The organism is Nonomuraea terrae (assembly GCF_044465245.1).
GTDB classification, from domain to species: Bacteria; Actinomycetota; Actinomycetes; order Streptosporangiales; family Streptosporangiaceae; genus Nonomuraea; species Nonomuraea terrae.
Genome location: NZ_JBITLL010000009.1, coordinates 530,686 through 640,357 on the forward strand (window position 1 = coordinate 530,686; position 109,672 = coordinate 640,357).

Below are 109,672 nucleotides of genomic sequence, written 5' to 3' on the forward strand. Positions count from 1 at the left end.
TAAGCCGGAAAGATCGGATATTCCGCAGGATCAGCCCACAAACGGAGCGCCTCCCGATATTTCGGGTCGTCGGTCGGCACGAGCCCCGTCGCGTACGGGATGTAGTTGTTCGACTCCTTCCACGGGATCAGGTTGCCCGTCTGCAGGTCGCGGTGCTTGAACAGCTTCGCCTCGTCGTCCCAGAGCAGGGTGAGGACGCCGTTCTTCACCTTGTCGGCCACGCCGCGCATCTCGGCCGCCTTGGCCTCGTCCCCGATCAGCTCGTACGCCTGCGCCGCCGCCGTCGCGTTGGCGTACACGTACGCGCCTTCGAGCCGCTCGTTCGCCCGGTCGTAGTAGTGGAACGACACCGCGTCGGCGTCGTTGCCGGTCATGGCCTCCCAGTCGTACTCGATCACGCCGTTGTCGTTGGAGTCGTACGCCTCCAGCTGGCCGTAGACGTCCTTCTCGGCGTAGCGGGCGAGGTTGCGCAGGATCGCCGGCTGCCCGCCGTGGATCTGGTAGCTCTCCAGCGCCGCGGCCGAGATGTACTGCGTGTAGCTGTTCGACCAGTTCTCCGGATCGCCCGGATTATCCGTATATTTCGAGTTTCGCGAGACCTCTCCCGCCGACACCCACGGCCCGTACGAGTAGATCGGGTCCCGCAGGTACTTCAGGTCCTGCACGAACATCGGCACGGTCAGCACGATCGCGTTGTTGTAGCCGAGCGCCCCCTCCACCGACGTCGGGAACTGGAAGTCGTTGCCCGGGATGTCGGCGTCCAGGAAGTTGAAGCGCATCAGCCACCAGCGGTAGTAGACGGACTTCTTGATGTTCTCGTCGGGCACGTCGATGTACGGGACGTTCTCCGCCCACCAGGCGTTGTAGTCCTGCAGGTGCCGCCGGAGCGCCTGCTCGGGCGAGCGCCCCTTGTAGCCGTCGTACTCCGCGCGCGAGCGCGCCAGCTCCTCGGTGACGAAGCCCATCTGCACCTTCGTCCGCACGGTCTCACCCGGATCGACGCTCACCTCGCCCTTCAGCGTGCCGTCGGCGGCCTTGAGCCCGTCGCCGCTCAGCCGGGGGAAGATCGTGGTCAGCCGGTTGCGCGCCGTCACGACGCCGGTCAGCTCGCGGTCGCCGCCGGCCGTCTTCGCGTACGGGGAGGTCACCGTGAGGGGCACCGGGCGCGGCTCCGTACCAGTGTTGGTGATCTCCAGGGTGGTCACGGCGACGTTCTCGTGGGTGATGAACTTCTTCACCCCGACCTCCAGCCCGCCGCCGGTGTACCGGCCCGTCCAGTGGCTGGGCATCTGCAGGCGCTTGGAGACGTCCTCGCGCAGCGCCGTCCCGAGCGAGATCTCGTACGCGTCGCGGTCGTCGATGCTCTCCCAGTACGCCACGAAGCCGCCGAACCCGATCACCGAAGGGTCGTGCTCCTTCATGAACAGCGCCCGCCCGCGCGACATCAACCACGGGCCCGCCGGGTCGTTGCCCGGCCTGGCGAGCATGCGGTCGATCCAGTACGACTCGCCGCCCTTCTCCTTGTCGTAGATCTCCTGCATCATCCGCCGCGGGTGGTAGCCCACGGGCTCGTCGGGCACCGGATCGCCGCCGGTGAACACCGGCATCCCGAGGTCGTCCGCGGCGTGGGCGGGCGTCACGGCCATGGAGGCCGATAACGCCAGCACCACGAACCAGGCCAGTCGTCTCCACATGTGCATCTCCTCAGACGGGCAGCCAGATCAGGCGGGCAGCCTGATCAGACGGGCAGCCAGACACGCATGGTCGCGGGGCCCCGATTGCCCCACCGGTGGTACGGCACCAGCCGCAGCGGGACGTCCGTGCCACCCCCGTGCACGGGCGCGGGAACGTACGGCCAGCCGTCGCCGTCCGCGCCGCCGATCGCGGCCGGGACCTCCAGCTCGACCACGCCGTCCACGACGTGCTCGGCGGGCGGCTCGACGCGCGCGGTCAGGTCACCGAGCGGCGGCTCGTCGCCCACCGACTCGGCGCAGTAGACCAGTGGCCCCCGCTCGACGGCCGCGCTCCCCCGCAGCGCGTCGACGCGCCGGTCGGGGAACGTCCACCGGGGCCGCATCGGCAGCTCCAGCCGCAGCTCGTCGCCGGCCCGCCACGGGCCTTCCGCGTAGGCGTAGCCGGGGCGGACCGGCCGCACGTCCTCGCCGCGGGCGAGCGTCGCGTCCGAGGCCCACGCCGGGACGCGCAGGCCGATGCGCCCCGCCCCGTCCGCCAGCACCCGCACCAGCACCGACCCGTCCCACGGGTAGCCGGTCTCCACCCGGACGGCCAGGTCGCCGCCCCGGATCTCCGACGGGGTGTAGTGGTGGATCCTGACCCCGTCCCGCTCCGCCGCGGCCAGGTAGGCGGGCAGCGACGCGAGTGTGCGCGCGATGTTGTTCGGGCAGCACGACACGTCGAACCACGGCGAGCGCAGCCCGCCCTCGGCCGCGTGGTTCACCCCGTCGAGCGGCTCGGCGGGCACCCGCACCTGCAGCGGGTTGGCGTAGAAGAACGACCGACCGTCCAGCGCCACGCCGGTGGCGAGCATGTTGTACAGGGTCCGCTCGGTCAGGTCGGCGTAGCGGACGTCGCCGGTCGCCAGCAGCAGCCGGTGCGCCAGCATGATCGAGGCGATGCTCGCGCAGGTCTCGTTGTAGGCCCGGTCCGGCGGCAGCTCGAAGTCGTCGCCGAACGACTCGTCCTGGTGGCGCGAGCCCATGCCGCCGGTCAGGTGGGTGCGCCGGGCGACCGTACGCTCCCACTGGGACTCGACGGCCTTCAGCAGCTCCTCGTCGCCGGTCTCGACCGCCACGTCCACCACGCCGCAGGCCAGGTAGAGCGCCCGTACGGCGTGCCCGCGCAACACCCGCGCCTCCCGGACGGGCACGTCGTCCTGGAAGTACGCGCGGCCGAAGCGGATCTCGCCGAGCGCGGGCAGGCCGCGGCGCTCGACGAAGCGGCGGGCCATCTCCAGGTAACGCTCGGTGCCGGTGGCCCGGTAGAGCTCCACCAGGGCCATCTCGATCTCGGGGTGCCCGCACGCCTGCGTGCCCTCCATGAAGCGGCGGCAGACGTGGTCGGCCGCCCTGATGGTGACCCGGGTGAGCTCGTCCTCGCCGTACGCGCGCAGCCGGGCCACCCCGGCCTGGAGGAGGTGGCCGTAGCAGTAAAGCTCGTGGCCCCACTCCAGGTCGGTGTAGCGGCTGCCGGACCAGCGGGTGTTGAGGTAGCCGTCGCCCTCCTGGGCCCGCGCCACGGTCGAGGCCAGCTCGGGCAGCCCCGGGTGGCCGGCCCAGGCCATGGCCTCCAGCAGCTTGTAGATCTCGGAGTCGCTGAACTCCCGTCCGCGGCGGGGCCGTTCACCGCGGAAGTTGCCGATCCAGCCTTCGCGTTCCTGCCATTCCCGGCAGTGGGCGATCGTCACGTCGTTGTTGAGCGCCACCCGGTCGCCCCAGAAGCCGGGTGAGAGCCGTACCGCGTCGAGACCGAGAGGGGACAGGACGCCCGATGAGGGCAGGACGGGATCAACCACGCAGAGCTCCTGACATGAATCCGCGCACGTAGTGGCGCTGCAACACGATGAAGAGGATGAGACAGGGAACCGCCATGACCATGACGCCGGCCTGGAGCATGCCGTAGTCGATCGCGCCCATCGTCTGCGACGTCATGCTGAACACCGCCACCGGCAACGTGAACGACGCCCCGTCGTTGAGCAGGATGAGCGGCGCGAAGAAGTCGTTCCACGAGGCGAGGAACGCGAACAGGCCGACGGTGATGAGCGCGGGCCGCACGGCGTGCAGCAGGATCCGGGAGAACGCCCGGAACGTGCCGCACCCGTCCACCAGCGCCGCCTCCTCCAGCTCACGCGGCAGCGCCTCGAACGCGTTGCGCATCATGAACAGCCCGAACGGCAGCTGGAACATCACGAACACCAGCGCCAGCCCGACCAGCGAGTTCTGCAGGCCGAGGTAGCCGAGCAGCACGTAGAGCGGGATGAGGATGGTCGCGTACGGCACCATGAGGATCGCCAGCGTGGCGAGGAAGAGCAGGTTCTTGCCCGGGAAGTCGAACCGGGCGAAGGCGTAGCCGCCGAGCGCCGAGACGACCAGCGTGCCCGCCACCGTCATGGCCGACACGAGCACGCTGTTGCCCGCGTACGTGCCGAGCCCCTCGCCGAAGCGGGCCATCTGCAGGTAGTTGGACGGCTCCTCCAGCGAGGCGTAGCCGCTCCACGCCAGCGGGAACAGGAAGAGCACCGCCAGGGCCGACAGGGTCAGGTAACGGCTCATCGCAGCCTCCGCAACATCAGCGCGTTGATCGCGACCAGGACCACCAGCAGCACCACCGACAGCGCCGCCGCCCCGCCGAGGTCGAACCGGAAGAACGCCTCCCGGTAGATGACCATCACCATCGACACCGTGCTGTTGTCCGGGCCGCCGTTGGTGAAGACGAAGAACTGGTCGAAGGCCAGCAGCGAGCCCGTGACGCTGAGGATGAGCATCAGCGCCAGCGTCGGGCGCAGCAGCGGCAGCGTGATCCTGGTGAGGATCTGCCAGCGGTTGGCGCCGTCGCTGCGCGCGGCCTCGTACACCTCGGTCGGGATCGCCTGCAGGCCGGTCAGCAGGATGAGCATGTTGAAGCCGGCGAAGCGCCACAACACCAGCGTGATCGTGGAGAACAGCGCCATGTTCGGCGTGCTGATCCACCTGACCGGCTCGTCGGTGATGCCCAGCGTCTGGAGGAGGGGATCGATGGGGCCGAAGTCGTTGTTCAGCATCCCGTAGAACAGCAGCCCCGCCGCGGCGAACCCGACCGCCCCCGGCAGGAAGAACGCCGTGCGGAAGAATCCGACGCCCGGTCTGCGCTCCTGCACCAGCAGCGCGAGACCGAGCGCCACCAGCGACAGCAGCACCGTCGTGATCGCGGTGTACTTCAGCGTGAAGAACACCGCGTCCACGAACAGCGTGTTGCCCGCGATGTCGAGATAGTTCTCCGGCGCGTTGAGGACGGCCGGGCCGAGCAGCGGCCAGCGGTTGAGCGACATCCAGCCGACCAGCACCAGGGGTGCGAGGAAGAGCACGCCCACGATGACCGCCGTCGGCGCCGCGTACAGCCAGCCCTGGACCTTTCTGCTGGTCACGGCTCTGCTGGTCACGGTCACTGCTGGAGCGACTCGGTGACGTCGGCGTTGAGCTGCGGCGCCTTCGACGCGTCGCCGAACATCGCCTCGCGCGCCAGGCGCAGCCACGGGCCCTGCGGGTCGTTGAAGGTCTGGCCGAAGCGCAGCGCGTACGGCGTCTGGCCCTTGCCCACCATCTGGTTCATCAGCACCACGCGCGGGTCCTCGGCCGCGTACTTGTTGCCGGCCAGGTCGGTGCGCGCCACCACGTCCTTGTTCTTGGCCATGACCTCGACCTGGGCCTCGTCGGAGACCGTCCAGGACAGGAACTCCCAGGCCGCGTCCGCGTTCTGGGTGGTGGCCGAGACGCCGATGGAGTCGCCGCCCACGAACGTGGACTCGCCGCCGTCGGGGCCGGCGATGGGGGCGACGCCGATCTCCATGTCCTGCGGCATCAGGCCGAGCATGGTGGACGGCATCGGCATGACACCGATCTCGCCCTTCGGGAAGAAGCCGGTCCAGGTCGGGCCCTGCTCCTCCCTGGCCGTGGGGCCGGTGACCTTCTTCTCGTACAGCTCGCGCCAGATCTTGAAGACCTCCAGCATGGCGGGCTGGTCGTTGAGCGAGGTCGTGCCCTCGGGGTTCATGACCTGCCCGCCGGCCGCCCAGACCGAGGGCCAGAACGTGAAGACGTAGCAGCCGCCGCAGTTGCCGCCGAAGAACGTGCCGTGCACCTTGCCGTCGCCGCCGAGCTTCTCCTGGATCGTGGTGGCGTGCTCGGCGAACTCCCTGAGCGTCTTCGGGCCCCGCTCCGGGTCGAGGCCGGCCTGCTCGTACAGGTCCTTGTTCCAGAACCAGAGGGACAGGTCGAGCGTGTGCGGGAGCGTGTACTGCCGGCCGTCGAGCGTGCCGAGCTTCATGTGCGAGGGGGCGAGGCCGTCCTTGAAGGGCAGGGCCGCGATCCTGTCGGTGATGTCCAGGAACAGGCCCTGGGAGGTGTAGTTCGGGACGAAGATGACGTCGGCCGCGAACACGTCGGGGAGCTGCCTGGCGCCGGCCGCGGCGGCGATGCGCGGCTGGTAGTTGTCCGTGGGGATGACGGTGAGCTTGACCTGGTTCTCGTGACTGCTGTTGTAGGCCTCGACCAGGCGCTCGCTCTGCGCCTGGGTGGCCGCGCGGGTCCACATCGTGATCGTCACGGGACCGTCCGCGGGCTGCGCGTCGCCGCCGCTGCCACACGCTGCTGCTGTGAGCGTTAACACACCGAGGAGGGAGATTCCGGCCAGCCTTCGTCTCATGATGCGCTCCTGGACTTAAAGGTTTTCGGAAACGTAAGAGAAACATGAGCGCCTGTCAATGGGTGTTAGGGTTCTCTCCAGTTCACTTCACCGAAAAGGGTTTCGACGTATGGCGGGTAAGCGGGCGACCATCAACGATGTGGCCTCGCTGGCGGGGGTGTCGATCGCCACGGCGTCCAAGGCGCTCAACGGGCGGCAGGACGTCCGCGCCGCGACGCGCGAGCGGGTGCTCGCCGCCGCCGAGCAGCTGTCCTTCCAGCCGAACGCGCTCGCGCGGGGGCTGCTGTCCGGGCAGACGCGCACGGTCGGGCTGCTGACCTCCGACAGCGTCGGCCGGTTCGGCATCCCGGTGCTGCTCGGCGCGGAGGACGCGTTCGGTGCCGGGGAGATGGCGGTGCTGCTCTGCGACGCGCGCGGCGACGCCATCAGGGAGCAGCACCACCTGCGGGCGCTGCTGTCCCGCCGGGTCGACGGGCTCATCGTGGTGGGCGAGAGCACCGATCCGCGTCCCTCGGTCAGCAAGGACCTGCCCATTCCCGTGGTGTACGCGTACGCGCCGTCGGAGGATCCGGGCGACGTGTCGTTCGTGCCCGACGACGTGGGGGCGGCGCGGATGGCCGTCGGCCACCTGCTGGCCCTCGGCCGCCGGCGCATCGCCCACATCACCGGTCCGTCGCACTACAAGGCCGCCCGCGACCGTGAGGAGGGGCTGCGCTCCGCCTTGGCGGAGGCCGGCGTCGCCCAGGCCGGCCGGACGTTGTGGGGCGCGTGGTCCCAGCGGTGGGGACGGCACGCCGCCGAGATGTTGCTGATGTCGGAGCCCTCGGTCGACGCCGTCTTCTGCGGCAGCGACCAGATCGCGGCCGGCTTCGTGGAGGCGGCCCGCGAGCGGGGGCGCCGCGTGCCCGACGACATCGCCGTGATCGGCTACGACAACTGGGAAGTCCTGTCCACGGAAACCCGCCCCGCCCTGACCACGGTCGACATGAACCTGGAGATCCTGGGCCGCACCGCTGCCCAGCACCTGTTCGCCGCCATAGACGGCAAGGCCACCCCGGGCATCCACAAGATGCCCTGCGAATTGATCATTCGCGACTCCACCTCCCCCACCACCCCCTGACGCCCGCCGCCCCTACCCTTGGCCCCCCGCTCAGCGCCCGCTGTCGTTCGGGCCGGGGCGGGTCCGGGAGCGGAAGGTGCGGCGGTAGGTGTCCGGGGGCACGCCGACCGTGCGGTTGAAGTGCCGGCGCAGTGTCGTGGCGGTGCCCATGCCGGTGGCCGCCGCGATGGTGTCGATGCTGTCGTCGGTGGCCTCCAGCAACGCCTGGGCGTGCCGGATCCGCTGGGTCAGCAGCCATTGCAGCGGGGTGGTGCCCGTCACCGACCTGAAGTGCCGGCCCAGGTTGCGCGAGCTCATCCGCGCCTGGCGGGCCAGGTCCTGCACGGTCAGCGGATGGTCCAGCCGCTCCATCACCCAGGGGAACAGTTCGGCGAGGGGGTGGTTGTCCGGGGCGGGCACCGGGGTGGTGACGAACTGCGCCTGACCGCCGTCCCGGTGCGGCGGGACGACCAGGCGGCGGGCGACCGCGTTGGCGACCGAGGACCCGTGGTCCAGGCGGACCAGATGCAGGCACAGGTCCATGGCGGCGGCCTTGCCGGCTGAGGTGAGCACGCTGCCGTTGTCCACGTACAGCACGTCCGGGTCCACCGTCACCTGCGGATGGCGGTCGGCCAGGTCTCGGGCGTGCGCCCAGTGCGTGGTCGCGCGCTTCCCGTCCAGCAGGCCGGCCGCGGCCAGCACGAACGCGCCCGTGCACAGGGAGGCCACGCGGGCGCCGGCCTCGTGGGCCGCACGCACCGCGTCGATCAGGTCGGCGGATGGGTTCACCTCGACGTCGGCCCAGCCGGGGACGATCACGGTGTCGGCGCGCTGGAGGTGGTCGAGGCCGTGGTCGGGCTCCAGCCGGAACCGGCCGGCCCGCACGGCGCCCGGCCCGCAGACGACGAAGTCGTACCAGGGATCGGCCAGGCCGGTCAGATCGGCCCCGAAGACCTCGTACGCCAAGGACAGCTCGAAGTGCAGCATTCCGTCGGTGACGGCCAGCGCGACTGTGTGCATGTCCGGAATTGTACGGGTAATGGCGTTCCGGACACTCGCCGCGATCATCAGCCCTTGCCAGGATGTTCATGACAGATCACAGCAAGTCAGTTGAGCGGGGAGAACACCCATGGGATCAGGGCAGACAGTGGCGGTGTACGGCGCGTACGGGCACACCGGGCGCTTCGTGGTGGCGCGGCTGCGGGATCGCGGATTCGTTCCGGTCCTGTCCGGGCGCGACGCCGACAAGCTGAAGGTACTGGCGTACGAATCCGGGCTGGAGGCCCGCCCGGCGTCGGTCGACGACCCGGCCTCGCTCGACCGCGCACTGGCCGGCGCGTCGGCCGTGATCAACAGTGCCGGCCCCTTCGCCACGACCGCCGCCCCCCTCATCGAGGCGGCACTGCGCGCCGGGATCCCGTATGTGGACGTGGCGGCCGAGATCGAGGCCAACGTCGATACGTTCACCCACTTCACCGAGCGCGCCCGCGCCGCGGGAGCGGTGGTCGTCCCGGCGATGGCCTTCTACGGCGGCCTCGGCGACCTGCTGACCACCGCCGCGATGGGCGACTGGACGACGGCCGACGAGGCGCACATCGCGTACGGGCTGAGCAGTTGGCACCCCACCGCCGGGACGCGTGCCGCGGGCGCGGTCTCCCGGCAGCGGCGGGACGGCCGGCGCGTCCGTTTCGCGAACGGCCGGCTGGAGTACCGCCACGACGAACCGCCGACCCTGGAGTGGCCCTTCCCCGACCCGATGGGGCCCCGGGCCGTCATCGGGGAGTTCACGATGGCCGACGTCGTCACCGTTCCCAGCCACCTGTCCATCCCCGAGGTGCGCACCTACATGACGGTCGAGGCGGCCAGGGACCTGTCCGCCCCGGACACACCGGCGCCCACCCCGGCCGACGACTCGGGGCGGTCGGCGCAGACGTTCCTCGTCGATGTCGTCGTGCGCTCCGGCGGCAGCGAACGACGCGCCGTGGCGAGGGGACAGGACATCTACGCCGTCACCGCACCGCTCGTGGTGGAGGCGGTCGACCGCATCCTCACGGGGCGGACCAGGACGACCGGCGTCGCCTCCGCCGGCGAGATCTTCGACGCGCCCGACTTCCTCCGCGCGCTGTCCCCGCACCTCTCCCTCGATCTGCGCCCGTAGCAGCACGCCCGGCGCGTTCCCCGCTGAAGGACCTCCGCACCATACGAGACGGTACGTCTCGTCTTGTGTTAGGGTCGTGTCGTTCCCGAGCGCATGAGGAGTGGCTGATGACCCGAGTGAGAGAGACCTGTGTCGACGTCGCCGACGGCTACCGGCTGTGGGTGGAGACGACCGGCGACCCGGCGCGGCCGGCGCTGCTGCTGGTGATGGGCGCCAACTCCAGCGGCCTGGGCTGGCCCGACGACCTGGTCGAGCGGCTGTCCCAGCACCACTGGGTGATCCGCTACGACCACCGCGACACCGGACGCTCCACGCACGCCTTCCACGACCGCCCCTACCCGATCCGGGCGCTGGCCGACGACGCGATGGCGGTGCTCGACGCGTTGCGGATCTCACGCGCCCACGTCGTGGGCATGTCGATGGGCGGCACCCTGGTCCAGCTGCTGCTCCTCGACCACCCGGGCCGCTTGCTCAGCGCCACCGTCTTCGGGTCCGCCCTGATCGGCGGAGGGGAGCCCGGCGCCGAGGAGCTGCCGGGCCCCGACCCCAGGCTGCTGGAGCTGTGGGAGGAGCTCGGCCAGGAGCGGGACGAGGAGGCGGAGCTGAAGTGGCGCATCCGTCATTGGCGGATGCTCAACGGCGACGTCCTGCCGTTCGACCCGGAGGAGTTCGCCGCCCTGGAACGCCGCATCGCCGCCCACAGCGGCACTTGGCACAGCCCCGCCGCCCACGCCCTGGCCGACCAGTCGGGCATGGAACGCGGCGCCGAGCTGGCCCAGGTCTCGGTCCCCACCCTGGTGATCGACGCCCCGGAAGACCCGATCACCCCGCCGCCGCACGCCGCCCACCTGGCCCGGGCCATCCCCACGGCCACCCTCGTCACCATCCCGGGCCTCGGCCACGCCCTCCCCCGCACCGCCGTAGCACCCCTCGCCACCGCGATCACCGCCCACACCCGGCAGCACCCCTGAGTCCCCTTCGAGGTGCGCCACCGTCGTACAGCGCATTCGGGAAAGAGGGACGGCCTGCCGCAGGCCACGGTCCGCGTGACCCGGGACACCGGTGGACCTGCGTGAGCTGCTAGAACGTCACGGATTTGGCGAGGCAGGCGGTTCCGTCGTCGTCGGCCGGTGACACCGGTCGGTATCCCTCGCTCTCGTAGAAAGTGATGTTCTGCCGGCTTTTGGCGCCGGTGAACAACACGACGCGACGGCAGTCCGGCTCGGCAGCGGCTTCGGCGCCGCGGAGCAGGATACGGCCCAGACCTTGCCCCCGCTGGTCCGGTACGACGCCGAGCCGGCCGACGTGCCAGTCGGCGTCGACACGGCGGGCCCGCACCATGCCCAGGAGCCGGCCGTCCCGCCATAGACCCATGGTCTGCCAGGTGGCCAGCCACTCGCGCACCTCCTCCAGCGACTCCCGCAGGGCCGGGACGGCCAAGGTGTCGTTGGCCAGGGCCTCGTCCACCCAGCAGCATCGCTGCAGCACGGTGACCTGCGGGGCGTCGTCGGGCGTCAACGGCCTGACGTAGGACCCTGGCAGCGGGCCGGGTCGCACCCCGGCCCGGATGAGCTCGCGCATCGGACGGAGGGCGTGAGCGACTCGGACCAGCTCGTCCAGGACACCGACGGCCGCCCCGGCCAGCGCGGCATTCGGGCGGACTCGACCGTTCTCGGTCGCGTCACCGATGCGGATGGCGACGGTGGAGCCCAACGGCACCAGCCGCAGCGTGGTCACCACCTGCTTGGCGTGCTGGACCGAGCGCGTGCCGGCCGAGGTGTTGCCGTAGCTGACGAAGCCGATCGGCTTCCACGCCCACTCACGACCGAGGTAGTCCAGCGCGTTCTTCAGAGTCGCCGGCATGCCGTAGTTGTACTCCGGCGTCACGACGATGAAGCCGTCCGCCGCGTCCACGGCATCGCTCCACCGTCGGGTGTGCTCGTTCCTGTAGAGACCCGAGGACGGATGCTCCTCCTCATCGAGGAACGGCAGGTCGAGGTCGCCGAGAGCCATCGGCACGAGTTCGGCGCCGAGTTCCCCGGCACGTGGCGTGATCGTGTCGATCAGCCAGTCCAGCACCGCCGGGCCGAGGGCGCCGGGTCGGGTGCTGCAGCCCAGGACGATGACACGCGCAGATTCCGTTGACATGTAAACGAACCATAGGCGGTAGGTTGTTTACATGTCAAAGAAACCGTCGCTCGCGGCCGTGCGCTGGCTGAACCCGGACGAGGAGCGAGCCTGGCGCGCCTTCCGCCGCATGATGATCGCCGTCCAGTTCGGCACGGCACGAGATCTGGCCACGTTGGGGCTCTCCGATCCCGACTACGAGGTGCTGAGCACGCTGTCGGAGAGGCCGGGCCACACCAGCACGTTGCGCGAACAGGCCGCCAAGATGGGCTGGTCACGCAGCCGGCTTTCCCGACACGCCACGCGGATGGAAGCGCGCGGTCTGGTGCGGCGCGCACCCGACCCGGCCGACGGCAGAGGCTGCTACCTCGTTCTCACCGAACACGGCCTGGACACCCTCAAGGACGCCGCCCCCGCCCATGTCGCGTCGGTACGACGCCACTTCGTCGACCGGCTCACTCCGGAGGAGCTCACCACCCTCGAACACATCGCCCGGAAGGTGGCGGGAACCGCGGAGACCTGACGGACTTCGAGGAGGCCGCGTGCGCGATCGACGTCACGCTTGAACGGTCGATCGCGACGTGGTGGACCGAGCGACGGGGCGCAGGTCGAGTCGCCGCCGCCGGCGACCGACGGCCGGGGCCGTCCCCGGCCCGGTCACCGGCAGCTGATCGACGGCATCCTGCGGCGGCTCGGCCCCTCGTCGCGGGCGGTCTGGATCAGGTCCGGCTCGACGTTACGGTCGTCCGCCGTAGTCGCAGGCCGTGGCGGCGACGCCCTGCGGGACTCCGCTTCTCGTGAGGCTCTGGCGGCAGGAGAGCCAACCTCCGATCTCGCCGCTGGCGGCCAGATCGCATGCTCCCCTTCTCTGTGCGGTCTCGGGGTATCCCGAACCGTGCAGGTAGGCGACACAACTGTCGGCGTCGGCCTGCGCCGGTGACGCGGTGAAGATGGTGAGCCCAGCCGCCATGGTCGCGGCTGCCGCCATGGTCGTCAGAAAAGCTTTCGACACGCGAGCCCCTCTCCCGTGGGTCATCCTTGATCAGAGGTAAGCACGCGAGGGTCGCGACCGGAACGGGGCGACGGCGTGGTGTCGCGATCCGTGGGCTTCCTGTCGCGTTCGACCTGGGGGCGTACAGCCAGGACAGTCAGCGGCGGGTGGCGAGTCGTCGCAGCCACGATGGACGGAGAAGCGGTGGGGCAGGCGGTCCACGGGACATCCACTGAGGGAGTGTCCGCGTCATCGGGAGGTCTCTCATGCACCCTCGCCTGGTCCTCACCGTGGGCCATGGTGCGCGGCCGATCGAGGCGTTCCTGGCCGTCCTGGGTGACGCGCGGGTGTCGGTGCTGGCCGACGTCCGCAGATTCCCCGGATCGCGACGGCACCCGCAGTTCGGCCGTGACGCCCTCGCGGAGGCGCTCACCGGCTCCGGAATCGCCTACGAATGGCACGGGCAGGCCCTGGGCGGTCGCCGTGCCACGCATCCCGGCTCCCGCCACACCGCCCTGCGCCATGCCGCCTTCGCCGGATACGCCGACCATATGGACACCGCCGAGTTCCGGGCGGCGGTGGACGAACTGGTGGCGCGCGCCGCGACCGAGCGGCTCGCGGTGATGTGCGCGGAGACCGTCTGGTGGCACTGCCACCGCATGCTGCTCGCCGACGCGCTCGTGATGCGCGGAGCGACTGTGGTGCACCTCATCGACGTCGGCCGCCGGAACCCCTATCGGCCGCATCCCACGGTGCGCCGCGGGCCCGACGGATGGCCCGTGTACGACGTGCCCGACACCCTGCCCGGAATCGACTGACGGCGTCAGGACGTGGGGGCCGGGCCGGTGCTGCCGCGCGGGGTGAGGACGGCGGCCTTGTCCTCGTACGGAGGCACGGTCTCGCCGGCGATCAGGGCCAGCAGGCGCTGGGCGGCGTGGGCGCCGTACGCGGGGATGTCGCGGGTGAGAGCGGTCAGCGGCGGACGGACGACCTGGGAGAGCGGCGAGTCGTCCCACGCCACGACGGACAGGTCGCGCGGCACCTCCACCCGCATCTCCTGCGCCACCGACAACCCGGCGACCGCCATGATGTCGTTGTCGTAGACGATCGCCGTGGGCCGCTCGGCCGAGCTGAGCAGCCGCCTGGTGGCCCTGGCGCCCTCCTCGCCGGTGTAGTCGGTGTGGACGATGACGTTTTCGGCCGCGCCGTCGCACGCCTCGGCGAACGCCTCGTCGCGCACGACCGTGTGGACCAGCTCCGGCAGCCCCGCCACCCGCGCGATCCGCCGGTGCCCCAGGGCGACGAGATAGCCGACGGTCTCGCGTACGGCCTGGCCGTCGTCGGACCAGACGGCCGACAGCGAGCCCGACTCCGAGGGGTGGCCGATCACCACCGCCGGCATGCCCAGCCGCTCCAGCTCGGCGACCCGGTAGTCGGTGTAGTGCAGGTCGACGAGGAACGCCCCGTCGATGCGGCTCTCGCCCCACCAGTGCCGGTAGACCTCGCTCTCCTGCTGGTGGCTGGTGACGACCTGGAGCAGCAGCGCGTACGAGCGGTCGGCCAGCACACCCTGGATGCCGCTGATCAGCTCCATGAAGAACGGCTCCACGCCGAGGACGCGGGGCGACCGGCACAGGGCGAGGCCGACGCAGTTGGCCCGGGCGCCGTTGAGCGCCCGGGCGGCGCTGTTGGGCCGCCAGCCGATCTCTTCGGCGATGGCGATGATCCTGGCCCGCGTCGCCTCGGACACCCCGGGCTGCCCGTTGAGCGCGTAGGAGACCGCCACCTTGGACACCCCCGCCCGGCTGGCGATGTCAGCGATCGTCGGTCGCTTCAAGGGCTCCCCTTCTGAACCGGATAACCTCACAACTCTAGGCCATCCGCTCCAGGTAGGTCATTAACCGCTTAAGCCACGTGCCACGGCTTCGCCTCCTGGGTCTCCTTGGCGGCGCCCGCCACGCGCAGCGCGTACGTGGGGCGTCGCGCGCCCTCCACCGGGCCGAGATACGTGTGACCGGTCATGTGGCACCACGCGGGCAGGTCGACGGGCGCGGCCGGGTCGGTGGCGATCAGGTGGATCACGGCTCCTGGGCCGGCCTGGCGCACGTGCCCGCGCAGCTCGATGAGCAACTGCACGCACAGCTTGTCGCCGCCGTCCACCACAAGGTAGGGCATATCACCAGGAAACCACCCGAGACGCAACGACCGCACACGAATGTCCGGCACGGGCCGCGGACGGGCTCAGGCGGCTGGCAGACCACCCGGCCCGACCCCGCGGCGCGTGCCGTCCCCTCCTCGCGGCGGTCCACCCTGTCTGAGTACGGAGGTGCCGCCGTAAGTACATTGACAAATTTTTTTGTCGGCACGTACGCTCAACCCATGCAGACCAACTCGGCGGACGGCACTTCCCTCTCCTACACCCGCATCGGCCGCGGCCCGGCGGTGGTCCTGGTGGACGGCGCGCTCAGCCACCGCGCGCAGAGCATCAACACCCCCCTGGCCGAGGCGCTGGCCGGCGACTTCACCGTCTACACCTACGACCGGCGCGGCCGGGGCGAGAGCGGCGACACCCCGCCGTACGCCACCGAGCGCGAGATCGAGGACCTGGCCGCGCTCGCGGAGGCGGCCGGCGGCTCCATCCGCCTGTACGGCACGTCGTCGGGCGCCGCCCTCGCGCTCGCCGCCGTGGACGCGGGGCTCGCGGTGGAGCGGCTGGCCCTGTACGAGCCGCCGTTCATCGTCGACGGCGCCCGCCCGCCCATCCCCGCCGACTACGTCCGGACGCTCGAGACGCTGGTGGCCGCGGACCGGCGCGCCGAGGCCGTGCGGTACTTCATGCGCAGAGGCGTCGGCCTGCCCGCCGTGGTGGTGGCCATGATGCGGTTCATGCCCGCCTGGTCGGCGCTCAAGGCGACGGCCCACACGCTCCCGTACGACGCCGCCTTCGTGGCCCCGTACGAGCTGGGCCGGCCCTTCCCCGAAGGCAGCTGGGCCGGGGCGAAGGCGCCCACACTGGTCATCGACGGCGGCAAGAGCCGGCAGTGGATCCGCAACGCCGCCAGGTCGCTGGCCGAGGTGCTGCCCGAGGCCGGCCACCGCACGCTCGACGGCCAGACCCACATCGTCAAGCCCGAGGCCCTGGCCCCCGTACTGAAGGAGTTCTTCTCATGAGGTTCCGCTCCACGATCGAGCTGGCCGGCAAGACCGCCACCGGGTTCGAGGTGCCCACCGAGGTCGTCGAGGCGCTCGGCGCCGGCAAGCGGCCCGCCGTGACGGTCACCATCGGCGCCCACACCTACCGCAGCACGGTGGCGGTGATGGGCGGCCGGTTCATGCTGCCGCTCAGCGCGGAGAACCGGCAGGCCGCGGGGGTGGCGGCCGGCGACGAGGTCGAGGTGGCGCTCGCGCTCGACACCGCGCCCCGGGAGGTGGAGGTGCCCGCCGACCTGGCGGCGGCGCTCGCGGGCGCCCCGGAGGCCAAGGCGTTCTTCGAAAGCCTGTCGTACTCGCGCAAGAGGCGCTACGTCCTGCAGATCGAGGCCGCCAAGAAGCCGGAGACCCGGGCGCGGCGCGTGGCCGAAACCGTGACCGAGCTCGCCGCCGGCTCATGAGGTCACGTGCGTAACGTGAGGTCTGACGGGTAGGCGGGGCCGTATGACTGAGGGTTTTGACACCGACATGTTGTGGGAGGAGTTCCACCGAACGGTGAACATGAACTCCGAAGAGCTCCGCGCCTTCCTGCTCGCTCTCGCCTCCGACGAGGAGAGCTTCACCGCCGATCCCGACCTCGGCATCGACGAGCTCGGCCGGGGCGTCCTGCACGTCCTGAGCAAGCGCAAGGGCGACCTCACCAAGAACGACCTCGACGTCATGCGACGAGTCGTGGAACTCGTCGAGACCATGGGCGACCGCACGGACGACGATTCGCGGCGCGAGCTCATGTCCGTGGGGCACGACCCGCTGAGGGGATGATCCGATGGTCCAGCCGCAGGCGTGGATCGAGGGCTACGTACGCGCGTGGAACTCCAACGATCCCGACGACATCGCCGCCCTGTTCACCGAGGACGCGGTCTACTACACCGAGCCGTACGCCACCCCGTGGCAGGGCCGCGACGACATCGTCGCCCAGTGGCTGGGCCGGCAGGACAAGCCTGGTGAGGCCACGTTCGAGTGGCATCCGGTGTGCGTCACCGACGATCTGAGCGTTGTCCAGGGAGTCACCACATATCCTGACAAAACGTACAGTAACCTCTGGTTGATACGGTTCGCCCTAGACGGCCGTTGCCGGGAATTCACCGAATGGTGGATGCGGCACGACACCAAGTGATGCAATGGGCCGAACATCTTCATCCGAGGAGATCCCTTGAGAGACAACCTCGACCTCGCCAGCAGCGCCCAGGAGCTCGCCGACGCCGCCCCGACAGGGTCGATCGACCGCGCCGCCGCCTCCTCCGTGGCCATCACGCTGGCGACCACCCGCGACATCACCGACGCCAGGAAGACCCTGGACGGGGTGACCCCGGAGGAGGTCCGCCAGGCCGCCCTGGCGCTGTTCGACCGGCTCGCGGCGAGCTGAACCGCGCGCCTCAGGCCTTGGCGAGCACGGCGCGCATGTCGCCGATCGCCCGCAACGTCCCGCGGACGGTTCCCGTGACCTTCGAGCGCCCCGCGCGGGGGAAGTAGCGCACGTCGGCCTCCGTGACGCGCCAGCCCGCGGCGGCGGCCCGGAGCACCATCTCCAGCGGATACCCGAACCGCCGGTCGGCCAGCTCGAGCCCGAGCAGCCCGGCCCGGCGGCAGGCCCGCATCGGCCCCAGGTCACGCACCGGAACCCCGGACGTGCGCCGCAGCCGGCGGGCCAGCACGGCGTTGCCCAGCCGCGCGTGCGCCGGCCAGGCTCCCACCGTCACCGGCACCCGCCGCCCGAGCACCAGGTCCGCCTCGCCCGCGGCGACCGGCCCGGTGACCAGCGGCAGCTCGCGGGGGTCGAGTGAGGCGTCGGCGTCCATGAAGCAGACGATCTCGCTGGACGCCGCCAGCAGCCCGGCATGGCAGGCCGCCCCGAACCCGCGCCGCGGCTCGCTGACGACGACCGCCCCGAGCTCGGCCGCGATCCGCTCGGAGCCGTCGGTGGAGCCGTTGTCGACCACGATGGGCCGGTGGCCGGGCGGCATGCGCTCCAGCACCCACGGGAGCGCCTCGGCCTCGTCGAGGCAGGGCAACACGACATCGATCACGCCTCCGACGGTAGAGCGCCGCGGCCCCCGCAACCCTTACGGAGCCGTGACGGCCGCCGCGAACTCCTCGATGCCGTCCTCGAACGCGATCTCGGCGGTGAAGCCCAGCTCGCGCGCCGCCTTCTCCGGGGAGGCCACGATGTGGCGGACGTCGCCGAGCCGGTATTCGCCCGTCGTCACCGGCGCGGGGCCGCCCGTCCGCGCCGCCAGGGCCGCGGCCAGCTCTCCGACCGTGCGGGGCCGGCCACTGGCGATGTTGTACGCCCTCAGCTCCCCCGCCGTGCCGGCCCCGAGCGCGAGCACGTTCGCCCTGGCCACGTCCCGTACGTGGACGAAGTCGCGCCGCTGGCGTCCGTCCTCGAAGACCCTCGGCGCGCGCCCGGCCAGCAGGGCCGACAGGAAGAGGGAGGCCACCCCCGCGTACGGGGTGTCGCGGGGCATCCGGGGGCCGTAGACGTTGTGGTAGCGCAGGGCCACGGCGCTGCCGCCGGTCTCACGTGCCCAGTTGGCGGCCAGGTGTTCCTGGGCGAGCTTGGTGGTGGCGTAGGCGTTGCGGGGGTCGGCCGCGGCGTCCTCCGCGACGACCGACGGCGTCAGGACGTCGTCGCAGTGCGGGCAGCGGGGGTCGAACACCCCTGCCGCGAGGTCGCCCGCCCTCCTGGGGCCGGGGCGTACCCGGCCGTGGCGGGCGCAGTCGTAGGCGCCCTCGCCGTACACGACCATGGACGAGGCCAGCACCAGCCGGCCGACACCGTGCCGGGCCATGGCGGCCAGCAGGGTCGCGGTGCCGAACGCGTTGACGGAGGCGTAGTCGGGCAGGTCCGCCACGTCGACGCCGAGCCCGACCTTGGCCGCCTGGTGGACCACCGCGTCCACGCCGCGCAGGAGCCGGTCAAGAGCGGCGGGGTCACGGACGTCGACGCCCGTGCGGAGGTCCGCCGTGATCACGTCGTGGTCGAGGGCCTGCGCGACGTGGCCGCCGATGAACCCCGCTGAGCCGGTGAGCAACACACGCATGCCGCCGATCCAACACCGCCCACGACGGCCCGGATCTTACGAAGCGGGAACGCCGCGCAGGCGGCCGACCGGCTTGGCTCCAGCGAGCACTGCGCGGGACCCCGGAGGCAAGCCGGTCGGCGGGTCCGTACGTCCGTGACCTGGTCGGACGGTGTACGGCGGCGCTGCCCGCGGAGGGCCCCAGCGCGGCACCGGCGCGGGGTGGCTCGCTGCTCGATTTCGGGAGGTACGCTCGAAGCCTGCTCTTCTGACGACCTGAGGGGTACGCCCCAGAGTTCGCTTCTCCCCCTGACCAACCGGAGCGGACGGCGTGGCGGAGGTCACCCTTCCGGTGATCGGGCGGATCATGCTTCCGGTTCGGCAGCGGATACGCCATGGTGGTCGCAACTTGCTCCGCGAGACTAGGAGACCCGTGGTCAGCACCAGCACGACCGAAACCAGAGGAAGCGACTTCGCCCGACTAGCACAACGTATTTCCGACGCCGGTCTCCTGGATCGGCGTCCCGTTTATTACGCCGTACGGTTCAGCCTCGGCGCGCTCGCCTACCTGGGCGGCTGGGCGGTGTTCGCCTGGATGGGCGACTCCTGGCTGCAGCTGCTCGTGGCGGCCGCGATGGCCGTGGTGTTCACGCAGCTCGCGTTCGTCGCCCACGACCTCGGGCACCGGCAGGTCTTCAGGACGCGCCGGCCGAGCGACATCGCCGGGCTGCTCATCGGCAACCTCGGCGTCGGTCTGGGCTGGGGCTGGTGGACGCACAAGCACAACCGCCACCACGCCAACCCCAACCACGAGGACCACGACCCGGACGTTTCCCCCGCCGTGATCGTCTGGTCGGAGGACCAGGTCGCCCGCAGCCAGGGTTTGCCGCGATTTATCGCGAAATATCAGGCTTACTGGTTTTTCCCGCTGCTCACCCTTGAGGCCTGGCACCTGCACGTCGCCAGCGTCAAGGCCCTGCTCAACCCCTCGGCCAAGCGCCGCGGCCCCGAGCTCGCGCTGCTGCTGACGCACTTCGTGCTCTACTTCGGCCTCATCTTCACCGTGCTCTCGTGGGACAAGGCGCTGGTCTTCCTGCTCGTGCACCAGGGCCTGTTCGGCATCTACCTGGGCGTCTCGTTCGCGCCCAACCACAAAGGCATGCCCGTGCTGACCAAGGAGGACAAGCTCGACTTCCTCCGCAAGCAGGTGCTGACCTCCCGGAACGTCCGGGGCAACCCGTTCACCGACGTGGCGCTCGGTCAGCTGAACTACCAGATCGAGCACCACCTGTTCCCCAACATGCCCGCGCCGAACCTGCGCCGGGCCCAGCCCATCGTCCAGCGCTACTGCGCGGAGATCGACGTCGACTACCTGCAGACCGGCCTGGTCGAGTCGTACGGCCAGGCGCTGCGACACCTGCACAAGGTGGGCGCCGCACTCCGCTGAGACGCGGGGGCGCCCTCAGTGGGCGCCCTCCCGTCCCTCTTCCTCCTCCAGCCGCCGGATCAGCCGGTCACGGCGGCGTTCGAGGTCGGCGATCAGCTCGACCTGCTCGTCAGCCTGGCTGATCATGGCCGAGATCTCCACCTGGTCCGTCGCGCCGATCTCGCCGATCTGGTCGCGCATGTCCTGGTTCTCGGTTCGCAGCCGGGTCAGGTCCTCTTCGACCTGCCGGAGTTCGTCCTTAGTGCTCATCCGAAACCTCTACCCGGATATGCCGGACGGATTACCCGGACACGACGTACAGAATGGGTGGCATGCGTCGGCCGTCCCCCAGCACCATCGTCTCCCTCGTGGCGATCGGCGGCGTGCTCGTCTGGACTCTCGTGGCGTACGCGCTGCGCGGCGCCGACCGGGTGAACGCGCTCGACGTGCTGCTGCCGCTCGTCGCCTCCGGGGCGCTGCTGCTGCGCCGGCGCCACCCCGTCGCGGCGCTGGTCGTCGTGACCGCGGCCTCGGCCGCCTACTACCCGCTGGCGGGGCTCGACGGCCCGGTCATCGTCATGGCGTTCATCACCCTCTACACCGCCGCCGACCTGGGCCACCTCATCGCGGCCGTCGCGGTGGGCGCGGTGGCGCTGCTGGCCATGGGGCTCGGCGAGACCGGCGGCATCCGGCACGTGGACGACAGCATGTTCCTCATGATCGCCGGATGGGTGGTGGCGGCCATCGCCTTCGGCGGGGTCACCCGCAACCGGCGGGCGTACCTGACGGAGGCCCGGCAGCACGCGCTCGACGCCCTGCGCAGCAAGGAGGAGGAGGCCCGGCGGCGGGCCGGCGAGGAGCGGCTGCGTATCGCCCGCGAGCTGCACGACGTGCTCGGGCAGAAGATCTCCATGATCAACGTGCAGGCCGCGGCGGCACTGCATGGGATCAGGAAGCGGCCGGAGGAGGCCGAGGCGGCGTTGCGGACGATCAAGGACACCAGCAAGGAGACGCTGCGCGAGCTGCGCACCACGCTCGGCGTGCTGCGTCAGGTGGACGAGGACGCGCCGACCGCGCCCGCCGACAGCCTGGCGCGGGTGGACGCGCTGGTCGCGGAGTCGGGGCTGGACGTCCGCACCGAGCTTGCGGGGCCGCTCGACGCGCTGCCGACCGAGGTCGACCTGGCCGCCACCCGCATCGTGCGCGAGTCACTGACGAACGTTTCCCGCCATTCCGGTACGGACAAGGCGACACTCACCATTCGCAACACGTCCGGAAATATCATGATCTGTGTGGAAGATGATGGGCCGGGGGCGCCCTACGACGGCGGCAGCGGGTTCGGCCTGCTCGGCATGCGCGAGCGCGCGACCGCCCTCGGCGGCGTCCTGGAGGCGGGCCCGCGCTCCGAAGGCGGCTTCCGCGTCACCGCCCGCCTGCCCTTGAGCCGCCCGACGAACGGAGCCCGATGATCCGTCTCCTGCTCGCCGACGACCAGACCCTCGTCCGCGCCGGGTTCCGGTCCATCCTCGGCTACGAGGACGATCTCGACGTGGTGGCCGAGGCCGCCACCGGCGAGCAGGCCGTGCGCGGCGCCCGCGAGCACCGTCCCGACGTAGTGCTCATGGACATCCGCATGCCCGACCTCGACGGTCTGGAGGCCACCCGGCGCATCGCCGGCGACCCGGTGCTCGACGGCGTCAGGGTGATCATCCTGACCACGTTCGACCTGGACGACTACGTCTACGGCGCGCTGCGGGCGGGCGCGTCCGGCTTCCTGGTCAAGGACACCGAGCCGGCCGAGCTGATCCACGCGATCAGGGTGGTGGCCAGGGGCGACGCGCTGATCGCGCCCTCGATCACCCGGCGGCTGATCGCCGAGTTCGCCGGGCGGGTGAGCCGCCCCGACCCCAGCCCCCGGCTGAACGCGCTCACCGAGCGCGAACGCGAGGTGATGACCCTGGTCGCGGGCGGGCTGTCCAACGACGAGATCGCCGCCCGGCTCGTGCTCAGCCCCGCCACGGCGAAGACGCACGTCAGCCGCATCATGACCAAGCTCGGCGTCCGCGACCGCGCCCAGCTCGTCATCATGGCGTACGAGGCCGGCATGATCACCCCTGGCTGGCTCGGCGGGTCGTGAACCTGATCGGCCTCCCGTCCGACTGTGCAGGGTGACGGGAGGCCGAGATGACCGATGAGCTGCTGGTGGTGCGTGCCCAGCTGGGCGAGCGCGCGGCGCTGGCCGAGCTGGTGGCCCGCTGGCGGGTGCCGGTGTGGACGTACGTGCGGCGCATGCTCGACGCCGAGCGCGCCGACGACGTGACGCAGGAGGTCTGGCTGGCCGTGGTCCGCGGCCTGCCCCGGCTGCGGGATCCCGGCGCGTTCGCGCCCTGGCTGTTCACGATCGCCCGCCGCTCGGTCACCGAGCGGCTGCGCGGCGAGTACGCCCGCGCCTGGGAGGAGCCGGCGACGGACGAGGCGGTCACCGAGGACGCGGTCGAGGCCATGGTGGACCGCGCCGCCCTGGTGAGCCTCCTGTCCGGGCTGCCGGCGCCGGAGCGGGAGATCCTTGTCCTGTTCTACCTGGAGGACCTCTCGGTGGAGGAGTGCGCGCACATCTGCCGGATCCCCGCCGGAACGGTCAAGTCCCGGCTCAACCGCGCCCGTCGGCTGCTGCGCGAGCACCTGGAGGAGAAGGGATACCGGCCATGACCGAGGAGCCGAGCCTGTCGGCGCGAGAGCTGATCGAGCAATTGACGCCGGCGCTGTCGCGGCGCAGGCGCGTCCAGGCGGTGGTTGCGCTGGTGGCCGGGCTGGCCGGCGCGGTTTTCGCCGCCACGTTGTGGTGGTCCGAGCCCGGCCCGCTGCCCGGCCGCACGCACGTGGCGTTCGCCGTGCTCACCGCGTTCTGCCTGGCCTGGACGGGGTACGGCGGGTGGCTGCTGACGCGCAAGGTGCCGCTGTTCGCCGCCGACCGGGTGGTGGCCGCCTGGCTCGGGCTCGCCGCCTCCGTCACCACCACCGCGGGCCTGGCGGCCGTCGCCGTCCAGCGCGGGACGGGGCTCGCGCCCGCCCTGGCGGTCGGCGGCCTGTTCGTCGCGGCGGCCCTGGCGCTGGCCGTCCGCGCGCATCACCAGCGGGCGGCGCTGCTGCGCCGCATGCACGAGCTGACCGGCTCCGCAACACCCGACTGAAACGAAAGGAATCTCGATGGCGCACAACCCGAAACTCATCCGCCGCCGGTTCGGCGGGACCGGCGTGGTCGTCGCGGCCGCGCTCGCCGCCGCGCTGCTGCTCGCCGGCGTGGTCCTGCTGCTGCTCTGAGGTCACCCGCAGTCGTACGTCCCGGCGCCGTCGTGCGACCCGGGATGTACGACGGGTGCACTCCCGGGCATGACGCGGCGGGCGAAGCCGTGCCCGGATGCTTCGGAGCATGGACACCGTGGATCTGGCCCGCCTGCAGTTCGCGCTCACCGCGGGTGCGCATTTCCTGTTCGTGGCGCTGACCCTGGGCCTGGCGACGCTGGTCGCCGTCGTCCAGACCCGCGCCACGTTCAGCGGCGACCCCGTGCACCTGCGGATGACCAGGTTCTGGGGCCAGCTGTACGTCATCAACTACGCGATGGGCATCGTCACCGGCCTCGTCATGGAGTTCCAGCTGGGCCTGGCGTGGAGCGGCCTGACCGAGTACGCGGGTGACGTGTTCGGCGCGGCGCTGGCGATGGAGACGCTGGTGGCGTTCTTCGTCGAGTCCACGTTCCTGGGCCTGTGGATCTTCGGCTGGAACAAGCTGAACCGGTGGGCGCACCTGGCGGTCATCTGGGTGGTGACGCTCACCGCGTACGCGTCGGCGTTCTGGATCATGATCGCCAACGGCTTCCTGCAGCACCCGGTCGGGCACGTGCTGGAGAACGGCCGGCTGCGGCTGGTCGACTTCGGCGCGATGGTGGCCAACCCGGCCGCCCAGGTGGCGTTCGGGCACGTGCTGGCCGGCGCGATGGTCACCGGCGGGTTCTTCGTGGCCGGGGTGAGCGCGTACCACCTGCGCCGGCGCACTGTCGAGCGGGACGTCTTCCGCAAGTCGCTGCGGATCGGGCTCGGCGTGGCGCTGCCCGGGCTGTTCGTCACCGCGACGTTCGGCGGCATCGGATTCGAGACCATGCAGCCCGGCAAGGTCGCGGCGTGGACGGGCTCGGCGGAGCGGCTGGCCGCCGCCCAGGCCGAGCTGGCGGCCGTCCACGGGCCCGGCGACCACCTGCCGCCCGTGGACGTGGTCCAGACGGCCGGCATCACGATGTTGGTGCTGTTCGCCGTGATGCTCTTCCTGGGCGGGCCGAGCTTCCTGCTGATGCTCCTCCGGCCGGTCGTCCACGGGTTCCGGCCGTGGCACGGGCTGCTGACGCTGATGATCCCGCTGCCGTTCGCGGCCATGCTGGCCGGCTGGGTGTTCCGCGAGGTCGGACGCCAGCCCTGGGCCGTGTACGGCCTGCTGACCACCTCCGAGGCGATGTCGCCGCTCTCGCACGGCCGGCTGGTGTTCTCGCTGACCGCGTTCACCGCGGTGTTCGGCGTGCTGGTCGCGGTCAACGTCTTGCTGCTGGGCCGGCACGCCCGGCGCGGACCTGGCGCGGTGGCGCTGGGCGACCGGCCGGTCGAGGCCCCCGTCCCCGTCCTGTCGTTCTAGGGAGCCCTTCCATGGAGATCTTCGTGCTGGCCTTCTTCGTGCTCGGCTACCTCGTGCTGGCCGGGGCCGACATCGGGGTGGGCATGGCCCTGCCGTACCTGGGGCGGTCGGCGTCAGAGCGGCGCGAGGTGATCGCCGCGATCGCGCCGTTCTTCCTGGGCAACGAGGTGTGGCTGGTGGCCGCGGCGGGCGTGCTCGCCGGGCTCTTCCCCGAGCTGGAGGGTGAGCTGCTGAGCGGCAACTACACGATGGTGGTGGCGCTGCTGCTGGCGTGGGTGACCCGCGACGCCGGCCTGTGGCTGCGCGGGCGGGTGCCGGGGGCGCGCTGGCAGGCGTTCTGGGACGGCGCCACCGTGGCCGGGAGCTGGGGGCTGGCCTTGAGCTGGGGCGGGCTGCTGTCGCACGTGCTGCTCGACATCCAGGGCCCGCTCGCGGCGCTGCCCGCGCTGGTGGTGGCCGCGCTGTTCGCCGCGCACGGGATGACGTTCGCGGCGCTGCGGCTGCGCGGCGTCCTGCGCGAGCGCGCCGCCGTACTCTCGGGCGGCGCCGGCGAGGCCCGTACGTACGCGCTGACCTCGGCGGCGTTCCTGACCGTGGGGGTGCTGGCCGGGCTGCGGCTGCCGCTGGAACCGGGCACATCTGGGCCGCTGCTGGCGCCGGTCGTCCTGGCGCTGATCCCGCTCCTGGTGGCGGCCCAGGGCTGGGTGTGGTGGACGTTCCGGCACCGGGTCACAGGTCCGTCGTACCTTTGATCCGCGTAGGGGGTGAAGTGCGGCCTTCACCCCCTACGGGGTCAGAACAGCGGGGCGCCGTCGCGGGTGAGCTTCCAGTTGGGGACGGCGAAGTCGGCCGGGTCGATGGTGCCCTGGGCCGTGGCGTACTCGATCAGCGCCTGGCGGATCTCCACCTGCGCGTTGTAGACGACCTCGGCCCCCGTCACGTGCGGGAAGCCGCCGCCGCCCGACTGGCGGTAGTTGTTGATCGCGACGATGAACTCCTTGTCGGCCGGGACCGGCTGCCCCTCGTAGGCGAGGTCGGTGATGCGCTGCCCGACCGGCTTGGCCACGTCGATGTCGTACGACACCCCGGAGAGCTGGTCGTAGTTGTAGTCGGGGGTGCCGCCCGCGTTCGTCAGCTTGCTCACGTCGACCGGGGCGCCGGGGGCGAGCTGGTTGAAGTAGCGCGCGGAGTACTCCAGGTAGTCCTTGATCTGCGCCCCGGTCAGCTTGACCGCCATGAGCGTGTTGTCGTAGACGTACAGACCGGCCACGTCCCTGACGCGGATGTCGCCGGCGGGGAAGACGGCGCTGCGGCTGAACGGCGCCGCGATCGACAACACCGGCAGCGTGTTGTCCGGCAGCGCCTGCTCGACCGCCTCGGTCTGCACGCGCTGGATGTAGTCGAGGATCTCCGTGTCCTTGTACGGCGACTCGGCCGCCGACATGTCCACGGCCGACTTGGCCACGACCTTGTTGACGTAGCCGACGGTGGTGTCGTGCTGCGGCTGGAGCAGCTCGACGATCTTCGGGTCCGCCGGCACGGTGTTGGTGTCGAGCGTGGTGGACGACCTGCCGGTCACCACCCACGTTCCGCGCTGCTTGGTGAGCTGGAAGTCGAGCGTGGACAGGCGGTTGCCCCACCGGCCCGGCTCGGTCAGCAACACCTGCTGCCCGGTGACCTTGTTGGTGACGAAACGCTGCGGCACGTCGTTGTGCGCGTGCCCGAACAGCACCGCGTCGATGCCCGGCACCTCCTCGGCGACCATGGCGGAGGCGTTCTCGACCGGCAGGTCGTCGCCGTAGGAGGACATGCCGTTGTCGCCGGCGTGCGCGGTCACGACGACCACGTCCGCGCCGGCCTTCCGGACGACCGGCACCCACTTCTTGGCCGACTCGACCAGGTCGGTGAAGCGGAGCTTGCCCTGGACGTTCGCCTTGTCCCAGATGGCCACGCCCGGGTTGGTGAGGCCCAGCACGCCCACCTTGATCGGCTTGTCGCCCTTGACCTTCATGGTCTTGATCACGTACGGCGTGTACGCCGGCTCGCCCGTCTCCTCGTGGACGGCGTTCGCGCCGAGCACCGGGGCCTTCATCTGCTTCACCCAGGTGGCCAGCAGCGGCAGACCGTAGTTGAACTCGTGGTTGCCCAGGGTCACGGCGTCGTACCCGATGGCGTTCATGGCCTTGGCCATGGGGTGGATCTCGCCGGTCTCGGTGATCGGCTCGACCATGGCGTAGTAGTACGCCAGCGGGGTGCCCTGGATCGTGTCGCCCGAGTCGAACAGCAGCGTGTGGTCCGCCCCGCGCTCGGCCCTGATCTTGTTGACCAGCGACGAGACCTTCGCCAGGCCGACGGCGTTGCCCTGGGAGTCGGAGTAGGCGGCGTCCTTGAAGTAGTCCCAGTTCAGGACGTTGCCGTGGAGGTCGGACGTGCCCATCACCGTGACGGTGACCGTCTTCGCCGGCGAACCGGCGTACGCGGGGGGCGCCACCAGGGCCACGCCGCACAGCGCGGCGGCGGCCCCGGCGAGGGCGAGCTTCTTGGTCTGCATGGTGCTGGAGGCTAACCGGGGCAAATTACTCGTTGGTTACGAAACCTCAGCCGGCGATGAAGCCGCGGATGAGGGCCGTGATCTCCGCCGGGCGTTCGTGCAGGACCACGTGGCCGCTGTCCAGCTCGGCGTACTGGCTGCCGGGCAGCGCCGCGTGCAGGGCGCGGGCGTGCTCGACCGGGATCAGGTGGTCGAGGGTGTTGCCGACGACCAGGGTCGGCGCGGTGATCTGGGGGAGCAGGTCTCGGAGGTCGACGCGCAGGTCCAGCTCGATCTGGCGCAGGGTGCCGTGCGGGGGCTTCCCCGCCATGAGCGCCGCCGCCCCGACCGTGCTCACGTACGCGGGGCTGAAGCCCACGAGCGGCCCGTACGCGGCGAAGCTTTCCGGGTCGGTGGCGGCCAGCCGCGCCCACGTGCGCAGCCCCAGCTCCAGCCGGGAGTCGGCGAGGTGCGTCCAGCCGGCGATCAGCACCAGCCTCTTCACCAGTTCGGGCCGCTCGGCGGCGACCTTCGCCGCCACGGCCGCGCCCAGCGAGAAACCCACCAGGTCGGACGGCTCCTCGAACGCCGCGGCGACCTGGCCGGCGAGCAGGTCGAGGGTGAGGTCGCCGCCCGGGTCGGAGGTCTGGCCGCTGCCGGCGTAGTCGGGGGTGATGACGGTGCGGATGTCGGCGAGCCCGGGGACGAGATGGGCGAAGTTGCTGACGGCGTCTCCGCCGGTGCCGTGCACCATGACGAGGCCGGGGCCGTTGCCCGCCCGGTGGTAGTGGACGGTTCCCGACGCGTGGCCGACCGTGGGCATGACGTTCCTTTCTTTAGCGATTGCTAAAGCACGATAACATAGCGATCGCTATAGAATGGGCGCATGGCGAGACAGCGGGCGTTCGACCGGGAGGCGGCGCTGGAGACCGCGCTGCTGGCATTCTGGCGGCACGGCTACGAGGCGACCTCGGTCGCGGAGCTCACCGCCGCCATGGGCATCAAACCCCCCAGCCTGTACGCGGCATTCGGCGACAAGCGGCGGCTGTTCGAGGAGGCGGTCCGGCGCTACCAGGAGACGTACGGCGCCTTCAGCACCCGCGCGCTGGCCGAGGAGCCGACCGGCCGCGCGGCCGTCGAGCGGGTGCTGCGCGAGGCGGCGGCCGAGTACGCGAGCCCCGACCACCCGGCGGGATGCCTGGTCATCACCGGAGCGGTGAACTGCGGGCCGGAGTCCGCCGAGGTCGAGGAGCTGCTGCGCGGGTTCCGGGAGGACGCCAAGGCCGCGTTCAAGCGGCGGATCGACGACGATCTGGCGGCCGGGCGGCTGCCGGCGGGCACGGACACGGCCGGCCTGGCCACGTTCTACGCGGCGGTGATCCAGGGCATGTCCACGCAGTCCCGCGACGGCGCCTCCCACGCCGACCTGCTGCGCGTCGCCGACCTCGCCATGTCGGCCTGGCCCGCCGCTAGTGAGCCTTGACCGAGGCGTCCTCCGGGGCGACCTCGGGAGACGACGCGCGCAGCCAGCGGCAGCCGTGCGGGTCGAGCGGCAGGCGCACCCGCCCGTCCGCCGAGACCTTCAGCGTGCCGTCCACCAGCAGGTCCGTGAGCAGGCAGCCCTCCAGCCCGTCCAGCGTCAGCACCACGTCCTGGGCGGTGTCGCAGAGGTTGTGGGCGAGCACCACCGTGGCCCCGTCGGCGTCGCTGCGGTGCGCGAAGACGGCTGGGTGGCCGCTGTCGAGCACCGTGCAGTCACCCCACGCCAGCTCCGGGCACTCCCGGTAACGCTCGATGAGCAGCTGGAACCAGCGCAGCAACGAGTTCACGTCCCGCTTCTGGTCGGCCACGTTGACCCGGTCCGGCGCGAACGCCCCCTCCGGGATCTGACGCACCGGCTCCTGGCGGCTGAAACCGCCGTCCTCCGACCACTGCATCGGGATGCGGACCGCCATCCGGCCTTCCTCGTCGAGGTTCTCCCCCAGCCCGATCTCCTCCCCGTAGAAGATCACGGGGGTGCCGGGCAACGAGAACAGCAGGCTGTAGGCCATCTTGATCCGGCGCAGGTCGCCGCCGAACATCGTCGGCAGGCGACGGCGCAGCCCCCGGCCGAAGATCTGCATGTCCTCGCGCGGCCCGAACGCCCGGAAGACCTCCTCCCGCTCGTCCTCGGTGAGCTTGTCCAGGGTCAGCTCGTCATGGTTGCGCAGGAACAACGCCCACTGGCAGTCCTTCGGCGGCGTCGGACGCCCGCGCAACGCCTCGGCGAGCGGGGCGGCGTCGTTGCGGGCCATCGACAGCCACGCCTTCTGCATGCCGATGAAGTCGAAGCACATCGTGATCTGGTCGCCCAGCCCGTCGCCGAAATACTGGACCAACTGGTCGTACGGGACGTTGACCTCGCCGAGCAGGATGGCCCCGCCGTTGCGCCGCGTCATGAACGCCCGCAGGTCCGCGAGGAACTCGTGCGGGTTCGCCAGTTTCGGGTTGACGTTCTCGATGAGGAACGGCACCGCGTCCACCCGGAAGCCCGACAGGCCGAGCTCCATCCAGAAGCCGAGGATGCGCGTGATCTCGTCCCTGACCTCGGGATTGCCGACGTTGAGGTCGGGCTGGTGCCGGTAGAAGCTGTGCAGGTAGTACTGGCCGGAGCCCTCGTCGTACTCCCAGATGCTGGTCTCCTTGTCGGGGAAGACGATCTGCTCGGGGTTGTCCGGCTCGGGCTCGTCGGACCAGACGTACCAGTCGCGCAGCGGCGAGTCGCGGCTCGACCTGGCCTCCACGAACCACGGGTGCTGGTCGGAGGTGTGGTTGACGACCAGGTCGGCGATCACCCGCAGGCCGCGGTCGTGGGCCGTGCGCATGAACTCCACGAAGTCGCCCAGCGTCCCGAGCCGCGGATCCACGCGGTAGAAGTCGGTGATGTCGTATCCGTCGTCGCGGTTGGGCGTCGGGAAGAACGGCATGAGCCACAGGCACGTCACGCCCAGCCCCGCCAGGTAGTCGATCTCCTGTGTCAGGCCGCGGAAGTCGCCCACGCCGTCGTCGTTGCCGTCCTTGAACGTCTCGACGTCCAGGCAGTAGATGACCGCGTTCTTCCACCACACGTCCGAGGTGTACGTCAGCCGCACGCGAAACACCCTTTCGACCCGCTGCTCCTCATGAGTCCCCCATAGAGAGGCAAAGAGAAGCGCTACCCCAAGTGCAGGCCATCGAACGGAAAACCTTGTCGCCGTGAGAAGCGGTCACATCCTGACCTCCTCCTCTGCGACCGTGGTCTCGGGGTCACGCGAGGGCCCCGTCCACGAGCGAAGGGACGACCACCATGAGGATGCGGGCCCCGGTGCGGACCGGAAGGCGGGTCAGCCGCTCCATGATGTTCGGCCGGGTGGGAGATCCCGGCCACGACGCCTGTGTCCGCGTCGACCACCGAGCCCTTGGCGACGACGTCCTCGACAGGATCGACGAGACCGTACCGCCGGGGACCGACCTCGGCCCGCTCGACGTGGCCTACGACCCGCCGGCCGTCAGGCGGGCGTCACCGCGCCGGCGACCTGTCGGCGGGCGGGCCGCGGCGTGACCGTTCTCGGCGCCCGGGCGCTCAACCGCGCGACGCTGGCCCGGCAGTCGCTCCTCGACCGCGCCGACGTGCCGGTCCTCGACGCCGTCGCGCACCTGTGCGGCCTGCAGGCACAGGAGCCGCAGGAACCGTTCGTCGGGCTCTGGTCGCGGCTGCGCGCGTTCGACCCGGCGGCGTTGTCGGATCTGCTCATCCGGCGGAAGGTGGTGCGGACGCCTCTCATGCGCCGCACCGTCCACCTCGTCACCGCCGACGACGCCCTGGCCTGGCGGGCCCGCCACGCCACCATGCTGCGCCAACGGGTCCTCGGGACCTACCGCCGCGAGCTCGCCGGGATCGACCTCGACGAGCTCGCCGCGGCAGGCCGAGCGGTGATGGCCGACGGCCAACCCCGCTCGATGACCGAGCTCGCGCGGGCGGTGATCGACGACGGCCAGCCTCGCTCGACGTCCGAGCTCGCGGGGGCGGTGATGGGCGACGGCGAGCCTCGCTCGATGTCCGAACTCGACGGGCGGTGGTCGGGGGCGGGGCCGCGGGCGCTGGGCGAGTTGCTGGTCGCCGCTCTGCTGCCGATGGCGCAGCTGCCGCCGCGCGGGTTGTGGCGCGCGAAGGCGGGGGCGCGCTACGCCCTGCTCTCGTCGTGGCTGGGGCGGGAGATCGGCCCGCCGGCTCCGGACGGCTCCGATCCCGTGGGCCAGGCACTGGTACGCCGTTACCTGGCCGCGTTCGGCCCCGCCGCCTCGGCCGATCTGCGCGCCTGGTGCGGCCTCGCCGGGCTGCCGGCCGCGGTCGCCGCGATCCGGGAGGAGCTGGTCTCCTTCCGCGACGAGCGGGGCCGCGAGCTGCTGGACCTCCCCGACGCGCCGCGCCCCGACCCGGACACCCCGGCGCCGGTGCGGTTCCTGCCGGCGTTCGACAACGCGATCCTCGGCTACCACGACCGCGTCCGGATCATCGACGACGCCCACCGCGGCCTGTCGGTCGCCGGTGCCCGGGTCGTCCTGGTCGACGGCCGGGTCGCCGCGACCTGGATCGTCGAGGCGGGCACCGTGGTGGTCACCCCGCTGCGCCGCTTCGCCCGAGGGGACCGCGACGCCGTCGCCGAACAGGGGCGGGCCCTGGCGTCGTTCCTCTCCGACGGCGACGGCGACCGCGTGCGCATCACCGCGTCCCCCGGCTGACCGCCGTCCGTCGCCGGACGCCATGTCCCGCCGCTGACCGGCGGCGTCACCGGACGCCATGTCCCGCCGTTGACCACCGGCCCCTCACCGGACGCTGCGTCCCCCCGCTGACCGGCGGCGTCACCGGACGCCGCGGCTCCCCGCTGACCGCCGACCGTCACGCGAGGGCGCGGATCGCGTTCTCCAGCAGCTTCCAGAACGCCTCGACGTCGATCCCCGTGGCGACGTCGGCGTTCGGCTCGCGGCCCAGCTTGCCGAGCAGGTCGACACTGGTCGCGCCGGCGGTCTCCGTGCCGTGCAGCTCGATGTCGAGCCGGGCGCGCACGGTCGTCACGAGGCCGGGCCGGGCCACGAGCGCCACCGCCACCGGGTCGTGCAGCGGCCCCTCGGGCATGCCCTGGTCGGTCTCGTACGTCCCGTTGAAGAAGTGCAGCAGCTCCACGCCGAACGCCGACGTGCGGTTGCCGATCGCGCCGATCCCGGCGACGACCTCGCGGGTGGCCAGCACCTGGTGGGTGACGTTCAGACCGATCATGGTGAACGGCAGCCCCGAGCCGAGCACGATGGCCGCCGCCTCCGGGTCGGTCCAGGAGTTGAACTCCGCGTACGGGGTGATGTTGCCCCGCTCCGTGGAGCCGCCCATCCACACGATTTGCCTGATCCGGGACAGACGGTCGGGGTGGAGGCGGACGAACATCGCGATGTTGGTCAGCGGCCCGGTGGCCACGATCGTCACCGGCTCGGCCGACGCGTCGAGGGTGTCCCTGATGAGCTCGATCGCGGTGCGCGGGTCGGCTTCGAGTGCGGGGACCGGCAGTTGTGGCCCGCCGAGCGCGTTGTCGCCGTGGATCGACTCGGCCGGCGTCAGCAGGCGGACGAGCGGGCTCTCGGCCCCCGGCGAGATCGGCACGCCGGTGATCCCGGCCAGCTCGGTCACGACCCTGGCGTTGTAGGTGGTGTGGCTGAGCCGCCCGTTGCCGCCGACGGTCGTGACCGCGCGCAGGTCGATGGCGGGGTCTGCGGCCGCCAGCCAGATGGCGAAGACGTCGTCGTGTCCGGGGTCGCAGTCGAGGATCAGGGGGATTGGCACCCGTTCATGCTAATTGTGGGTGTCGATGGGGACGGACGCGGTTCGTATGAGGGATGAGATCCCGCACTGAGATCCCGCACTGATCCCACACTGAGATCCCGCACGAGGAGGCCCGATGACGTTCACGGACCAGGAGATCGCCTACCTGCGCTCGCAGCCGCTCGCCCGGCTGGCCACCCTCTCCCCCGACGGGCAGCCGGACGTCGTGCCGGTCGCGTACGAGTTCGACGGCGCCCACTTCTGGATCGGCGGCTCGGGCGAGCAGGTGCTGCGCACCCGGAAGTTCCGCAACATCCAGGCCGGCGGGCTGAAGGTGGCCCTGGTGGTCGACGACATGGTGTCGTTCGACCCGTTCATCGCGCGCGGTGTGCGCGTCTACGGGGTCGCGGAGCCACCGGTGGAGCGGGTGGGGATGGTCGGCCCCGGTCTGTACGCCCGCGTCACGCCGACCGTCTCGTGGAGCTGGAACCTGGCCGGCGAGCCGGTCGGCGACACCTGGTACGCCGCGCGCCGGGCCGAGCACGGCTGACGGCGGTCAACCGCCGAGGAACGCGCTGAACTCCTCCATGTCGATCAGGCCGTCGCCGTCCTTGTCGAGCTTGCGCACGCCCTCCTCGGCTGCCTGCAGGGAGACGGGCTTGCCGAGCACGTCCATCAGCCGGACCAGCTCGACGGCGGAGATGCGGCCGTCGTTGTCGGCGTCGATCAGGTCGAAGGTGGTGGCGTAGTCGCTCATGGGTCGCCCTTCCATGCGAAGATCCGATGTCGCGTCAGACCTTAGTCGTGACTTGTCGTAGCGCGTCGATGAATGCCGTGACTTGTGGCCTTCCATCACTTTCACGCCAGGCAATGGCCAGTTCCCCAGGAGGCAGCCCGGTAACGGGACGGTAGGTCATCCCTGGCCGGCTGTAGAGGGTCGCGTTGCCCTCGGCCACGAGGACGACGCCGAGCCCGCTGGTCACCGCCTCGAACACCTCCTCGGGCGTGCTGGCCGTGACCCCGATGACCGGCTCGTCGCCTCGGGCGTCGAGCGCGAGCCAGAAGTCGCGCAGCGGCCCGGCCGCCCGGGGCAGCGCGATGAACGGCTCCGCGCGCAGCGCCGCGAACGGCACCTCGTCCAGCTCGGCCAGCGGATGCCCGGCGGGCATGGCCACCGCCCGCCGCTCGGTGGCCAGCACGTGCGTGCGCAGCCCCGGCGGCACCGGCAGCCAGACGAACGCCACGTCGGAGGAGCCGTCGGCCAGCCCGCCGCTCGGGTCGTCCCAGCCGACGAGCCGCAGCGACACCTCCCAGCCCGGCATGGCCGCACGGAAGCGCCGCAGCGCCTCCTGCTGCAACCCGCGCCCCACGGCGGTCTGCATCCCGATCACGAGCGTCCCGGTGGGCGCCGCCGCCCGCGCGGTCTCCACCCCGGCGCCCCACCGTTCCAGCAGGTCGCGGGCCACCGGCAGCAACGCCGCCCCCTGCCGGGTGAGCAGCACCCCGCCGTGCACCCGCTCGAACAACCGGTACCCGAGCTGCCGTTCGAGCACCCTGAGCTGCTTGGACAGCGCCGGTTGGGACACGAACAACCGCTCGGCGGCCCGCGTCACGTTGAGCTCCTCGGCCACCGCCACGAAATAGCGCACGTCGCGCAGATGCACGTCCATAACCTCTGGTTATCGCAACGGGTCTTGGACGCGCCACCCCGCCGCGCGCCACGATCGCCGTCATGAGAACTCGCGAACTCGGCGCGCTGAACGTGCCCGCCATCGGTTTCGGCGCCATGGTCCTGTCCCCCGGCATGTACGGCGAGGTCGACGAAGCCCAGGCCGAACGGGCGCTGCGCAGCGCACTCGACGCGGGCGCGGTCCACGTGGACACCAGCGACGCCTACGGCCCCGACGGTCACAACGAGCGCCTGGTCGGCCGGGTGATCAAGAACCGCAGGGACGAGGTCGTGCTGGCGACGAAATTCGGCCTCACGATCCCGGAGGGCGAGGCCGCCCGGGCGTTCCCGGTCGGTTACGCCTACGGCGAGCTGCGGGTGAACGCCGAGCCCCGGCTGGTCCGCGGCTACGCCGAGCGCAGCCTGCGCAACCTGGGCACCGACGTGATCGACCTGTACTACGCGCACTACCCCGACCCCGGCGTGCCGATCGAGGAGACCGCCGGCGCGATGGCCGAGCTGGTGCGCGACGGCCTGGTACGGCACCTCGGCCTGTCCAACGTGACGGCCGCCCAGCTCAGGGCCGCCCACGCGGTGCACCCGGTGGCGGCGGTGCAGAACGAGTGGTCGATGTGGCGTCCGGTGGACGCCGACCTGCTGGCCACGGCGCGGGAGCTGGGCGTGGGGATCGTGGCGTGGAGCCCGCTGGGCGGCGGCTTCCTCACGGGTGCGGTCCAGGAGCTGGGCGAGGGCGACTTCCGGCACAACGCGCCCCGCTTCCAGGCCGGGAACCTGGCCGGCAACAACGACCGCTACGCCCCGATCAGGGCGCTCGCCGCGCGGCTGGGCATCACCCCGGCGCAGCTCGCCCTGGCCTGGCTGCTGCACCAGGACGAGCACGTGGCCGCGATCCCGGGCAGCCGCACCCCGGCGCACATCGAGGAGAACACGGCCGCCGCCGACCTCACCCTCCACCCCGACACGCTGGCGCGGGTGAACGAGACGCTGGCCGCGTTCGAGGTGTCGGGCGGGACGCTGCTCTAGAGTCCCGCGTCCGCGTGCCGGCCGCGGACGAGGGCGGCCACCCAGATCGTGGCGAGCCCGGCGTACACGGCGAGCAGGGCCACGGCGAACGTGGAGAAGGCCACCGCGGCGGCCAGGGCCAGGCACAGCAGCGCCGCCCAGCCGTACAGGACGGCCCGCCGGACGGGGGTGCCGGTGTGGGCGGCCTCCTGGAGCGGGGTGACCAGCGCCATGACGCCGACACCGGCGACGGCGGTCGCGTCGTGGCCGAGCGCGATGCCCAGCGCGAGCAGCGCCGCGCCGAGCGGCACCAGGCAGCAGCACAGCAGCGACATGCGCGCCTCGACCTGCTCGAACAGCAGCCGGGTGGCCTTGCCCCGGGCGAGCCGCAGGATGGTCCACGACTCGGCCACCCACGCCGCCCAGTGCAGCAGCGCGATGAGCACGAACACCGCGATCATCGGCGGGATCGCCGGCAGCAGGAGCACCATCCACCACCCGCCGCGGAACCTGCGCCGCAGCGGCTCCAGCCGCCGGTGCACGGGGTTGCGCTGCTTGAGCGCCCGCACCAGCAGATCCCTGGCCCGCCCGAAGCCGGGGTCGAGGCGGAGCACCTCGCGGAACGCCTCCGCAGCGTCGCGCGGATCGCCGAACCTCAGTGCCGCGTGGCCCCGCACGAAGTGCGCGGTGGCGCTCTCAGGATCGAGCCGTACGGCGTGCGCCGCCGCGCCCCCGGCCTGCTCCGCGTCCCCGAGGTTGGTGTACGCCAGCGACAGCAGGCTCGCCAGGTCGGCGTCCTCCGGGTCGAGCTCCAGCCCCCGGCGGGCGGCGCCGGCCATCAGCGGCCACTCGCCCCTGGCCAGGTGAATCCGGGCCAGCACCTCCCAGATCGTGGCGTACTCGGGGTGGAGGTTCAGGGCGGCGCGGCAGGCCGCCAGCGCCTCGTCCGGCCGGTGGGCCCGGTGGTACACCTGGGCGGCGGCGAAGTGGGGCAACCACTGGTCGGGCGCGAGGCGTACGGCCTCCTGCGCCTCCTCGACCGCCTCGGCGGTCTTGCCCTGCTGGACGAGGGCGAGCCCCAGAAGGGCGTGCGCGGCGACGTGCTGCGGCTCCTGGGCGAGCGCGCCGCGGAACTCGCGCTCGGCCTCGGCCCAGCGGCGCATCCCCAGGAGCGTGCGCCCCCGCTGGACCGGATCGGCGACCTTCACCACTTCCCCTTGACCCAGGGCATCAGCTCGTCCCATGCCCCTGAGTCGTTGGCGTGCATGACGTAGTTGCGCGCGGTGGCCATCCACTCCCGCACCGCCGTCGGACGCACCGCGCGGGCGGCGTTCAGCAGGTCGTGCGTGGTCAGCGGGATCGGCCGGCCCGCCTTGATGGACTCATGCAGCTTCGCCTCCACCGCCCGGTCCAGCACACCCTTGAGGTCGGCGCCGACGAAGTGTTCCGTGGCCCGCGCCACTGCGTCGAAGTCCATCTCGGCCAGGGGCTTGTCGCGGCACAGGATGCGCAGGATGGCCGCGCGCGCCGCGAGGTCGGGCGGTGGCACGAACACCGGCTGGTCCAGGCGTCCTGGACGGCGGAAGGCGGCGTCGACGTACCAGGGGGCGTTGGTGGCGGCCAGCACGAGGACGCCCTCGTTGGCGTCCTGGTCGACGCCGTCGAGCTCGGCCAGGAACTGGTTGACGATCTGCCGGGTGTGCGCCTGGCGCATGTCGGAGCGGCGCGCGGCCAGCGCGTCCACCTCGTCGAAGAAGAGCACGCACGGGCGGTTGCGGCGAGCCATGTCGAACGTGGCGCGCAGGTTGCGCTCGCTGGAGCCGATGTACATGTCGAGGATGTCCGACAGGCCCACGCTGACGAACGCCGCGCCGAGCTCGCCGGCCGCCGCCCTGGCCAGATGGGTCTTGCCCGCTCCGGGAGGGCCGTAGAGCAGGACGCCGCCGCCGGCGCGCTTGCCGAACGCGGAGAACAGCTCGGGCTGCTGCAGGGGCAGCAGCAGCTTCATCCGCAGCGCCTCCTTCACCGTGTCCATCCCGGCCACGTCGGCGAACGTGATCTTCGCACGCTCGACCCCCTCCTCCGACGACGAGGACGGGGAGGGGGCCGGAGCGGCGTACGCGGGGGCCGCGGGCGCCGGGGCCTGCGGGATGGACGGCGTGACCAGGGGCGTCAGCCGGGCGGCGAGGTCGGGATCGGCCACGGACGGGTCGCGGGCGACCGCGTCGTGGTACCGCGCGGACGCTCCCGCGGTGTCGCCCTCGCCGAGAAGCGCCCGCGCCGCCAGCACACCGAGACGGGGCGGGCAACCGGGCGTGGCCAGCAGCGGCTCCAGCGCCGCCAGCGCGGGGCCGTGCTGGCCCTGGCGGACGAAGACCTCGGCCAGGCCCGCCGTGATGTCGGGGTTCTTGGGAGAGAGCACGAGCGCCGCGCGGAACTCGGCCTCCGCCTCGGCCAGGTAACCCTTGTCCAGAAGCTGCTGGGCCAGGAGCTGACGCAGGGGGAGGTTGTCGGGCGAGAGACGCGCCGCCTCGCGAAGCGCCTGAAGGCCGGCATCGTCAGACACGCGCCGTTCCCTTCTGTCGGGGGTGTTCGGTCATCTCGGGTTACGCAAGATACCGAAAATGCGACTTACCCGACGCCTTGTGGGGCTTGGCGCTGTCACGGTCATCACAGCCCGGCAGCCGCCTGTGGCGGCCGCCGGCCCGTGACCCTTCCCGCGGTTACGAACCTCTCACGGCCGGCCCCACGGGCAAAGCCCGTCCACAGGACCCTGGCGACGAGGCCATGCCCGCCGATGCCCCTTTGCTGCCCGGACAACGGACGACCCCCTGCCGCGATCAGCAGGGGGCCGTACGAGGTGATCGTCAGGCGGCGTGCAGGTACACCTGGCCGAAGACCTCCGAGAGGTTCTTCAGGTCGGTGGCCACGTCCACCTCGGGGTGGGCCGGGTCGTACAGGGTGGCCAGGCGGGGGCGGATCGAGGACAGCTTCTTGAGCTGGTCCCACGTGGTGTTGGGGCCCCACTGCTCGCCGTACACCCGGCTGACCTGACCCTGGTCGTTCTGCCAGCGGCTCCACAGGGTGACCGTCTCGGCCGCCTCGCTCTGCAGCGGGGTGGCGATGCGGTCGGCGATGGCCTGGGTGGCCTGCTCCTCGGTCAGCTGGGCGGACCCCGCGGAGGCGAACGAGGCGTCCTCGGCGGAGATCTGCGCGTAGGCGTCCCAGGCGCGGGCGCCGACCTGGATCCACTGGTTGCGCTGGGCCTGGGCGGCGTCGATCCGCCAGGCGGCGTACTCGGTGGCCATGTGGCCGGTGTCCAGCGTGAGCTGGTCGATGTAGCCCCTGGCCAGCCAGGCGCCGATGCGCTCGGGGTCGAGCAGCGGGTACTTCTTGGTCATCTCGGCCTGGCAGGCCTCGTCCGCGCCGCAGCCCAGGATCGGCACCACCGTGTGCGCGGCCAGCTTCTTGCCCGGCAGCGCGGCGCGCAGCGCGGCCGTGGTCTCGGCGACGAACTTCTCCAGCTCCTCGGCCGTGGCGAACGCCTGGTTGTAGCCGAGCTGCGAGGTGAACCGCACGCCGACGACGCCCGGCTGGGCGGCGGCCAGCGCGGCGACCTTCTTGGCGGCCTCGGCGAGCTTGCCGGCCTGGTAGTCGTCGGCCAGCTCGGTGTCGATCCAGACGCGCATGGTGGTCTCGGCGACCGCCTGCTGCGCGGCCTGGCCGGCCGGGGTCTCCAGGGCGGCGCTCTTCTCCGCCGCGGTGACCTCACTGGGGTCGACGTAGCACTGCTCGCCGTTCTGGCACTCCGGCGTGCCGCCGTCCACGACGCCCGGCACGTCGGGCGAGTCGACGTCGTGCAGCTCGCCGTCGCCCTCGGAGTCGGTCGGGCACTCGTTGCCCGGCTCGGAGCAGTCGATCGTGATGGGGCTCTGGGGGTCGGCGTCGATCATGTTCTGGCCGTCGTTGTCGAGCCAGAACTGCGCGATCTCCAGGGCCTCCTCCGGGGTCGCCAGCCAGCGGCAGACGACGTACGAGGGGGTGCCCGCCGGGAGTTCGTCGTTGCAGCTCCTGGGGTCGTCCTGGGACCACGCCGGCACGCCGATGCCAAGGAGAGAGAGGGTGAGTCCGATGACGAAGACCTGCCGTAACCGCTTTCTCATGGCACCTTTGCTTCCAGGGAGTGATCGCGGGCAAATCGCACACTATCCGGACGATCAGCTGCGTACAACGACATCGACACTTTGTTCATGTCATGGTCGGCCCGGTGTCTCCGCGAAATATTCCCGCGACAACCAGCGGCGAGTACGGCAGAATAACGGAGTTTGCCGTTATTGCAGGGGGTCAGCGCAGGTGCACGGATTCACACACGATCTCGGGCTGCTCCGGGATCGGCGCTTCGCCCTGCTGCTGTCCGCGCGGACGATCTCCGTCCTGGGGAGCGCGTTCTCCCCGGTCGCCCTGGCGTTCGGCATCCTCAACCTGCCCGGGGCGACCGCCTCCACGCTGTCGGTGGTGCTCACCGCGCAGGCGGTGCCCATGATCCTGTTCATCCTGGTGGGCGGCGTGATCGCCGACCGGCTGCCGCGGCAGCGGGTGATGATGGCCGGCGAGCTGCTCATGGCGGCCGGGTTCTTCGGGCTGGCGGCGATGCTGCTCACCGGCTGGACACCGCTGGCCGCGCTGGGCGTCGGCGCGGCCCTCAGCGGGATCGGCACGGCGCTCGCGTTCCCCGCGCTGACCGGGATCATCCCCGAGGTCGTGCCGCTCGACCGGCTGCAGGCCGGCAACGCGCTGCTCGGCCTGGGCGCGAACGCCTCCCGCGTGGCCGGCGCGGTCCTGGGCGGCGGCACGGTGGTGCTGTTCGGCGGCGGCTGGGCGCTGGCGGTCAGCGGCGCCATGTACGCGCTCGCCGGCGCGCTGATCGCGATGCTGCGCCTGGAGCCGGGCGACCGGTCGCGCGGCGAAGGCCACTCGGTGCTGACCGACCTGCGCGACGGCTGGCGGGAGTTCAGCTCGCGCCAGTGGATCTGGGTGGTGGTCGCGCAGTTCTCGCTGATGGTCATGGCCATCCAGGCCGGGCACGGCGTGCTCGGCCCGCTCATCGCCAAGGAGAGCCTGGGCGGCCCGGCCGCCTGGTCGGCGTTCCTGGCGGGCGAGGCCATCGGGACGATCGCCGGGGTGGCCCTGTCGCTGCGGCTGCGGCCCCGCCGCCCGATCCTGGTGGCCGTCCTGCTGTGCCTGCCGACCGCTCTGCCGTACGCGCTGCTCGGGGTCGACGCGCCCTTGTGGGCGATCGTCGCCGGGGCGTTCGTGCTCGGCGTCTGCTTCGACGTGTTCGGCGTGCTGTGGCAGACGACGATGCAGCGCGAGGTCCCGGCCGAGTCGTTGTCGCGGGTCAGCTCGTACGACATGCTCGGCTCGCTGATGTTCGGCCCGATCGGGCTGCTGGTGGCCGGGAGCGCGGCCGGCCTCTTCGGCACGAAGGAGTCGCTGCTCGGCTGCGCGATCATCATCGTGGTGGCCACACTGGCCGCGCTGCTGTCGCCCGGCGTCCGCAACCTGCGCGCGCCCCGCCCGCACGACGCCACCGACCCGGGCCGCCAGGTCACGCCGACCTGACCGGCCCGCCGACCCCGGGCCGTCAGGACGTGAAGTACGCCGTGGCTCGGGGCTGGAACATCAGCAGCATCGCCCCGAGCACGGCGAGCACGTGCAGGGTCCGGCTCGCCGCGAACGCCAGCCCGGCGGCGTCGGCCCCGGCCACGGCCTCGGCGATCGAGCCGCCCGCCAGCAGCCACCGGACGGGCTCGGCCACCAGCGAGAGCGTGCCGAACACGCCCAGCGTGCCGGCCAGCGTCCAGCGCGCCCAGCCTTCCCCGCGCCGCAGCCGCAGTGCCAGGAACACCGCGCCCGCGAACACCGCCAGCCGCAGCCCTGCGCCGGGCAGCAGCTCGGCGACCGTCGAGGTGCGCTCGTACAGCTCCCTGGCGACCATCAGGACGGTCTCGAACGCGCCGAACGCCACGGCCGTCAGCCACAACATGACGGCGGCGTGGACGACGGGCGGCGGCTGCTGGTCGGTACGGGATGCGACGACGGTGCTCATGACGGACCTCCAAGGGGACGCGGGCTGGTCCTCGAAGTCTCCGCCAAAAGCCCTCGTCACCTCACTCCCGCCGCCCCCCGAACCCCGGTAAGGACACCCACCCCCGCCTCCCCCAGCCCGCCCCAGGGCCCGGTAGGGGACGAGCCGCAGACGCGCTGACCCACCGCAGCGCCCTGCCGCCGGACGGCTCAGGCCGGCGAGCCGGGGGTACGGCCCAGGGCTTGGTCAGTGGGCGTCTCGACGCCCTGGACGACTACAACGGCGGCGACCAGGCAGCCGAGGCTGGCCTGGCCATGAGGAAGCGACACCGCTCCCTTCCGGCCAGGCCATCACGCTCAACGGCGTATACACCGCCGATATTTGCAGCGCACCACCTCCCGCCTGAGGCGGAAGACGGCATTGCGAAGCCGCCGCATTTTGGCGGAAAGGAAGGTGAAGACCCTGTTCTCCGCTCGGCTACGGTCGCAGGAAGAGGGAAAGGGTTCCGCATGACGCCGAAGCAGCCCAAGACCGAGCTCGACACCCGCTACAGCTCCGCGCTGAACCCGCGCCCGGGCGCGGAGAACGTCACCGCCACCGACTGGGCCGAGGCCCAGCGCCAGCTGCGGGCCGCCGAGGTCTTCTGGATCACCACGGTCCGGCCGGACGGCCGGCTGCACGTCACGCCGCTGATCGCCGCCTGGCACGACGGGGCGCTGCACTTCAGTACCGGGCCGGGCGAGCAGAAGGCCAAGAACCTGGCCGGCAATGCCAACTGCGCACTCACCACAGGGCATAACTCACTCGCCGAAGGCCTCGACATCGTGATCGAGGGCACGGCGGAGCGGGTGACGGATCCGGCGCGGCAGGACGAGGTCATCGCCGCGTTCGAGGCGCAGTACGGGGACCACATCACCTCGCCGGAGGGGACCTTCTACGGCTTTGGCGACAGCATCCGCAGAGGCGACGACCTGCTGTTCGCGGTGGCACCCGGCACGGCGTACGGCTTCGGGCACGACGGCCAGGTGTTCAGCCACACCCGCTACACCTTCTAGCGCGCCTGCGCACAAGGACAGTCGGTCCACTGGACGGCCGACGATCAGGACCCCGGCCAGGCTTTCGCCGTCGAAAGTCCTTGCGCGGCAGGTTGCCATGGTTGCCGGCCACCTTCACGCTCACCGTGATGTTCGGGTTACGGGCGAGCACCGGGGCGAGGGTGGCGCGCATGCCTTCCATCTCCTTCCCGCTGCCTCCGAGGTTGGCGCCCGTGACGACCACCTACCGGCGGCGCAGATCTCGATGAGCTGGATGTTGCTGCGGGCATGCTCCTCGACGGACATCCTCGCGCACAGGCCCAGCGGGCAGATCAACGGAAGCAGCCGGCCCCGTCGGCGGAACAGTCCCCGGATCCGTTCCGGGGTGACGGTGTCGGTCCAGCCCTGCGGGTAGGCGCCGTCCGCGCGCCTCGATCGGCCGCGGGCCCGCATGTTCCGGGCCCACCGGTGTCGGTCACGGCCGGCGCGGTGTCGTCGACCGGGGTCATGCCGGTCCAGCTGGAGGGTGAGTGGGTCACTCGTTCGCCGTGCACCCTGCCCCAAGGTCAGGGTCAAACACTCAGCCGATGCGGCCGCTGGTGCGCAGACCGCGGGCCTCGTGGCGTTCGTGGAGGCCGAAGCGGGGCTCCGGGGCGTGGTCGCCGTCGAGGACGCCCGCCACGTACTCGGCCAGCACCGGGGCGTGCTTGAACCCGTGCCCCGAGTCGCCGCCGAGCAGCCACACCCCGGGCGCGGCCTCGGCGATCAGCCATTCGGCGTCGGGCGTGAGCGCGTACTGACAGACCTGGCTGAACAGCACGGGCGCCTCGGCCAGCGACGGGAACCGGCGCCGCAGGTACGTCCTGGCCTGCTCGACGCTCTCCGCGTCGACCGTCCGCGCGCCGTGCTCCGGCTCGTACGGCCGCCCCTCGGCGTCGGAGGTGGCCTTCATCCCCACGCCGTCCACGTCACCGTGCCCGTACGCCGAGGCGCCGTGGTCGACCCAGGCGGGCGTCTCCGGGACCGACCACGCGGGCGGCACCGCGAAGTGCAGCGTGTCCTGCTTGGTGACGCTGATCGGCAGCCCGTCGAAGAGCGCGGGCAGCCACGCGCCGCACGCCCACACCACCCGGTCGGCGTGCCGCACCTCGCCGTCCACCTCGACCGCGCACGCGTACGGCGCTCCGTCGCCCGCCACCGGCACCGCCCGCGCCCTGACCAGCCGGACCCCGGCGGCCTGCGCGAGAGCGGCGGTCACCTGGGTGGCCCGCCTGGCCCTGATCACGCCCGCGTGCGGCTCCCAGAGCAGGAAGCTCAGGTCGTCGCCGCGGAAGTCGGGGAAGAACCGGCGGCCGTCGGCCGGATCGAGCACCTCACACGGGATATCCAGATTTTTTAGGACCTGGGAGCTGGCGTGCTCCCATCCGTCGGGCGTCCCGGCGAACCACAACATGCCCGCCTCCTCGTACAGCGTGACGCCCGCCCGCTCGCCCAGCCGCCGCCAGCCGTCCCTGGCCCGCCACGCGAGGCGCGTGTACCACTCGTCCGAGCCGTGCGCGCTGCGCAGCAGCCGGGTCTCCCCCGCGCTGGACTGCCGGACGTGTCCGGGCTTGTGCTGTTCGACCAGCGTCACCTGCCAGCCGGTCTCGGCCAGCCGCAACGCCAGCGATGCGCCCCAAATGCCAGCCCCGACCACAATGACCGATTTCATGAGAACACGGTGACCGGAAAAGGCGCCCGGCCGCAAGAGACGTCAGGCGATGAGCAGCTGGACGACCACACCGGCGCAGTTGCCCGCCACGCAGATCCGCACCGGCACCTCGAACGCGCCCGGCGCCGCCGGGACGCCGCCCACCCGGCCGTCGGGCCCGATGCTCACGCCCTCGGGCAGCTTGTCGTCGTCGGTCACGGTGAAGGTGGGCAGCACGCCGGCCGGCCCGCCGTCGACGCCGATCTCACCGTCGAGCGCGACGCCGGTGCGGCCGGGGAAGGTCAGCTCGCGTGGCTGCCACGGCACGTTGCCGAGCACCACGAGGGTCAGGTCGTCCTGATCGCACGCCCGTCCGGCGCAGCCCTCGACCGAGGCGACGTACGTGCCGGCTCGCTGCGGCGTGCCGTAGAGGCGGCCGTTCCTGTCGACCCTGACGCCGGCCGCCAGGTGGCCCGGACGGAAGGCGACGCCCTTGCCCGCGGCCAGCAGCCGTTCGTCCACCTCGATGCCCTCGGTGAGGTAGACGGTGTCCTCGACGAGGAGCCCGTCCGGGAGGTCGCGATGCACCGGGTTGAGCTTGCGGGGCTCGACCGGGGTCTCGCGCGACATCTCCACCATGGGCGCGTTGATGGAGGACAGGATCGGCGCCACCGCGCACACAGCCAGCCCGGCGAGCAGGAGAACCCACCACTGCCGCATCGTCACCCCCCGTTCCCGTGGCCGGATACGTACCCCTTCCTCGGCCGGCGTCACCCCGGCGGCGTCCCATAATCGGTCGCATGGCCGCCGAATCAGCTCAGACCCTGGAACGCGGGCTCCGCCTGCTGCGCCTGCTCGCCGACGGCAGGGGCGGGCGGACGCCGACCGAGCTGAGCGCCGAGCTGTCGCTGAGCCGGCCGGTGGTGTACCGGCTGCTGACGACGCTGATGAGCGAGGGGTTCGTACGCCGTGACGCCGAGGGCCGGGTGCACCTGGGGTTCGGGGTGCTGGCGCTGGCCCAGGCCGTTCAGCCGCTGCTGCGGGCGGCGGCGGTGCCGACGCTGCGGCGGCTGGCCGAGCAGGTCGGCGCGACCGCGCACCTGACCGTGGCCGAGGGCGACGACGGGCTCGCGGTGGCCGTGGTGGAGCCGTCCTGGACCCACATGCACGTCGCCTACCGGGAGGGCTCACGGCATCCGCTCGCGAAAGGGGCGGCCGGGCAGGCGATCCTGGCGTTGCGCGAGGGGCGGCACGACTACTTCCTCTCTGAGGGGCAGTTGCAGGAAGGGGCACGTGGCGTCGCCGCGCCGGTCCCCGGTCTGCCGTGGCTGGAGGCGTCCGTCGGGGTGGTGACGTTCGGGCCGCTGGAGGAGGCCACCGGGCCGCGCGTCGTGGCCGCTGCCGCCGAGCTGGCCGCCGTGCTGGGTTGACATCACCCGGACGATGGCGGACGGTAAGCACGTATAGAGGACACTAGTGTCCGATTAACGGACGCCAAGAGCGGGGTGCGTATGCCGTACTACCGGGTCGTGGGAGAGGTGCCGCGTAAACGGCACGTGCAGTTCAGGCGGCCGGACGGCGGCCTCTACGCCGAGGAGCTGATGGGCGAGGAGGGCTTCTCGTCCGACTCCTCGCTGCTCTACCACCGTCACCTGCCCACCGCGATCATCAAGGCCGAGGCGGTCACGCCCGCCGCGGCCACCAGGCTGGAGCCGAACGTGCCGCTCTCGCCGCGTCACTTCCGCACCCAGGAGCTCGCCGGCTCCGGCGACCTGATCTCGGGGCGGATGCTGCTGGCGGGCAACGCCGACGTCCGGTTGTCGTACGCCACCAGCGACCGGCCCAGCGAGCTCTACCGCAACTCCATGGGCGACGAGTGCGTCTACGTGCAGCGCGGACGGGTGCGCTTCGAGTCGACGTACGGCGTGATCGAGGTCGGCGAGGGCGACTACGTCGTGATCCCGACCGGCACCATCCACCGCTGGGTGCCCGACGGGCCGGTCAACGTGCTGGCCATCGAGGCGTCGGGCCACATCAGGCCGCCGAAACGCTACCTGTCGCAGTACGGCCAGTTCCTGGAGCACGCGCCCTACTGCGAGCGCGACCTGCGCGCCCCCGCCGAGCCGTTCACCGTGGAGGGCGAGGAGGTGCCCGTCCTCGTACGCACCCGAGGCGGGCTGACCAGGCTCGTCTACCGCAACCACCCGTTCGACGTCGTGGGCTGGGACGGCTACCTCTATCCGTACGCGTTCAACATCAACGACTTCGAGCCGATCGTGAAGAGGACGCACGCGCCGCCGCCGGTGCACCAGACGTTCGAGGGGCCGGGGTTCGTGGTGTGCTCCTTCTGCCCGCGGCCGCTCGACTACCACCCCGAGGCCGTCCCGATCCCGTACAACCACCACAACGTCGACTCCGACGAGTTCATGTTCTACGTGGGCGGCGACTACTCCGCGCGCAAGGGCTCCGGCATCGACGTCGGCTCGATCTCGCTGCACCCGGCCGGGTTCACCCACGGGCCGCAGCCGGGCGCGGTGGAGGCGGTGATCGACGCCGTCGGACGCGGCGTCACGACGACGAGCGAGATGGCCGTCATGGTGGACACGTTCCGCCCGCTCGACCTCGGCAGGGACGCTCTGTCCTGCGAGGACCCCGGATACGCCTGGACCTGGGCACGATGATTCTCTACGCCGCTCTGGTGGACGACGCGGGCCTGTTCCCGCCGACGTCCCTGCACATGGACGAGGCGCTGGCGCGCCACATGCGGGACCTGGAGTCAGGCCACCCCGTGCTCACCCACCGCCTGCTGTGCCCGGCGAGCCGGATCGAACGGCTGCGCGGCAAGGACGTACGCCCCCGGCGCGTCGGGCTGATCCTCGACACCGACGAGGTGCCCGACTTCGGCGACCTCCCGGTCGACCTCGTGGAGACCCTGCTGCCGCCCGACACGCCGATCGAGACGCTGGTCGGCGAGTTGTCGCTGCCGCCCGGTGTGCGGCTGTTCGTGGAGATCCCGGCGGGCCGGCCCGGCCTCAGCGTGCCCCCCGGCACGGGGCTGAAGGTGCGCTGCGGCGGCACGACGGCCGACAAGTTCCCGCCGGTCGAGCATCTGGCGCAGTTCATCCGGTTCTGTGCGGACAACGACGTCCCGTTCAAGGCCACGGCCGGCCTGCACCACGCCATACGCCACTTCGACCCCTCCCTCGGCGTGGACCGGCACGGTTTCCTCAACCTGCTGCTGGCCGTCTGCGAGGCCGTGGAGGGCCGTGACCCCGCGTCCGTGCTGCGCACCACGGACGTGGGCCACCTGGTCCGGATGGCGGGCGGCGTCAACGAGGACACCGCCGAGCAGGCGCGGCGGCTGCTGGTGAGCTACGGCTCCTGCAACACCAGCGCGCCTCTGGAGGACCTGCACGCGCTCGGCCTGATCGAGGAGGCCCGCCGGTGAGCTGGGGTGTGGACAACCTGCCCTACGGCGTCTTCTCCTGCCCCGGGGAACGGCCGAGGGTCGGGGTGCGCTACGGCGACCGGGTGCTCGACCTGGCCCCCGCGCTGCACGACGAGGTGTTCGCCGCGCCGTCGCTCAACCCGTTCATGGCCAGGGGCCGCACGGCCTGGCACGACACCAGGACGCTCATCAGGAACAAGCTCACCGGCGACCTCTCGGTCACCGAGCCGCATCTCATCCCGCTGGAGCACGTGCGCCTGCACATGCCCTTCGAGGTGGCCGACTACGTCGACTTCTACTGCTCCATCGAGCACGCGAGCAACATCGGCCGGATCTTCCGCCCGGGCTCGGAGCCGCTGCAGCCCAACTGGCGGCACCTGCCCGTCGGCTACCACGGCCGGGCGGGCACGGTCGTGGTGTCGGGCACGCCGGTCAGGCGCCCGCACGGACAGCTCGGGCCGGGCGAGTTCGGGCCGTGCCGCAAGCTCGACATCGAGGCGGAGCTCGGGTTCGTGATCGGCGTGCCGACCGAGATGGGCTCGCCGGCGGGGGCGTTCGAGGACCACGTGTTCGGGGTGACGCTGGTCAACGACTGGAGCGCGCGCGACATCCAGGCGTGGGAGTACGTGCCGCTCGGGCCGTTCCTGGCCAAGTCGTTCGCCACGTCGGTCTCGCCCTGGGTGACGCCGCTGGAGGCGCTGCCGCGCGTCCCCGGCCGCCCGCAGGACCCGGAGCCGGGCGGCTACCTGCGCCGGCAGGGTGACTGGGGTCTGGACATCTCCCTGGAGATCGTGCTGAACGGGGAGATCGTGTCGCGGCCGCCGTACTCGGCGATGTACTGGACGCCGGACCAGATGCTCGCCCACATGACGGTGAACGGCGCCTCCCTGCGCACGGGCGACCTGTTCGCCAGCGGCACGGTCTCCGGCCCCGAGCCCGACCAGCGGGGCTCGTTCATCGAGCTGACCTGGAACGGGACCGAGCCGATCAAGCTGCCCGGCGGCGAGACCCGGACGTTCCTGCAGGACGGCGACACGGTCACCATCCGGGCCACGGCGGGCGACCTGACATTGGGCGAGGTGTCGGGAACCGTCGGATAAGTTACTTGGCGTGCTTGCATAGTGACAGACCGCTAATCTTGGGATCACTCCCCGTCCCTCGGAAAGCAGGAGTCGCATGCGGCGTGCCGTGTTGTTCTGTGTCGCTTTGGCCGCTTTTGTGCTGGCGTGCGGGTGCGGCTCGGTCACGGCGGAGACCCCCGCGACGCCTCCGGTCGTGCGCGTCTGGCCGCCGTTCGACAGCGTCCAGGCCCGCACCGACCGCGGCCTGGTCGTCACGGCGCAGGGCGGCACGCTCAGCCAGGTGCTGGTCACCCAGGGCGGCGAGCCCGTGCCCGGCCGGCTCGACCCCTCCCGCACGACGTGGCGCACCGACTGGACGCTCAAACCCGCCAGCGAATACACCGTGACGGCCACCGCCGTCCGCGAGGGGGCGCCGGCCGCGGTGACGATGGGCCGCGTCCGCACCCGCCCGCTGCCCCGCACGTTCCGGGTGGCCGCGACCACGCCGCTGCCCGGCGAGACCGTCGGCATCGGCATGCCGATCATCCTCGACTTCGACCGGGCCGTGCCCGACCGGGCGGCGGTCGAGCGGGCGCTGGAGGTCACCGCTGCACGGCCGGTCGAGGGGGCCTGGCGGTGGGTGGGCGACACGCGGGTCGTCTACCGCCCGCGTGCGTACTGGGCACCGCGGCAGACCGTGACCGTCACCGCGCACCTGGCCGGCCTGCGCGCCGGCGACCTGTACGGCGGCGCCGACACCACGTTCTCCTTCACCGTGGGCCGCCACCAGATCAGCACCGTCGACACGAAAACCCACCAGATGGTCGTCACCCGCGACGGAGAACCGGTGCAGCGCATGCCCATCAGCGCGGGCATGGCGACCACGCGCGAATACACCACGACCAGCGGCGTCCACCTGACGATGGAGAAGGGAAATCCGGTGCGGATGATTTCCCCGGGCCGCGAGGAAGGCGAGCCAGGTTATTACGACCTGATGATCGACCACGCCGTACGCATTTCCGACAGCGGCGAATACGTGCACGCCAAGGACAACGTCTGGGCGCAGGGCCGGGAAAACGTCAGTCACGGTTGCGTCAACGCCGGGCCCGGCCAGGCGGCCTGGTTCTACGAAAATTCGCTGCGCGGCGATCCGGTCGTCATCACCGGCACCGACCGCCCTCTCGCATGGGACAACGGCTGGGGTTTCTGGCAGCTGTCGTGGGAGAAATGGCGGCAAGGAAGCGCACTGGCGCGGGTGCCGGAGCGCTGATATGAGGACTACCGTAGAAGGAGGGGGAACCACCGACGAAGTCCGGCCCGTTGCCCCTTCAGGAGGGCCAAAGACATGGACGCATGGATCATCTGGGTAATCCTCGCAGTCGTCCTCGGCGTGGCCGAGATTTTCACGCTCACGGCCTCGCTCGGTCTACTGGGCGCCGCCGCTCTTTTGACCGCCGCGACCGCGGCACTCGGGCTGCCCGTCCCCTTGCAGTTAATATTCTTCGCCGTGTCCTCGGCGGCGGGCCTGTTCGTGCTCAGGCCGGTCGCGATGCGTCATATCCAGCAGCCGCAGTTGCAGCGGTTCGGTGTGGAGGCACTCGTCGGGAAACCCGCTTACGTCGTCTCCGAGGTGACGGGCCGCGACGGTCGCGTGCGCGTCGGAGGCGAGGAATGGTCGGCACGCGCCTACGACGAGACTCTCGTCATCCCCACCGGGGCGACCGTCGACATCATCGAGATCGAGGGGGCGACAGCCCTCGTCTATCCCCGGGAGTGATCCAATGGATCCGCTGTTCATAGTCGGATTGTTCGTCATACTCTTCGCGGCCGTCACGCTGTTCAAGGCCGTGCGGATCATCCCTCAGGCCCGTGCCCGCAACGTCGAGCGCCTCGGCCGCTACCACCGCACGCTCAAGCCCGGCCTCAACTTCGTCATCCCGTACATCGACCGGGTCTACCCCGTGATCGACCTGCGCGAGCAGGTCGTCTCCTTCCGCCCCCAGCCGGTCATCACCGAGGACAACCTGGTCGTCGAGATCGACACGGTGCTCTACTTCCAGGTCACCGACCCTCGGGCGGCGGCCTACGAGATCGCCAACTACATCCAGGCCGTCGAGCAGCTCACCGTCACCACGCTGCGCAACGTCGTCGGCTCGATGGACCTGGAGAAGACGCTCACCTCCCGTGACACCATCAACAGCCAGCTGCGCGGCGTGCTCGACGAGGCCACCGGCAAGTGGGGCATCCGCGTCAACCGCGTCGAGATCAAGGCCATCGACCCGCCCAAGACCATCAAGGACGCGATGGAGAAGCAGATGCGGGCCGAGCGCGACAAGCGCGCCGCGATCCTCACCGCCGAAGGCCAGCGTCAGTCGCAGATCCTCACCGCAGAAGGCGACAAGCAGAGCCGCATCCTGCGCGCCGAGGGCCAGCGCGCGGCGGCCATCCTGGAGGCCGAGGGCCAGTCGCGGGCCATCGACCAGGTCTTCCAGGCGGTCCACCGCAACGACCCCGACCCGAAGCTGCTCGCGTACCAGTACCTGCAGGTGCTGCCGCAGCTCGCGCAGGGCAGCGGCAACACGTTCTGGGTGATCCCGAGCGAGGTCACCTCGGCGCTGCAGGGGGTCTCGAAGGCGTTCACCGAGGCGCTGCCGCCCTCGCAGGCGACGCGCGACGACCGGCCCGAGCCGGCCGAGATGGACGAGGAGGTGGCCAGGGCCTCGGAGGCGGCGGCCGAGGCGGTCGCCGACGCCCAGGACGCCGAGAGCCCCAAGGGGCCCCGCCAGCTCACCCAGGCCGTCCCGGACCCGTCCCCGTTCCCGGCCCACGACCGCGAACCCTCCGACGCCGAACGCTGACTCCGGCCGCGCAAGATTCGGGGGACGCCGAGCGACCCTGGGGGCGCCCGCTCACCGGCGGGCGGCCCCTCCCCGCCGCGCGCTCGGGTCGATGGTGAAGAGCAGCGACGGCTCCTGTCTCAGCGTGTCTGGCCGTTGTCGAAGTACGCGGCCAGGTCCGGGTCCAGTGGGGGGACGTCGTACGGGGTGCCGTTGTCGCGCAGGGACAGCGTGGCCATGTAGCCCGCGGCGACGCTCATCCGGGCCGCCACCGGAGAGGTGTCGGTCGCGCCGCCCTCGCGGGCGAACCGGCAGAACTCGGCGAGGATCTGCGGGTCTGCGCCGCCGTGGGAGCCCTGGGCGGCCGGCACCTTGTACGCGATGTCGCAGTCGTCCCGGTAGCCGCTGGGCCCGGTGTTCCAGACCTTCACCGTGTCACCGGGGCCGTCGCCGAAGTTCTCCAGCCGCCCCTCGGTGCCGATGACCGTGTAGTTGCGCACGTAGTCGGGTGAGAAGTGGCACTGCTGGTACGCGGCGATGACCCCGTTGTCCAGGCGCATGTTCATGACGGAGACGTCCTCGACGTCGATGACGTGGTGCAGGTCCTTGCGCGCGGTCGGCGGCCAGTCGTACTCCTTCAGCCAGCCCTCCGGCCGCGGCGTGCCCGGCTCGCGGCGCGGCAGGTCGCCGTAGAGCATCAGGTCGCCGAGGGCGTTCACCCGGGTGGTGTAGCCGCCGGCCAGCCAGTGGACGACGTCCAGGTCGTGGGCCGCCTTCTGCAGGAGCAGGCCCGTGGTGCGGGTGCGGTCGGCGTGCCAGTCCTTGAAGTAGTAGTCGCCGCCGTACGCGATGAAATGGCGCACCCAGACGGTCTTCGGCTCGCCGATGACGCCCTGGCGGATGACGTCGCGCATCAGCCGGACGACGCCCATGTGGCGCATGTTGTGGCCGACGTACAGGCGGGTGCCGGTGTCGCGGGCGGCGCGCAGGACGTTGTCGCAGCCCTCGACGGTGATGGCCATCGGCTTCTCCAGGTAGACGGCCTTGCCGGCCTGGAGGCAGTCGATGGCGATGCGCTCGTGCGTGTCGTCGGGGGTGTTGACGATGATCGCGTCGAGGTCGGGCCGGTCGAGCAGCTCGCGGTAGTCCTCGGTGAGGAAGTCCGCCTCGAACCGCCCGGCCTGCCGCTTGAGCACCGCCGGGTCGGAGTCGCACAACGCCGCCACGACCGAGCCCCTGCCCGGGCGGTGCGCGGCCAGGGCGATGCTCACCCGCAGCCCGAGACCGATCACTCCGATGCGCAGGTCTTCCACTGGTGTCCTTCCGACGTGATCGGACCGCGTTGCCCGGTCCGCGGGGTATGGGCTCGATTCGGAGATTAGTACCGATTTATGCAAATAACCAGGTCGAATCGCGCACCTTTGCGCACCATCGGGACGTACGGGCGGCTGCGGTCGTTGCGTGAAGGAGAGCTGTGGGGGCACTTAAGAATCCCTCGATGGACACGTGCCGAGCCGAGCGGGCACAGTGCGTTAGGTTCGTAGAGGGGGAAGTGGTGCCATGAAAGCGCTGGTCAAGGAGAAGGCCGAGCCTGGCCTCTGGCTCGTCGACGTGCCGGAGCCGGAGGTGGGGCCAGGCGAGGTGAAGATCCGGGTGCTGCGCACCGGGATCTGCGGCACCGACCTCCACATCAGGAAATATGACGACTGGGCCCGGCACACGCTCAAGCTCCCGCTCATCGTCGGCCACGAGTTCTCCGGCCAGGTGGTCGAGGTCGCGCCCGGCGTCGAGGACATCTCCGTCGGCGACCTCGTCAGCGGCGAGGGCCACATCGTCTGCGGCAAGTGCCGCAACTGCATGGCCGGCCGCCGCCACCTGTGCCGCAACACGGTCGGCCTCGGCGTCAACCGCGACGGCGCCTTCGCCGAGTACGTCACGCTGCCCGCCTCCAACGTGTGGGTGCACCGCGTACCGGTCGATCCTGACATCGCGGCCATCTTCGACCCGTTCGGCAACGCCGTGCACACCGCGCTGTCCTTCCCCCTCGTCGGCGAGGACGTGCTGATCACCGGGGCAGGCCCGATCGGGCTGATGGCGGCGGCCGTGGCCACCCACGTCGGCGCGCGCAACGTGGTGATCACCGACATCAGCGACGAACGTCTCGACCTGGCCCGCAAGCTCGGCGTCTCGCTCGCGCTCAACGTCTCCAGGTCCCCCCTCGACGAGGGCATGCGGCAGCTCCACCTGCGCGAGGGCTTCGACGTGGGTCTGGAGATGTCCGGCAACCCGGCGGCCGTCCGGCAGATGATCGCGAGCATGACGCACGGCGGCAAGATCGCCATGCTCGGGCTGCCCGCCGAGGAGTTCGCCATCGACTGGGCCACCGTCGTGACGTCCATGATCACAATCAAGGGCGTCTACGGCCGCGAGATGTACGAGACCTGGTACAACATGTCCGTCCTGCTGGAGAAGGGTCTCGACCTCTCCCCCGTGATCACCGATCGGTTCTCCTACCGAGACTTCGACGCCGCCTTCGACACGGCCGCGAGCGGCCGCACCGGCAAGGTCATTCTGGACTGGAGCGGAGGAGCTCGGCCGGAGAGCGCGAGGAACGAGCCAACGCAGGCCGAAGCGGCCGCGACCATGAACAGGCGCGGAGGAGCTCGGCCGGAGAGCGCGAGGAACGAGCCAACGCAGGCCGAAGCGGCCGCGACCATGAACAGGAGCGCTTGATGTTCACGAACGTGCGGGAGCAGTTGCGTACGACGCTCGACGAGATCGCCGAGGCCGGGCTGCTCAAGCCCGAGCGCGTCATCTCCACCCCGCAGAGCTCCCAGGTCGGCGTGGCCGGCCGCGAGGTGCTGAACTTCTGCGCCAACAACTACCTGGGCCTGGCCGACGACCCCACCGTGATCGAGGCCGCCAAGCAGGCGCTCGACCGCTGGGGCTTCGGCATGGCGTCCGTACGGTTCATCTGCGGCACCCAGGAGGTGCACAAGGAGCTGGAGGGCCGCCTGTCGGAGTTCCTCGGCATGGAGGACACCGTTCTCTACAGCTCCTGCTTCGACGCCAACGGCGGCGTGTTCGAGACGCTGCTCGACGCGCAGGACGCGGTGATCTCCGACGCGCTCAACCACGCCAGCATCATCGACGGCATCCGCCTGTCCAAGGCCCAGCGCTTCCGGTACGCCAACCGCGACATGGCCGAGCTGGAGGCCCGGCTGAAGGAGGCCTCCGAGGCGCGCAGGCGGCTGATCGTCACCGACGGCGTGTTCTCCATGGACGGCTACGTCGCCCCGCTGCGCGAGATCTGCGACCTGGCAGACCGCTACGACGCGATGGTCATGGTCGACGACTCCCACGCCGTCGGCTTCGTCGGCCCGACCGGCCGGGGCACGCCCGAGCTGCATGGCGTCACCGATCGGATCGACATCATCACCGGCACCCTCGGCAAGGCGCTCGGCGGGGCCAGCGGCGGCTACGTCGCGGCGCGCAAGGAGATCTGCGAGCTGCTGCGCCAGCGTTCGCGCCCGTACCTGTTCTCCAACTCCCTGGCCCCGGTCATCGCCTCGGCGTCGCTGCGCATCCTCGACCTGCTGGAGACCTCCGCCGACGCCCGCGAACGGCTGCGCTCCAACACCGCGCGCTTCCGCAGCGAGATGACCAAGGCCGGGTTCGACATCCTGCCGGGCGACCACCCGATCGTGCCCGTGATGATCGGCGACGCCACCAAGGCGGGCGCCATGGCCGAACGACTGCTCGACCTGGGCATCTACGTCATCGGCTTCTCCTACCCGGTCGTCCCGCACGGCCAGGCCCGCATCCGCGTCCAGCTCTCCGCCGCCCACTCCACGGAGGACGTCGACCGCGCCGTCCAGGCGTTCGTCCAGGCTCGGGGCTGAGTATCCTCACCTGGCGACGGCACTCCCACGCGAGCGGGCCCCGTCGCCAGGAGGAGCGCCGCCGAACGGAGTGAGGCCATGATCGACACGCGGCGGCTGCGGACGTTGCGTGCGGTGGCCGATCATGGCACGGTCACCGCGGCCGCGGCGGCGCTGCACCTCACCCCGTCCGCCGTGTCCCAGCAGCTCGTCGCGCTGGAGCACGAGGTGGGCCACCGGCTGTTCACCCGCGACGGGCGCGGGGTCCGGCTCACGGCCGTCGGCAAGATCATGCTGGGGCACGCCAACGAGGTGCTCGCCCAGCTGGAGCGGGCCGAGGCCGAGGTGGCCGCGTACACCACCGGCGAGGCGGGCGAGGTCACCGTGGCCTGCTTCGCGACGGCGATCAGCGCGGCGCTCTCCCCGGCGATCGCGGCGCTGCGCGCGTCCGCGCCGGGACTGCGGGTGCGGGTGCTCGACGCCGAGGGCGACCACAGCCTGGCCATGCTGCTGGACGGCGAGGCCGACCTGGCCGTCACCGTCGAATACCGGGGCGCTCCCGACGCCTCGGATCGCCGGTTGTGGCGCAGCCCCCTCTACGCTGAGCCGTTCGACCTGGTCCTTCCGCAGGGCCATCCGCTGGCCGAGTCGGCCACGCTGGTGTCGCTGGCCGCGGAGACCTGGATCGGGCCTTATCCGGGCAATCCGGTGCACGACGTGATCACGTTCGCGTGCCAGCAGGTGGGGTTCACGCCGAACCTCGTGCACTGCTCCGACGACTTCCGTGCCGTGGTCGCGCTGGTCGGGGCGGGGGCCGGGGTGGCTCTCGTGCCGCGGCTGGCGTTGCGCGACATGGCGGCGCCGGGGGTCGTGGTACGGCACACGCCGGGGCCCGAGCGCCGCGTCTTCGCCGCCGTACGCCGCGGCTCGGAGGCCCATCCGCTGCTGAGTCCCCTCCTGTCGGCCCTGCGCACGGTCGGCGGCTCACTGGGGTCGCAGTGAACGTGCCGCTTCAGGCGCGGGCGCGGGTGAGGGCGTCGGTGAAGCGGTCGTACGTCTCCAGTTCCGCCTTCACGGGCTCCAGTACGAGCTCGGCGCCGACCTGGTCGATGGCCGTACGCAGGGCCTTGGCCGTACGGCGGGCCCGGCGCGCGCCGCCCGCCCAGGCCGTCAGCCGCGACAACAACGCGATCAGCACGCCCGCCGCCACGCCGCCCAGCAGCAGCACCGTCGGCCACGGCACCTCCCCGGCGGTCGGCACCGGCGGCTCGGGCAGGCGCAGATAGTCCACCGCGAACAGGATGCCCAGCCAGACCACCCCGGCCAGCATGGCGGCGAACACCAGCCACTGCAGCACGTTCACGGCCCGCCACCAGCGCGGGCGCTTCGTCGCGCCGGCCGAGGTCGTGGCCACCACCCGGTCCACCGCGTCGGCGAGCTCACGGGCGTGCGACCGCGCCGCGTGCCGCACCGAGGCCGCCCACGGCCCCGGCAGCCCGGACGCGGCCACCTCACCGACGTCCCTGATGGCCGTCTCGACCTGAGCCCGCTGCACCACCGACGCCGCCGGAACGGACGTCCGCCCGACGATCCCCCCGGGCGCCCGCTCCGGAGCTGCCGCTCGACCGGCGTCCCCGCCGGGAACGGACACGCGGACAGGCTTGTCGTCCTGTTTCGCGCGGGCGGGAAGCTCGGGTTTCGTGGTCGGGGCGACGCCGATGCGGAGTCTGCGCAGCGGGTCGGGGCGGAACCTCCGGACCCATCGGGTGACCGGCCAGCCGGTGGCGACGACGGCGCGGTGCCGGTGCCCCTTCGCCACGGCCTCCACCACGACGGGCACCCCGGCCGCCGCGCACAGCGCCCCGGTGAGCGCCCTGCCGGCCACCTCCAGCCGCTTGCCCTCACCCGCCGGTTGTGGCGTCACGCCCTCTCCGACGGGCTCGGCCCGGCCCTGGGTGAGGACGCCGCCGGACGCGACCGGCTCCGGCCCGGGAGCGGCGGGGCCGGCGGTGGTCAGGTGGGCGGCGGCGGTCGTGACGTCGGCCGCCAGGCGGGCGGACCACGCCGTACGCTGCGCCACCCGGTCGTTGAGAAGCTTGCGCAGGTCGTCCATCCCCTGCCCGGTACGCGCCGACACGGCGAGGACCGGCACGTCCGTCAGGCCGTCGCCGTCCAGCAGGTGGCGCAGGTCGCCCAGGCAGCGGTCGACGGCCTGGGCGGGCAGGCGGTCGACCTGGTTGAGGACCACCAGCATCACGCCGCGGTGCGCGGCCAGCGGGCGCAGATAGCGCTCGTGGAGTGCGGCGTCGGCGTACTTCTGCGGATCGACCACCCAGACCAGCAGGTCCACCAGCTCGACCAGACGGTCGACCTCCAGGCGGTGGGACAGGCGGATGGAGTCGTGGTCGGGCAGGTCGAGCAGGACCAGCCCGGACATGTCAGGCGTCCCGGCGTCGGCGTGGGACCGGGCGGAGTGGCGCTGCGGGATGTCGAGCCAGTCCAGCAGCGGACCCGCGCCCTCGCCGTCCCAGAGAACCGCCTGGGCCGTGGAGGTCGTGGGCCGGGTGACGCCCACGGCCGCCACCTCGTCACCCGCGAGAGCGTTGAAGAGGGACGACTTCCCGCTCCCGGTGGCCCCGGCCAGAGCGGCCACGGTGTGGTCGACGGAGAGCCCCCGTCGTGCCCCGGCACGTTCGGCCACCGCCCGGGCGGCCGACACGGCCTGCTCCGACAGACGCCCCTCGCCCAGCGACGCCGCCTCCAGCAGGGCATCCACCCGAGCATCGAGCGACGGCCCCTCTTTGCGCCGCAGCAGCTTCACGACGCCTCCTCAGGTCCGGCGTCGCCCCGCCCGCGAGCACGCCGCCCCTCCCCCAGCACCGGCAACTCCGCCGTGGACGCATCGGGGTCATCGCCCTGCGCCCGCGTCGGGGGCTCCGGGACCGGCATCTCTCGCGTTCCCGCACCGCGTAGCTCACCGGGTTCCCGCGTCGGCAGGCCCGTCGTGGTGGGCAGGGTGGCGCGGTGGCGGTGGATCTGGCGGGCGGCCTCGCGGAGGGCGGCCGAGGTGCCCTTCGGGGGTTCGGCCGTTTCGAGGATGGCGGTGAAGCGGGCGGCTTCCTCGTCCAGCAGGATGCGCACGCGTTCGCGCAGGTCGTCGCGTGCCCGGATGGTGAGCGTCCGTACCGCCTGGTCGCCGAAGACGGCCTCCAGCAGCTTCTGCGACAGTACGCTCGTCCCGCCCGCGATCCCCACCTCGATCCCGGTCAGCCCACCCGTGGAGGCGAACACGGCCAGCATGAGCAGCAGCCCGGCGCCGTTCACGCCGAACGACGCCACCCGGGCCGCCGTACGGCGCTCACCGCCTTCCTCGCGTACGAGATCGAGGACGAACTCCTGCCATCCGCGCACCGCCACCTCGGCACGCTTGGCGAGGTCGGGTGAGGCGCGGCCGAGGCGGGCGGCCTCGACGGCGCCGAGGCGTTCGAGCAGGCCGGGGCCTCCGGGGGCGGCCGACCAGCCTTCCAGGGCCCGCTCGGCGGCCCCGTCGGCGGCGCCCCTGATGAGGGACTCCACGCCGCTCTCCAGGGCGTCGCGCAGCTGCGCCTCCGGCACTTTCCCCGTGAAGAAGCCGACGACCCGGTCGCGGATCCAGCCCACCCGGCTCTCCAGGGAGCGCATGAGGTCACCGGTGCCGATGAAGTCCTGCCAGCGGGCGAGCACCTCGCCCCGCAGCAGCGACCCGTCGCGCATGCCGGCGTCGAAGTCGGCCATGCCGCCCGCGTACGTGCCCGAGACGATGGAGCGCAGCCCGTCGAAGGCGGCCTGCTGGCGATCGACGGCGGCGGCCAGCGCCGGCACCCGGGTGGACAGGCTGTCGAGCGCCCCGGAGAGCGTCTGGCGTACGACGCGGGACCGCTCGGCGGCGTCGGCGGCCAGCTCGGCCAGCCAGGACGAGATGGGCCCGACGTACGACGCGGGCAGCCGCGCCTTCTCGTCGGGCAGCGGCGCCTCGGGGACGGTGAACAGGCGGGTGCCCTCAAGGCCGTTCTCGGCGAGGAGGCGGGTGAGATCGCGGGAGACCGGCTCCACCGCGTCGGGCGGCACCCGGTCGAGGACGACGGCCAGCGCGGTGCTGCGTTCGCGGGCGGAACGCAGGAAGCTCCACGGCACCTCGTCGGCGTACCTGGCGGCGGTCGTGACGAACAACCACAGGTCGGCGGCGGCCAGCAGCTGCGCGGCGAGCTCGCGGTTGGCGGTCACCACGGAGTCGATGTCGGGGGCGTCGAGCAGCGCCAGCCCTTCTCCGAGCGTGTCGGAGGTGATCACGCGCAGCGCGCCCGGCCCCGAGCCGGTGGCGCGGGAGAGGCCGGGCAGGACGTTCTGGCCCATGAACCAGGTCCGGTCGGCGGGGCTGACCACGAGCGTGGGCACCAGCGTGGTGGGCCGCAGCACGCCCGGCTCGGTCACGTCGGCCCCGACCAGCGAGTTGACCAGCGTCGACTTGCCCGCCCCGGTGGAGCCGCCGACGACGGCGAGCAGCGGCGCGTCGATGGCGCGCAGCCTGGGCAGCAGGTAGTCGTCGAGCTGGCCGGTCAGCTCGCGCAACGCGCGCCGTTCCGCCCCGGCGTCGCCCACGGCGAGCGGGAACAGGTCGCGGTCGAGCGGCCGGCGCAGTGACTCCAGCGCACCCAGCAGGTCCATACCGATCACGCTACCCACGGCAGGCCCTCTTCAGCGGTCCACCGCGAAGGGGATGCCTTCAGCGGTCCGCCGGGTCGGTGTCGTGTGTGTGGGCTTGTCCGAGAGGCTTGCCGGACAGGCGGGCGGCGACGACGCCGTGGAACGTCGGGCAGTCGTGGACGTCCGGATGGACGCAGCGCAGCGCGTGGGCGATGGCCTCGCGGGCGGCCAGGGCCGTGGCAATCTGGTCGTCGAGCTCGGCCTGCTTGCGCCGCGCCAGCCGCCGCCACTCGTCAGGGTCGGCAGGGCGGGCGGCGGCGAGCGCCTTCTGCTCGGCCAGCGAGAACCCGGCGTCACGAAGCAGCAGGATGGCCCCGACCAGAGAGACCGCCGACTCAGGGTAGCGCCGCTGCCCGGAGACCCGGGTGGCGGGCAGCAGCCCGATCGCGTCCCAGTAACGCAGCGCCGAGGCGGCGACGCCGGTGCGCCGCGCCAACTCGCCGACGGTCAGCTCGGTCATCTTGCCTTCAAGCGTACGTGAAGGGGTTGGCTGCGGGTCATGGACATCAGACGCATTCTCGTGACCCAGTTCGGCCATCCCCGGGGCGCGGCCGGGCGCGTGGTGGGCTGGGTGCTGGCGCACCGCCCGTCCAACCGCCGGCGTAACGTCTGGGCCGCCGGGCTGCTCGGCGTCCGGCCCGGGGACAGGGTTCTGGAGATCGGGTTCGGCCCCGGCATCGCGGTCGCCGAGCTGAGCCGCCGGGTCGGCGACTCGGGGCACGTGTACGGGATCGACCGTTCCGCCGTGATGCTCCGGCAGGCGTCCAGGCGCAACGCCGCCGCCATCAGGGCCGGCCGGGTCACGCTCACCCTGGGCGAGGCGGAACGGCTGCCGCTCGACGGCCCGTTCGACGCCGTCCTGGCCGTCAACACCCTCGGCCACTGGACGGCCCCGGCCGAACGGCTCGCGGACCTGCGCGCACGGCTCGCGCCCGGCGGGCGCATCGCCATCGTCTCCCAGCCGCGCGCAAAGGAAGCGACCAGGGACACCTCGCTGGAGGCCGCCCGCCGGATCGGCGACCTGCTCGTGGCGGCCGGGTTCAGCGCGACGCGGACCGAGCTGCTCGACCTCGACCCGCCCGCTGTCTGCGTCCTGGCCGACTCACCCTGACGCGGGGTCGGCCAGGGCCTGGAAGAGCGACTCGACCCGCCCGGCGAGCTCCTCGGGCTCCCCTTCGGCCAGCGCCGTCGTGCCGAGGACGCTGCGCATCAGCCACACTCCCGCCTGGACGGCGAGCATCAGCTCCGCGCTGACCCCGTCGGACAGTTCTTCGGTGAGGTGCCGCCCGGCGTGCCGGGCGATGGCCTCGCGCATGATCGCGGCGGCGCTCGGGTTGGCCGCCGACCTCAGCAGGAGCAGGAACGGCCCGAGCTCCTCCGCGTCCGGGGCCGTCCGTGTCACCAGCGCGCGGGCGGTCGCCCGGGGCAGGTCCGCGCCCGTGCCGGAGATGACCGTGCGCGGGGCGAAGGCCACGTCGACGGCCTCGGCGAACAGCCGCTCCTTCGACCCGAAATAGCGGTTGATGAGCATCGCGGTCACGCCCGCGTTGCTGGCGATGTCGCGTACGCCCACCCCGTCGTACCCGTGCCGGGTGAACGCGGCGACCGCCGCGTCCAGGATGGCCTGCCTGGTGACGGCGGCGTCGCGGCGACGCGCGCCGCGGCCTTCCTGCTCGGTCGGGTCGCCGGGGGTGCTGTCGGTCATGTCTACAAGTGTAGACTCAGAAAGAAGTCTACGACTGTAGACATGGGAGGACACCATGGATCTGCACCTCACAGGCAGGCGCGCGCTGGTCACCGGCGCCAGCTCGGGCATCGGCGAGGTCATCGCCAAGGCGATGGCGGCCGAGGGCGCCGACGTGGTCGTCCACGGCCGCGAACGCGTTCGTACCGAGGCCGTCACCGCCGCCATCCGCGCGACCGGCGGCACCGCCCGCGCCGCGATCGGCGACCTGACCACCGACGCTGGCGCCGACGCCGCGGCCGAGGCGGCACTCGAAGGCGGCCCGATCGACATCCTGGTCAACAACGCCGGCGCCTACCCCAGCCGTACATGGGAGGAGGCCACCGAAGACGACTGGCGCGAGCTCTACGAGACCAACGTCATCTCCGTGGTCCGCATGATCAAACGGCTGCTCCCGGGCATGCGCGAACGCGGATGGGGCCGCTTCATCCAGATCGGCGGCGGGCTCGCCCTGCAGCCGGGCGCCGACCTGCCCGACTACAACGCCAGTCTGGCCGCCCGCCACAACCTCACGGTGTCACTGGCCTGCGAGCTGAAGGGCAGCGGGATCACCTCCAACACCGTCGCCCCCGGCGCCGTCCTGGTCGAGACCACCCGGCGGCTGTTCACGAAGCTCGCGCCGGCCCGCGGCTGGGGCGAGACGTGGGAGGAGATCGAGCCCCACGCGATCGAGCACGTGGCGCCCAACGACATCGGCCGGTTCGGCCGGCCCGAGGAGATCGCCGCCGCGGTCCTCTACCTCAGCGGCCCGCTCGCCGACTACGTGACCGGCACCACGCTCCGGGTGGACGGCGGCACCATCCTGGGCGTCCACTAACCGGCGGGCGGCTCCCGCAGCACGTAGCCGACGCTGCGCAGGGTGTGGATGAGGCGGGGCTCGACGTCGTCCACCTTGCGCCGCAGGTACGACACGTACGACTCCACGACGCCCGCGTCGCCGCCGAAGTCGTAGTTCCACACGTGGTCGAGGATCTGCGCCTTCGACAGCACGCGCCCGGCGTTGACCATGAAGTAGTGCAGCAGCTTGTACTCGGTGGGTGACAGGCGCACCTGCCGGCCGCCGCGCCAGACCTCGCGCGACTCCTCGTCCAGCTCCAGGTCGGCGACCTTCAGCCTGCTGACGGGGGCGGCCTCCCCCTGCGTACGCCGGAGCACGGCCCTGATCCTGGCCTGGACCTCCTCCAGGCTGAACGGCTTGGTCACGTAGTCGTCGCCGATCCGCAGCCCCGCGATCTTGTCCTCGGTGGCGTCGCGCGCGGACAGGAACAGCACGGGCGCGGAGATCCGCTTGGCCACCTCGAACCCGTCGAGGTCGGGCAGCATCACGTCGAGCACCACGAGGTCGGGCGAGGCCCGCTCGGCCACCTCGACGGCCTCCTGCCCGTCGGCGGCGGTGAGCACCTCGAACCCGGAGAAACGCAGGCTGGCGGAGAGCAGATCCCTGATACTGGGCTCGTCGTCCACGACCATGATCAGCGCCTCGGGCTTCGTCACCCGATCAGCGTGACGCAACGACCTGAGGTTTTCCTGAACGGTCACTCCAAGGCGAGTGGGAGTTCCACCCGGAAGGTCGAGCCGGACTCGGGCGAGCTCTCGACCGTGACCGCGCCCCCGTGGGCCTGGACGAGCGCCTGCACGATGGCCAGCCCCAGGCCGCTGCCCCGGTCCTCGGCGGAACGGCGGCGCGAGCGGGCGGAGTCGGCCCGGTAGAACCGTTCGAAGACCCGCTCGACCTGCTCCGGCGTGAGGCCGGGGCCGTTGTCGACGACCTCGATGAACAGGGTCTCGGCATCCGCCCCGGCCCGGACGACGATCGGCGAGCCGGGCTCGGTGTGCACGATGGCGTTGGTGACGAGGTTGCTGATGACCTGGCGCAGGCGCACCTCGTCGCCGGAGACGATGAGGGCGGCGCCGCCGACCACGTCCAGCTTGATCGCCCGTTCGGGGGCGAGGATCCTGGCCTCCTGCACGGCGTCGGCGGCCAGGGCCAGCATGTCCACCGGACGCGTCTGGAGCGGCCGCTGCTGGTCCACCCTGGCCAGCAGCAGCAGGTCGTCCACCAGCAGGCTCATCCGGCCGGCGGCCTGCTCGACGCGCTGCATGAGCTCGGCGGGGTCGGCGCCCGGGTTCTGGCGGGCGTACTCGGCGAAGCCCAGGATCGAGGTCAGCGGGGTGCGCAGCTCGTGGGAGGCGTCGCCGACGAACTCGCGCATGCGCAGCTCGGAGCGCCGGGCCGCGGCCTCCGACGCCGACCGCGCCGCGAACGCCGTCTCGATCTGCGCCAGCATGCCGTTCAGCGACGTGGCCAGGCGGCCCACCTCGGTACGGGGGTCGCCGTCCGGCACCCGGCGGCCCAGCTCGCCGCCCGCGATGGCCTCGGCCGTGCGCTCGATCTGGGCGAGCGGGCGCATGCTGCGGCGGACGATGGTGATGCCGACCACGGCCAGGATGAGCAGGATGCCGCCGCCGCCGAGCAGCTCGATGAGCACGAGCCGGGTGGTGATGGCGTCGACCTCCTCCAGGTCGACCGCGACGACGAGCGTGCGGCGCTGCACCTCGCTCTCCAGCACCCGCCATTCGCCGTCTCCGGTGACGGCCGGCGCGGTGTAGGGGTCGGCGCCCGGCGAGGGCGACAACACCGGTTTGGGCTTCAGGTCGACGTCGCGGTCGTCGAGCATCGGCTCGAACACGCCGCCGGGCTCCTTGACCAGCACGACCGCGTCCGACTCGATGGTGATCGGCCGGTCGGCGGTCTCGCGGTCCTTCTTCCAGTCGCTCAGCACCTTCTTGTGCATGCGGACGCTGAGCAGGCTGAGCTGGCTGTCGACGCGGTCGATGAGGTAGCCGTGCAGCACCGAGACGCTCACCAGGCCGATGAAGCTCAGGCCGAACCCGAGCAGCGCCAGCATGGCCGCGATCAGCTTGATCCGCAGCGGCAGGCCGCGCATCAGGGGCCCGGTGGCAGGCGCAGGACGTAGCCGACTCCGCGCAGCGTGTGGATGAGCCGGGGGCTGCGATTGTCGATCTTCCTGCGGAGCACCGAGACGTACGACTCGACGATGCCGACCTCGCCGCGGAAGTCGTAGTCCCACACGTGGTCGAGGATCTGCGGCTTGGACAACACCCGGCCGGGGTTGGTCATGAAGTAGCGCAGCAGCTTGAACTCGGTCGGCGACAGCGCCACCGCGTGCCCGCCGCGCCACACCTCGTGGCTCTCCTCGTCCAGCTCGATGTCGGCGAACGTCAGCCGGGGCGGCGGCGCCTGCCCGTCGCCGCTGGTGCGGCGGAGCACCGCGTGGATCCGGGCGACGACCTCCTCCAGGCTGAACGGCTTGGTCACGTAGTCGTCGCCGCCGATCGTGAGGCCGCGGATCTTGTCCTCGGTCTCGTCACGGGCGGTCAGGAACACGACCGGCGTGCGCACCCCGCCGCCGCGCAACCGCTTGACGATCTCGAACCCGTCGAGGTCGGGCAGCATCACGTCGAGCACCATCAGGTCGGGGCGGTGCCGTTGAACGGCTGCGACGGCGTCCTGACCGCTTTTGGCGGTGGTCACGTCGAAACCCGCGAACCTCAGGCTCGCGGCGAGGAGTTCGAGGATGTTGGGGTCGTCCTCGACGATCAGCAGGCGTGATTCCATCACCACCTAGGATGCCCTCATCGGACGAGTGCTGGGACAATTCCGGCAATATGCCGGGCGATCGCCAGGCTGGACGTGGCCGCCGGCGAAGGGGCGTTCCTGACCAGCACCACCCGGCCCTGGACGTCCACCACGAAGTCGTCCACCAGGCGGCCGTCCCTGGCGACGGCCTGCGCGCGGACGCCGCCGGGAGCCCGCACGAGGTCCGCGGCGGTGAGCTCGGGCACATAGCGCCGGGCTCCCCTGACGAACGCGCCCTTGACCAGCGAGCCGTAGGTCTCCCTGATCCCGGTACGCCAGTGGGTCCTGGCCATGCGCAGCGTCCCCGGCCAGCCGAGGATCCGCCCGGCGTCGCGGAAGCCGCGCCCGTCGTACGCCTCGTAGGCGAGGGCGAGCACCGCGTTCGGCCCCACCAGGACCTCGCCGCCGATCTGCCGGGTCAGGTGCACGCCGAGGAACGGGTAACGCGGGTCGGGCACCGGGTAGATCAGGCCCCTGACCAAATTCCTGGCGGCTCCTTGGAGCGCGTAGAACTCGCCCTTGAACGGCACGATCCGCACCTCGCCCGGCGCCCCGGCCATCCGGGCCACCGCGTCGGTGCCCAGCCCGGCGCACACCACCAGACGGTCGAAGGCGAACCCGCGCCGCCCGGCCAGCACCTCCACCCGTCCGGCCCGTTCCCTGATGGCCCTGACCGGGTGCGAGAGATGCACGGAACCGCCCAGCTCGGCCACGTCCTGGGCGAGCCTGCGGGCGACGGCCGGGAAGTCGCAGACGGCGGTGTGCGGCGAGTGCACGGCGGCGACGCCGACCGCGTGCGGCTCGATCTCGCGCAGACCGAGCGCGTCCAGCTCGGCGATGCCCGGCACGCCGTTGGCCCGCGCCCGCTCCGCCAGCGCGCGCAGCTGCGGGCGCTCGGCGCGGGTGGAGGCCACGACCAGCTTGCCGACCTCGTCGTACGGCAGGCCGTGGGCGGCGCAGTACTCCTTGAGCAGCGCCACGCCCTCCCGGCAGAGCCTGGCCTTGAGCGAGCCGGGCTGGTAGTAGATGCCCGCGTGCACGACGCCGCTGTTGTGGCCGGTCTGGTGGACGCCGACGCGCTCCTCCTTCTCCAGCACGGTCACCTCGGCACCTCTGGCGGCGGCCAGCTCACGCGCCACCGCCAGCCCGACGATGCCCGCGCCCACGATCCCGATCTTCTCCGTCACACCTCGATTTTCCGGCCTACCGCCTCATCCCGCCATATCCGGACGAATCGAACATGAGTACGATGTTTCCCATGTACGTCCCGCCGGAGTGGCCCGCCGAGGTCCGCCCGCCCAGCGTTCCTGACTGGGAGACCTCGGCCGTGGCCTGGCTGCTCGACGCGGTGCCGCCCGACTACCGGGCGTACGAGGTGCTCAAGCGGCACCCGGTGGCGCTGGCCGCGATGGCCCGGCACCACGTGAACTCGGCCGTCGAGGCCGCGCGCGCCGGCTACCGGGCGGCGGCGGTGGACCTGAAGGGCCACCTGCCGCCGCACGCCATCGAGGCCGTCCTGGACACCTACCGCCAGGAGGGGCCACGGCTGGTGCGGCTGTCCCGCTCGATCTCCGCCGTCGAACGCGCCCTCCGCGGCGACCTCTTCACCTCCCGCCGCTGACCGCTTCACGGCTCCGCACGGTGGGCTTTTCCTTCACGGCTCCGCACGGTGGGCTTTTCCTTTACGGCTCCGCACGGTGGGCCCCACCCGCCGACCCGGCTGCCCGACCTTCCAGGGAGACGCTCACCAGCCTCACCGCCACCCCACCGCAACGCCGCCCGTGCACCCTGGCCTCCGCGAACAAGACCAACTTCAAAAGGGACATCAGCCCACAACGGCGGTGAGCGGTTCTGAGGCGGTCAGCGGGTGCGGCGGGCCAGGAAGGTGATCACGCCGATGGCGGCCACGGCGGCGGCGAGCCAGATGAGTACGTCGTTGGCCGTCAGCCCCGCGCTCCGGGAGGCGGCCACCGGGGTCGACTCCTCCTCGACCGGTGTCGGCGTCGGGGTGGGGGTCGGCGACGGGCGGGCAGCGGCCGGGAGCGGGACGCGGTAGACCGGGCTGCGCGCCCCCTCCGACCCGGTGAGCAGCGCCGACCCGTCGCGCGTGTACGTGATCGACTCGGCCTGCTCCAGCTCCGGCATCGTCACCCTGGTGATCTGCTCGCCGGAGGGCCGGTAGAGGGTCGCCGAGAAGTAGGTGCGGATGACGTACGAGGAGCCGTCGGGAGCGTAGGCGGCGTCCGTGGCCATCAGCGGCGCGTTCGCGACCTTGCGCAGCACGTTGACCCGGTCGGCGCGCAGCCGCTTCGGCGCGGCGTACACCGAGCCGGCGAACTCCTTCGACACCACGTACAGCCGTCCGGTCCTCGGGTGGACCATGACGCCCTCGGCGTTGCGGGCCCCGTCGGCGTACCGGAACCGGTAGCGGGTGGCGGGCAGCGTGGCGTCGCCGAGCGTGCGCGGCTCCATCACCTTGTAGACGGAGATGTCGGGCCAGGCGCCGTCGAGATTGTCGCCGATGTCGGCGAACCAGAGCACGCCCCGCCCGCTCTCCGGGTCGCGGGTGGCGGCCATGGCCTCCCAGTCGCGCGCCTCGGCCCCGCGCACCTGGAACGTGCCCAGCGTCCGCCCCCCACCGTCGACGGCGTAGAACGTCGGGGTGTCGGCGCTGTCGTTGTGGGTGTAGTAGACGTCGTCGCGCGTCGGCGACACGGCCAGCCCGCTCGACTCGGTGATCCCCGCGTCCTTGAACGTGAACAGCCGCTGTGGCCGCTCGTCGTCAGGCGCCGCCCAGGCCGGGGCGGCGGGCAGCAGGCAGAGCGCCGCCACGACGGCGAGCATCCGGATCACGACTTCCCCCACGCCGCCATCATGCCCCACCGGTCACCCGGCGACGTGATCCCGCGCGCCGACCCGGGCGCTGTGGCGGTGGAAGCCGGCGCCCTGGAGCACGAGCAGGAGCCCGTTGGCCACCGCCAGGGCGGCCCACAGCCCGGTGATGCCCCACGTACGGGCCACGGGAACGGCGGCCACGACGAGCAGCCCGTACCCGATCGCGAAGAACAGCAGGCTGGCCGACGAGCGCTTGAGCGCGGTGAGACCGAAACCCTGCACGGCCTGGGCCGCGTCGAGCACCGACGCCAGCGACATCAGCGGCAGCAGCGCGAGCACGCGCTCCCGCACCGCCGGGTCGGCGGTGAACAGCCCCACCAGCGGCTGCCCGAGCGCGAGCAGCAGGGCGGCCACGACGAGCGTCCCCACGACGGCGAGCAGCGCCGCGGTGCGACTGGCCCGGCGCGCTCCGGCGGGGTCGGCGGCGCGGGCCACCTCGGGCACCGAGACCTGGGCGACGGAGAGCGAGACCATCATGATCAGGCCGGTGAGCGTGGTCAGCACCGCGTGGGCGGCCGTGTCGCGCGCGCCGGTGGAGCTCGCGGCGAAGGTGACGACCGCCAGCACGCCGAATTTGATCAGCACGGTCCCCGCCAGCGGGATGCTGACCTTCGCGAGCGTGGCGATCTCCCGCACCCGGGGCCGCGCCTGCCCGACGGGCCGTCCGAGCGCGCGGCGCAGGAGGCCGGCGGCCACGACCGCGGCCACCACGCCCGAGACCGCCCAGGCGATGCCGACCCCCGTCAGCCCGAGCGACGGCACCAGCAGGGCGGACAGCCCGCCCAGCCCGACGGCGTAGACGAGGGTCGGCCACAGCACGTTACGGGGCCGCCCGAGCGCGACCAGGATGGTGCTCGTGCCCCCGGTGGAGGCGAAGACCAGCAGGTACACCGCGAGGAACCAGGGCAGCGCGCCCATCTCGCGGACGACCTCACCGGGCACTCCGGTGGCGCCGGCGAGCAGCGGCACGCTCAGCACCGCGAGCGCGCCGAACGTCCCGGCGACCATGCTGAGCCAGCGCGCGTCGCGGACGACCGGCACGGCCGCCCCCGGATCGTCGCGGTACGGGGCCACGAACGGCCCGAGCCCGCGCAGCGCGCCCTGGACGGCGGCGCTCGCCGGGTTCAGCACGGCCGTCACCAGCGCGAAGGCGGCGAGCGTGACGGTGTCGTGGTGGCCGAGCACCGACGTGACAACCAGCGTTCCGACCATCCCGGCGATCATCGCCGCGAGGAGGGGGAAGGCGGCACGCAGCAGACTGATCATGACATCGGAATATTCAGGATCATGAAAGAAATCTATGGCCTGGAGTGCACTCCAGCTTCCTAGGGTGAGACACATGGACTACGTGAACCTCGGACGCAGCGGTCTGCTGGTCAGCCCGCTCTGCCTCGGCACCATGAACTTCGGCCCCCGCACCTCGGAAGAAGACTCCTTCGCGATCATGGACCGGGCTCACGAGCTGGGCCTGAACTTCTTCGACACCGCCAACACCTACGGCGGCAAGAAAGGTGAGGGCGTCACGGAGAGCATCATCGGCCGGTGGTTCGCCCAGGGGGGCGGACGCCGCGAGCGGACGGTCATCGCGACCAAGCTCTACGGCGACATGGGCGACTGGCCCAACGAGCGCCGGCTTTCCGCCCTCAACATCCGGCGGGCCTGCGACGCGTCCCTCAAGCGGCTGCGGACCGACTACATCGACGTCTACCAGGCCCACCACGTCGACAGGAACACGCCGTTCGAGGAGTTCTGGGAGGCCATGGAGGTCCTGCGGCAGCAGGGCAAGATCCTGTACGTGGGCTCGTCCAACTTCGCCGGCTGGCACCTCGCCAAGGCGCAGGAGAGCGCGGCCCGGCGGCGGTTCATGGGCCTGGTGAGCGAGCAGTCCCACTACAACCTGCTCACCCGCGCGGTCGAGATGGAGGTGCTGCCGGCGTGCGAGGACTACGGGATCGGCGTGATCCCGTGGAGCCCGCTGGCGGGCGGCCTGCTCAGCGGCGTGCTGCGCAAGCTCGACAGCGGCGCCGACACGGGCCGCTCGGTCGCCGACCACATGGTCAAGCAGCTCGAGAAGCACCGCGACAAGATCGAGCAGTACGAGAAGCTCTGCGACGAGCTGGGCCAGCACCCGGCTGACGTGGCCCTGGCCTGGCTGCTCAAGCAGCGGGCGGTCACCGCGCCGATCATCGGCCCGCGCACGATGGAGCAGCTGGAGAACAGCCTGCGGGCCCTGGAGATCGACCTGGACGACGCCGCCCTGGCCCGCCTCGACGAGATCTTCCCGGGCCACCGCACCGCGCCGGAGGACTACGCCTGGTGAGGCTCAGCTGAGCAGGGCGCCGACCACGACGATGAGCAGGAGCAGGCCGAGCACGATCGGCAGCAACCAGGGGCGAGGACGGTCCACGACCTGGAGCCTAGCCGCGCGTGGAGGGTGCCAGCGCCCATTCGGCGAGTGACTCGTACCTCACCTGGGGCCCTGTGTGGCTGCGTACGAGACGGACACGCTCCGCCCGCCACGGCGAGCCGCTGAACCCTTCCAGCGACTCCACCAGCGGGCGGAGGTCCGTCTCGATCTTGGCGCGGGCCAGCGTGAGGTGCGGGTGGAACCGCTTCTCGTCGGTCTGCGTCGCCCCGGCCCGCCGGGCGCCCGCCTTGACCGAGTCGGCCAGGCGCGCCATGGAGTCGCCGGTGACGCCCACCCAGAAGACCCGCGCCCGGCGCAGCGACGAGAACGCGCCGAAGTGGTCGAAGGCCAGGTGGGCCACCGGGTGGCGGTGCACGGCGCGGGCCAGGCGCTCCTCCAGCTCGGGCAGCGCCGCCTCGGGCACCTCGCCGAAGAAGCCCAGGGTGATGTGCCAGGTGGCCCGGTCGGGCCAGCGCAGGCCGGGCACTTGCCCGACGTGGGGGGCGATCGCGTGCGCGATCTCGTCCAGCACCTCGTCGGGCGGCACCACGGCCGCGAACAACCTCATGGTCCCCGATTGTGCCGCCGCCCCCGGCCGGTCGGCGCACCGGCCCGCCGGGGGGACATGACTCATGCGACGGCGAGGGCGGGCTTGCGCACCCGCGAGCTGATCAGCCGCGTCATGACCACCGCCAGGCCGGTGCCCACGAGCACCAGGGCGCCGGACAGGATCACGCCGACCCGGGGCCCGCCCAGGTCGGACAGCCAGCCCACCAGCGGCGCGCCCAGCGGCGCCCCACCGGTGAACACCAGGAAGTAGATCCCCATGACGCGTCCCCGCATCTCGGGGGACGTGGCCATCTGCACGCTCGCGTTCGCCGCCGTGTTGATCGTGATCAGCGCGATCCCGGCGGGCACGAGCAGCATCAGGTAGGCGGGGTAGATCGGGGCCAGCCCGGTCGCGATCTGGAACAGCCCGAACCCGAGCGCCCCCGCGAACAGCACCTTCCGGGTCGGCTTGGCCCGGCGCGCGGCGACCAGCGCCCCGCCGAGCGCGCCCACGGCGAACATGCTGGAGGCCAGCCCGAACGACGACGCGTCCGCCCCGAACACCTCGCGGGCCATCAGCGCGATCGACATCGAGAACGACTGGGAGAACATCGACACGAACCCGATCAGCAGCACGGGCATGAGCAGCTCGTCGCGCTGGAGCACGTACCGCAGGCCCTCGCGGAGCTGCCCCTTGGCCCTGGGCACGGGCTCGGCCGGGTTCAGCTCGGACGAGCGCATGAAGACCAGGCTGGCGATCACGGCGAGGAAGCTCAGCGCGTTGAGCACGAAGAGCGGTCCCGGGCCGCCGAGCAGGTGCATCAGCACGCCGGCGAGCGCCGGACCGGCCACGCGGGCCAGGTTGAAGATGGAGCTGTTGAGCGCGATCGCGTTGGGCAGGTCGCCGCGTCCGACCATCTCGACGACGAACGCCTGCCGCGTCGGCACCTCCACACAGGAGATCATGCCGAGCAGGAACGCCATCAGGTTCACGTGCCAGACCTCGGCGGAGCCCGTCAGCGTCAGCGCGCCGAGGGTGAGGGCCAGCAGGCCCATGAGCGTCTGGGCGGCGACGAGGATGGGCCGCTTGGGGTAGCGGTCGGCGATCACGCCACCGAACAACCCGAACAGCAGCATCGGCAGGAACTGCAGTGCGGTGGCCGTGCCGAGCGCCGATGCGCTGCCGTTGGTCAGGTCGAGGACCAGCCAGTCCTGGGCGGTCCGCTGCAGCCAGGTGCCCGTGTTGGTGACGATGCTCCCGGCCGCGTACATGCGGTAGTTGGGAATCTTGAGCGACCGGAACATCCCGGTCTTGGGTTCCTCAGGCTCTAGATCTTGCTGAGCTTCTCCAGGATCGGCGCCGCCTGCCTGAGTATCGACCTCTCCTCCGGCGACAGCTCCTTCAGCCGCTGTGTCAGCCACGCTTCCTTGCGCCGTCGCTCCTCCTTCAGCAGCTTCTCGGCGGCCTCGGTCACCGACACGCTCACCTGGCGCCGGTCGGTCGGATGCGGGGTGCGGGCGACCAGGCCGCGCTCCTCGAGGGCCGCGATCACGCGTGTCATCGAGGGCGGCTGCACTTTCTCGAGCTCGGCCAATTCGCCGGGGGTTATCCCGGAATGCCGATCCACCGCGGCGAGCGTCGCGAACTGCGTGGGCGTCAGCGAGTGCGCCGCCGCTTGGCGCCGCAGACGCCTGTTGAGCCTTGTCAGCGAAACGCGCAAGGCGGAAGCGAGACCTGCGTCGCTGCGCAGGTCCGTCTTGAACGGGGTTCTGGTTAGCATGAGTCATTACCTTTGCTAACTATAAGGGAACTCAAGATATTTCCCAACGTAAGCGTCTCACCCTTTGATACCCGAAGCCGCCCCCTGCGTGCGCATGGGACGGCTTCGGATGCGACGGTTTCTCAGCCGGCCAGGCGCCGGCGGCCGTCACGGACGACGCGAACCGCGAGCGGCAGGACGACCGCTGCTCAGGACAGCCCGAACAGGATCTTGATCGGGCCGATCGCGAAGTAGAGCACGAAGAGCGCCGTGACGCCCCACAGCAGCGGGTGGATCTCCCGCGCCTTGCCCTTCACGATCTTGATCAGCACGTACATGATGAAGCCGACGCCGATGCCGTTCGAGATCGAGTAGGTGAACGGCATGATGACGACCGCGAGGAACGCCGGGATCGAGATCTCGTAGTCGTTCCAGTCGATGTCGCGGATCGACGTCATCATGAGGAAGCCCACGACGACCAGGGCGGGCGCCGCGGCCTCGTACGGCACCATGGTCACGAGCGGTGCGAAGAAGATCGCGACGAGGAACAGCAGGCCGGTGACCACGCTCGCGAGGCCGGTCCGCGCGCCCTCGCCGACGCCGGCGGCCGACTCGATGTAGGTCGTGTTGGAGGAGACCGAGCCCGCGCCGCCCGCCGCCGCGCCGATCGAGTCGACGAGCAGGATCTGCTTGGTACGCGGCAGCGCGCCGTCTTCGCCCACCAGGCCCGCCTGGCGACCGACGCCCACGACCGTGCCCATGGTGTCGAAGAAGTCCGTGATCAGCAGCGTGAACACGAACAGCCCCGCCAGCAGCAGGTCCACCCGGACGAAGCCACCGAACGGGTCGAACTCGGTGAACAGCGTGAGCGGGTTGTGGAAGCCGAAGGGCTCGCTGGGCACGACGGGACGGTTGAGCTGGAAGCCGCCCGGGTTCTCCGGCGAGGCGCTGCCCACCTGGGCGATCGCCTCGACGACGAACGCCAGGACGGTCGAGCCGACGATGCCGATGAGGATGGCGCCCTTGACCCGCCGCGCCACCATCGCCGCCGTGGCCAGCAGGCCGACGACGAAGACGAGGATCGGCCACGAGGTGAGGCTGCCGGCGATGCCCATCTCCAGCGGCGTGCCCTCGGCCCTGCGCACGAAGCCGGCGTCCACGAAGCCGATCAGCGCGATGAACAGGCCGATGCCCACGCTGATGGCGGTCTTGAGCTGGGCGGGGATGGCGTGGAAGATAGCCGTGCGCAGGCCGGTCAGCACCAGCAGAGCGATGATGACGCCCTCCAGGAAGACCAGGCCCATGGCCTCTTCCCAGGTCATGACGCTGGCGATGTTGAAGGTCACGAAGGCGTTGAGCCCGAGCCCGGCCGCCATCGCGAACGGCACGCGGCCGACGACGCCCATGAGGATCGTCATCACGCCGGCGACGAACGCGGTGCCGGCCGCGACGAGCGCCACGTTGGGCGCGCTGCCGTCGCCGATGTACTGGCCCTCCACGTCCTGTCCGTTGGCGATGATGAGGGGGTTGAGCACGACGATGTACGCCATCGTGAAGAACGTGGCCAGGCCGCCCCGGATCTCACGGGCGATGGTCGAGCCTCGTGCGGAAATTGAGAAGTATCGATCTATTGCGCTACGTGTGTCGCTCACGCGGCGAAGAGTGACAGTTGCGGTGACCTGCGAAAAGAGTCAGTAATGGGATCGAGACCCGATTGGAAGCTAGTCTGGACACGTGAAGCAGCAGTGGCATCCCGACCCGGAGCCGATCAAGACCAACGACCTCACCACCGTCGCCGCCGGGACCGCCGTGTGGGCGGTCGCCCTGGTCTTCCTGCTGATCTTCCGCCCAGCCCCGGAGAACACGTGGTGGATCTGGACCTGCGTGACAGGGATCGCGTTCGGCTTCTTCGGCATGTGGATGGTCCGCCGCCGCCGCTGACGCGCCCGGACCAGCCCTGACAGCCCGCACACCAGGCCAGCCCTGACAGACCGCCACCGGGCCGTCCGCGACGGGCCGCTGCGGGCGGCCCGTCAGACGGCGGCTCGCCGGCTCAGGACAGATCCGCCTCGGCCAGCAGCAGCGGCACCGCGGCCGGATCACGCAGCAGCGCGGCCACCGCGAGCCGGTCGTTCCACTGCCCGGTGGCCCAGGCCAGCCCGCGCGCCAGCCCGTCGACGCCCGTGCAGTGCACCGCGCCCTCGAAGTAGCGCCACGCGCACGCCACCCCGTCGACCAGCAGCTTGTCGTGCTCGACGTACGTCTCGGGCGCGTGGGGCAGCAACGACCGCACCTCGGCCGGCACCGGCCGCACCGCCCCCTCGGAGGTGACCTCCCCCGGTGTCAGCTCACCGGCGAGCGGCAGGTCGAGCAGCTCCGACAACGCCTCGGCCAGGTCGTACGGGGCCAGCACCAGCGGCCGGTCGGTGACGAGCTGCAGCAGGTCGGGCGCCTCCACCACGACCGCGTCGTCGGCGGAGGCCACCACGATCGAGCCGCCCAGCACCGCCCGCACCCGCGACGGCGGCGCCACCCGCGACGGGTCGACGGCGGCCAGCGCGATCCACAGGGCGCGCAACTGGGCCCGGTCGACCTCGATCGACTCGTCGGCCATCAGGTCGAGCAGCTCCTCCGGCCCGCCGTGCGAGGTCAGCAGCTCGGCCAGCGTCGTACGGACGCCGAGCATCGCCAGCGCCGCCTCGTCGAGGCCCGCCGGCGCGTCGGCGTAGAGGCCCTGCAGCAGCGGGTCGGCCCCGGGCAGCCGCAGCTCCAGCGGCTTGCGCCCGCCGAGCACGGAGTGGTGGGCCAGCCACCACGCGGTGTAGGACGGCACCTCCACGCCCTCGACCCGCAACGGGTGGAGGGCGGCCCGCAGCGGCGGCCTGGCCAGCAGCTCAAGCGCGGCCGGCCAGTCGGCCACCAGCTCCAGGTCGCGCACGGCGGTGAACTCGGGCACCAGCGGCGGCACGTCGAGATCGGGCAGCAGGTCGAGCACGTGGTCGAGCCACTCGGCCTCGCCGTCGAGGTCGTGGTCGCATTCGTCGGGATCGAGCAGCACGTCGGACTCGTGCACCATCGCGAACCCGTCGAGCACCCCCGCCGCGGCCAGCACCCGCGCGCCGTAGGTCTCCTCCAGCTCGGACGCCGCCACCCCGAGATGGGTGTCGGCCTCCAGCAGCCCGGCCAGCGCGCCGCCGGCCAGCATGAGCTCGCCGGCCGGGTAGATCTCGCCGTCGGCGCCCGGCAGCGCCAGCTCGGCCAGCCACGGCGCCTCGCCGGGGGCCAGCCCGGCCGCGTCGACCAGCGACAGCACCGCCCGCGCCACCGACTCGGGGTCGGGGCTGTCGAGCGACTGCGCGACGGCCGCCTTGGTCAGCGGATCGTCGAGGATCGTACGGGGCGTGGCCTCGGCGGCGCCCAGGCGCAGCAGCGCCGGGTGGGCCGCCTCCGGGTGCACGATGCGCAGCCCGAGCGGCGTCAGGTCGAGGTCGGCGCCCCCGTCGGTGAGAATGAGCGTGCCGCGCGGCCCGCGGACGAGCCGCCCGTCGGTCAGCGGCACCGGCAGCGCGCCGAGCGACTCGGGGTCGTCGGCGGGCAGCACGTCGTAGAGCGAGCGCCACCACGACGGCTCGCGCGCCTCGACGGCCTCGCCCGACAGCAGGTCGACCACGTCGGCCAGCTCGACCCTGCGCACGCCGAGCGCGGACATGGCGGGATGGCGAGCGGGCCAGCCGGCCGGCAGCAGCCCGGGGACGAAGGCGGCGACTGTCTCCAGCAGCTCCGCCGTCGCGGACGGCACCACGGCCGCCTCCCGGCCCGCGACCACCCAGCCGTCGCCCTCGGGCTCGCGCGCCGGATGCTCGACCAGCCACTCGGCGTCGGGCTCGTAGACCGGCGACTCGGCGAACGACGGCGTCTGCACGGCCGGGGCGGGCGCGGACAGCGCGGGCAACAGCGGCGTGGCAGGCAGCCGCGCCAGGACGGCGCGGCGGATGCGGGCGTCGAGCTCGCCCTTGCCCAGAAAGGACGGGACGAGGTCGAGCAGCTTCGGCGTGCGCGGCAGCTCGCGCAGCAGCCGGACGTAGGCGTCGGCCACCCGCTCCACCAGGAAGTCGGCGAGCGGCCCCTTGGCGACGTGGCGCCGGTCGGTGGCCATCGGGAACGACGCGATCAGCAGGGCGGGCAGGTCGAGCGGCTCGTCGCTGGGCGTGGGCGCGTGGACCACGGGCGGCACGGTCTCGGGCAGCGGCCCCGGCTCGCCGGTGCCGGTGACGGGCACCGCCCAGCGCAGCGACCAGAAGGGGCGCGCCCGCTCCTCGGTGGGCCGGTCGGCGAAGAGCCGGCTCACCTCCTCGGGGGAGAACGCGCCGGACTCGGACACGACGTGCCAGCCGTCGGCGACCACCTTGCGCGTCTCGCCCTCGACCTCGATCTCGATGACCTCGAGCGCGGGCATGCCGATCAGCAGCGCCGGGCTGGTCTCGGCCAGCATGCGCCGCACCACCTCGACGCAGGCCCGGTCGCGCAACGGCAGCCGGACGATCGTGTCGAACCCCTCGGGCACGTCGATGGGCGGCGGCTCGTCGAACGGCAGCCGCAGCAGCGGCACGTGGCCGCCCCGCCCGGCCAGCTCGCCGGCGAGCGCGGGGATCTCGGCGACCAGCGCCGCGGTCTCCGTGCGGGACCAGCGGACGGCTCCGACGCCGCGTGAGCCGATGGAGGGCGCGTCGCAGACGGAGACGACCGCCGCGAAGCCGACGCCGAACCGGCCGGCCGCGCCGCTCTCGTCGCGTTTGCCGGAGGCCCGCAGGGTGGACAGGCTCTCCACACCGGTGGCGTCGAGCGGGGCACCGGTGTTGGCGGCGGTCAGCATGTCGCCCCGCAGCGTCAGCCTCAGCACTCCCGGCACACCCGCCCGCAGGGCCGCGTCGGCGGCGTTCTGCGCCAGCTCGACGATCAGCCGGTCGCGGTAGCCGCCGAGCGCGAAGTCCTCCTCCGCGTTGGCGTCCTCGCGGAACCTGGCGGGCGAGGCCGTCCACGCAGCGAGGACGGTCGCTCGCATCCGGTCAGTGCCGTAGGTGTCGCTCATCTGTCACGATCCTGGTTGTGGGTTGGGGGCCACCGTAGGGTAGCGGCCTTCACCGACACTCAGATCACGAATGCCCGAGCTCCTCCGAGGCGGACTCGTCGACCGATCCGGCCTCCTCCTCCATGAGGTCGTAGCCGAGATCGTCGAGGATGGGGATGGCCTGCTCCACGGGCGGTGGCAGCACGGCGGCCTCGGAGTGGGCGCCGCAGCCATGGTCGGCGGCCACCACCTTGCCGTCGTCGGGGGCGTACTCGTTAGAGCAGACTCCGAACATCTGCCGCAAGCTGCCCGCGAGCTGCCAGTAGAAGCCGCAGGTGGAGCACTGCGCGGGAGCGGCGTGTGCGATCGGTGTATGCGGCCCGTGCTCGCCCGAGTGCCAGCGTCTGGCCGCCCGGTCCTTGCCGATGGCCGAGAGCACACGTGCTCGGCCCAGGCCGTACTCGAAAACCGTCTGACGCTCTGCGTCGTCGGCGGTGTCGGTGAAACCGGGGACGAGCCGGTCGTCGTCTTCGGGGGTGGGCAGCAGGTCGCCCACGCCGAGGTCGCCGGGGCGCAGCCGCTCGCTCCACGGCAGCCACTCGGGCGCCAGCAGCGCGCCGGTGCCGGGCAGCAGGACGGCCTCGCTGACCGTCACCTTCTTCGCGCGCGAGGCGCGCGTGACGGTGACGGCCCAGCGCCAGCCGCGGTAGGCGCGGTCCAGGCAGGCGAAGTAGTGGGTGACGATCCGGTCGCCTTCGCTCTCGTAACCGAGGTGCTCGCCCGGCTCGCCCGGGCGCGCGAGCTCCTCGGCCGCGGCACGCGCCAGATCGACCGCGGCGACACAGGCCTGGTCGGGAGCGGAGACGCGGGCCCTGGTGCGGCTCATCGGGCAGCCTCCGCCGAAAGGTGCTGTTCGCTCACACTTCATTCTCACCCATCCCAGGACCTGCGGGCGCCGACAACCGCGGATCTCCCACCGAGAAGGCGCCGAATCGGCCCTGCGAAGGCGTTGCCCCGGAGACCTCGGATCTCCCGCGGCGGCTCGTCCGAATCGCCTCGGGACCAGCGTCTCCCGGGGACCTCGCGTCCCCTGCGGAGACGTGTCCGCATCGGGCCGGGGGCGGCGTTGTCCGGCAACCTCAGATCTCCCGCGGAGAGGGCCCGCGAATCGGGTAAGACTGGTAGGCGTGGAGCGTGGCTGGGAGCGGGCACGTGAGGTGTCCCGGCGGATGGCGCACGGCGTCGCCGACGCCGGGCGCGCCTGCGCGCGCGCCGGCAAGGCCACCGTGGGCGGCACGGCGCGGGCCGGCCGGGTCACCGCGACCGGCGCCAGGAAGGTCGGCCACGCCGCCCGCAAGCTCACTTACGCCAACGGCGCCGGCCGCACCGGGCTCGGCCGGCTGATCGAGCTGTCGGCCGGCAACAGCGCCTGCGACGCGATGGTCACGGTCGCGCTGGCCAGCACGGTGTTCTTCGGCGTGCCGGTCGGCGAGGCGCGCGGCTCCGTCGCCCTCTACCTGGTCATCACGATGCTGCCGTTCGCGCTGCTGGCGCCGTTCGTCGGGCCGATCCTCGACCGCTTCAGGTCGGGGCGCCGCTACGTGATGGCCGGCACGCTGTTCGGGCGCGGCCTGCTGTGCTTCGCGATGGCGGCCGCGGTGGGCCCCGGTGACCTGCCGACGCTGTTCATCGGGGCGCTCGGCGTGCTGGTGCTGTCGAAGGCGTACAACGTGTCGCGGGCGGCGATCATGCCGAGCGTGCTGCCCGCCGACATCACTCTGGTGTCGGCGAACGCGCGGGTGGCGCTGTTCACGCTGGTCTCGGCCGGAGTGCTGGTGCCGGTCGGCGCGGGGCTGACCGCGTGGCTGGGCAGCGCCGCCGTGCTGCGCGTCGCGATGGTGGCCTTCCTGCTGCTCGGCGTGGCCGCCGTACGCCTGCCGCGCCACATCGACTCGCCCGACCTGGAGGAGGAGGGCGCGGCCCCGCGCTGGCGCACCCTGCTCAAGGTCGGCCCCGCGGTGGCCGAGGCCGTGTGGGCCAACGTGGCCGTCCGGGTCTTCTCCGGGTTCCTGCTGTTCTTCCTGCTGTTCCTCGTGCAGGACGGCGCGGTGCCGTGGCTGGCGGCCGAGGAGCCGTGGGCGCGCGACCCGTTCTTCGACATCCCCAAGACGATCGCGCTGCTCGCGGGGGCGGCCGGGCTGGGCGGCCTGCTCGGAGCCGTCGTCGCCAACTGGACGCGCAACCACTCTCCGCAGGTCATCGTGCTCATCACGCTGGCCGTCACGGCGGTGACCACGGTGGTCTCCGCGATCCTCTTCGGCGTGTGGACGGCCCTGGCGATCTCGCTGGTCGCGGCGTTCGCGCAGGAGCTCGGCAAGCTGGCGCTCGACGCGATCGTGCAGCGGGAGATCGGCGAGGAGGTGCGCTCGTCGACGTTCGGGGTGGTGGAGGCGGTGCTGCAGCTCGCCTGGGTGTCGGGGGGCCTGGTCGGGCTGGTGCTCTCGCTGACGCGCAGTTCCACGGCGGGGCTGGCCACCCTGGCCGCCGCCCTGGTGGCGGCGCTCGGCTGGCTGCTGCTCTCCCGTCGCAGGCGGGTGCGCGCCACCGAGGACGATCTCCGCCGCCGGCGCGCCGAGGCCGCCGCCCACTCCGACCAGCACCGCACCGACACCCTCGACCCGACCAAGCCGCTCACCAACCCCAACGGCTGAGCGTCCGCCCCGGCGCCGCGGCCGGACGAGCCGGCCGCGGGATCGGGGCGCCCGGAGTCAGTCCTCCAGGTCGTCGGCCACGGCCCGCAGGACCTGGGAGATCTTCTTGGCGTGGGCGGCGTCGGGGTGCTTGCCGCGTCGGTACGACTCCGAGACGACGTCGAGCAGTTTGATGAGGTCTTCGACGATGACCACCATCTCGTCCGGCTTCTTCCGCCTGCCCTTGGGCTTGGTCTTGGCCAGGGTCGGAGGTTGCTCAAGGATCCTCACGGACAGGGCCTGCTGGCCCCTGCGGCCCTCGGCCACGCCGAACTCCACCTTCTGGCCGGGCTTCAGCGGGCCCGCACCGGGAGGCAGCGCGGATGAATGCACGAAGACCTCACCGCCGTCGTCGCGGGTGAGAAAGCCGAAACCCTTGTCGGCGTCGTACCACTTGACCTTGCCACTCGGCACAGGACGACCTCGTTCAAACAGTCGAGAAGAAGGACGGATGGATGTAGGTTATGCCCCGCGAAGCGCCAGGGCGAGCGGGTAAATGCCGGGGAATTACCGGGCCTCGTGGTGTTCGCGCCAGGCGGTGAACCAGGCGCCGAATTCGGTCAGGTCGCCCAGCGCCACATCCGCACCGTGATCACGCAGCTCTCCCACCGTGTAAGGGCCGGTCGCAACTGTCACGCTCACGGCGCCGCCGGCGCGCGCCGCTTCGATGTCCGCGACATGGTCACCAACATAAGCCGACGCGCCGAAGCGCGCGAGTGCCGATCCCTTGGCGGATCCGAAAAGGGAACCGACCACTTCGTCCACGTCCAGCTTGAGCGCGGTGACCGTGCTGACCGCGTCGCGGACGTTCTTGCCGGTCACCACGATGACCTGGCCGCCGGCCCGGCGTACGGCGTCGACGGCCTCGTGGGCGCCGGCCATGGTGGTGTGCGCAGGAACCCCCATTTCCGGATAAATCTGCCTATAGAGGTCGGCGGCTGTGGGGACCTCCGCGGCGGGCAACCAGTTGGCGAGCTCCGCCTCCAACGGCGGCCCCAACCTTCGCACGATGGCCGCGCTGTCAAATGGCACGCCCAATCGCACGGCCAGCTCGTCGTAAACCGCCGCGATCCCGGAACGCGTGTCGGCCAATGTCATGTCCAGGTCGAATCCCACCGATGGCGTCACCCCAGCAGGATGCCAAACCAGCCCCTTGACCGCGTAACGAGCATTGTTCTGGAAGCCGGGGAATGAGAAGAAAGGAATTGCTCGTCGCAGAGGCGCCGCGGCCGGCGAACGCGCGCCAGACCGGCCCGCCGACCGCACGGATCCGCCCTTCGCCCCGGCTCGGGCGGTCCGCAGCCAAAGGGCCTTTCCCCACCGACTACTCTCCTTACGGAGGTATCAGCGTAGATATGAGCAGATCGACCCGTGAGCGGATCATCGACGAGGCCCTGCGGCTCTTCGCCGAGCGTGGCTACTCGGCGACGTCCGTGGCCGAGATCGAAGCCGCCTCGGGGCTGTCCCCTGGCGCCGGGGGTCTCTACCGGCACTTCAAGTCCAAGTACGAGGTGCTCGCCGCGGCGATCAACGAGCACGCCGCCCGCACCCGCACCCAGGTGGCCGGCAGCCTGGCCGAGCTGAACGCCATGGAGACGTCGGTGGCCCTGGAGGAACGCCTGTCGCACGTGTGCCGGGCCGGGCTGGCGAAGGTGCGCGAGGAGTCGGAGCTGACCCGGGTCTTCTTCCGCGACCTCAGCCAGTTCCCCGAGCTGGTCGCCGTCGTACGCGAGGGGCTGCTGCAGCCCATGTTCGACGCCATCGTCACCTGGTTCCAGGACCAGCCGGAGTACCGCGACGCCCAGATCGACTGGACGGGCATCGCGGCCGTGCTCGGCGGTTCCGTGGTGCACTACCGGCTCTTCCAGGAGACGGTGGGCGAGATGCCGGGGTACGCGGAGAAGGACCGGTTCGTCGCCGCCTGGGTACGGCTGGCCGTCGGCCTGCTCCCGAGCCCCGCCCCAGTGAGCTGACACCCCAGCCGGCGTCTCAGCCGGCGTCTCAGCGGATGTCTCAGCCGATGTCTCAGCCGGCGTCGAGCAGCCGGTAGGCCAGCCAGACGACGCCCAGCCCCGTCCCGACCATGAACATCGTGCCGCTGACGTCGAAGAACTGCGCCACGAACTCCCCCAGCCCGGCGTCCACCCCGACGCGCACGCCGCCGACGACCACTCCGCCCACGGAGTAGCCCAGGATCGGCGCGCCGATGCCGAGCAGCTTGTCGCGCAGTTTCCAGCTCTCGCTGATCAGCACCATCGTGGCGGCCGCCGCCCAGACCACCAGCGGCACCGGGAAGATCGCCAGCGGCCGCAGGTCGAACGGCACCAGCAGCGCCGCCACCACCAGGAACACCATCGCCGCCGCGTCGCGCGGATACTCCTTGAGCAGGGTCCTGGCGTCCCGCCCGCCGGTGGCCATCGGGTTGGCCCCGGCCATGGCGAACCGGCGCAGCCCCGCGAACGGCATCCCCCGGCCCCTGCTCAGCCGCTCCCCCGCGACCCGCCGATGCTCCCGCACCCCGGGCGGCAGCCCGGCGTCGTCCGCGACGGCCGGGAACCGCAAGGTCACCTCCCCGGGCGCGGAGTCCCCGAACGCTTCGGACGCGAAGCCCGCGGAAGCGGCCGCCGCGGAAAAGTGCGCGGCCGAAACAGGCGGGCTCGAAACAGGCGGGCTCGCGACAGACGGGCTCGAAGCGGTCGAAGCAGGCGCGGTCGAAGCAGGCGCCGGGATCGGCGAAACCGAAGCCGGCCCGGAGATCGGAACGGTGGAAGCCGGTCCTGTGCCCGGCGCGGCGTCGTCCGGCCAGGTGGTCGTGACGGCGGCGCCGGGAGCGGCCGTCGGCGTGGTCGTGGTGGCGGCGCCTGGAGCGGCCGGCGCCGGGTGGCGTCTGGTGGGCACGCCGGCCTCGGCCAGCCTGCGCTCCTCCCGCTCCACCAGGGCCACCGGATCCCCGAACCTGGCGAGCACCTTGGCCACGTCGCGCGGGTTCCGGCTGCCGCTCCGCTCCGCCTCGATCCTGGCCCGCAACCGCCGCGAGAAGTCGAGCCGCTGGTCAGCCCTCAGCACGCCGTGGGCGGCGTCGGCCGCCTTGGAGACGTAGTTCAGCACGAGCTGGTCGGCGCGCTCTGTCACGTCTAGCAATGCTGCCCCAATCAGGGGGGACATACCATGGCAACGATGGAGTTCACGGAGTGGATCAGGGGGCGCACCGACGAACAGCTGCGGGCGCTCGTCTCCGCGCGTCCCGAGTTGATCACTCCGGTGCCCGCGCATCTGGAGGGCCTCGCGTCCCGCGCGGCCAGTCCTTCGGCGATCGGCAGGGTGCTCGACCGGCTCGACCGGTTCACGCTGGCGGTCGTGGAGACGCTGGCCGTACGGGAAGACCCGGTGTCGAAGGACGAGCTGCGCGACCTCGTCGGCGCCGCGCTCGACCCCGGCGAGGACCCGGAGCCCGCGCTGTCGTCCGCCCTTGAGAGGCTGGCCGACCTGGCGCTGGTCTACGGCCCCGACGACGCGCTGGGGCTCGGCCCCGGCGTGCGCAAGGTGCTCGACGACCCGGCCGGGCTCGGCCCGAGAGCCGCCGACGCGTTCCGGCACCACCCGCCCGAGCAGCTGGAGGAGATGGCGGACGCCGTCGCGCCGAGCACCACGGGCTCGGGCAGGGAACGGCTGGCGGCCGCGCTGGCCGAGCCCGCGGAGCTGGTCGAGTCCGTCTCGCCGGCGGCCAGGGCGGCCCTCGACCAGCTGGTGTGGGGCCCGCCGACCGGGCGGGTGCCCAACGCCCGCCGCGAGGTACACCTGGCCTCCGCACGTTCCCCCATCGAGGAGTTGCTCGCCCGCGGCCTGCTGGCCGCCACCGGCGAGGAGAGCGTGACCCTGCCCCGCGAGGTCGGCCTCCACCTGCGCGGCGGCCGGGTCCACCGCGACCTGCTGGCGGTGCCGCCGCAGCTGCGGGGCGCGGCCCGCGACCGCGAGCTGGCCGACCGCACGGCCGCCGGGCAGGCGTTCTCGTTCGTCAGGTCCGTCGAGGAGCTGTGCGAGCGGTGGAGCATCGAGCCGCCGGGGGTGCTGCGCACCGGCGGGCTGGGCGTCCGCGACCTCAAGCGCACGGCGGTCGAGCTCGACCTGCCCGAGTGGGTGGCGGCGCTGGTCGTCGAGGTGGCCCACGCGGCCGGGCTGATCGCGGCCGGCGGAGGCGTCGACGGCGAGTGGCTGCCGACCTCGGGCTACGACCTGTGGCGGGTGAGGGGCACGGCCGACCGCTGGGTCACCCTGGCAGTCACGTGGCTGCACATGGATCGGGTGCCCGGCCTGGTCGGCGAGCGCGACGACCGCGACCGGCCGCTCAACGCCCTCCACACCGACCTGCGCCGCTCGTCCGCGCCGAGCGTGCGGTCGGCCACGCTGGGCGTGCTGGCCGCCGCGCCGGGGCTCGCGCCCGACCGTGACTCCGTGCTCGCCCGGCTGGCGTGGGAGCAGCCGCGCCGCCGGGGGCCGTTGCGCGAGCAGCTCACCGACTTCGCGCTGCGCGAGGCCGAGCAGGTCGGCGTCACCGGGCTCGGCGTGCTGTCCGGGCACGGCCGGGCGCTGATCGAGGGCGGCGACGCCGCCGAGGTGCTCGCGCCGCTGCTGCCCGAGCCGGTCGACCACGTGCTGCTCCAGGCCGACCTCACGGCCGTCGCCCCGGGGCCGCTGACCAGCGAGCTCAACCGCTGGATGACCCTCACCGCCGACGTCGAGTCCAAGGGCGGGGCCACGGTCTACCGGTTCAGCGAGGGCTCGATCCGGCGGGCGCTCGACGCGGGCCACGGCGGCGAGGAGTTGGTCGCGATGCTGGCCCGTCATTCGGCCACACCGGTGCCGCAGGCGCTGTCGTACCTGGTGACCGACGTGGCCAGGCGGCACGGGCGCATCCGGGTGGGCACGGCGAGCGCGTACATCCGGTGCGACGATCCCGCGCTGCTCGACCAGATCACCGCCGACCGCCGCTCGGCCGCGCTGCGGCTGCGCCGGCTCGCGCCGACCGTCATCGCCTCCCGCTCGCCCCGGGCGGCGCTGGTCGACTCGCTGCGGGCCATGGGGTACGCCCCGGTCGCCGAGTCGCTCGACGGCGATGTGATCATCTCCCAGCTGGAGAGCCGCCGTACCGAGAGCGTGGCGCCGGCCCGGGTCGTGGGCTCGCCCAACGGCCTCGACCCCGAGGTCGCGACGGCGGCGGTGCGCGCGTTGCGCGCCGGTGACGCGGCCCATCTGGCCCGGCGCGAGCCGGTGGACGCACCCGACGGCCAGGTGCCGCGCTCTCCGGCGACGGCGACGATCTCGGCGCTGCAGGAGGCGATCAAGCAGGGCGTACGGGTGTGGATCGGCTACCTCGACTCGCAGGGCAACGCGACCTCGCGCATCCTGGAGCCGGCCCGCATGGAGGGCGGCTATCTGACCGCGTACGACGAGACACGCGCCGCCGTCCACCGGTTCGCGCTGCACCGCATCACGGGCGTCGCCGGTCTCTGATCAGGCGCGCGACAGGGCCAGTGACCGCGCGGCCACCACGGCGGCGGGCCCGTGGCCGGTCTCCAGGCGGCGCAGGTGGCGTACGGCGTCACCGGGGTAACGCGCGGCCAGCGCGCCGCCGAGGGCCGCGGCCGCCGTCACGCGCACGTCCTCGGGCCCGTCCGCCCAGGCCAGCGCGATCCCGAGGGCCTTCGGGGCGAGGGCGTCGTCGGCGCACATCGACGACAACACGCCGGCCGCCGCCGCGCGCTCCGCCGCGTTCCCGCGCGCCCAGACCTCCAGGAACGTATGCCGTACCTCCGCGAACGAGTGCGCCGCGAGCAGCGCCACGGCCTCGGCGGCGGACGCCCGGACGGCGGGGCCTTCGCCCGGCAGCGACAGCGCCCAGTCGCGCAGCGGCTGCCACAGCCAGAAGCCGTACCGGACGACCAGCTCCGCCAGCACCTGCGCGCGCTGGTGCGGGGCCAGGAAGGCGACCAGCCCGTCCCGTGAGCCGACCAGCGGGCAGGACGGCGGCCGCTCGCCGGTCTCCCCGCAGAGCCGCTCCAGCCGGGCGAGCTGCCGGTCGAAGGCGGGCGCGGGCAGCCGGTGCGCGAACGCCGGCGCCGCCACCGCCAGCACCTCGCGCAGCGGCGGCTTGGTGTCGAACCAGGCCGCCACCTCCTCCCCCTCGGCCTCCTCGCCCCGCGCGACGCGGGCGGCCAGGCGGACGACCTCGGCGGGCGTCGCCAGCAGATGCGCAATGTCCCGGGCTCGGGCGACGTCCTCGGCGCTCACCCCGTCCCGCCGGTCGAACGTGCTCAGGCACAGGTCGAACAGCTCCCCCGGCTCCGGCGCGACCCACGGGTGCTCCACCTCGACCGCCGCGGACGGCCCGCCGTCCCTGGTGATCACCAGGTACGACCCCAGCTCGGCCAGCTTGCGGGCCAGGTCGACCAGCGCGGTGCGGTCGGTGCTCACCGTGACCCAGTCGTGCAGCAGGTACGCCCGCCCCGGCTCGTACTCGGTGCCGGTGAGCAGTTCGTGCGCGGTGGCGGCCGGCGACAGCACGGTGATCCGGCCCTCGGCCAGCGACATGCGTGACAGCAGCGCGACCGCGCCGAGCCGCCGCCCGGTCCCCTCCTCGCCCACGAGCACGAGCAGGCGGCACGCGGCCAGCCGGCGTACGCCCTCGGAGAACCCGGCGGGCTCCAGGTAGGAACGCAGCAGCCCGTCGGCCTCCCGCCGGCTCAGGTCGCGCGTGACCGGCCCCGCCACGCGACTCCGGGTGAGCATGTCGATCTCGCCCTGTTCAGGCGTTTCCGTCACGAATTCACCTCGGGGATCAGCAGGAAGGGGTTTCTCAGGACATGGGGCGGTACCCGGCAATCGAGGCCCACCACCATGGCACGATCGAAGGCTCCGGGAGACACGAAGAACAACAGAGAGGGATTATTGCTCTTTACGGGCTAGGAGCCCCGTCCAGACGGACTAGTCACGGCCGCGACCCCTTGCCGGGCCGGGCTTCGCTCCGTCCATCGTGAACGCGCGCACCGGCCAAGCCGCGGCTCCATTTCGTGATAAGTGTTGACGTGTCTGGAGGTGAAGATGAGCCAAGACCCGCCGGGATATCCGTACATGCCGTATGGCACGCCCTACGGCGAGCAGCCGCCACCGCAGTACGGCTACGGTCCACCGCCGCCCCCGCCCAATGACGGGCCCATGGCCAACGCCATCGTCTCGCTCGTGCTCAACCTCCTCGCGCTCGTCAGCTGCTGCAACTTCCTGGGAGCGCCCGGCGCGATCTGCGCCGGCCTCGCGCTGAGCAAGCACCGCACACAACCGCGGACCGCCCGCACCCTGGTGATCTGGAGCTGGGTGCTGTTCGGTCTGGGCTTCGTGCTGGGCATCGGCACGTTCCTCTTCCTGGGCTTCAGCGGCTACCTCGAAAGCTGACGCCGGACTAATCACGGCCTCGCTGTTGTTGGAGAGTCGGAGCGGGGGAGCCGGGATCAGGAGACGATGGTCCTGTTGCGCAAGGCCCCGCACTGACCCCACGGAGAAACGCAAGTGAGCGATGGACCGCTGATCGTCCAGTCGGACAAGACGCTGCTGCTCGAGGTCGACCACGAGCGAGCCGACGCATGCCGCAAGGCGATCGCGCCGTTCGCCGAGCTCGAGCGTGCCCCCGAACACGTCCACACCTACCGCGTCACCCCGCTCGCGCTGTGGAACGCCCGCGCCGCGGGCCACGACGCCGAGCAGGTCATCGACGCGCTGATCGGTTACAGCCGCTACCCGGTGCCGCACGCCCTGCTCGTCGACATCGCCGAGACCATGGCGCGCTACGGCCGGCTGCGCCTGGAGAAGGACCCGGTCAACGGCCTCGTCCTGACCTCCATCGACCGCGCCGTGCTCGAAGAGGTGCTGCGCTCGAAGAAGATCCAGCCGATGCTGGGCGAGCGCATCGGCGACGACTCCGTCGTCGTCCACCCGAGCGACCGCGGCAACGTCAAGCAGGCGCTGCTCAAGCTGGGCTGGCCGGCCGAAGACCTGGCCGGTTACGTCGACGGCGAGCACCACTCGATCAAGCTGCTGGAGGAGGGCTGGTCGCTGCGCCCCTACCAGCGCGACGCCGCCGACGCGTTCTGGAACGGCGGCTCCGGCGTGGTCGTGCTGCCCTGCGGCGCCGGCAAGACGATCGTCGGCGCGGCCGCCATGGCGCACGCCCAGGCCACCACGCTCATCATGGTCACGAACACGGTCTCGGCCCACCAGTGGAAGACCGAGCTGCTCAAGCGCACCTCACTGACCGAGGACGAGATCGGCGAATACTCCGGCACGAAGAAGGAGATCCGCCCGGTCACCATCGCCACCTACCAGGTGATGACCACCCGCCGCAAAGGCGTCTACAGCCACCTTGAGCTGTTCGACGCGCGCGACTGGGGTCTGATCGTCTACGACGAGGTCCACCTGCTGCCCGCGCCGATCTTCCGGATGACCGCCGACCTGCAGGCCCGCCGCCGCGTCGGCCTGACCGCGACGCTGGTGCGCGAGGACGGCCGCGAGGGCGACGTGTTCTCGCTGATCGGGCCCAAGCGCTACGACGCGCCCTGGAAGGAGATGGAGAACCAGGGCTGGATCGCTCCGGCCGACTGCGTCGAGGTGCGGGTGACGCTGACCGACGAGGAGCGGCTGGCGTACGCGATGGCCGAGTCGGAGGAGCGTTACCGCTTCTGCGCCACGACGCCGTCCAAGACCCAGGTGACCGAGGCGCTCGTCCGCCGCCACCTCGGCGAGCAGGTCCTGGTGATCGGCCAGTACATCGACCAGCTCGACGAGCTCGGCGAGCACCTCAACGCCCCGGTCATCAAGGGCAGCACCCGGATCAAGGAGCGCGAGCGCCTCTACCAGGCGTTCCGCGACAAGGAGATCCAGGTGCTCGTGGTGTCGAAGGTGGCCAACTTCTCCATCGACCTGCCGGAGGCGGCCATCGCGATCCAGGTGTCGGGCACGTTCGGCTCGCGCCAGGAGGAGGCCCAGCGGCTCGGCCGGGTGCTGCGGCCCAAGGCCGACGGCGGGGGCGCCCGGTTCTACACGGTCGTCAGCCGCGACACGGTCGACCAGGAGTTCGCCGCGCATCGGCAGCGGTTCCTGGCCGAGCAGGGGTACGCGTACCAGATCATCGACGCCGACGACGTGCTCGGCGGGGTGTGACGCTGGGTGCCCGGCCGCTCGCGCCGAGCGGCCAGGCGTTCAGCATGGTCTCACGTCCACGAGACTCCGCGGGTCGAAGACAATCCAACCACCCCCCTCACCTGCGTACTATCACGCCGCCTGCGACATACCCCCATGATCCGACAAACCCACCTGATATGCCCGAATTTTTCGGTATTTCCTGGTTGTTCGGTTTCGGGGTCAGCGCACCAGCAGGCCGCCGACGAACAGCACTCCCTCGGCCGCGATCCAGGCCAGCATCCCGGCGCCCATCACGCGGGTGAACGCACGCTGGTCACGGCGGGAGAAGGGCATCAGCCAGGCGCCGGCCGTGCAGACGGCGGCCACCGCGGCGAACAACCCCGACACACCGGTGACCGCGCCGAGCCGCTGCGCGCACGCCGGCTGCCCATCGACGCAGAACGCCTGCAGCCCCCACCCCGCGAACACCGACAGCGCCCAGAGCGCCGCCAGCAGGAAGCTCGCGATCGTGGGGATGATCGGCGAATACCGCACCACGTCTTGAGGCGTACCCCACCCCCGCTCGGTAAATGCTTTGGAAGCGTGTCGGAGTCACCACTAAACTGGCGGATTCGCTGCCTTAGACCACCTCCGAAAACCCACAGGGAGGCGCTTCCGCATGCCCGCATCCCAGCTGGCACCCGACATACCCTCTGACGTACTCGCCGCCGAGCAGGCCCACCTGGCCGCGTCCAGGGCCGCGCTCAAGGCGATGCGCGAGCACGCGCAGTCGCTCTCGGCCGACGCGGCCGGCGACTGGGTGTCGCAGCAGATTCTGCAGTCGCTGCTCGACCAGCGGGTGGCCGCGCTCGCCGACCACCCCGACACACCGCTGTTCTTCGGCCGCCTCGACCGCGAGGCCGCTGAGCGAACGAGCGCGCGACCGGAGCGCGACGAAGGAGCCGACGAGGAGCAGGTCGACCTGCCCACCACGATCTACGTCGGCCGTCGCCACGTCCACGACGGCCACAGCAAGCCGCTGGTGATCGACTGGCGGGCGCCGGTGTCCCGCGCGTTCTACCAGGCGAGCCCGGCCGACCCGATGGGCGTGGCCCGCCGGCGCCGCTTCGGCTACCACGGCGGCGCGCTCACGGCGTTCGAGGACGAGCCCCTGGGCGAGGGCGTCGAGCTCGGCCCGTCGAAGATCCTCACCGACGAGATCGAACGCCCCCGCACGGGCCCCATGCGCGACATCGTCGCCACCATCCAGCCCGACCAGGACGAGATCGTCCGCGCCACGCTGGCCCAGACGGTCTGCGTGCAGGGCGCGCCCGGCACCGGAAAGACCGCCGTCGGCCTGCACCGCGCCGCCTACCTGCTGTTCACCCACCGCGAGCGGCTGGCCAGGTCGGGCGTGATGATCGTCGGCCCCAACCGGGCCTTCCTGTCCTACATCTCCTCGGTGCTGCCCGCCCTCGGCGAGGTCAAGGTCGACCAGACGACGGTGGCCGGGCTGCTCGGCGAGCACGCCGCGCCGGAAGATCCGCTGGTCGCGGCGGTGAAGGGCGACGCCAGGATGGCGGCGGTGCTCGACCGCGCGCTCTGGCTGCACATCGTCAAGCCGGAGGAGGGCGTCGTCTACACCCAGGGCGTCTACCGCTTCCGGGTGGCCGACTACGAGGTACGCGAGATCGTCGCCTCCCTGCGCGGCACCACCCGCTACAACCCGGGGCGGGCGGCGCTCGCGCAGCGACTGGCGCACATGGTGCTGGTCCGGATGGAGCAGCGCGGCGAGTCGCCCGACGACCGCGTGCAGGACGCGGTGGCGCGGTCGAAGCCGGTCAAGCAGCTCGTGGAGGCGGTGTGGCCGAAGCTGACGCCGGAGCAGGTGCTGTACCGGCTGCTTTCGGACCGCGAGTTCCTCGCCAAAGCCGCAAAGTCCGATTTGTCGCCTGAAGAGCAGGAAATGCTGATCTGGCGGAAACCGTACCGGAGCTGGAAGTCGGCCAAATGGTCGGCCGCCGACGCCGCGCTCCTCGACGAGCTGCGCGACCTCATGGAGCGCACGCCGTCGCTCGGCCACCTGGTCGTGGACGAGGCCCAGGACCTGTCCGAGATGCAGCTGCGAGCCCTCGGCCGGCGCTGCCGCAACGGCTCGGCCACCGTGCTGGGCGACCTGGCCCAGGGCACCACGCCCTGGTCGACGAGCTCGTGGCAGTCGGTGCTCGAACATCTCGGCCAGCGCGAGGGCGAGGTCACGGAGCTGACCCTCGGCTTCCGCGTGCCGCGCGAGGTGCTCGACTACGCCGCCCGCCTGCTGCCCTCCATCGCCCCGGGGCTGGCCGCCCCGCGCTCGCTGCGCCCCGGCGCCGGTTCGCTCTCCGTACGCGCGGGCGGCTCGGTGGCCGAGGCGGCCAAGGAGGCCCTGGCGAAGGAGGGCTCCATCGGCGTGATCGTCCCCGACGCGCGGGTCGCCGAGGTCTCGGCGGCGCTGGCCGGCCTCCCCCACACGGTGCTCGACCCCGACTCCGCCGAGGACCACCGCCTGCTGGTCATCCCGGCCACGCTGGCCAAGGGCCTGGAGTACGACCACGTCATCGTCGTCGAACCGGCCGACATCGTCGAGGCCGAGCCAAGGGGCCTGGCCCGGCTCTACGTCGTCCTGACCCGAGCCGTCACATCTCTCACGGTGGTGCACGACAGGCCGCTGCCGGCCGAGCTGACCGCATGACGTCCGGCGGGCGCGGCCGATTCTAGGATGGCGGGGCAAGCAGCTCTCAACCTAGGAGGATGCCGTGCCCGCACCCCTTCCCCATGAACACCTGCCGTCGGTCCCCGCGCTCCTGGTCGAGAGCGACGACATCCGCGACGGTGAGACGCTCAGCGAGCTCCACGTCTTCAACGACTGGGGCATGTCGGGCCAGAACCAGTCGCCCCACCTGCGCTGGTCGGGGGCTCCCGAGGGCACGCGCGGCTACGCCGTCACCTGCTTCGACCCCGACGCCCCGACGGGCAGCGGCTTCTGGCACTGGGTGTCGTTCGACCTGCCGGCCTCGGTGACCGAGCTGCCCACGGGCGCGGGCACGGGCCCCGACTTCAAGGGCCTGCCGGAGGGCGTCGTCCACGCCCGCAACGACTACGGCGTCAAGGCGTACGGCGGCGCCGCCCCGCCGCCCGGCGACCCGCACCGCTACGTGTTCACGGTGCACGCCCTGGGCGTCGACAAGCTCGGCGTCGACAGCGACACCAGCCCGGCGGTGGTGGGCTTCAACATCACGGCCAACACCCTGGCGCGGGGCCACGTCATCGCCTACTACGGCGTCTGACGCGGGCGGCGCCCCGCCACGACCGACGGGGCGCCGTCGTCCGGCTCAGCCCCGCTAGTAGGCGCAGGCCACCATGCCGGGGGCGATGCGGTCGACCAGCGGAATGCCGAACGACGAGACCGGCACGCACACCGGCGTCCGGTACGGCGTCAGCAACGCCCAGCCGTGCTGGTAGCGGTGGTCGTCCCAGTAGTCGTCGTCGGCGTGGGCGGGGGCCGCCATCGCGGCGGCGGCGGCGAAGGACAGGACGGCGATGCCGGCCAGGCGCTTGCTGCGGGAAAGCATCCTCTGCTCCTTGCGTGTGAGGTCGGTGTGGCCACCACTTTCCCGCACGCGGCCCGGCCGCCCCCTCGCGAAACGTCATCGGGGACGTACAGAAACAAGAACGGCCCGGAAAAACCGGGCCGTTCTGTCGTACGTCCGAGGCGAAAAGACCTAGAAGTCCATGTCGCCGCCGCCCGGCATGGCCGGAGCAGCAGGGGTCTTCTCGGGCTTCTCGGCGATGACCGCCTCGGTGGTGAGGAAGAGCGCCGCGATGGAGGCGGCGTTCTGCAGCGCTGAGCGCGTCACCTTGGCCGGGTCGATGATGCCCGACTCGAACATGTTGACGTACTCGCCGGAAGCGGCGTTGAGGCCCTCACCAGGGGTGAGGTTGCGCACGCGCTCCACCACGACGCCGCCCTCGAGGCCGGCGTTGACGGCGATCTGCTTCAGCGGCTCCTCGAGCGCCTTCTTGACGATCGCAGCACCGGTGGCCTCGTCGCCGTTGAGCTCGAGCTTGTCGAACGCCTTGGCACCGGCCTGCAGCAGCGCGACACCACCACCGGGGACGATGCCCTCCTCGACGGCCGCCTTCGCGTTGCGGACGGCGTCCTCGATGCGGTGCTTGCGCTCCTTGAGCTCGACCTCGGTCGCGGCACCCGCCTTGATGACGGCGACGCCACCGGCGAGCTTGGCCAAGCGCTCCTGGAGCTTCTCGCGGTCGTAGTCGGAGTCGGTGCGGTCGATCTCGGCGCGGATCTCGTTGACCCGGCCGGCGATCTGCTCGGCGTCACCGGCGCCGTCGACGATCGTGGTCTCGTCCTTGGTGACGACGACCTTGCGAGCGCGGCCCAGCAGGTCGAGGGTGGCGGTCTCGAGCTTGAGGCCGACCTCCTCGGCGATGACCTGGCCGCCGGTCAGGATCGCGATGTCGTTCAGCATCGCCTTGCGGCGGTCGCCGAAGCCCGGGGCCTTGACGGCGACCGAGCGGAACAGGCCGCGGATCTTGTTGACGACCAGGGTGGCCAGGGCCTCGCCCTCGACGTCCTCGGCGATGATCAGCAGCGGCTTGCCGGACTGGACGACCTTGTCGAGCAGCGGCAGCAGGTCCTTGTTGGCGGAGACCTTGCTGTTGACGATCAGGATGTACGGGTCTTCGAGCACGGCCTCCATGCGGTCGGAGTCGGTGACGAAGTACATCGACGTCATGCCCTTGTCGAAGCGCATGCCCTCGGTGAGCTCGAGCTCGAGGCCGAAGGTGTTGCTCTCCTCGACGGTGATGACGCCTTCCTTGCCGACCTTGTCCATCGCCTCGGCGATGAGCGCGCCGATCTCGGGGTCGGCGGCGGAGATGGAGGCGGTCGAAGCGATCTGCTCCTTGGTCTCCACGTCCTTGGCCAGCTTGGAGAGCTCCTCGCTGACGCGCTCGACGGCGGCCTCGATGCCCTTCTTCAGGGCCATCGGGTTGGCGCCGGCGGCGACGTTGCGCAGGCCCTCGCGCACCAGCGCCTGGGCGAGCACGGTGGCGGTCGTGGTGCCGTCGCCGGCGACGTCGTCAGTCTTCTTGGCGACTTCCTTGACCAGCTCAGCGCCGATCTTCTCCCACGGGTCCTCGAGCTCGATCTCCTTGGCGATGGAGACACCGTCGTTGGTGATCGTGGGAGCGCCCCACTTCTTCTCCAGCACGACGTTGCGGCCCTTGGGGCCGAGGGTCACCTTGACGGCGTCGGCGAGCTGGTTCATACCGCGCTCGAGACCGCGCCGGGCGTCCTCGTCAAACGCGATCATCTTGGCTGCCATAAGGCTAGACCTCCCAGATGCAGGGTGGCTTACAAGGACCGAGCCGACGCCCGCGACGGCATGGGTCAGCATCTCCGTTCGGCAGACCCCATCGTCTCGATCCGAGTTGGCACTCTGCTGCACAGAGTGCCAACGAACTGTTTAGCACTCTACCCTGCCGAGTGCAAGCGAACGCCTCCCCATCTGGGGTTTACGCCCAGCTCATGAAGTCTGTACGGCGAGCCGCCACGCGGCCCGCCGTACGAGAGTCGAGGAAACCAGGGCGACGGCCCGCACGGACTGCGCTGCCGTGCGAACCCGTCACGCGCTTGCCGGCGACCGCTGATCAGACCGAGCGGACGGCCTCCGCCTGCGGCCCCTTCTGCCCCTGCGTGATCTCGAACTCGACGCGCTGACCCTGCTCGAGAGATCGATACCCGTCCATCAGGATCGCTGAGTAATGGACGAATACATCCTTACCACCGTCTACCGCGATGAAGCCGTAGCCCTTGTCCGCGTTGAACCACTTGACGGTGCCCTGCGCCACTTCCGACTCCTCTTACTTGTCTCACAGATCTCGCCCATTCCTCCGCGGGACCTGTAATCGCCCGACTTAACGGAAAATCAGTCGAGACGATCGCCCTCGACCATACCTGTGGCAAGGGGTTTGGCAACAGAGTCAATCTGCGAACCGCTATTTGCTCCGGCGCGAGTAGTACAACGTTAAATGAAACCGGAAAAGCAGAAGGCGCCCACTAGGGGCGCCTTCAGGAGTGTGGAGTCGGGCCGGGCTCAGCCGCCGGCGACGGCGGGGATGATGGAGATCTGAGTGCCCTCCGGGGCCGGGGTGTCGAGACCCTGGGCGAAACGGACGTCCTCTTCCCCAACGTAAACGTTGACAAAACGACGAATCTTGCCCGATTCATCCAGAATTCTCGGACCGATCCCCGGGAAGTCGGAGTCAAGCTTGGCGAGCACGTCACGAAGCGTCGCGCCCTCGCTGCTGACCTCCGCGTTCCCCCCGGTGTAGGTGCGCAGAATGGTGGGAATCCGCACAGAAACGCTCATGATTTAACTTGCCTTTCCTGGTTGTCAGACAGTCGCGCGGAACGCGTCGAGAGAGGGCTTGATGACGGCCGTCGGCACGGCGTCGTCGCTGATCGCGTCGAGCGTCTTGAGGCCGTCGCCGGTGTTGAGCACCACGGTCAGGGCCTCGGGGTCGAGCTGCCCGGTCTCGGTGAGCTTCTTCAGCACGCCGACGGTCACGCCGCCCGCGGTCTCGGCGAAGACGCCCTCGGTCGAGGCGAGGAGCTTGATCGCCCGCACGATCTCGGCGTCGGTGACGTCCTCGACCGCGCCGCCCGTGCGCCGCGCGATGTCGATCACGTACGGCCCGTCGGCCGGGTTGCCGATGGCCAGCGACTTGGCGATGGTGTTGGGCTTGACCGGCTGCACGACGTCGTGACCGGCCTTGTACGCCGTCGACACCGGTGAGCACCCGGCGGCCTGCGCACCGAAGATCTTGTACGGGGTGTCCTCCACCAGGCCCAGCGCGACCAGCTCCTTGAAGCCCTTGTCGATCTTCGTGAGCTGGGAGCCTGAGGCGATCGGCACGATGATCTGCTCAGGGAGCCGCCACCCGAGCTGCTCGGCGATCTCGTACGCGAGCGTCTTGGAGCCCTCGGCGTAGTACGGCCGCAGGTTGACGTTGACGAAGCCCCACTTGTCGCCCATGGGGTCGCCGATCAGCTCGGAACAGAACCGGTTGACCTCGTCGTACGTGCCGTCGATGCCGACGAGCCGCCCGCCGAAGACGCGGGCCATGGCGATCTTGGCCTTTTCCAGGTTGGCCGGGATGAACACGCACGCCTCGAGGCCGGCCCGCGCGGCGGCGGCGGTGACCGCGCCCGCGAGGTTGCCGGTGGACGAGCAGGAAAGGGTGTGGAAACCGAAGTTGCGCGCCGCTTCGACGGCCATCGCGACCACCCGGTCCTTGAAGGAGTGGGTGGGGTTTCCGGAATCGTCCTTCACATAAAGGGAGTTGATACCGAGCGCTCGCCCGAGGTTTCCGGCCTTGACCAATCGCGTCCAGCCCGGGTTCATATTGGGCTTGGTGGCCACGTCGGCCGGAACGGGAAGCAGTGCGCGGTAGCGCCAGATGTTGGCGGGGCCTGATTCGATCTGCGCCCGCGTCACCTCGCCGAATTCGTAGGCCGCCTCAAGCGGCCCGAAACACTCTTCGCAGGCGAAGATGGGGCCGAGCGGGTAACGAGCGCCGCACTCGCGGCAGGACAGAGCGACAGCAGGACCAAAGTCGAGCGACATGAAGCGAGGCCTTCCCTCATCTTCGCCCACGGCCACCTTGACCGCGAACCGGAATTGGCACCTGTCCCGGTCGGCCTCGCCACGTCGCGAGTCACAAGCCGGGAGGGTTGCCGGGGCTTCGCAGGGCCGGTCCCTCCACCCCTCTGGATGAGCAATATGAAGTTGTTGAAATGGACTCTACCCGCCTAAGTGGCCGATATTACCACCCGTCTCACTATACGAGACGCACGGTCTCAGCGGTAGTCGTCCCCCAGCACGGCCTGCACGTATTTGCGGGCCTGGTGAATGCGGGACTTCGCGGTGCCGAGCGGGATGCCGAGCTGCTCGGCCACCTCGTTGTAGTCGAGCTGGACGATGTCGCGCAGCACCAGCGCCTGCGCCAGGTCGGGCTTGTCGGCCTCCAGCGCCTCCATCGCGTCGAGCAGGTCGAGCCGCGAGCCGGCGATCACGCTCACCCGCCGTGCGTCGGGCTTCTGCATGGGCAGCTCGTCGGAGGTCTGCTCGGCCGCCCGTCGCTTGAGCGACCGGTACGTCGTGCGCGCGCAGTTGGCCGTCACGATGTGCAGCCAGGTGCTGAACCTGGCGCGCCCCTCGAACCGCCCGATGTTGCGGGCCACCGCCAGCAACGTGTCCTGCGAGGCCTCCTCGGCGTCCTGGTGGTAGGGCAGGATCCGCGAGCAGTGGCGCATCACGTCGGGCTCGATCCGCGCCAGGAGCTCGCCCAGCGCGCGGTGGTCCCCCGCGGCGGCGGAGCGGGCGAGTTCCTCGGTTAGCTCATCAAGCGCCATAGCTGGGATCCTAGATCGAAGGGAGCCCGGTTGACGTCCTCCTTCCCGAAGGGGAGGGGATTCCAACCGTCGCGGCCCGGCCTTCCGCTCCACTGCCGGTCTCCTCGGAGGTATTCGATGAACAGCGTCCTGGTGGCCTCCAACAGGGGTCCGGTCTCCTTCACCGTCTCCGACGGAGGCGAGCTGACCATGAAACGCGGCGGCGGTGGCCTGGTCTCCGGGCTGTCGGGGGTGGTCAAGGACGACGGCCTGCTGTGGGTCTGCGCCGCGCTGTCCGACGGCGACCGCAGCGCCGTACGCCAGGCTCCCGAGGGGCGCATCGACCACGCCGGCTACGACACCGGCCCGCTGCGGATGCTGGACATCCCGCCGGCCACCTTCCACCGCGCCTACAACGCCGTGGCCAACTCCACCCTGTGGTTCGTCAACCACCTGCTCTACGACATCCCCAACGCGCCCAACTTCGGCACGAAGTTCGCCCGCGAGTGGGAGTCGTACCGCGACTACAACGGCGCGTTCGCGCTGGCGCTGGCCGAGGAGGCCGGTCACGGCGCCCGCGTGATGGTGCAGGACTACCACCTGACCCTGACCCCGGCGATGCTCCGCGCCGAGCGGCCCGACCTGCGCATCGCCCACTTCAGCCACACGCCGTGGGCGCCGCCGGAATACTTCTCGCTGCTGCCCGACGAGGTGGCCCGCGAGGTGCTCGAAGGCATTCTCGGCGCCGACCACGCCGGGTTCCTCACCGACCGGTGGGCGCAGTTGTTCATGGACTGCTGCGAGCGGCTGCTCGGCGCCGAGGCCGACCGCGTCGCCCGCACGGTCACCCACCAGGGCCGCACGACCCGCATCGGCGTGCACGCCCTGGGCGTCGACGGCGCGGCGCTGCGGCAGCGGGCCGGCGAGCCCGACGTCGAGTCGCACATGACGGTGCTCAGGGAGCAGGTCGGCGACCGCCGGCTGATCGTCCGCATCGACCGCACCGAGCTGTCGAAGAACATCGTGCGCGGGCTGGTGGCCTACGGCGAGTTCCTGGCGGCCCACCCCGAGTGGCACGGGCGGGTGGTCCACCTGGCCTTCGCCTACCCGAGCCGCCACGACCTGCCCGAATACCGCGAGTACACCGCGTCGGTGCAGCGCTGCGCCCAGGAGATCGAGGACGCCTACGCCACCGAGGACTGGGCCCCGGTGATCCTCAACGTCGACGACGACTACCCGCGCTCCCTGGCCGCGTACCGGATGGCCGACGTGCTGCTGGTCAACCCGATCCGCGACGGGATGAACCTGGTCGCCAAGGAGGGCCCGGTGCTGTCGCCGCACTGCGCGCTGGTGCTCTCCCGGGAGGCCGGCGCGGCGGCCGAGCTGGGCCCGCACGCGCTGCTGGTCAACCCGTACGACATCAGCGGCACCGCCGCGGCGCTGCACGAGGCGCTGGTCATGCCGGAGGAGGAGCGCCGCAGGCGCCGCGACCGGCTGCACGCCGCGGCCACGGCGCTGCCCCCGGACAGGTGGCTGGCCGCGCAGCTCGACGCCCTAGCATGAGGGGGTCTCATCCCCCCGTCCAGGGAGCTGCCGGGTGACCTCGGTCTTACCCCGCGTCCGGCTGGTCAGAGACCGCCCGACCTGGCTCATCTACCTCCAGCTCGGCACGTTCGCCAGCTACCTCTACGGCCTGAGCGCCGCGCTGCCGCTGCTGCGCGCCGACCAGGGCACTTCCGCCACCGTGGCCGGGCTGCACGGCACCGCCATGGCCCTCGGCACGATCGCGGCCGGCCTCGCGCTGTCCCCGCTCACCCGCAGGTACGGCCGCCGCGTGACGAGCTGGGCCGGCCTGGCCGGCATGAACGCCGGTGTGCTGCTGGTGCTGGCGTCCGACGCCCAGCCTCTGACGCTGCTCGGCTACGGCGTGTCCGGCGGCTTCAGCTCGATCCTGCTCTACACGGCCATGGCGGCGCTCAGCGACCACCACGGCCCCGCCGGTCCCGCGGCGATCAGCGAGGCGAACGCGGTCGGCGTCGTGGTCGGCATGGGGATGACGTTCGGGCTCAGCATGGTCGCGCAGTCCACGCTCGGCTGGCGGGCCGCGCTGCTGGTCACGCCGGTCGCCAGCGTGCTGCTCGCGCTGGCGATGGGCCGGGTCTGGCCCGCCGTGCGGGAGGCGGCGGGCGTCGCCGGCGGCCCGGCCGGGCGGCCCGGCTGGCGCTTCCACATGGCGGGGCTGGTGCTGTTCTGCTGCGTGGCGATGGAGTTCACGTTCAACCTGTGGGCGGCCGACCTGTTCGCCTCCCGTACGGGCCTGAGCACCGCGGCGGCGGCCACCGGGCTGACCGCGTTCGTGGCCGGGATGGCGGCGGGGCGCTTCGCCGGGGCGCAACTGGCGCTGCGGCTGCCGCCCGCGCCGCTGTTCGCCGGAGCGCTGGCGGTGACGTTCGCGGGCTGGCTGGTCTTCTGGCTCAGCACCCACCCCGCGCTGTCGTACGCCGGGCTGGCGCTCTGCGGGCTCGGCACCTCGCTGCACTTCCCGCTGGCCATGACCGGCCTGATCACCGGGGCCGGCGGCCGGTCGGACCTGGCGGCGGCGGCCTCGCCGATCTGGGCGGGCGCGGCCATGGCGGCCGGCCCGCTGGCCCTCGGCGCGCTCGCCGACGGGTTCGGCACCCGCACCGCGTTCCTGATGGTGCCGGTGCTCATCGGGCTGGCCGTCGCCGGGGTGCTCATTTCCAGTCGGCGTTCCTGAGGGCGTCGGCCAGGCCCGGGGTGTTCCACTGGTCGACGACGAGGACGCGGGTCCGCGGCAGGTACCACTCGCGCTGCACGTACCGGGACTTCACGGCCCCGTCGGTGTAGGAGACGCAGGTGGCCTTCCACTCCCGGTAGGCCGCCCGGTGGCCGGGGCCGACCTGGCGCAGGCCCTTGACCCGCGCCGCCCCGAGGACCTGGCCCCACTTGCCGTTGTGCGGGCACCTCTGCACGTCGGTGGCGGGGTAGAAGGGCTTCGCGCCGTTGTACGGACGGAAGAGCTCGTTGCCCGCCTTGATGGCCTTCGGGCCGAGGATCCAGAAGCTGTCGCACCCCGGGGTGCCGTACCCGCCGCCGGGGTGGGCGCACTTGCCGGTGACCACCTTGGTCCAGTCGGGGTTGACGCGGTGGACCTCCCACTCGATCGGCAGGTAGAGCGTCAGCCCGCCCCGGAGCTTCAGCGGCTGGGCGGGGGCCGCGTGGGCTGCGGTGGGGACGGCGAGTACGGCGGCCGCGGCCGTGGCGGCGACGGCGAGGAAGCGCTTCGACATGCGCCGAGACTAGGGATTCCCGCTTGCAGGCGAGTCACGAACGGCTGAACGCGGACGCCAGCTCGGCCAGCAGCGCCACGACCCCCTCCGGCCCCTCGACCACGATGTCGGCCCGCTCGCTCAGCGCGGTCACCTCGGCGGAGCCGCTGCACACGGTCACCCCGGGCAGCCCCGAGGCGCGTACGGCGTCGAAGGCCGCCAGGTCGCCGAGGTCGTCGCCGGCGAACATCACCGAGCGCGCGTTCCGCTCGGCCAGGAAGAGGCTGAGCGCCTGCCCCTTGTCCATGCCGGGCGGCCGCAGCTCCAGCACCATGCGCCCGGGCTCGATGACCAGGCCGTGTTCGCCGGCCAGCTTGGCCAGCGGCTCGCGCAGGGCGGCCAGCGCGCCCTCGGGGTCGGGGCTGCGCCGGGTGTGCACGGCCACGGCCCGGCCCTTGTCCTCGATGGTCACGCCGTCCAGGCCGAGCGAGTCGAGCAGCAACGGCAGCTCGGCCTCGGCCCGCGGCACTCCCGGCGGGGGCGGCGGGGCGGAGACGCGCCCGGCCTCCCAGCGTTCGAAGCCGTAGTGGCCGAGCACGACGAGCTTCGGCACGTCGGCCAGGCCGGGGCCGAGCTCAAGGGCGGTGGCCGGGGGTCTGCCGGTCACGATGGCCACCGCGAGAACGTGGGCGCCCAGCTCGGCGAGGACTTCGGGCGCCTTCGGGTGGATCACGGCCTTGGCCGGGTCGGGCACGATGGGCGACAGGGTGCCGTCGAAGTCGAGCCCGATCACGGCGCCCGCCGGATCGCTCAGGATCGCTTCCATTCCAGGGATGTTCCTCACGCGGGCCCCCGTACCCACCGTGTCAGGGGCGCATGCCAAGCCTTCTGGCCGCCCGGTCGCGCTGGCGGGTGGCGCGTAACCGGCGCAGCCGCTTGACCAGCATCGGGTCGTGCTCCAGCGCCTCCGGCCGGTCGATCAGCCCGCCGAGCAACTGGTAGTAGCGGGTGGCGGACAGGCCGAAGGTCTCCTTGACGGCCTGTTCCTTCGCGCCCGCGTGGCGCCACCAGTGGCGCTCGAAGGCGAGGATCTCGAGCTCGCGTTCTGACAACGGACGGCGGGACGGCTCCTGGGCAGCATCGTCACCGCTGAGCGGAGCTCCCATGGTGTCCTCCTCGGAAGGGGCAGGCGTGCCCATCGTAATGTGCGCGCTGCGGCTGTTCACGATGGTTTGCGAGACGTACAGTCACCAGATGTGACCTCTGTCATCACACTTCTCACCGACTACGGGCTCGAAGACGGCTATGTGGCCGCCTGTCATGGAGTGATCGCCGGAATCGCCCCCGAGGCCCGGGTGATCGACGTGTGCCACCTGATCCCCGCCGGCGACGTACGGCGCGGCGCGGCGGTTCTCGCCCAGACCATCCCCTACCTCCCCGAGGGTGTGCACATCGGCGCGGTCGATCCCGGGGCGGGCGGCGCGCGGCGCGCGGTGGCGATCGAGGCGGGCGGCCGGGTGTTCATCGGGCCCGACAACGGGTTGCTGTCGTGGGCGGTACACGCCTGCGGCGGCGCGCGGGCGGCGTACGAGATCAGCAACGAGGAGCACTTCCTGCGGCCGGTCTCGCCGACCTTCCCGGGGCGCGACGTGTTCGCGCCGGTCGCGGGGCGGCTCACGGCCGGGCTGCGGCCGTCCGAGCTGGGGCCCGAGGTGCCGGTGTCCCGCCTGGTCGCGCTGCCGGAGCCGACGTCGCTGGTGCGCGAGGGCTCGGTGGAGGGCGAGGTCGTCTCGGTCGACCGTTACGGCAACACGCAGCTGTCGATCGCGGCCGGCGACCTTCAGGCGCTCGGCGTGCGGGTGGGCGACACGCTGGGGGTGCGGCTGGGGCGGCGGCAGTTGTCGCTGCCGTACCGGGAGACGTACGCGGCGGTGCCGCCCGGGGAGCTGGTGGCCTTCGAGGACTCCGCCGGGCTGATCGCGATCGCGGTGAACTCGGGGGACGCGGCGCAGCGGCTGGGACTTCCCCCGGGCGCACACGTCCGACTTTCGCCCATGAATTAGAGCAAAAACGGCAAATCGGAACTACTCCGCGTATCGGACTGTTTACTGAACCGTCGGATTGGGTGGCGAGTCACGTGTCAGAATGCACGGACTGATCGGGCGCCCCTCCCCCCGTTCGAGGTTCCCTGTGTGCCACCACCTCTCTCTTGTCCTGCTCGCCATACTGTCCGCGATCTGGCCGCCCGCGCCGGAGCTCCCTCCTCCCTGGCCGATGGCGCGGATCTTCCCCGGCTCGGTCCCCGGGGTCAGCCCGTCGGGCGCCCGGGTCACGTACGTGCTGGCCGGGGTCGCGCCCGCGGCCTCCTGCCGGGAGGCGTTCCAGCCGGCCGCCGTGCCGCCCGGCTGCCGCACGACCCTGCGCGCCACGTACGCCGACAGCACGCAGACCTTCGTCGCCACCGTGGGCGTCGCCGTGCTCGACCGGCCCCGCGTGGGACCGCACGGGGCGGGGCGGCCGGCGACCGTGCGGCCCGTGGCCTTCCCGGGCGGCCCCGCCGAGCGCTTCGGCGAGCGCCAGTACGTCACCGGCGTCGTCGTCCCCTGCCTGGAGCGCTACCTGGTCGCCACGGCCGCGGGCTACGCCGACGGGCGGGCGTACCAGCCGGGCGACCTGGTCGTGCCGCGCCTGCGCGACGCCGCCTGGCAGCTGGCCGCCGCCCTGCACCGGTCGTTGAGCGTATGAGACACCTGATCGCGGGTTTCCTGGTGGCCGGCCTGGCCGGCGGGCTGGTGGCCGGGGCGGCGAGCGCCTCCGACGAGGTGGCCGAGGCCGCCAGGGCCGGCCAGTGGCAGCTCGCCGCGCTGCGGCTGCCGGAGGCGTGGCGGTCGGCCAGGGGCGAGGGCGCCGTGGTCGCCGTCCTCGACACCGGCGTGAACCGCCGCCACCCCGACCTGCGCGGCGCCGTGATCCAGGGCCCCGACCTGACCGGCTTCGACCGGGGCCCGTCGGGCCGCCACGGCACCGCCATGGCCAGCCTGATCGCCGGGCGCGGGCACGGCGACGACGCCAGGGGCGGCGTCCTCGGCGTGGCGCCCGCCGCGACGGTGCTGTCGGTCCGCGTCACGCTGGAGAGCGGCGACCCGCGCCGCGGCAAGGAGCGCTTCGGCGGGCGCGACGCCCTCGCCCGGGGCATCCGGTACGCCGCCGACCACGGCGCCGACGTGATCAGCATGTCGCTCGGCGGCGGCAGCGGCTCGTGGGAGGGCTCGGCCTCGGAGGAGGAGGCCGTCCAGTACGCGATCGGCAAGGGCTGCGTGCTGGTCGCCTCGGCCGGCAACGACGGCGCCTCCACCAACAGGAAGAACTTCCCGGCCGCCTACCCCGGCGTGATCGCGGTGGGCGCGGTGGACCGGCGGCTCAGGGTGGCGCCGTTCTCCAACCGGCAGTACTACGTGTCGGTGGTGGCGCCCGGGACCGACATCGTCACGGCCGACGCGGGCGACTCGTACGTGGTGAGCGACGGCACCAGCTCGGCGGCGGCCATGGTCGCGGGCATCGCCGCGCTGATCCGCTCGGCCCACCCCGGCATGTCGCCCTACGACGTGCGGATGGCCATCGAGCTCGGCACCCGGCGGCGGCCCGCCGACGGCTACAGCCCCGCCTACGGCCACGGCGTGGTCAACGCGCTGCTCGCGCTGCGCGAGGCCGAACGGCTGGCCACCCGCGGCTCCGCCCAGATCAGGACGGCTCCGGTCTCCAGGGCGCCGGTGGTCGCGGGCATGGTGCTGCTGGCGCTGGCGATGTCGGCGCGGGTGCTCCTGCGCCGCCGTGAACGCCGCTGACACGCGAAGGCCCCCGGAAGACAGAACTCCCAGGGGCCCCGTGCGGCGGGTCAGCCCGCGTGCACCACGTCGTGCGTCTCGGCGAAGTGGCAGGCGCTCAGGTGCGCCGTGCCCGGCCGGATCTGCAGCAGCGGCTCCTCCTGGGCGCAGATCTCCTGCGCCTTCCAGCACCGCGTACGGAACCGGCACCCGCTCGGCGGGTTGGCCGGCGACGGCGGGTCGCCCTGCAGGATGATCCGCTCACGCCGCTCCCGGCCCTCGGGGTCGGGCACCGGCACCGCCGACAGCAGCGCCTGCGTGTACGGATGCGCGGGCCGTTCGTAGATCTCGGCGTCCTTGCCCAGCTCGACGAACTTGCCGAGGTACATCACGCCCACCCGATCGGAGATGTGGCGCACCACCGACAGGTCGTGGGCGATGAAGATGTAGGCCAGGCCGAACTCGTCCTGCAGCCGCTCCAGCAGGTTGATCACCTGCGCCTGGATCGACACGTCGAGCGCGGAGACCGGCTCGTCGCAGACGATGATCTCCGGCTGCAGCGCCAGGCCACGGGCGATGCCGATGCGCTGCCGCTGACCGCCCGAGAACTGGTGCGGGTAACGGTTGATGTGGTCGGGGTTGAGCCCGACCACATCCAGCAGCTCCTGCACCTTCTTGCGGCGGTCGCCCTTCGGCGCCACCTCGGTGTGGATCTCGTACGGCTCGCCGATGATGTCGCCGACCGTCATCCGCGGGTTCAGCGAGGTGTACGGGTCCTGCATCACCATCTGGATGTTGCGGCGCATGGTCTTGAGCTCGCCGCCCCTGGCCTTGGCGATGTCCCGGCCGCCGATCTTCACCGAGCCCGACGTCGGCCGCTCCAGCGCCATGAGCACCTTGGCGAGCGTGGACTTGCCGCAGCCCGACTCGCCCACGATGCCCAGCGTCTCGCCCTTGTGCAGGTCGAACGAGACGCCGTCGACGGCCTTGATCGCGCCGATCTGCTTCTTGAAGAGGATCCCCTGGTTCAGCGGGAAGTGCTTGACCAGATCGCGTACCTCGAGAACCGGCTCACCGACGCTCGCCATCGAGGACCTCCCTCCAGTAGTGGCAGGCACTGCCGCGCGTGCCGCTGATCTCGTAGAGCGGGGGGGCGTCGGTCACGCAGTTCTCCTGCCGGAACGGGCACCGGGGGTGGAACGCGCAGCCTGTCGGCAGGTCGAGCAGGTTGGGCGGCAGGCCCTTGATCGCGTACAGCTCGTGGCCCTTCTGGTCGACCCGGGGGATCGAGTCGAGCAGACCCTTCGTGTACGGATGCGCCGGCGCCCGGTAGATGTCGTACACCGGGGCGTTCTCGACGATGCGGCCGCCGTACATGACCGCGATCTTGTCGGCCACGTCGGCCACGACGCCGAGGTCGTGCGTGATCAGGATCAGGCCCATCTGGCTCTCGCGCTGCAGCTCGGCCAGCAACTCCATGATCTGCGCCTGCACGGTCACGTCGAGCGCCGTGGTGGGCTCGTCGGCGATGAGCACCTCGGGGTCGAGCGCGATCGACATGGCGATCATGATGCGCTGCCGCATGCCGCCGGAGAACTGGTGCGGGTAGTCGTGCACCCGCTGCTTGGCGGCCGGGATGCGGACGCGGTCCATCAGCTCGACGGCCTTCTTCATGGCGTCGGACTTGGACATGCCCCGGTGCACCCGGAACATCTCGCTGATCTGCCAGCCCACGGTGAACACCGGGTTGAGCGCGGAGAGCGCGTCCTGGAAGATCATCGCGATCCGCTGGCCGCGCACCTGCGTGCGGTCGTGCTCCGACAGCTTGAGCAGGTCGGTGCCCTTGAACCGGATCTCCCCCTGGGGGATCACCGCGGGGGGCATGTCGAGGATGCCCATGATGGCCTGCGCCGTCACGGACTTGCCCGAACCGGACTCGCCCAGCACCGCGAGCGTCTCGCCGGGGCCGACCGTGTAGCTCACGCCGTTCACCGCGCGTACGACACCGGCCCGCGTGTGGAATTCCACGTGCAGGTTGTCGACGGCGAGCAGCGGCGCGTCGCCCAGCCCTCCCTCGGCGGGCAACACGTCCGCGGACGTCTTCTTCACGTGATCCCCCCTTCTACCTGAGCTTCGGATCGAGCGCGTCGCGCACGGCGTCGCCCATCATGATGAACGCGAGCACGGTGATGCTCAGGAACACCGCCGGGATCACCAGCGGCAGCGGCGCCTCGAGGAACCGGTTGCGCGCGTCGGCGATCATCAGGCCCCACGAGATGTCCGGCGACTGCACACCGACGCCCAGGAACGACAGCGCGGCCTCGGCCGCGATGAACGTGCCCAGGTTGATCGTGGCCACGACGATGACCGGGGCCACCGAGTTGGGCAGCAGGTGGCGGAACATGATCCGGCCGGATCCCGCGCCCAGCGCCTTGGCCGCGATCACGAAGTCCTGGCCCTTCGCCGTGATCACCGCGGCTCGCATGATGCGGTAGACCATCGGCCAGCCCAGCACCGACAACGCCAGGATGACCAGCAGGATGCTGTTGGCCTTGCCGCGGAAGGTGGCCGCGATCAGCAGCGCGCCGAGGATCGACGGGATGGCGAAGAAGACCTCGGTGAGGCGGGAGGCGACGGTGTCGACCACGCCGCCGCGGTAGCCGGCGACGATGCCCAGCAGGCCGCCGACGACCGTGGTGAAGAGCGTGGTCAGCACGCCGATCACGATGGAGTTGCGGGCGCCGTAGACGGTCCTCGCGTACAGGTCGCAGCCCAGGTTGTCGCGCCCGAACAGGTGGCCGGCGCTGGGCCCCTGACGCGCCGTCGCCAGGTCGCACGAACGGGCGTTGAACGGATCGATCGACGAGAACAGCGACGGCCAGATCGACATGATCAGCAGGATGGCGACGATGACCACCGAGATGATGAACATCGGCCGGCGCCGCAGGTCGTACCAGGCGTCCGTCCACAGGCTCGCCGGCTTGCCGCCCTTCTTGGCGTGCTTGCCCTCGCGTTCCGGCGCCCGCGCGGGCACCGTGTCCGAGACCATGGTCTGCGTCTCGGGGAGACCCGGCCCGACCGGCGGGGTTGGGTTACTCATAGCGGATCCTCGGATCGAGCACGGCGTACAAC

General features: G+C 71.6%; 110 protein-coding genes and 1 riboswitch (2 of these 111 running past the window's edge). Of the genes, 51 read left to right on the top strand and 59 right to left on the bottom strand.

What is annotated here, in order from left to right:
* The 5 genes in view from ACIBP6_RS44730 to ACIBP6_RS44750 are tightly spaced (at most 44 nt apart) and all read right to left on the bottom strand, a layout consistent with a single transcriptional unit that may run on beyond the window.
* A protein-coding gene (locus ACIBP6_RS44730) for an Ig-like domain-containing protein (protein WP_397061067.1) crosses the window boundary here: on the bottom strand, window positions 1-1,694 show its start. Its footprint begins 2,305 nt before the window's first position; 1,694 of the gene's 3,999 nt are visible here — the first part of the coding sequence; its start codon is at window positions 1,692-1,694; its stop codon lies off the left edge, out of view.
* Between the two features lie 44 nt (window positions 1,695-1,738).
* Window positions 1,739-3,532, bottom strand: coding sequence for a glycoside hydrolase family 127 protein (locus ACIBP6_RS44735; protein WP_397061069.1), 1,794 nt, complete (start codon window positions 3,530-3,532; stop codon window positions 1,739-1,741).
* Window positions 3,525-4,289: a carbohydrate ABC transporter permease gene (locus tag ACIBP6_RS44740; RefSeq protein WP_132619831.1), complete on the bottom strand. Its 765-nt coding sequence runs from the start codon at window positions 4,287-4,289 to the stop codon at window positions 3,525-3,527. The genes ACIBP6_RS44735 and ACIBP6_RS44740 overlap by 8 nt, the downstream gene beginning before the upstream one ends.
* Complete coding sequence (locus ACIBP6_RS44745; RefSeq protein ID WP_397061071.1) at window positions 4,286-5,155, bottom strand: carbohydrate ABC transporter permease; 870 nt, start codon at window positions 5,153-5,155, stop codon at window positions 4,286-4,288. The genes ACIBP6_RS44740 and ACIBP6_RS44745 overlap by 4 nt, the downstream gene beginning before the upstream one ends.
* A 2-nt stretch (window positions 5,156-5,157) precedes the next feature.
* Window positions 5,158-6,318 carry an ABC transporter substrate-binding protein gene (locus ACIBP6_RS44750; RefSeq protein ID WP_397061073.1) on the bottom strand — a complete coding sequence of 387 codons (1,161 nt, stop codon included), beginning with the start codon at window positions 6,316-6,318 and terminating at the stop codon, window positions 5,158-5,160.
* A gap of 208 nt (window positions 6,319-6,526) precedes the next feature.
* On the opposite strand from ACIBP6_RS44750, the gene ACIBP6_RS44755 reads away from it, so the two are divergent.
* Window positions 6,527-7,537, top strand: a complete 1,011-nt coding sequence (locus tag ACIBP6_RS44755; protein WP_397061075.1) for a LacI family DNA-binding transcriptional regulator — start codon at window positions 6,527-6,529, stop codon at window positions 7,535-7,537.
* Window positions 7,538-7,567: 30 nt separating this feature from the next.
* Here ACIBP6_RS44755 and ACIBP6_RS44760 read toward each other — a convergent pair whose 3' ends face one another.
* A complete protein-coding gene (locus ACIBP6_RS44760; protein ID WP_397061077.1) occupies window positions 7,568-8,536 on the bottom strand; it encodes a helix-turn-helix domain-containing protein in 969 nt (322 codons plus the stop codon).
* A 109-nt stretch (window positions 8,537-8,645) separates the two neighbouring features.
* On the opposite strand from ACIBP6_RS44760, the gene ACIBP6_RS44765 reads away from it, so the two are divergent.
* On the top strand, window positions 8,646-9,674 hold the full coding sequence (locus ACIBP6_RS44765) for a saccharopine dehydrogenase family protein (protein WP_397061079.1): 1,029 nt from the start codon (window positions 8,646-8,648) through the stop codon (window positions 9,672-9,674).
* 107 nt (window positions 9,675-9,781) lie between these two features.
* Window positions 9,782-10,645: an alpha/beta fold hydrolase gene (locus tag ACIBP6_RS44770; RefSeq protein ID WP_397061081.1), complete on the top strand. Its 864-nt coding sequence runs from the start codon at window positions 9,782-9,784 to the stop codon at window positions 10,643-10,645.
* A gap of 109 nt (window positions 10,646-10,754) precedes the next feature.
* Here the strand turns inward: ACIBP6_RS44770 and ACIBP6_RS44775 are convergent, their stop codons facing one another.
* Entirely contained in the window at window positions 10,755-11,822 is a 1,068-nt protein-coding gene (locus ACIBP6_RS44775; RefSeq protein ID WP_397061083.1) for a GNAT family N-acetyltransferase, read from the bottom strand.
* 31 nt (window positions 11,823-11,853) lie between these two features.
* On the opposite strand from ACIBP6_RS44775, the gene ACIBP6_RS44780 reads away from it, so the two are divergent.
* Window positions 11,854-12,324: a MarR family winged helix-turn-helix transcriptional regulator gene (locus ACIBP6_RS44780; protein WP_397061085.1), complete on the top strand. Its 471-nt coding sequence runs from the start codon at window positions 11,854-11,856 to the stop codon at window positions 12,322-12,324.
* Window positions 12,325-13,058: 734 nt separating this feature from the next.
* A complete protein-coding gene (locus tag ACIBP6_RS44785) occupies window positions 13,059-13,610 on the top strand; it encodes a DUF488 family protein (protein WP_397061087.1) in 552 nt (183 codons plus the stop codon).
* Between the two features lie 5 nt (window positions 13,611-13,615).
* On the opposite strand, the gene ACIBP6_RS44790 is transcribed toward ACIBP6_RS44785, so the two are convergent.
* Window positions 13,616-14,629 (bottom strand): LacI family DNA-binding transcriptional regulator, encoded by a 1,014-nt coding sequence (locus tag ACIBP6_RS44790; protein ID WP_397061089.1) that lies wholly within the window; start codon window positions 14,627-14,629, stop codon window positions 13,616-13,618.
* 68 nt (window positions 14,630-14,697) lie between these two features.
* The gene (locus tag ACIBP6_RS44795; RefSeq protein ID WP_397061091.1) at window positions 14,698-14,967 is read right to left on the bottom strand and encodes a sulfurtransferase TusA family protein; all 270 of its coding nucleotides are present in this window, start codon (window positions 14,965-14,967) and stop codon (window positions 14,698-14,700) included.
* 204 nt (window positions 14,968-15,171) lie between these two features.
* Here ACIBP6_RS44795 and ACIBP6_RS44800 point away from each other — a divergent pair, with 204 nt between their 5' ends.
* The 5 genes from ACIBP6_RS44800 to ACIBP6_RS44820 are packed head-to-tail and all read left to right on the top strand — an operon-like array spanning window position 15,172 to window position 17,368.
* On the top strand, window positions 15,172-15,963 hold the full coding sequence (locus tag ACIBP6_RS44800) for an alpha/beta fold hydrolase (RefSeq protein ID WP_397061093.1): 792 nt from the start codon (window positions 15,172-15,174) through the stop codon (window positions 15,961-15,963).
* Window positions 15,960-16,403 carry a YdeI/OmpD-associated family protein gene (locus ACIBP6_RS44805; protein WP_397061094.1) on the top strand — a complete coding sequence of 148 codons (444 nt, stop codon included), beginning with the start codon at window positions 15,960-15,962 and terminating at the stop codon, window positions 16,401-16,403. Before ACIBP6_RS44800 ends, ACIBP6_RS44805 begins: the two co-directional genes overlap by 4 nt.
* A 43-nt stretch (window positions 16,404-16,446) precedes the next feature.
* Window positions 16,447-16,764, top strand: coding sequence for a DUF3140 domain-containing protein (locus ACIBP6_RS44810; protein WP_132618542.1), 318 nt, complete (start codon window positions 16,447-16,449; stop codon window positions 16,762-16,764).
* A gap of 4 nt (window positions 16,765-16,768) precedes the next feature.
* Window positions 16,769-17,119: a nuclear transport factor 2 family protein gene (locus tag ACIBP6_RS44815; protein ID WP_397061097.1), complete on the top strand. Its 351-nt coding sequence runs from the start codon at window positions 16,769-16,771 to the stop codon at window positions 17,117-17,119.
* 36 nt (window positions 17,120-17,155) lie between these two features.
* A complete protein-coding gene (locus ACIBP6_RS44820) occupies window positions 17,156-17,368 on the top strand; it encodes a hypothetical protein (protein ID WP_397061098.1) in 213 nt (70 codons plus the stop codon).
* Between the two features lie 10 nt (window positions 17,369-17,378).
* Here the strand turns inward: ACIBP6_RS44820 and ACIBP6_RS44825 are convergent, their stop codons facing one another.
* Together ACIBP6_RS44825 and ACIBP6_RS44830 are read right to left on the bottom strand one after the other, a co-directional pair.
* Window positions 17,379-18,029 (bottom strand): glycosyltransferase family 2 protein, encoded by a 651-nt coding sequence (locus tag ACIBP6_RS44825; protein ID WP_397061100.1) that lies wholly within the window; start codon window positions 18,027-18,029, stop codon window positions 17,379-17,381.
* 36 nt (window positions 18,030-18,065) lie between these two features.
* Complete coding sequence (locus tag ACIBP6_RS44830) at window positions 18,066-19,046, bottom strand: NAD-dependent epimerase/dehydratase family protein (protein WP_397061101.1); 981 nt, start codon at window positions 19,044-19,046, stop codon at window positions 18,066-18,068.
* 412 nt (window positions 19,047-19,458) lie between these two features.
* Between ACIBP6_RS44830 and ACIBP6_RS44835 the strand changes: the two genes are divergently transcribed.
* Window positions 19,459-20,472: a fatty acid desaturase family protein gene (locus ACIBP6_RS44835; protein ID WP_397061103.1), complete on the top strand. Its 1,014-nt coding sequence runs from the start codon at window positions 19,459-19,461 to the stop codon at window positions 20,470-20,472.
* A 15-nt stretch (window positions 20,473-20,487) separates the two neighbouring features.
* Here the strand turns inward: ACIBP6_RS44835 and ACIBP6_RS44840 are convergent, their stop codons facing one another.
* Window positions 20,488-20,721, bottom strand: a complete 234-nt coding sequence (locus ACIBP6_RS44840) for a hypothetical protein (RefSeq protein ID WP_132618534.1) — start codon at window positions 20,719-20,721, stop codon at window positions 20,488-20,490.
* Window positions 20,722-20,783: 62 nt separating this feature from the next.
* Here ACIBP6_RS44840 and ACIBP6_RS44845 point away from each other — a divergent pair, with 62 nt between their 5' ends.
* From ACIBP6_RS44845 to ACIBP6_RS44870, 6 genes are all read left to right on the top strand, one after another.
* Window positions 20,784-21,920, top strand: coding sequence for a sensor histidine kinase (locus ACIBP6_RS44845; protein ID WP_397061105.1), 1,137 nt, complete (start codon window positions 20,784-20,786; stop codon window positions 21,918-21,920).
* On the top strand, window positions 21,917-22,588 hold the full coding sequence (locus ACIBP6_RS44850) for a response regulator (protein WP_397061107.1): 672 nt from the start codon (window positions 21,917-21,919) through the stop codon (window positions 22,586-22,588). The genes ACIBP6_RS44845 and ACIBP6_RS44850 overlap by 4 nt, the downstream gene beginning before the upstream one ends.
* Window positions 22,589-22,635: 47 nt before the next feature.
* Window positions 22,636-23,160 (top strand): RNA polymerase sigma factor, encoded by a 525-nt coding sequence (locus ACIBP6_RS44855; protein ID WP_397061109.1) that lies wholly within the window; start codon window positions 22,636-22,638, stop codon window positions 23,158-23,160.
* Complete coding sequence (locus ACIBP6_RS44860) at window positions 23,157-23,642, top strand: hypothetical protein (protein ID WP_397061111.1); 486 nt, start codon at window positions 23,157-23,159, stop codon at window positions 23,640-23,642. Before ACIBP6_RS44855 ends, ACIBP6_RS44860 begins: the two co-directional genes overlap by 4 nt.
* Before the next feature lie 239 nt (window positions 23,643-23,881).
* Window positions 23,882-25,132 carry a cytochrome ubiquinol oxidase subunit I gene (locus tag ACIBP6_RS44865; protein WP_397061113.1) on the top strand — a complete coding sequence of 417 codons (1,251 nt, stop codon included), beginning with the start codon at window positions 23,882-23,884 and terminating at the stop codon, window positions 25,130-25,132.
* An 11-nt stretch (window positions 25,133-25,143) separates the two neighbouring features.
* Window positions 25,144-25,884 (top strand): cytochrome d ubiquinol oxidase subunit II, encoded by a 741-nt coding sequence (locus ACIBP6_RS44870; protein ID WP_132618524.1) that lies wholly within the window; start codon window positions 25,144-25,146, stop codon window positions 25,882-25,884.
* Between the two features lie 41 nt (window positions 25,885-25,925).
* Here the strand turns inward: ACIBP6_RS44870 and ACIBP6_RS44875 are convergent, their stop codons facing one another.
* Window positions 25,926-27,683 carry a bifunctional metallophosphatase/5'-nucleotidase gene (locus ACIBP6_RS44875; RefSeq protein WP_397061115.1) on the bottom strand — a complete coding sequence of 586 codons (1,758 nt, stop codon included), beginning with the start codon at window positions 27,681-27,683 and terminating at the stop codon, window positions 25,926-25,928.
* A gap of 46 nt (window positions 27,684-27,729) precedes the next feature.
* Window positions 27,730-28,485, bottom strand: coding sequence for an alpha/beta fold hydrolase (locus tag ACIBP6_RS44880; protein WP_397061117.1), 756 nt, complete (start codon window positions 28,483-28,485; stop codon window positions 27,730-27,732).
* A gap of 63 nt (window positions 28,486-28,548) precedes the next feature.
* Here ACIBP6_RS44880 and ACIBP6_RS44885 point away from each other — a divergent pair, with 63 nt between their 5' ends.
* Window positions 28,549-29,145, top strand: a complete 597-nt coding sequence (locus ACIBP6_RS44885) for a TetR/AcrR family transcriptional regulator (RefSeq protein ID WP_397061119.1) — start codon at window positions 28,549-28,551, stop codon at window positions 29,143-29,145.
* On the opposite strand, the gene ACIBP6_RS44890 is transcribed toward ACIBP6_RS44885, so the two are convergent.
* The gene (locus ACIBP6_RS44890) at window positions 29,132-30,793 is read right to left on the bottom strand and encodes an alpha-amylase family protein (protein WP_397061121.1); all 1,662 of its coding nucleotides are present in this window, start codon (window positions 30,791-30,793) and stop codon (window positions 29,132-29,134) included. The two genes, ACIBP6_RS44885 and ACIBP6_RS44890, sit on opposite strands and share 14 nt — an antisense overlap.
* Before the next feature lie 194 nt (window positions 30,794-30,987).
* Between ACIBP6_RS44890 and ACIBP6_RS44895 the strand changes: the two genes are divergently transcribed.
* Together ACIBP6_RS44895 and ACIBP6_RS44900 are read left to right on the top strand one after the other, a co-directional pair.
* A complete protein-coding gene (locus ACIBP6_RS44895; RefSeq protein WP_397061123.1) occupies window positions 30,988-31,242 on the top strand; it encodes a hypothetical protein in 255 nt (84 codons plus the stop codon).
* Window positions 31,239-32,423, top strand: a complete 1,185-nt coding sequence (locus ACIBP6_RS44900; RefSeq protein ID WP_397061125.1) for a winged helix DNA-binding domain-containing protein — start codon at window positions 31,239-31,241, stop codon at window positions 32,421-32,423. Before ACIBP6_RS44895 ends, ACIBP6_RS44900 begins: the two co-directional genes overlap by 4 nt.
* 157 nt (window positions 32,424-32,580) lie before the next feature.
* Here ACIBP6_RS44900 and ACIBP6_RS44905 read toward each other — a convergent pair whose 3' ends face one another.
* Window positions 32,581-33,513 (bottom strand): nucleoside hydrolase, encoded by a 933-nt coding sequence (locus ACIBP6_RS44905; RefSeq protein WP_397061127.1) that lies wholly within the window; start codon window positions 33,511-33,513, stop codon window positions 32,581-32,583.
* A gap of 115 nt (window positions 33,514-33,628) precedes the next feature.
* Here ACIBP6_RS44905 and ACIBP6_RS44910 point away from each other — a divergent pair, with 115 nt between their 5' ends.
* Window positions 33,629-34,042, top strand: a complete 414-nt coding sequence (locus ACIBP6_RS44910) for a PPOX class F420-dependent oxidoreductase (RefSeq protein ID WP_132618514.1) — start codon at window positions 33,629-33,631, stop codon at window positions 34,040-34,042.
* A gap of 6 nt (window positions 34,043-34,048) precedes the next feature.
* On the opposite strand, the gene ACIBP6_RS44915 is transcribed toward ACIBP6_RS44910, so the two are convergent.
* Window positions 34,049-34,249, bottom strand: a complete 201-nt coding sequence (locus ACIBP6_RS44915; protein WP_132618512.1) for an EF-hand domain-containing protein — start codon at window positions 34,247-34,249, stop codon at window positions 34,049-34,051.
* A gap of 34 nt (window positions 34,250-34,283) precedes the next feature.
* Window positions 34,284-35,162 (bottom strand): LysR family transcriptional regulator, encoded by an 879-nt coding sequence (locus ACIBP6_RS44920; RefSeq protein ID WP_397061130.1) that lies wholly within the window; start codon window positions 35,160-35,162, stop codon window positions 34,284-34,286.
* 62 nt (window positions 35,163-35,224) lie between these two features.
* Here ACIBP6_RS44920 and ACIBP6_RS44925 point away from each other — a divergent pair, with 62 nt between their 5' ends.
* Window positions 35,225-36,205, top strand: coding sequence for an aldo/keto reductase (locus tag ACIBP6_RS44925; protein WP_397061132.1), 981 nt, complete (start codon window positions 35,225-35,227; stop codon window positions 36,203-36,205).
* Here ACIBP6_RS44925 and ACIBP6_RS44930 read toward each other — a convergent pair.
* The 3 genes from ACIBP6_RS44930 to ACIBP6_RS44940 all read right to left on the bottom strand — a co-directional run bounded on the left by ACIBP6_RS44930 (window position 36,202) and on the right by ACIBP6_RS44940 (window position 40,347).
* Window positions 36,202-37,392 (bottom strand): tetratricopeptide repeat protein, encoded by a 1,191-nt coding sequence (locus tag ACIBP6_RS44930; protein ID WP_397061134.1) that lies wholly within the window; start codon window positions 37,390-37,392, stop codon window positions 36,202-36,204. The genes ACIBP6_RS44925 and ACIBP6_RS44930 overlap by 4 nt on opposite strands.
* Window positions 37,389-38,750, bottom strand: a complete 1,362-nt coding sequence (locus tag ACIBP6_RS44935; protein ID WP_397061136.1) for an ATP-binding protein — start codon at window positions 38,748-38,750, stop codon at window positions 37,389-37,391. Before ACIBP6_RS44935 ends, ACIBP6_RS44930 begins: the two co-directional genes overlap by 4 nt.
* Before the next feature lie 301 nt (window positions 38,751-39,051).
* A complete protein-coding gene (locus tag ACIBP6_RS44940) occupies window positions 39,052-40,347 on the bottom strand; it encodes a hypothetical protein (protein WP_397061138.1) in 1,296 nt (431 codons plus the stop codon).
* 190 nt (window positions 40,348-40,537) lie between these two features.
* Between ACIBP6_RS44940 and ACIBP6_RS44945 the strand changes: the two genes are divergently transcribed.
* The gene (locus tag ACIBP6_RS44945; RefSeq protein WP_397061140.1) at window positions 40,538-41,806 is read left to right on the top strand and encodes an MFS transporter; all 1,269 of its coding nucleotides are present in this window, start codon (window positions 40,538-40,540) and stop codon (window positions 41,804-41,806) included.
* A 22-nt stretch (window positions 41,807-41,828) separates the two neighbouring features.
* Here ACIBP6_RS44945 and ACIBP6_RS44950 read toward each other — a convergent pair whose 3' ends face one another.
* Complete coding sequence (locus ACIBP6_RS44950) at window positions 41,829-42,293, bottom strand: hypothetical protein (protein WP_132623665.1); 465 nt, start codon at window positions 42,291-42,293, stop codon at window positions 41,829-41,831.
* 488 nt (window positions 42,294-42,781) lie between these two features.
* On the opposite strand from ACIBP6_RS44950, the gene ACIBP6_RS44955 reads away from it, so the two are divergent.
* The gene (locus tag ACIBP6_RS44955; protein WP_397061142.1) at window positions 42,782-43,327 is read left to right on the top strand and encodes a pyridoxamine 5'-phosphate oxidase family protein; all 546 of its coding nucleotides are present in this window, start codon (window positions 42,782-42,784) and stop codon (window positions 43,325-43,327) included.
* Window positions 43,328-43,886: 559 nt separating this feature from the next.
* Here the strand turns inward: ACIBP6_RS44955 and ACIBP6_RS44960 are convergent.
* Complete coding sequence (locus ACIBP6_RS44960; protein WP_397061144.1) at window positions 43,887-45,017, bottom strand: NAD(P)/FAD-dependent oxidoreductase; 1,131 nt, start codon at window positions 45,015-45,017, stop codon at window positions 43,887-43,889.
* 42 nt (window positions 45,018-45,059) lie between these two features.
* Window positions 45,060-45,722 (bottom strand): hypothetical protein, encoded by a 663-nt coding sequence (locus tag ACIBP6_RS44965; protein WP_397061146.1) that lies wholly within the window; start codon window positions 45,720-45,722, stop codon window positions 45,060-45,062.
* 74 nt (window positions 45,723-45,796) lie between these two features.
* On the opposite strand from ACIBP6_RS44965, the gene ACIBP6_RS44970 reads away from it, so the two are divergent.
* The 7 genes from ACIBP6_RS44970 to ACIBP6_RS45000 all read left to right on the top strand — a co-directional run bounded on the left by ACIBP6_RS44970 (window position 45,797) and on the right by ACIBP6_RS45000 (window position 52,363).
* Window positions 45,797-46,426: an IclR family transcriptional regulator gene (locus ACIBP6_RS44970; protein WP_397061148.1), complete on the top strand. Its 630-nt coding sequence runs from the start codon at window positions 45,797-45,799 to the stop codon at window positions 46,424-46,426.
* A gap of 81 nt (window positions 46,427-46,507) precedes the next feature.
* Window positions 46,508-47,677, top strand: a complete 1,170-nt coding sequence (locus ACIBP6_RS44975) for a homogentisate 1,2-dioxygenase (protein ID WP_397061150.1) — start codon at window positions 46,508-46,510, stop codon at window positions 47,675-47,677.
* Window positions 47,674-48,444: a hypothetical protein gene (locus tag ACIBP6_RS44980; RefSeq protein ID WP_397061151.1), complete on the top strand. Its 771-nt coding sequence runs from the start codon at window positions 47,674-47,676 to the stop codon at window positions 48,442-48,444. Before ACIBP6_RS44975 ends, ACIBP6_RS44980 begins: the two co-directional genes overlap by 4 nt.
* Window positions 48,441-49,544 (top strand): fumarylacetoacetase, encoded by a 1,104-nt coding sequence (gene fahA, locus ACIBP6_RS44985; protein ID WP_397061153.1) that lies wholly within the window; start codon window positions 48,441-48,443, stop codon window positions 49,542-49,544. The genes ACIBP6_RS44980 and fahA overlap by 4 nt, the downstream gene beginning before the upstream one ends.
* A 76-nt stretch (window positions 49,545-49,620) precedes the next feature.
* Window positions 49,621-50,775: a L,D-transpeptidase gene (locus tag ACIBP6_RS44990; RefSeq protein WP_397061155.1), complete on the top strand. Its 1,155-nt coding sequence runs from the start codon at window positions 49,621-49,623 to the stop codon at window positions 50,773-50,775.
* 75 nt (window positions 50,776-50,850) lie between these two features.
* A complete protein-coding gene (locus ACIBP6_RS44995) occupies window positions 50,851-51,282 on the top strand; it encodes an NfeD family protein (RefSeq protein ID WP_397061157.1) in 432 nt (143 codons plus the stop codon).
* A 4-nt stretch (window positions 51,283-51,286) separates the two neighbouring features.
* Window positions 51,287-52,363, top strand: coding sequence for an SPFH domain-containing protein (locus tag ACIBP6_RS45000; protein WP_397061159.1), 1,077 nt, complete (start codon window positions 51,287-51,289; stop codon window positions 52,361-52,363).
* 119 nt (window positions 52,364-52,482) lie between these two features.
* Here ACIBP6_RS45000 and ACIBP6_RS45005 read toward each other — a convergent pair whose 3' ends face one another.
* Window positions 52,483-53,655 (bottom strand): Gfo/Idh/MocA family protein, encoded by a 1,173-nt coding sequence (locus ACIBP6_RS45005; RefSeq protein WP_397061161.1) that lies wholly within the window; start codon window positions 53,653-53,655, stop codon window positions 52,483-52,485.
* A gap of 247 nt (window positions 53,656-53,902) precedes the next feature.
* Here ACIBP6_RS45005 and tdh point away from each other — a divergent pair, with 247 nt between their 5' ends.
* The 3 genes from tdh (at window position 53,903) to ACIBP6_RS45020 (ending at window position 57,225) form a co-directional block, all read left to right on the top strand.
* Window positions 53,903-55,075 carry an L-threonine 3-dehydrogenase gene (tdh, locus tag ACIBP6_RS45010; RefSeq protein WP_397061163.1) on the top strand — a complete coding sequence of 391 codons (1,173 nt, stop codon included), beginning with the start codon at window positions 53,903-53,905 and terminating at the stop codon, window positions 55,073-55,075.
* A complete protein-coding gene (locus ACIBP6_RS45015; protein WP_397061165.1) occupies window positions 55,075-56,244 on the top strand; it encodes a glycine C-acetyltransferase in 1,170 nt (389 codons plus the stop codon). Before tdh ends, ACIBP6_RS45015 begins: the two co-directional genes overlap by 1 nt.
* Window positions 56,245-56,322: 78 nt before the next feature.
* Window positions 56,323-57,225 carry a LysR family transcriptional regulator gene (locus tag ACIBP6_RS45020; protein ID WP_397061167.1) on the top strand — a complete coding sequence of 301 codons (903 nt, stop codon included), beginning with the start codon at window positions 56,323-56,325 and terminating at the stop codon, window positions 57,223-57,225.
* A gap of 10 nt (window positions 57,226-57,235) precedes the next feature.
* Here ACIBP6_RS45020 and ACIBP6_RS45025 read toward each other — a convergent pair whose 3' ends face one another.
* From ACIBP6_RS45025 to ACIBP6_RS45035, 3 genes are read right to left on the bottom strand one after another with little or no spacing between them, the layout of a single operon-like run.
* Complete coding sequence (locus tag ACIBP6_RS45025; protein ID WP_397061169.1) at window positions 57,236-59,044, bottom strand: GTPase; 1,809 nt, start codon at window positions 59,042-59,044, stop codon at window positions 57,236-57,238.
* On the bottom strand, window positions 59,041-60,927 hold the full coding sequence (locus tag ACIBP6_RS45030; RefSeq protein WP_397061171.1) for an ABC transporter: 1,887 nt from the start codon (window positions 60,925-60,927) through the stop codon (window positions 59,041-59,043). The genes ACIBP6_RS45025 and ACIBP6_RS45030 overlap by 4 nt, the downstream gene beginning before the upstream one ends.
* A 58-nt stretch (window positions 60,928-60,985) precedes the next feature.
* On the bottom strand, window positions 60,986-61,426 hold the full coding sequence (locus ACIBP6_RS45035) for a MerR family transcriptional regulator (protein WP_397061173.1): 441 nt from the start codon (window positions 61,424-61,426) through the stop codon (window positions 60,986-60,988).
* Window positions 61,427-61,465: 39 nt separating this feature from the next.
* On the opposite strand from ACIBP6_RS45035, the gene ACIBP6_RS45040 reads away from it, so the two are divergent.
* Entirely contained in the window at window positions 61,466-62,077 is a 612-nt protein-coding gene (locus tag ACIBP6_RS45040; protein WP_397061175.1) for a class I SAM-dependent methyltransferase, read from the top strand.
* Here ACIBP6_RS45040 and ACIBP6_RS45045 read toward each other — a convergent pair.
* Complete coding sequence (locus ACIBP6_RS45045; protein ID WP_397061177.1) at window positions 62,069-62,671, bottom strand: TetR/AcrR family transcriptional regulator; 603 nt, start codon at window positions 62,669-62,671, stop codon at window positions 62,069-62,071. The two genes, ACIBP6_RS45040 and ACIBP6_RS45045, sit on opposite strands and share 9 nt — an antisense overlap.
* A 55-nt stretch (window positions 62,672-62,726) precedes the next feature.
* Between ACIBP6_RS45045 and ACIBP6_RS45050 the strand changes: the two genes are divergently transcribed.
* Entirely contained in the window at window positions 62,727-63,527 is an 801-nt protein-coding gene (locus ACIBP6_RS45050; protein ID WP_397061178.1) for an SDR family NAD(P)-dependent oxidoreductase, read from the top strand.
* Here the strand turns inward: ACIBP6_RS45050 and ACIBP6_RS45055 are convergent.
* The 4 genes from ACIBP6_RS45055 to lhgO all read right to left on the bottom strand — a co-directional run bounded on the left by ACIBP6_RS45055 (window position 63,524) and on the right by lhgO (window position 67,558).
* Entirely contained in the window at window positions 63,524-64,180 is a 657-nt protein-coding gene (locus ACIBP6_RS45055; protein WP_132618146.1) for a response regulator transcription factor, read from the bottom strand. The two genes, ACIBP6_RS45050 and ACIBP6_RS45055, sit on opposite strands and share 4 nt — an antisense overlap.
* A 65-nt stretch (window positions 64,181-64,245) precedes the next feature.
* Window positions 64,246-65,658 carry a sensor histidine kinase gene (locus tag ACIBP6_RS45060; RefSeq protein WP_397061179.1) on the bottom strand — a complete coding sequence of 471 codons (1,413 nt, stop codon included), beginning with the start codon at window positions 65,656-65,658 and terminating at the stop codon, window positions 64,246-64,248.
* Window positions 65,658-66,350: a response regulator transcription factor gene (locus tag ACIBP6_RS45065; RefSeq protein WP_397061181.1), complete on the bottom strand. Its 693-nt coding sequence runs from the start codon at window positions 66,348-66,350 to the stop codon at window positions 65,658-65,660. Before ACIBP6_RS45065 ends, ACIBP6_RS45060 begins: the two co-directional genes overlap by 1 nt.
* A gap of 17 nt (window positions 66,351-66,367) precedes the next feature.
* A complete protein-coding gene (gene lhgO, locus ACIBP6_RS45070; RefSeq protein WP_397061183.1) occupies window positions 66,368-67,558 on the bottom strand; it encodes an L-2-hydroxyglutarate oxidase in 1,191 nt (396 codons plus the stop codon).
* A 71-nt stretch (window positions 67,559-67,629) separates the two neighbouring features.
* On the opposite strand from lhgO, the gene ACIBP6_RS45075 reads away from it, so the two are divergent.
* Complete coding sequence (locus ACIBP6_RS45075) at window positions 67,630-67,992, top strand: hypothetical protein (RefSeq protein WP_397061185.1); 363 nt, start codon at window positions 67,630-67,632, stop codon at window positions 67,990-67,992.
* Between the two features lie 239 nt (window positions 67,993-68,231).
* Here ACIBP6_RS45075 and ACIBP6_RS45080 read toward each other — a convergent pair whose 3' ends face one another.
* Both ACIBP6_RS45080 and ACIBP6_RS45085 read right to left on the bottom strand, forming a co-directional pair.
* Window positions 68,232-69,236, bottom strand: a complete 1,005-nt coding sequence (locus ACIBP6_RS45080; protein ID WP_397061187.1) for a hypothetical protein — start codon at window positions 69,234-69,236, stop codon at window positions 68,232-68,234.
* Window positions 69,237-69,257: 21 nt separating this feature from the next.
* Window positions 69,258-70,532: an MATE family efflux transporter gene (locus ACIBP6_RS45085; protein WP_397061189.1), complete on the bottom strand. Its 1,275-nt coding sequence runs from the start codon at window positions 70,530-70,532 to the stop codon at window positions 69,258-69,260.
* Between the two features lie 73 nt (window positions 70,533-70,605).
* On the opposite strand from ACIBP6_RS45085, the gene ACIBP6_RS45090 reads away from it, so the two are divergent.
* On the top strand, window positions 70,606-71,586 hold the full coding sequence (locus ACIBP6_RS45090) for an aldo/keto reductase (RefSeq protein ID WP_397061191.1): 981 nt from the start codon (window positions 70,606-70,608) through the stop codon (window positions 71,584-71,586).
* A 97-nt stretch (window positions 71,587-71,683) separates the two neighbouring features.
* Here the strand turns inward: ACIBP6_RS45090 and thpR are convergent, their stop codons facing one another.
* The 4 genes from thpR to ACIBP6_RS45110 form a co-directional block, all read right to left on the bottom strand.
* Window positions 71,684-72,241 carry an RNA 2',3'-cyclic phosphodiesterase gene (thpR, locus tag ACIBP6_RS45095; protein WP_397061193.1) on the bottom strand — a complete coding sequence of 186 codons (558 nt, stop codon included), beginning with the start codon at window positions 72,239-72,241 and terminating at the stop codon, window positions 71,684-71,686.
* A gap of 62 nt (window positions 72,242-72,303) precedes the next feature.
* Complete coding sequence (locus ACIBP6_RS45100) at window positions 72,304-73,527, bottom strand: MFS transporter (protein ID WP_132613368.1); 1,224 nt, start codon at window positions 73,525-73,527, stop codon at window positions 72,304-72,306.
* Window positions 73,528-73,550: 23 nt separating this feature from the next.
* Complete coding sequence (locus tag ACIBP6_RS45105; RefSeq protein WP_397061195.1) at window positions 73,551-74,003, bottom strand: MarR family winged helix-turn-helix transcriptional regulator; 453 nt, start codon at window positions 74,001-74,003, stop codon at window positions 73,551-73,553.
* A 188-nt stretch (window positions 74,004-74,191) separates the two neighbouring features.
* On the bottom strand, window positions 74,192-75,634 hold the full coding sequence (locus ACIBP6_RS45110; RefSeq protein ID WP_397061197.1) for an NCS2 family permease: 1,443 nt from the start codon (window positions 75,632-75,634) through the stop codon (window positions 74,192-74,194).
* An 82-nt stretch (window positions 75,635-75,716) separates the two neighbouring features.
* On the opposite strand from ACIBP6_RS45110, the gene ACIBP6_RS45115 reads away from it, so the two are divergent.
* The gene (locus ACIBP6_RS45115) at window positions 75,717-75,923 is read left to right on the top strand and encodes a DUF2530 domain-containing protein (protein ID WP_397061199.1); all 207 of its coding nucleotides are present in this window, start codon (window positions 75,717-75,719) and stop codon (window positions 75,921-75,923) included.
* A gap of 112 nt (window positions 75,924-76,035) precedes the next feature.
* Here the strand turns inward: ACIBP6_RS45115 and ACIBP6_RS45120 are convergent, their stop codons facing one another.
* The gene (locus tag ACIBP6_RS45120; protein WP_397061201.1) at window positions 76,036-79,071 is read right to left on the bottom strand and encodes a sacsin N-terminal ATP-binding-like domain-containing protein; all 3,036 of its coding nucleotides are present in this window, start codon (window positions 79,069-79,071) and stop codon (window positions 76,036-76,038) included.
* Window positions 79,072-79,135: 64 nt separating this feature from the next.
* Window positions 79,136-79,936, bottom strand: a complete 801-nt coding sequence (locus ACIBP6_RS45125) for a DUF3027 domain-containing protein (RefSeq protein WP_132613358.1) — start codon at window positions 79,934-79,936, stop codon at window positions 79,136-79,138.
* A gap of 301 nt (window positions 79,937-80,237) precedes the next feature.
* Here ACIBP6_RS45125 and ACIBP6_RS45130 point away from each other — a divergent pair, with 301 nt between their 5' ends.
* Window positions 80,238-81,761, top strand: a complete 1,524-nt coding sequence (locus ACIBP6_RS45130) for an MFS transporter (protein WP_397061203.1) — start codon at window positions 80,238-80,240, stop codon at window positions 81,759-81,761.
* Window positions 81,762-81,818: 57 nt separating this feature from the next.
* Here the strand turns inward: ACIBP6_RS45130 and ACIBP6_RS45135 are convergent, their stop codons facing one another.
* Both ACIBP6_RS45135 and ACIBP6_RS45140 read right to left on the bottom strand, forming a co-directional pair.
* Complete coding sequence (locus ACIBP6_RS45135) at window positions 81,819-82,214, bottom strand: cold-shock protein (protein ID WP_132613354.1); 396 nt, start codon at window positions 82,212-82,214, stop codon at window positions 81,819-81,821.
* A 93-nt stretch (window positions 82,215-82,307) separates the two neighbouring features.
* A complete protein-coding gene (locus ACIBP6_RS45140) occupies window positions 82,308-82,916 on the bottom strand; it encodes an HAD family hydrolase (protein ID WP_397061205.1) in 609 nt (202 codons plus the stop codon).
* A 239-nt stretch (window positions 82,917-83,155) separates the two neighbouring features.
* Between ACIBP6_RS45140 and ACIBP6_RS45145 the strand changes: the two genes are divergently transcribed.
* Window positions 83,156-83,773, top strand: coding sequence for a TetR/AcrR family transcriptional regulator (locus tag ACIBP6_RS45145; RefSeq protein ID WP_397061207.1), 618 nt, complete (start codon window positions 83,156-83,158; stop codon window positions 83,771-83,773).
* A 52-nt stretch (window positions 83,774-83,825) separates the two neighbouring features.
* Here the strand turns inward: ACIBP6_RS45145 and ACIBP6_RS45150 are convergent, their stop codons facing one another.
* Window positions 83,826-84,932, bottom strand: a complete 1,107-nt coding sequence (locus tag ACIBP6_RS45150; RefSeq protein WP_397061209.1) for a hypothetical protein — start codon at window positions 84,930-84,932, stop codon at window positions 83,826-83,828.
* A gap of 45 nt (window positions 84,933-84,977) precedes the next feature.
* Here ACIBP6_RS45150 and ACIBP6_RS45155 point away from each other — a divergent pair, with 45 nt between their 5' ends.
* The gene (locus ACIBP6_RS45155; RefSeq protein ID WP_397061211.1) at window positions 84,978-87,311 is read left to right on the top strand and encodes a helicase-associated domain-containing protein; all 2,334 of its coding nucleotides are present in this window, start codon (window positions 84,978-84,980) and stop codon (window positions 87,309-87,311) included.
* Here the strand turns inward: ACIBP6_RS45155 and ACIBP6_RS45160 are convergent, their stop codons facing one another.
* Window positions 87,312-88,619 (bottom strand): hypothetical protein, encoded by a 1,308-nt coding sequence (locus ACIBP6_RS45160; RefSeq protein WP_397061213.1) that lies wholly within the window; start codon window positions 88,617-88,619, stop codon window positions 87,312-87,314.
* A 279-nt stretch (window positions 88,620-88,898) separates the two neighbouring features.
* On the opposite strand from ACIBP6_RS45160, the gene ACIBP6_RS45165 reads away from it, so the two are divergent.
* Both ACIBP6_RS45165 and ACIBP6_RS45170 read left to right on the top strand, forming a co-directional pair.
* Window positions 88,899-89,246, top strand: a complete 348-nt coding sequence (locus ACIBP6_RS45165) for a hypothetical protein (RefSeq protein ID WP_397061214.1) — start codon at window positions 88,899-88,901, stop codon at window positions 89,244-89,246.
* Between the two features lie 114 nt (window positions 89,247-89,360).
* The gene (locus ACIBP6_RS45170; protein ID WP_132613344.1) at window positions 89,361-91,007 is read left to right on the top strand and encodes a DNA repair helicase XPB; all 1,647 of its coding nucleotides are present in this window, start codon (window positions 89,361-89,363) and stop codon (window positions 91,005-91,007) included.
* Between the two features lie 201 nt (window positions 91,008-91,208).
* Here the strand turns inward: ACIBP6_RS45170 and ACIBP6_RS45175 are convergent, their stop codons facing one another.
* Entirely contained in the window at window positions 91,209-91,526 is a 318-nt protein-coding gene (locus tag ACIBP6_RS45175) for a hypothetical protein (protein ID WP_397061216.1), read from the bottom strand.
* Window positions 91,527-91,647: 121 nt separating this feature from the next.
* On the opposite strand from ACIBP6_RS45175, the gene ACIBP6_RS45180 reads away from it, so the two are divergent.
* Window positions 91,648-93,699 (top strand): HelD family protein, encoded by a 2,052-nt coding sequence (locus ACIBP6_RS45180; RefSeq protein ID WP_397061218.1) that lies wholly within the window; start codon window positions 91,648-91,650, stop codon window positions 93,697-93,699.
* A 64-nt stretch (window positions 93,700-93,763) separates the two neighbouring features.
* Window positions 93,764-94,294: a YbhB/YbcL family Raf kinase inhibitor-like protein gene (locus ACIBP6_RS45185; protein ID WP_397061220.1), complete on the top strand. Its 531-nt coding sequence runs from the start codon at window positions 93,764-93,766 to the stop codon at window positions 94,292-94,294.
* Window positions 94,295-94,348: 54 nt separating this feature from the next.
* Here the strand turns inward: ACIBP6_RS45185 and ACIBP6_RS45190 are convergent, their stop codons facing one another.
* From ACIBP6_RS45190 to ACIBP6_RS45215, 6 genes are all read right to left on the bottom strand, one after another.
* Window positions 94,349-94,579, bottom strand: a complete 231-nt coding sequence (locus tag ACIBP6_RS45190; RefSeq protein ID WP_397061222.1) for a hypothetical protein — start codon at window positions 94,577-94,579, stop codon at window positions 94,349-94,351.
* A gap of 150 nt (window positions 94,580-94,729) precedes the next feature.
* On the bottom strand, window positions 94,730-96,355 hold the full coding sequence (groL, locus tag ACIBP6_RS45195) for a chaperonin GroEL (protein ID WP_132613334.1): 1,626 nt from the start codon (window positions 96,353-96,355) through the stop codon (window positions 94,730-94,732).
* 325 nt (window positions 96,356-96,680) lie between these two features.
* Window positions 96,681-96,881, bottom strand: coding sequence for a cold-shock protein (locus ACIBP6_RS45200; RefSeq protein ID WP_132613332.1), 201 nt, complete (start codon window positions 96,879-96,881; stop codon window positions 96,681-96,683).
* Between the two features lie 245 nt (window positions 96,882-97,126).
* Window positions 97,127-97,402 (bottom strand): MoaD/ThiS family protein, encoded by a 276-nt coding sequence (locus ACIBP6_RS45205; protein WP_397061225.1) that lies wholly within the window; start codon window positions 97,400-97,402, stop codon window positions 97,127-97,129.
* Between the two features lie 24 nt (window positions 97,403-97,426).
* Window positions 97,427-98,659, bottom strand: coding sequence for a threonine synthase (thrC, locus tag ACIBP6_RS45210; RefSeq protein WP_397061227.1), 1,233 nt, complete (start codon window positions 98,657-98,659; stop codon window positions 97,427-97,429).
* Between the two features lie 13 nt (window positions 98,660-98,672).
* A riboswitch (SAM riboswitch) is annotated at window positions 98,673-98,813 on the bottom strand.
* 79 nt (window positions 98,814-98,892) lie between these two features.
* Window positions 98,893-99,447 carry an RNA polymerase sigma factor gene (locus ACIBP6_RS45215; protein WP_111178496.1) on the bottom strand — a complete coding sequence of 185 codons (555 nt, stop codon included), beginning with the start codon at window positions 99,445-99,447 and terminating at the stop codon, window positions 98,893-98,895.
* 117 nt (window positions 99,448-99,564) lie between these two features.
* Here ACIBP6_RS45215 and ACIBP6_RS45220 point away from each other — a divergent pair, with 117 nt between their 5' ends.
* Window positions 99,565-100,989 carry a trehalose-6-phosphate synthase gene (locus ACIBP6_RS45220; protein ID WP_397061229.1) on the top strand — a complete coding sequence of 475 codons (1,425 nt, stop codon included), beginning with the start codon at window positions 99,565-99,567 and terminating at the stop codon, window positions 100,987-100,989.
* Between the two features lie 34 nt (window positions 100,990-101,023).
* Window positions 101,024-102,184 (top strand): MFS transporter, encoded by a 1,161-nt coding sequence (locus ACIBP6_RS45225; protein WP_397061230.1) that lies wholly within the window; start codon window positions 101,024-101,026, stop codon window positions 102,182-102,184.
* Here the strand turns inward: ACIBP6_RS45225 and ACIBP6_RS45230 are convergent.
* The 3 genes from ACIBP6_RS45230 to ACIBP6_RS45240 are packed head-to-tail and all read right to left on the bottom strand — an operon-like array spanning window position 102,162 to window position 103,882.
* A complete protein-coding gene (locus tag ACIBP6_RS45230) occupies window positions 102,162-102,737 on the bottom strand; it encodes a hypothetical protein (RefSeq protein ID WP_397061232.1) in 576 nt (191 codons plus the stop codon). The genes ACIBP6_RS45225 and ACIBP6_RS45230 overlap by 23 nt on opposite strands.
* A 34-nt stretch (window positions 102,738-102,771) precedes the next feature.
* Window positions 102,772-103,542 (bottom strand): trehalose-phosphatase, encoded by a 771-nt coding sequence (gene otsB, locus ACIBP6_RS45235; protein ID WP_397061234.1) that lies wholly within the window; start codon window positions 103,540-103,542, stop codon window positions 102,772-102,774.
* Between the two features lie 40 nt (window positions 103,543-103,582).
* A complete protein-coding gene (locus ACIBP6_RS45240) occupies window positions 103,583-103,882 on the bottom strand; it encodes a DUF3263 domain-containing protein (RefSeq protein ID WP_187368173.1) in 300 nt (99 codons plus the stop codon).
* Window positions 103,883-103,972: 90 nt separating this feature from the next.
* Here ACIBP6_RS45240 and ACIBP6_RS45245 point away from each other — a divergent pair, with 90 nt between their 5' ends.
* From ACIBP6_RS45245 to ACIBP6_RS45255, 3 genes are all read left to right on the top strand, one after another.
* Window positions 103,973-104,779 carry an SAM hydrolase/SAM-dependent halogenase family protein gene (locus ACIBP6_RS45245; RefSeq protein WP_132613318.1) on the top strand — a complete coding sequence of 269 codons (807 nt, stop codon included), beginning with the start codon at window positions 103,973-103,975 and terminating at the stop codon, window positions 104,777-104,779.
* A gap of 211 nt (window positions 104,780-104,990) precedes the next feature.
* Window positions 104,991-105,461: a hypothetical protein gene (locus ACIBP6_RS45250; protein ID WP_397061236.1), complete on the top strand. Its 471-nt coding sequence runs from the start codon at window positions 104,991-104,993 to the stop codon at window positions 105,459-105,461.
* The gene (locus ACIBP6_RS45255; protein WP_397061238.1) at window positions 105,458-106,561 is read left to right on the top strand and encodes a S8 family serine peptidase; all 1,104 of its coding nucleotides are present in this window, start codon (window positions 105,458-105,460) and stop codon (window positions 106,559-106,561) included. The genes ACIBP6_RS45250 and ACIBP6_RS45255 overlap by 4 nt, the downstream gene beginning before the upstream one ends.
* A 50-nt stretch (window positions 106,562-106,611) precedes the next feature.
* Here ACIBP6_RS45255 and ACIBP6_RS45260 read toward each other — a convergent pair whose 3' ends face one another.
* The 4 genes in view from ACIBP6_RS45260 to ACIBP6_RS45275 are tightly spaced (at most 13 nt apart) and all read right to left on the bottom strand, a layout consistent with a single transcriptional unit that may run on beyond the window.
* Window positions 106,612-107,628 carry an ABC transporter ATP-binding protein gene (locus tag ACIBP6_RS45260; RefSeq protein WP_132613312.1) on the bottom strand — a complete coding sequence of 339 codons (1,017 nt, stop codon included), beginning with the start codon at window positions 107,626-107,628 and terminating at the stop codon, window positions 106,612-106,614.
* The gene (locus ACIBP6_RS45265) at window positions 107,612-108,649 is read right to left on the bottom strand and encodes an ABC transporter ATP-binding protein (RefSeq protein WP_132613310.1); all 1,038 of its coding nucleotides are present in this window, start codon (window positions 108,647-108,649) and stop codon (window positions 107,612-107,614) included. The genes ACIBP6_RS45260 and ACIBP6_RS45265 overlap by 17 nt, the downstream gene beginning before the upstream one ends.
* A gap of 13 nt (window positions 108,650-108,662) precedes the next feature.
* A complete protein-coding gene (locus ACIBP6_RS45270) occupies window positions 108,663-109,640 on the bottom strand; it encodes an ABC transporter permease (protein WP_397061241.1) in 978 nt (325 codons plus the stop codon).
* Window positions 109,633-109,672, bottom strand: the end of a protein-coding gene (locus ACIBP6_RS45275; RefSeq protein WP_397061243.1) for an ABC transporter permease. The gene runs 905 nt beyond the window's last position; only the last 40 of its 945 coding nucleotides appear in the window; its start codon lies beyond the right edge, outside the window — the gene reads right to left on this strand; it ends in the stop codon at window positions 109,633-109,635. Before ACIBP6_RS45275 ends, ACIBP6_RS45270 begins: the two co-directional genes overlap by 8 nt.

Excerpts from the sequence above, each read along its gene's own strand:
- ACIBP6_RS44740 (WP_132619831.1), bottom strand. The coding sequence starts at position 4,289 with ATGAGCCGTTACCTGACCCTGTCGGCCCTGGCGGTGCTCTTCCTGTTC.
- ACIBP6_RS44755 (WP_397061075.1), top strand. The coding sequence starts at position 6,527 with ATGGCGGGTAAGCGGGCGACCATCAACGATGTGGCCTCGCTGGCGGGG.
- ACIBP6_RS44760 (WP_397061077.1), bottom strand. The coding sequence starts at position 8,536 with ATGCACACAGTCGCGCTGGCCGTCACCGACGGAATGCTGCACTTCGAG.
- ACIBP6_RS44765 (WP_397061079.1), top strand. The coding sequence starts at position 8,646 with ATGGGATCAGGGCAGACAGTGGCGGTGTACGGCGCGTACGGGCACACC.
- ACIBP6_RS44770 (WP_397061081.1), top strand. The coding sequence starts at position 9,782 with ATGACCCGAGTGAGAGAGACCTGTGTCGACGTCGCCGACGGCTACCGG.
- ACIBP6_RS44775 (WP_397061083.1), bottom strand. The coding sequence starts at position 11,822 with ATGTCAACGGAATCTGCGCGTGTCATCGTCCTGGGCTGCAGCACCCGA.
- ACIBP6_RS44780 (WP_397061085.1), top strand. The coding sequence starts at position 11,854 with ATGTCAAAGAAACCGTCGCTCGCGGCCGTGCGCTGGCTGAACCCGGAC.
- ACIBP6_RS44785 (WP_397061087.1), top strand. The coding sequence starts at position 13,059 with ATGCACCCTCGCCTGGTCCTCACCGTGGGCCATGGTGCGCGGCCGATC.
- ACIBP6_RS44795 (WP_397061091.1), bottom strand. The coding sequence starts at position 14,967 with ATGCCCTACCTTGTGGTGGACGGCGGCGACAAGCTGTGCGTGCAGTTG.
- ACIBP6_RS44800 (WP_397061093.1), top strand. The coding sequence starts at position 15,172 with ATGCAGACCAACTCGGCGGACGGCACTTCCCTCTCCTACACCCGCATC.
- ACIBP6_RS44805 (WP_397061094.1), top strand. The coding sequence starts at position 15,960 with ATGAGGTTCCGCTCCACGATCGAGCTGGCCGGCAAGACCGCCACCGGG.
- ACIBP6_RS44810 (WP_132618542.1), top strand. The coding sequence starts at position 16,447 with ATGACTGAGGGTTTTGACACCGACATGTTGTGGGAGGAGTTCCACCGA.
- ACIBP6_RS44815 (WP_397061097.1), top strand. The coding sequence starts at position 16,769 with ATGGTCCAGCCGCAGGCGTGGATCGAGGGCTACGTACGCGCGTGGAAC.
- ACIBP6_RS44830 (WP_397061101.1), bottom strand. The coding sequence starts at position 19,046 with ATGCGTGTGTTGCTCACCGGCTCAGCGGGGTTCATCGGCGGCCACGTC.
- ACIBP6_RS44840 (WP_132618534.1), bottom strand. The coding sequence starts at position 20,721 with ATGAGCACTAAGGACGAACTCCGGCAGGTCGAAGAGGACCTGACCCGG.
- ACIBP6_RS44845 (WP_397061105.1), top strand. The coding sequence starts at position 20,784 with ATGCGTCGGCCGTCCCCCAGCACCATCGTCTCCCTCGTGGCGATCGGC.
- ACIBP6_RS44850 (WP_397061107.1), top strand. The coding sequence starts at position 21,917 with ATGATCCGTCTCCTGCTCGCCGACGACCAGACCCTCGTCCGCGCCGGG.
- ACIBP6_RS44855 (WP_397061109.1), top strand. The coding sequence starts at position 22,636 with ATGACCGATGAGCTGCTGGTGGTGCGTGCCCAGCTGGGCGAGCGCGCG.
- ACIBP6_RS44860 (WP_397061111.1), top strand. The coding sequence starts at position 23,157 with ATGACCGAGGAGCCGAGCCTGTCGGCGCGAGAGCTGATCGAGCAATTG.
- ACIBP6_RS44865 (WP_397061113.1), top strand. The coding sequence starts at position 23,882 with ATGGACACCGTGGATCTGGCCCGCCTGCAGTTCGCGCTCACCGCGGGT.
- ACIBP6_RS44870 (WP_132618524.1), top strand. The coding sequence starts at position 25,144 with ATGGAGATCTTCGTGCTGGCCTTCTTCGTGCTCGGCTACCTCGTGCTG.
- ACIBP6_RS44875 (WP_397061115.1), bottom strand. The coding sequence starts at position 27,683 with ATGCAGACCAAGAAGCTCGCCCTCGCCGGGGCCGCCGCCGCGCTGTGC.
- ACIBP6_RS44880 (WP_397061117.1), bottom strand. The coding sequence starts at position 28,485 with ATGCCCACGGTCGGCCACGCGTCGGGAACCGTCCACTACCACCGGGCG.
- ACIBP6_RS44885 (WP_397061119.1), top strand. The coding sequence starts at position 28,549 with ATGGCGAGACAGCGGGCGTTCGACCGGGAGGCGGCGCTGGAGACCGCG.
- ACIBP6_RS44895 (WP_397061123.1), top strand. The coding sequence starts at position 30,988 with ATGAGGATGCGGGCCCCGGTGCGGACCGGAAGGCGGGTCAGCCGCTCC.
- ACIBP6_RS44910 (WP_132618514.1), top strand. The coding sequence starts at position 33,629 with ATGACGTTCACGGACCAGGAGATCGCCTACCTGCGCTCGCAGCCGCTC.
- ACIBP6_RS44915 (WP_132618512.1), bottom strand. The coding sequence starts at position 34,249 with ATGAGCGACTACGCCACCACCTTCGACCTGATCGACGCCGACAACGAC.
- ACIBP6_RS44920 (WP_397061130.1), bottom strand. The coding sequence starts at position 35,162 with ATGGACGTGCATCTGCGCGACGTGCGCTATTTCGTGGCGGTGGCCGAG.
- ACIBP6_RS44925 (WP_397061132.1), top strand. The coding sequence starts at position 35,225 with ATGAGAACTCGCGAACTCGGCGCGCTGAACGTGCCCGCCATCGGTTTC.
- ACIBP6_RS44940 (WP_397061138.1), bottom strand. The coding sequence starts at position 40,347 with ATGAGAAAGCGGTTACGGCAGGTCTTCGTCATCGGACTCACCCTCTCT.
- ACIBP6_RS44950 (WP_132623665.1), bottom strand. The coding sequence starts at position 42,293 with ATGAGCACCGTCGTCGCATCCCGTACCGACCAGCAGCCGCCGCCCGTC.
- ACIBP6_RS44955 (WP_397061142.1), top strand. The coding sequence starts at position 42,782 with ATGACGCCGAAGCAGCCCAAGACCGAGCTCGACACCCGCTACAGCTCC.
- ACIBP6_RS44960 (WP_397061144.1), bottom strand. The coding sequence starts at position 45,017 with ATGAAATCGGTCATTGTGGTCGGGGCTGGCATTTGGGGCGCATCGCTG.
- ACIBP6_RS44970 (WP_397061148.1), top strand. The coding sequence starts at position 45,797 with ATGGCCGCCGAATCAGCTCAGACCCTGGAACGCGGGCTCCGCCTGCTG.
- ACIBP6_RS44975 (WP_397061150.1), top strand. The coding sequence starts at position 46,508 with ATGCCGTACTACCGGGTCGTGGGAGAGGTGCCGCGTAAACGGCACGTG.
- ACIBP6_RS44980 (WP_397061151.1), top strand. The coding sequence starts at position 47,674 with ATGATTCTCTACGCCGCTCTGGTGGACGACGCGGGCCTGTTCCCGCCG.
- ACIBP6_RS44990 (WP_397061155.1), top strand. The coding sequence starts at position 49,621 with ATGCGGCGTGCCGTGTTGTTCTGTGTCGCTTTGGCCGCTTTTGTGCTG.
- ACIBP6_RS44995 (WP_397061157.1), top strand. The coding sequence starts at position 50,851 with ATGGACGCATGGATCATCTGGGTAATCCTCGCAGTCGTCCTCGGCGTG.
- ACIBP6_RS45000 (WP_397061159.1), top strand. The coding sequence starts at position 51,287 with ATGGATCCGCTGTTCATAGTCGGATTGTTCGTCATACTCTTCGCGGCC.
- tdh (WP_397061163.1), top strand. The coding sequence starts at position 53,903 with ATGAAAGCGCTGGTCAAGGAGAAGGCCGAGCCTGGCCTCTGGCTCGTC.
- ACIBP6_RS45015 (WP_397061165.1), top strand. The coding sequence starts at position 55,075 with ATGTTCACGAACGTGCGGGAGCAGTTGCGTACGACGCTCGACGAGATC.
- ACIBP6_RS45020 (WP_397061167.1), top strand. The coding sequence starts at position 56,323 with ATGATCGACACGCGGCGGCTGCGGACGTTGCGTGCGGTGGCCGATCAT.
- ACIBP6_RS45030 (WP_397061171.1), bottom strand. The coding sequence starts at position 60,927 with ATGGACCTGCTGGGTGCGCTGGAGTCACTGCGCCGGCCGCTCGACCGC.
- ACIBP6_RS45035 (WP_397061173.1), bottom strand. The coding sequence starts at position 61,426 with ATGACCGAGCTGACCGTCGGCGAGTTGGCGCGGCGCACCGGCGTCGCC.
- ACIBP6_RS45040 (WP_397061175.1), top strand. The coding sequence starts at position 61,466 with ATGGACATCAGACGCATTCTCGTGACCCAGTTCGGCCATCCCCGGGGC.
- ACIBP6_RS45045 (WP_397061177.1), bottom strand. The coding sequence starts at position 62,671 with ATGACCGACAGCACCCCCGGCGACCCGACCGAGCAGGAAGGCCGCGGC.
- ACIBP6_RS45050 (WP_397061178.1), top strand. The coding sequence starts at position 62,727 with ATGGATCTGCACCTCACAGGCAGGCGCGCGCTGGTCACCGGCGCCAGC.
- ACIBP6_RS45055 (WP_132618146.1), bottom strand. The coding sequence starts at position 64,180 with ATGGTCGTGGACGACGAGCCCAGTATCAGGGATCTGCTCTCCGCCAGC.
- ACIBP6_RS45060 (WP_397061179.1), bottom strand. The coding sequence starts at position 65,658 with ATGCGCGGCCTGCCGCTGCGGATCAAGCTGATCGCGGCCATGCTGGCG.
- ACIBP6_RS45065 (WP_397061181.1), bottom strand. The coding sequence starts at position 66,350 with ATGGAATCACGCCTGCTGATCGTCGAGGACGACCCCAACATCCTCGAA.
- ACIBP6_RS45075 (WP_397061185.1), top strand. The coding sequence starts at position 67,630 with ATGTACGTCCCGCCGGAGTGGCCCGCCGAGGTCCGCCCGCCCAGCGTT.
- ACIBP6_RS45085 (WP_397061189.1), bottom strand. The coding sequence starts at position 70,532 with ATGATCAGTCTGCTGCGTGCCGCCTTCCCCCTCCTCGCGGCGATGATC.
- ACIBP6_RS45090 (WP_397061191.1), top strand. The coding sequence starts at position 70,606 with ATGGACTACGTGAACCTCGGACGCAGCGGTCTGCTGGTCAGCCCGCTC.
- thpR (WP_397061193.1), bottom strand. The coding sequence starts at position 72,241 with ATGAGGTTGTTCGCGGCCGTGGTGCCGCCCGACGAGGTGCTGGACGAG.
- ACIBP6_RS45100 (WP_132613368.1), bottom strand. The coding sequence starts at position 73,527 with ATGTTCCGGTCGCTCAAGATTCCCAACTACCGCATGTACGCGGCCGGG.
- ACIBP6_RS45105 (WP_397061195.1), bottom strand. The coding sequence starts at position 74,003 with ATGCTAACCAGAACCCCGTTCAAGACGGACCTGCGCAGCGACGCAGGT.
- ACIBP6_RS45120 (WP_397061201.1), bottom strand. The coding sequence starts at position 79,071 with ATGAGCGACACCTACGGCACTGACCGGATGCGAGCGACCGTCCTCGCT.
- ACIBP6_RS45125 (WP_132613358.1), bottom strand. The coding sequence starts at position 79,936 with ATGAGCCGCACCAGGGCCCGCGTCTCCGCTCCCGACCAGGCCTGTGTC.
- ACIBP6_RS45145 (WP_397061207.1), top strand. The coding sequence starts at position 83,156 with ATGAGCAGATCGACCCGTGAGCGGATCATCGACGAGGCCCTGCGGCTC.
- ACIBP6_RS45155 (WP_397061211.1), top strand. The coding sequence starts at position 84,978 with ATGGAGTTCACGGAGTGGATCAGGGGGCGCACCGACGAACAGCTGCGG.
- ACIBP6_RS45165 (WP_397061214.1), top strand. The coding sequence starts at position 88,899 with ATGAGCCAAGACCCGCCGGGATATCCGTACATGCCGTATGGCACGCCC.
- ACIBP6_RS45180 (WP_397061218.1), top strand. The coding sequence starts at position 91,648 with ATGCCCGCATCCCAGCTGGCACCCGACATACCCTCTGACGTACTCGCC.
- ACIBP6_RS45190 (WP_397061222.1), bottom strand. The coding sequence starts at position 94,579 with ATGCTTTCCCGCAGCAAGCGCCTGGCCGGCATCGCCGTCCTGTCCTTC.
- groL (WP_132613334.1), bottom strand. The coding sequence starts at position 96,355 with ATGGCAGCCAAGATGATCGCGTTTGACGAGGACGCCCGGCGCGGTCTC.
- ACIBP6_RS45205 (WP_397061225.1), bottom strand. The coding sequence starts at position 97,402 with ATGAGCGTTTCTGTGCGGATTCCCACCATTCTGCGCACCTACACCGGG.
- thrC (WP_397061227.1), bottom strand. The coding sequence starts at position 98,659 with ATGTCGCTCGACTTTGGTCCTGCTGTCGCTCTGTCCTGCCGCGAGTGC.
- ACIBP6_RS45215 (WP_111178496.1), bottom strand. The coding sequence starts at position 99,447 with ATGGCGCTTGATGAGCTAACCGAGGAACTCGCCCGCTCCGCCGCCGCG.
- ACIBP6_RS45220 (WP_397061229.1), top strand. The coding sequence starts at position 99,565 with ATGAACAGCGTCCTGGTGGCCTCCAACAGGGGTCCGGTCTCCTTCACC.
- ACIBP6_RS45230 (WP_397061232.1), bottom strand. The coding sequence starts at position 102,737 with ATGTCGAAGCGCTTCCTCGCCGTCGCCGCCACGGCCGCGGCCGCCGTA.
- otsB (WP_397061234.1), bottom strand. The coding sequence starts at position 103,542 with ATGGAAGCGATCCTGAGCGATCCGGCGGGCGCCGTGATCGGGCTCGAC.
- ACIBP6_RS45240 (WP_187368173.1), bottom strand. The coding sequence starts at position 103,882 with ATGGGAGCTCCGCTCAGCGGTGACGATGCTGCCCAGGAGCCGTCCCGC.
- ACIBP6_RS45250 (WP_397061236.1), top strand. The coding sequence starts at position 104,991 with ATGGCGCGGATCTTCCCCGGCTCGGTCCCCGGGGTCAGCCCGTCGGGC.
- ACIBP6_RS45255 (WP_397061238.1), top strand. The coding sequence starts at position 105,458 with ATGAGACACCTGATCGCGGGTTTCCTGGTGGCCGGCCTGGCCGGCGGG.
- ACIBP6_RS45260 (WP_132613312.1), bottom strand. The coding sequence starts at position 107,628 with ATGGCGAGCGTCGGTGAGCCGGTTCTCGAGGTACGCGATCTGGTCAAG.
- ACIBP6_RS45270 (WP_397061241.1), bottom strand. The coding sequence starts at position 109,640 with ATGAGTAACCCAACCCCGCCGGTCGGGCCGGGTCTCCCCGAGACGCAG.